Annotated in this window: 79 protein-coding genes and 3 pseudogenes; 15 read left to right on the forward strand and 67 right to left on the reverse strand. The window is 52.5% G+C overall.

Features of this window, described 5'->3' with window-relative positions:
• Window positions 1-388 precede the first annotated feature (388 nt).
• The 3 genes from pssA to ACT3UM_RS19780 all read right to left on the reverse strand — a co-directional run bounded on the left by pssA (window position 389) and on the right by ACT3UM_RS19780 (window position 3,786).
• The gene (pssA, locus tag ACT3UM_RS19770) at window positions 389-1,369 is read right to left on the reverse strand and encodes a CDP-diacylglycerol--serine O-phosphatidyltransferase (RefSeq protein ID WP_498901699.1); all 981 of its coding nucleotides are present in this window, start codon (window positions 1,367-1,369) and stop codon (window positions 389-391) included.
• 201 nt (window positions 1,370-1,570) lie between these two features.
• Window positions 1,571-2,062, reverse strand: coding sequence for an acetolactate synthase small subunit (gene ilvN, locus ACT3UM_RS19775; RefSeq protein ID WP_035580370.1), 492 nt, complete (start codon window positions 2,060-2,062; stop codon window positions 1,571-1,573).
• Window positions 2,062-3,786 carry an acetolactate synthase 3 large subunit gene (locus ACT3UM_RS19780; protein ID WP_498901702.1) on the reverse strand — a complete coding sequence of 575 codons (1,725 nt, stop codon included), beginning with the start codon at window positions 3,784-3,786 and terminating at the stop codon, window positions 2,062-2,064. The genes ilvN and ACT3UM_RS19780 overlap by 1 nt, the downstream gene beginning before the upstream one ends.
• A gap of 679 nt (window positions 3,787-4,465) precedes the next feature.
• On the opposite strand from ACT3UM_RS19780, the gene ACT3UM_RS19785 reads away from it, so the two are divergent.
• Window positions 4,466-5,845, forward strand: a complete 1,380-nt coding sequence (locus tag ACT3UM_RS19785; protein ID WP_498901704.1) for a sugar porter family MFS transporter — start codon at window positions 4,466-4,468, stop codon at window positions 5,843-5,845.
• A gap of 89 nt (window positions 5,846-5,934) precedes the next feature.
• Here ACT3UM_RS19785 and clpB read toward each other — a convergent pair whose 3' ends face one another.
• The 3 genes from clpB to rluD form a co-directional block, all read right to left on the reverse strand.
• Window positions 5,935-8,532 carry an ATP-dependent chaperone ClpB gene (gene clpB, locus ACT3UM_RS19790; RefSeq protein WP_498901706.1) on the reverse strand — a complete coding sequence of 866 codons (2,598 nt, stop codon included), beginning with the start codon at window positions 8,530-8,532 and terminating at the stop codon, window positions 5,935-5,937.
• Window positions 8,533-8,699: 167 nt separating this feature from the next.
• The gene (gene pgeF, locus ACT3UM_RS19795; protein WP_498901708.1) at window positions 8,700-9,455 is read right to left on the reverse strand and encodes a peptidoglycan editing factor PgeF; all 756 of its coding nucleotides are present in this window, start codon (window positions 9,453-9,455) and stop codon (window positions 8,700-8,702) included.
• Window positions 9,452-10,411: a 23S rRNA pseudouridine(1911/1915/1917) synthase RluD gene (gene rluD, locus ACT3UM_RS19800; protein ID WP_498901710.1), complete on the reverse strand. Its 960-nt coding sequence runs from the start codon at window positions 10,409-10,411 to the stop codon at window positions 9,452-9,454. Before rluD ends, pgeF begins: the two co-directional genes overlap by 4 nt.
• Before the next feature lie 214 nt (window positions 10,412-10,625).
• Here rluD and ACT3UM_RS19805 point away from each other — a divergent pair, with 214 nt between their 5' ends.
• The 3 genes from ACT3UM_RS19805 to ACT3UM_RS19815 all read left to right on the forward strand — a co-directional run bounded on the left by ACT3UM_RS19805 (window position 10,626) and on the right by ACT3UM_RS19815 (window position 15,631).
• A complete protein-coding gene (locus ACT3UM_RS19805) occupies window positions 10,626-11,441 on the forward strand; it encodes an outer membrane protein assembly factor BamD (RefSeq protein WP_498901712.1) in 816 nt (271 codons plus the stop codon).
• 229 nt (window positions 11,442-11,670) lie between these two features.
• Entirely contained in the window at window positions 11,671-13,380 is a 1,710-nt protein-coding gene (locus ACT3UM_RS19810) for a methyl-accepting chemotaxis protein (RefSeq protein ID WP_498901713.1), read from the forward strand.
• Between the two features lie 94 nt (window positions 13,381-13,474).
• On the forward strand, window positions 13,475-15,631 hold the full coding sequence (locus tag ACT3UM_RS19815; protein WP_498901715.1) for a putative bifunctional diguanylate cyclase/phosphodiesterase: 2,157 nt from the start codon (window positions 13,475-13,477) through the stop codon (window positions 15,629-15,631).
• A gap of 66 nt (window positions 15,632-15,697) precedes the next feature.
• Here ACT3UM_RS19815 and ACT3UM_RS19820 read toward each other — a convergent pair whose 3' ends face one another.
• Window positions 15,698-17,332, reverse strand: a complete 1,635-nt coding sequence (locus tag ACT3UM_RS19820; RefSeq protein WP_498901717.1) for an NAD+ synthase — start codon at window positions 17,330-17,332, stop codon at window positions 15,698-15,700.
• A gap of 143 nt (window positions 17,333-17,475) precedes the next feature.
• Between ACT3UM_RS19820 and ACT3UM_RS19825 the strand changes: the two genes are divergently transcribed.
• On the forward strand, window positions 17,476-17,748 hold the full coding sequence (locus ACT3UM_RS19825; protein ID WP_498901719.1) for a PP0621 family protein: 273 nt from the start codon (window positions 17,476-17,478) through the stop codon (window positions 17,746-17,748).
• Window positions 17,749-17,761: 13 nt separating this feature from the next.
• Here the strand turns inward: ACT3UM_RS19825 and thiO are convergent, their stop codons facing one another.
• Complete coding sequence (gene thiO / locus ACT3UM_RS19830; protein ID WP_498901721.1) at window positions 17,762-18,865, reverse strand: glycine oxidase ThiO; 1,104 nt, start codon at window positions 18,863-18,865, stop codon at window positions 17,762-17,764.
• 134 nt (window positions 18,866-18,999) lie between these two features.
• Here thiO and ACT3UM_RS19835 point away from each other — a divergent pair, with 134 nt between their 5' ends.
• Complete coding sequence (locus tag ACT3UM_RS19835; RefSeq protein ID WP_498901723.1) at window positions 19,000-19,536, forward strand: GspH/FimT family pseudopilin; 537 nt, start codon at window positions 19,000-19,002, stop codon at window positions 19,534-19,536.
• 45 nt (window positions 19,537-19,581) lie between these two features.
• Here the strand turns inward: ACT3UM_RS19835 and trxB are convergent, their stop codons facing one another.
• Entirely contained in the window at window positions 19,582-20,535 is a 954-nt protein-coding gene (gene trxB / locus ACT3UM_RS19840) for a thioredoxin-disulfide reductase (RefSeq protein ID WP_498901725.1), read from the reverse strand.
• 271 nt (window positions 20,536-20,806) lie between these two features.
• On the opposite strand from trxB, the gene acnA reads away from it, so the two are divergent.
• A complete protein-coding gene (gene acnA / locus ACT3UM_RS19845) occupies window positions 20,807-23,539 on the forward strand; it encodes an aconitate hydratase AcnA (RefSeq protein WP_498901727.1) in 2,733 nt (910 codons plus the stop codon).
• A 64-nt stretch (window positions 23,540-23,603) separates the two neighbouring features.
• Here acnA and ACT3UM_RS19850 read toward each other — a convergent pair whose 3' ends face one another.
• The 32 genes and pseudogenes from ACT3UM_RS19850 to tssB all read right to left on the reverse strand — a co-directional run bounded on the left by ACT3UM_RS19850 (window position 23,604) and on the right by tssB (window position 62,189).
• The gene (locus tag ACT3UM_RS19850; RefSeq protein WP_035580410.1) at window positions 23,604-25,283 is read right to left on the reverse strand and encodes an NAD-dependent malic enzyme; all 1,680 of its coding nucleotides are present in this window, start codon (window positions 25,281-25,283) and stop codon (window positions 23,604-23,606) included.
• 192 nt (window positions 25,284-25,475) lie between these two features.
• Entirely contained in the window at window positions 25,476-26,687 is a 1,212-nt protein-coding gene (locus tag ACT3UM_RS19855; RefSeq protein WP_498901730.1) for a YeeE/YedE family protein, read from the reverse strand.
• Window positions 26,688-27,051: 364 nt separating this feature from the next.
• Window positions 27,052-27,675 carry a hypothetical protein gene (locus ACT3UM_RS19860; protein ID WP_498901732.1) on the reverse strand — a complete coding sequence of 208 codons (624 nt, stop codon included), beginning with the start codon at window positions 27,673-27,675 and terminating at the stop codon, window positions 27,052-27,054.
• A 60-nt stretch (window positions 27,676-27,735) separates the two neighbouring features.
• Window positions 27,736-28,185 carry a hypothetical protein gene (locus tag ACT3UM_RS19865; protein ID WP_498901734.1) on the reverse strand — a complete coding sequence of 150 codons (450 nt, stop codon included), beginning with the start codon at window positions 28,183-28,185 and terminating at the stop codon, window positions 27,736-27,738.
• 73 nt (window positions 28,186-28,258) lie between these two features.
• Complete coding sequence (locus ACT3UM_RS19870; protein WP_498901736.1) at window positions 28,259-28,645, reverse strand: hypothetical protein; 387 nt, start codon at window positions 28,643-28,645, stop codon at window positions 28,259-28,261.
• Window positions 28,646-28,771, reverse strand: coding sequence for a hypothetical protein (locus ACT3UM_RS19875; RefSeq protein WP_498901737.1), 126 nt, complete (start codon window positions 28,769-28,771; stop codon window positions 28,646-28,648).
• Window positions 28,772-29,283: 512 nt separating this feature from the next.
• Window positions 29,284-30,618 carry a hypothetical protein gene (locus tag ACT3UM_RS19880; protein WP_498901739.1) on the reverse strand — a complete coding sequence of 445 codons (1,335 nt, stop codon included), beginning with the start codon at window positions 30,616-30,618 and terminating at the stop codon, window positions 29,284-29,286.
• On the reverse strand, window positions 30,619-31,509 hold the full coding sequence (locus tag ACT3UM_RS19885; RefSeq protein WP_498901741.1) for a hypothetical protein: 891 nt from the start codon (window positions 31,507-31,509) through the stop codon (window positions 30,619-30,621).
• Between the two features lie 821 nt (window positions 31,510-32,330).
• Window positions 32,331-32,708 (reverse strand): hypothetical protein, encoded by a 378-nt coding sequence (locus ACT3UM_RS19890; RefSeq protein ID WP_498901743.1) that lies wholly within the window; start codon window positions 32,706-32,708, stop codon window positions 32,331-32,333.
• Window positions 32,699-32,938, reverse strand: a complete 240-nt coding sequence (locus ACT3UM_RS19895) for a hypothetical protein (RefSeq protein ID WP_498901745.1) — start codon at window positions 32,936-32,938, stop codon at window positions 32,699-32,701. The genes ACT3UM_RS19890 and ACT3UM_RS19895 overlap by 10 nt, the downstream gene beginning before the upstream one ends.
• A gap of 137 nt (window positions 32,939-33,075) precedes the next feature.
• The gene (locus ACT3UM_RS19900) at window positions 33,076-33,810 is read right to left on the reverse strand and encodes a hypothetical protein (protein WP_498901747.1); all 735 of its coding nucleotides are present in this window, start codon (window positions 33,808-33,810) and stop codon (window positions 33,076-33,078) included.
• Between the two features lie 200 nt (window positions 33,811-34,010).
• Complete coding sequence (locus ACT3UM_RS19905) at window positions 34,011-34,661, reverse strand: hypothetical protein (protein ID WP_498901749.1); 651 nt, start codon at window positions 34,659-34,661, stop codon at window positions 34,011-34,013.
• Between the two features lie 129 nt (window positions 34,662-34,790).
• Complete coding sequence (locus tag ACT3UM_RS19910; protein WP_498901751.1) at window positions 34,791-35,501, reverse strand: hypothetical protein; 711 nt, start codon at window positions 35,499-35,501, stop codon at window positions 34,791-34,793.
• 10 nt (window positions 35,502-35,511) lie between these two features.
• The gene (locus tag ACT3UM_RS19915; RefSeq protein WP_498901753.1) at window positions 35,512-38,829 is read right to left on the reverse strand and encodes a T6SS effector BTH_I2691 family protein; all 3,318 of its coding nucleotides are present in this window, start codon (window positions 38,827-38,829) and stop codon (window positions 35,512-35,514) included.
• A complete protein-coding gene (locus tag ACT3UM_RS19920) occupies window positions 38,822-39,760 on the reverse strand; it encodes a DUF4123 domain-containing protein (protein ID WP_498901755.1) in 939 nt (312 codons plus the stop codon). The genes ACT3UM_RS19915 and ACT3UM_RS19920 overlap by 8 nt, the downstream gene beginning before the upstream one ends.
• The gene (locus ACT3UM_RS19925) at window positions 39,761-41,800 is read right to left on the reverse strand and encodes a type VI secretion system Vgr family protein (RefSeq protein ID WP_498901757.1); all 2,040 of its coding nucleotides are present in this window, start codon (window positions 41,798-41,800) and stop codon (window positions 39,761-39,763) included. It lies immediately after the preceding gene.
• A 1-nt stretch (window position 41,801) separates the two neighbouring features.
• Window positions 41,802-42,089 (reverse strand): type VI secretion system PAAR protein, encoded by a 288-nt coding sequence (locus ACT3UM_RS19930; RefSeq protein WP_498901759.1) that lies wholly within the window; start codon window positions 42,087-42,089, stop codon window positions 41,802-41,804.
• A gap of 41 nt (window positions 42,090-42,130) precedes the next feature.
• Window positions 42,131-42,718 (reverse strand): hypothetical protein, encoded by a 588-nt coding sequence (locus tag ACT3UM_RS19935; RefSeq protein ID WP_035580441.1) that lies wholly within the window; start codon window positions 42,716-42,718, stop codon window positions 42,131-42,133.
• Window positions 42,702-46,352, reverse strand: coding sequence for a type VI secretion system membrane subunit TssM (gene tssM, locus ACT3UM_RS19940; RefSeq protein ID WP_498901762.1), 3,651 nt, complete (start codon window positions 46,350-46,352; stop codon window positions 42,702-42,704). Before tssM ends, ACT3UM_RS19935 begins: the two co-directional genes overlap by 17 nt.
• A gap of 34 nt (window positions 46,353-46,386) precedes the next feature.
• Entirely contained in the window at window positions 46,387-47,868 is a 1,482-nt protein-coding gene (tssA, locus tag ACT3UM_RS19945) for a type VI secretion system protein TssA (protein WP_498901764.1), read from the reverse strand.
• Window positions 47,869-47,879: 11 nt separating this feature from the next.
• Window positions 47,880-48,533, reverse strand: coding sequence for a type VI secretion system-associated protein VasI (vasI, locus tag ACT3UM_RS19950; protein ID WP_498901766.1), 654 nt, complete (start codon window positions 48,531-48,533; stop codon window positions 47,880-47,882).
• Window positions 48,530-50,128, reverse strand: a complete 1,599-nt coding sequence (locus tag ACT3UM_RS19955) for a sigma-54 interaction domain-containing protein (RefSeq protein ID WP_498901768.1) — start codon at window positions 50,126-50,128, stop codon at window positions 48,530-48,532. The genes vasI and ACT3UM_RS19955 overlap by 4 nt, the downstream gene beginning before the upstream one ends.
• Window positions 50,129-50,132: 4 nt before the next feature.
• On the reverse strand, window positions 50,133-52,754 hold the full coding sequence (gene tssH / locus ACT3UM_RS19960; protein WP_498901770.1) for a type VI secretion system ATPase TssH: 2,622 nt from the start codon (window positions 52,752-52,754) through the stop codon (window positions 50,133-50,135).
• A gap of 8 nt (window positions 52,755-52,762) precedes the next feature.
• Window positions 52,763-53,605 carry a type IVB secretion system protein IcmH/DotU gene (gene icmH / locus ACT3UM_RS19965; RefSeq protein WP_498901773.1) on the reverse strand — a complete coding sequence of 281 codons (843 nt, stop codon included), beginning with the start codon at window positions 53,603-53,605 and terminating at the stop codon, window positions 52,763-52,765.
• A 3-nt stretch (window positions 53,606-53,608) separates the two neighbouring features.
• Entirely contained in the window at window positions 53,609-54,943 is a 1,335-nt protein-coding gene (gene tssK / locus ACT3UM_RS19970) for a type VI secretion system baseplate subunit TssK (RefSeq protein ID WP_498901775.1), read from the reverse strand.
• Entirely contained in the window at window positions 54,943-55,482 is a 540-nt protein-coding gene (gene tssJ, locus ACT3UM_RS19975) for a type VI secretion system lipoprotein TssJ (RefSeq protein ID WP_498901777.1), read from the reverse strand. Before tssJ ends, tssK begins: the two co-directional genes overlap by 1 nt.
• The gene (gene tagH / locus ACT3UM_RS19980) at window positions 55,479-56,915 is read right to left on the reverse strand and encodes a type VI secretion system-associated FHA domain protein TagH (RefSeq protein WP_498901779.1); all 1,437 of its coding nucleotides are present in this window, start codon (window positions 56,913-56,915) and stop codon (window positions 55,479-55,481) included. Before tagH ends, tssJ begins: the two co-directional genes overlap by 4 nt.
• Window positions 56,916-56,918: 3 nt before the next feature.
• Window positions 56,919-57,941 carry a type VI secretion system baseplate subunit TssG gene (gene tssG, locus ACT3UM_RS19985; RefSeq protein ID WP_498901781.1) on the reverse strand — a complete coding sequence of 341 codons (1,023 nt, stop codon included), beginning with the start codon at window positions 57,939-57,941 and terminating at the stop codon, window positions 56,919-56,921.
• Complete coding sequence (gene tssF / locus ACT3UM_RS19990; RefSeq protein ID WP_498901783.1) at window positions 57,905-59,668, reverse strand: type VI secretion system baseplate subunit TssF; 1,764 nt, start codon at window positions 59,666-59,668, stop codon at window positions 57,905-57,907. The genes tssG and tssF overlap by 37 nt, the downstream gene beginning before the upstream one ends.
• Before the next feature lie 18 nt (window positions 59,669-59,686).
• A complete protein-coding gene (gene tssE / locus ACT3UM_RS19995; RefSeq protein ID WP_498901785.1) occupies window positions 59,687-60,133 on the reverse strand; it encodes a type VI secretion system baseplate subunit TssE in 447 nt (148 codons plus the stop codon).
• Between the two features lie 12 nt (window positions 60,134-60,145).
• Window positions 60,146-61,629: pseudogene (gene tssC / locus ACT3UM_RS20000) on the reverse strand (type VI secretion system contractile sheath large subunit).
• A gap of 56 nt (window positions 61,630-61,685) precedes the next feature.
• Window positions 61,686-62,189 carry a type VI secretion system contractile sheath small subunit gene (gene tssB / locus ACT3UM_RS20005; RefSeq protein WP_498901788.1) on the reverse strand — a complete coding sequence of 168 codons (504 nt, stop codon included), beginning with the start codon at window positions 62,187-62,189 and terminating at the stop codon, window positions 61,686-61,688.
• Between the two features lie 645 nt (window positions 62,190-62,834).
• On the opposite strand from tssB, the gene ACT3UM_RS20010 reads away from it, so the two are divergent.
• Window positions 62,835-63,353 (forward strand): Hcp family type VI secretion system effector, encoded by a 519-nt coding sequence (locus tag ACT3UM_RS20010; protein ID WP_035580474.1) that lies wholly within the window; start codon window positions 62,835-62,837, stop codon window positions 63,351-63,353.
• Window positions 63,354-63,467: 114 nt separating this feature from the next.
• Here ACT3UM_RS20010 and ACT3UM_RS20015 read toward each other — a convergent pair whose 3' ends face one another.
• The 23 genes and pseudogenes from ACT3UM_RS20015 to ACT3UM_RS20125 all read right to left on the reverse strand — a co-directional run.
• A complete protein-coding gene (locus ACT3UM_RS20015; protein ID WP_498901791.1) occupies window positions 63,468-64,490 on the reverse strand; it encodes a tryptophan--tRNA ligase in 1,023 nt (340 codons plus the stop codon).
• Between the two features lie 80 nt (window positions 64,491-64,570).
• Window positions 64,571-66,454: a pilus assembly PilX family protein gene (locus tag ACT3UM_RS20020; protein WP_498901793.1), complete on the reverse strand. Its 1,884-nt coding sequence runs from the start codon at window positions 66,452-66,454 to the stop codon at window positions 64,571-64,573.
• Entirely contained in the window at window positions 66,451-66,936 is a 486-nt protein-coding gene (locus tag ACT3UM_RS20025; protein ID WP_498901795.1) for a PilW family protein, read from the reverse strand. The genes ACT3UM_RS20020 and ACT3UM_RS20025 overlap by 4 nt, the downstream gene beginning before the upstream one ends.
• On the reverse strand, window positions 66,936-67,361 hold the full coding sequence (gene pilV, locus ACT3UM_RS20030) for a type IV pilus modification protein PilV (RefSeq protein ID WP_498901797.1): 426 nt from the start codon (window positions 67,359-67,361) through the stop codon (window positions 66,936-66,938). Before pilV ends, ACT3UM_RS20025 begins: the two co-directional genes overlap by 1 nt.
• Window positions 67,358-67,948, reverse strand: a complete 591-nt coding sequence (locus tag ACT3UM_RS20035) for a pilus assembly FimT family protein (protein WP_498901799.1) — start codon at window positions 67,946-67,948, stop codon at window positions 67,358-67,360. The genes pilV and ACT3UM_RS20035 overlap by 4 nt, the downstream gene beginning before the upstream one ends.
• On the reverse strand, window positions 67,935-68,339 hold the full coding sequence (locus ACT3UM_RS20040) for a type IV pilin protein (RefSeq protein ID WP_498901801.1): 405 nt from the start codon (window positions 68,337-68,339) through the stop codon (window positions 67,935-67,937). The genes ACT3UM_RS20035 and ACT3UM_RS20040 overlap by 14 nt, the downstream gene beginning before the upstream one ends.
• 81 nt (window positions 68,340-68,420) lie before the next feature.
• Window positions 68,421-69,407, reverse strand: a complete 987-nt coding sequence (ispH, locus tag ACT3UM_RS20045) for a 4-hydroxy-3-methylbut-2-enyl diphosphate reductase (protein WP_498901803.1) — start codon at window positions 69,405-69,407, stop codon at window positions 68,421-68,423.
• Between the two features lie 38 nt (window positions 69,408-69,445).
• The gene (gene fkpB, locus ACT3UM_RS20050) at window positions 69,446-69,892 is read right to left on the reverse strand and encodes an FKBP-type peptidyl-prolyl cis-trans isomerase (protein ID WP_498901805.1); all 447 of its coding nucleotides are present in this window, start codon (window positions 69,890-69,892) and stop codon (window positions 69,446-69,448) included.
• A 36-nt stretch (window positions 69,893-69,928) separates the two neighbouring features.
• Complete coding sequence (gene lspA, locus ACT3UM_RS20055) at window positions 69,929-70,477, reverse strand: signal peptidase II (RefSeq protein WP_498901807.1); 549 nt, start codon at window positions 70,475-70,477, stop codon at window positions 69,929-69,931.
• A complete protein-coding gene (gene ileS / locus ACT3UM_RS20060; RefSeq protein WP_498901809.1) occupies window positions 70,470-73,340 on the reverse strand; it encodes an isoleucine--tRNA ligase in 2,871 nt (956 codons plus the stop codon). Before ileS ends, lspA begins: the two co-directional genes overlap by 8 nt.
• Complete coding sequence (gene ribF / locus ACT3UM_RS20065; protein WP_498901811.1) at window positions 73,324-74,391, reverse strand: bifunctional riboflavin kinase/FAD synthetase; 1,068 nt, start codon at window positions 74,389-74,391, stop codon at window positions 73,324-73,326. The genes ileS and ribF overlap by 17 nt, the downstream gene beginning before the upstream one ends.
• Window positions 74,392-74,455: 64 nt before the next feature.
• Window positions 74,456-76,039, reverse strand: a complete 1,584-nt coding sequence (gene murJ / locus ACT3UM_RS20070; RefSeq protein ID WP_498901813.1) for a murein biosynthesis integral membrane protein MurJ — start codon at window positions 76,037-76,039, stop codon at window positions 74,456-74,458.
• A gap of 155 nt (window positions 76,040-76,194) precedes the next feature.
• The gene (rpsT, locus tag ACT3UM_RS20075) at window positions 76,195-76,461 is read right to left on the reverse strand and encodes a 30S ribosomal protein S20 (protein ID WP_022521977.1); all 267 of its coding nucleotides are present in this window, start codon (window positions 76,459-76,461) and stop codon (window positions 76,195-76,197) included.
• 275 nt (window positions 76,462-76,736) lie between these two features.
• The gene (locus ACT3UM_RS20080; RefSeq protein WP_498901824.1) at window positions 76,737-78,305 is read right to left on the reverse strand and encodes an ATP-binding protein; all 1,569 of its coding nucleotides are present in this window, start codon (window positions 78,303-78,305) and stop codon (window positions 76,737-76,739) included.
• A gap of 116 nt (window positions 78,306-78,421) precedes the next feature.
• Window positions 78,422-79,177, reverse strand: a complete 756-nt coding sequence (locus ACT3UM_RS20085) for an amino acid ABC transporter ATP-binding protein (protein ID WP_498901825.1) — start codon at window positions 79,175-79,177, stop codon at window positions 78,422-78,424.
• Window positions 79,174-79,842: an amino acid ABC transporter permease gene (locus ACT3UM_RS20090; RefSeq protein WP_035580497.1), complete on the reverse strand. Its 669-nt coding sequence runs from the start codon at window positions 79,840-79,842 to the stop codon at window positions 79,174-79,176. Before ACT3UM_RS20090 ends, ACT3UM_RS20085 begins: the two co-directional genes overlap by 4 nt.
• 94 nt (window positions 79,843-79,936) lie before the next feature.
• Window positions 79,937-80,707, reverse strand: a complete 771-nt coding sequence (locus ACT3UM_RS20095; RefSeq protein WP_498901826.1) for an amino acid ABC transporter substrate-binding protein — start codon at window positions 80,705-80,707, stop codon at window positions 79,937-79,939.
• Window positions 80,708-80,873: 166 nt separating this feature from the next.
• Window positions 80,874-81,551: a hypothetical protein gene (locus ACT3UM_RS20100; RefSeq protein WP_498901827.1), complete on the reverse strand. Its 678-nt coding sequence runs from the start codon at window positions 81,549-81,551 to the stop codon at window positions 80,874-80,876.
• A gap of 199 nt (window positions 81,552-81,750) precedes the next feature.
• On the reverse strand, window positions 81,751-82,200 hold the full coding sequence (locus ACT3UM_RS20105; RefSeq protein ID WP_498901828.1) for a flagellin: 450 nt from the start codon (window positions 82,198-82,200) through the stop codon (window positions 81,751-81,753).
• Between the two features lie 33 nt (window positions 82,201-82,233).
• Window positions 82,234-82,758 carry a hypothetical protein gene (locus ACT3UM_RS20110; protein WP_498901829.1) on the reverse strand — a complete coding sequence of 175 codons (525 nt, stop codon included), beginning with the start codon at window positions 82,756-82,758 and terminating at the stop codon, window positions 82,234-82,236.
• Window positions 82,755-83,051 (reverse strand): annotated as a pseudogene (locus tag ACT3UM_RS20115) (integrase core domain-containing protein); the annotation flags it as partial. The pseudogene ACT3UM_RS20115 and the gene ACT3UM_RS20110, both read right to left, overlap by 4 nt.
• Window positions 83,052-83,067: 16 nt before the next feature.
• Window positions 83,068-84,147, reverse strand: coding sequence for an IS110 family RNA-guided transposase (locus ACT3UM_RS20120; RefSeq protein ID WP_498901831.1), 1,080 nt, complete (start codon window positions 84,145-84,147; stop codon window positions 83,068-83,070).
• Between the two features lie 297 nt (window positions 84,148-84,444).
• A pseudogene (locus tag ACT3UM_RS20125) lies at window positions 84,445-85,310 on the reverse strand (IS3 family transposase); the annotation flags it as partial.
• A gap of 584 nt (window positions 85,311-85,894) precedes the next feature.
• On the opposite strand from ACT3UM_RS20125, the gene rfbA reads away from it, so the two are divergent.
• The 7 genes from rfbA to ACT3UM_RS20160 are packed head-to-tail and all read left to right on the forward strand — an operon-like array spanning window position 85,895 to window position 93,202.
• Window positions 85,895-86,770 carry a glucose-1-phosphate thymidylyltransferase RfbA gene (rfbA, locus tag ACT3UM_RS20130; RefSeq protein ID WP_498901833.1) on the forward strand — a complete coding sequence of 292 codons (876 nt, stop codon included), beginning with the start codon at window positions 85,895-85,897 and terminating at the stop codon, window positions 86,768-86,770.
• Window positions 86,767-87,195 carry a sugar 3,4-ketoisomerase gene (locus ACT3UM_RS20135; protein ID WP_498901835.1) on the forward strand — a complete coding sequence of 143 codons (429 nt, stop codon included), beginning with the start codon at window positions 86,767-86,769 and terminating at the stop codon, window positions 87,193-87,195. Before rfbA ends, ACT3UM_RS20135 begins: the two co-directional genes overlap by 4 nt.
• Complete coding sequence (locus tag ACT3UM_RS20140) at window positions 87,167-87,634, forward strand: acyltransferase (protein ID WP_498901837.1); 468 nt, start codon at window positions 87,167-87,169, stop codon at window positions 87,632-87,634. Before ACT3UM_RS20135 ends, ACT3UM_RS20140 begins: the two co-directional genes overlap by 29 nt.
• Complete coding sequence (locus tag ACT3UM_RS20145) at window positions 87,631-88,761, forward strand: DegT/DnrJ/EryC1/StrS family aminotransferase (protein ID WP_498901839.1); 1,131 nt, start codon at window positions 87,631-87,633, stop codon at window positions 88,759-88,761. Before ACT3UM_RS20140 ends, ACT3UM_RS20145 begins: the two co-directional genes overlap by 4 nt.
• Before the next feature lie 30 nt (window positions 88,762-88,791).
• On the forward strand, window positions 88,792-91,842 hold the full coding sequence (locus ACT3UM_RS20150) for a PEP/pyruvate-binding domain-containing protein (protein WP_498901841.1): 3,051 nt from the start codon (window positions 88,792-88,794) through the stop codon (window positions 91,840-91,842).
• Window positions 91,839-92,453: a gamma-glutamyl-gamma-aminobutyrate hydrolase family protein gene (locus tag ACT3UM_RS20155; protein WP_498901843.1), complete on the forward strand. Its 615-nt coding sequence runs from the start codon at window positions 91,839-91,841 to the stop codon at window positions 92,451-92,453. Before ACT3UM_RS20150 ends, ACT3UM_RS20155 begins: the two co-directional genes overlap by 4 nt.
• A complete protein-coding gene (locus ACT3UM_RS20160) occupies window positions 92,450-93,202 on the forward strand; it encodes a phosphocholine cytidylyltransferase family protein (RefSeq protein ID WP_498901845.1) in 753 nt (250 codons plus the stop codon). The genes ACT3UM_RS20155 and ACT3UM_RS20160 overlap by 4 nt, the downstream gene beginning before the upstream one ends.
• 53 nt (window positions 93,203-93,255) lie before the next feature.
• Here the strand turns inward: ACT3UM_RS20160 and ACT3UM_RS20165 are convergent, their stop codons facing one another.
• The 3 genes from ACT3UM_RS20165 to ACT3UM_RS20175 all read right to left on the reverse strand — a co-directional run.
• On the reverse strand, window positions 93,256-94,686 hold the full coding sequence (locus ACT3UM_RS20165; protein WP_498901847.1) for a formyltransferase family protein: 1,431 nt from the start codon (window positions 94,684-94,686) through the stop codon (window positions 93,256-93,258).
• A gap of 82 nt (window positions 94,687-94,768) precedes the next feature.
• A complete protein-coding gene (locus tag ACT3UM_RS20170) occupies window positions 94,769-100,687 on the reverse strand; it encodes a glycosyltransferase (RefSeq protein ID WP_498901849.1) in 5,919 nt (1,972 codons plus the stop codon).
• A 188-nt stretch (window positions 100,688-100,875) separates the two neighbouring features.
• The coding region (locus ACT3UM_RS20175) for a flagellin (RefSeq protein ID WP_498901851.1) at window positions 100,876-101,056 on the reverse strand (181 nt) is incomplete at its 5' end.

A 101,056-nucleotide genomic window follows, 5' to 3' on the forward strand; every position in this document is an offset into this window, starting at 1 on the left:
TCAATTTACATTGTCATGACCGCTTGCCTTGATATTGGGTGATTTGTCACCAACATCAGCAAGCGCCCACATGAATTACCTGATCAAATTGTTAAAGAGCGGTTTCGCTGTTTGGTTACTGTGAAAGTAACCGGCTTGCCGTTGACTTGGCTTGCCTCAGCGAGGAAGGCGTATTCTACGCATTTCCTGGTGTTTGTCAACCGCTGTTTCCAGCGAATGAAGCGAGCGGTGAATCTGCTCTAACTTCCTGACAAACCGAAGCTTTTTACACTTCATTCACCGCTGGTAACGCTTGGCGTCCCCGGCAGCGGATGCGTACTTTACGGTTTCACGGCCGGGTTGGCAAGGGCTGTTGTGAAATAACTATCAAAAAGGGGGTAGAAAAGTGCTAGCTGCTAGTTTTGGCCTTACGCATAACGGCTAATACAGGGCCTGAAGCCACGTAGGCACCAAACAGCAATAACAACATTACCGAAGGTTCAACCGAGATCATAACGAAAGCCAGAACGATGGCCAGCAGCACAACAAAGGGTACCGGCTTCTTAAAGTCGAGATCTTTGAAGCTGTAGTAGCGGATATTGCTCACCATTAGCACGCCTGCCGCTGCAACCACTACCAACATCAGTAGTTTGAAACCAAAGGCGTCAGCATCAAAGCTATGAAAAGTCCACACACTGGCCGCTACTAACGCTGCGGCGGAGGGACTTGGCAGTCCGATAAACCATTTTTTGTCGACACTGCCAATTTGAACATTGAAGCGCGCAAGGCGAAGCGCTGCGCAGGCTACATAGAGAAAAGCCACTACCCAGCCGGTCTTACCAATGTCCTGCAGAATCCAAGTAAAGGCGACTAGTGCCGGTGCCATACCGAATGAAATCATATCGGCCAAGCTGTCGTACTCAGCGCCAAACTCGCTTTGCGTATTAGTCATTCGTGCGACACGACCATCCAAGCCATCCAGTACCATGGCAATAAAGATGGCAACTGCCGCCGAGGTGAACTCACCATTAATACCAGCCACCACCGCAAAGAACCCGGCAAAAAGTGCCGAAGTGGTAAATAAGTTAGGCAATAAATAGATACCCCGACGACGAATCTTTTTGCCGTCCTCTACAGTCTCCTCGACCACTTCCGTCTCACGTAAGAAGGCCGCCGCCAAGTCCTCATTACCGCCTACTTCTGACTGATCAGAACTATCTGACTGATCGGCATTGTTTGACTGAGCACCATTAGGCTGAACACTACCTGATTGAGTACTGTCTGGCTGAGCAGAACCTGGCTGTGAAGAGCCCTCCTGACCTGGGCTTGAGTTTGGCTGATCCGAGCTAGCATGCTCTTGATAGCGAGCGTCCTGTGTCATAGGTTTCATCCATTAAAAGTGAAGTCACGGGAACAGTGATCGCTTTCATTCTACACGGTGAGTGCTGCCCAGCCAGCCAATTGCACCTAGGTATAGGCAAACATAAGCGTAAAAGCGAACGACCATACAGCCATCCATAAAAAGCGCCGCCTCCATGCAAACCATGGAAGCGGCGCTTTCACTTCATTTAAAGTGTTGCACTACGGGCACTTAGAGCGATAACACCTTATCACCCCGAGCAATACCCGAGACCCCGGTACGGGCGACCTCTAGAATACCCACTGGCGCCATGGCCTGCAGGAAGGCATCCAGCTTGCCCGCATCGCCAGTAATCTGCACGGTGTACAGGCTCGGCGATACATCGACGATCTGAGCACGGAAGATATCCACGGTGCGCTTCACCTCATCGCGGGCCGCACCTAGCGCTTTCACTTTCACCAGCATCAGTTCACGCTCGATATGGTTGCCCTCGGTGAGATCCACCAGCTTGACCACATCAATCAGCTTATTGAGATGCTTGGTGATCTGCTCGATGACCCGGTCATCGCCCACGGTGGTGACCGTTAAGCGCGAAAGCGACGGATCTTCTGTCGGCGCTACGTTAAGCGTTTCAATGTTGAAGTTGCGCTGAGAGAACAGCCCGACTACACGTGACAGCGCACCCGGTTCATTTTCTAACAGAATCGAGATGATATGACGCATCAGGTACGCTCCGTTTTAGACAGCAGCATGTCACGCATGGCACCTAACGGCACCTGCATCGGATAGACGTGCTCAAAAGGGTCGACCTTCACGTCAAGGAACACCAGCTCATGCTTATCAGCAAAGGCACGCTCTAGCGCAGGCTCCAACTCGTCAAGGGTATTGACGGTAATCGCGGTAAATCCATACGCCTCAATCAGCATATGAAAGTCCGGCAGCGACTCCATATAGGAGTGGGCGTGACGCGATTTATAGTTCAAGTCCTGCCACTGACGCACCATGCCCAGCGACGCATTGTTAAGATTGACGATCTTAACGCCCACCCCGTACTGCTTACAGGTGGAGAGCTCCTGCATCATCATCTGGAAGCTGCCTTCACCGGTGACACACACCACGTCATCATCCGGGTAGCTCTGCTTGATACCCATGGCGGCGGGGAAGCCAAAGCCCATGGTGCCCAAACCACCTGAGGTAATCAGTCGGTTGGGCTTATCAAACTTGTAATACTGAGCGGCAAACATCTGATGCTGGCCAACATCGGTGGTCACGTAGGCTTCGCCTCGGGTTACCCGACAAAGCTCTTCGATCACTTCCTGCGGCTTAAGCGCCTCACCCGCCTTGGAAGGCTCGTATAGCTTGCCCTCTCGGTCGGCGCGCCAGCCATCTATCTTCTCCCACCACTCGGTGAGTGCTTCAGGATGGGCAATTTTGTGCCCCTGCACCAAGCTGATCATCTCATTGATAACGCTGGAGGCCGGGCCAACAATCGGTACATCGGCACGCACCGTTTTAGAGATCGAGCTTGGGTCGACGTCCACATGGATGATTTTAGCTGTCGGGCAGAACTTCGAAGTGCTGTTGGTTACACGGTCGTCAAAGCGCGCCCCAATGGCAATAATCAGGTCGGCGTGGTGCATGGCCATATTGGATTCATACGAGCCGTGCATGCCCAGCCAGCCCAAGCACTGCCGGTCACTTTGTGGATACGCACCAATGCCCATCAGCGTGGTGGTGATCGGGTAGCCCAACTGCTTGACCAGGTCGGTCAGGCCTTCGCTGGCTTTGCCCGTTACTACACCGCCGCCGGTATAAAACACCGGACGCTTGGCTTTGAGCATCATCTCGACGGCTTTTTTGATCTGCCCCGTGTGACCACGCGTGACCGGGTTGTACGAGCGCATCTTGACCTTTTTCGGGTAGACGTACTCATAGCGCTCGGTGGGGGCAGTCATATCTTTTGGGATATCCACGACCACCGGGCCTGGCCGACCGGTAGACGCCAAGTAGAAGGCCTTTTTGAGCACTTCCGGAATTTCCGACGGGTGACGAATCGAGAAGCTATGCTTCACAATCGGGCGCGTCACACCGACGATGTCGGTTTCCTGGAAGGCATCTTCACCGATCAGGTGGCTAGCCACCTGGCCACACAGCACTACCATGGGAATCGAGTCCATGTAGGCGGTGGCAATACCGGTAACGGCGTTGGTGGCACCGGGGCCTGAGGTGACCAGTACGCAGCCGGCTTTGCCCGAGGCGCGAGCATAGCCATCCGCTGCGTGAGTCGCCGCTTGCTCGTGACGCACCAAAATGTGCTTCACCTTGTCCTGGCGGAAGAGTGCATCGTAAATATGCAGCGCTGCACCGCCGGGGTAACCATAAATGTATTCGATGCCCTCATCTTGCAAGAAGCGGGCGATCATATCTGCGCCGGAAAGCAGTTCCACTGTATTTCTCCCCTGAAGGTCTCGAGTGCGATCCGTACCCAACTGGGCACGGTGTCGAGTGCGGCGGTATGCCGCTGTCGGCCCTTGCCGACACCTGATGCCAAACCCTGGCAGGAGGCCCGGTTAGGGCCTGCACTCTTATCACAGCAGTTCGCCGTGTCGGGGCGTTGGCCAGGTTGGGCGGTTAGCCCAAGCCCGGAAGTCCTTCGGCGGGTAGAGGCTTTCGCCTACCCTTCACGCGGTAATTAGGGGTTGCCCGTTGAGTCCGCGCCCGCAAATCAGGAACCGACAAGATTCCATTAGCAGCCCCGCCCTGTCAACCGCCATTACTCGCTGAATGCGCCCATGAGCCCTTTTTCGGCTCAGAGTTGCGGTCATCCAAATACGATTCCCGGCGCACGAGACCAATGTCTAAGCCGAGAAATTCGCATATCGTCTGTGCGGTTGTGTAATATTTTAGGTGACACGATTCATCTAAATTTCATTTCTGTCACTTACAGCACTGTGTCTCGAAGTGCACCTCCGAGGAAACATCGCCAGCATTTATTTGCTTCTCATAGGCTTTCTAAATTCAGCCTACTTCGAGATGGTTAGCACTCATTAGGTGAATCGAGTCACCCATTAACGAACGGTCAGATAACTGACCTACCACAACAACAAGTAGCGCGAGGAAAAGCTCATGTCACGCATTGTGCAATGGTCCGTTACTGTGGCACTAGCCGGCTTCCTGTTCGGCTTTGATACGGCAGTAATTTCTGGGGCCGACAAGCCCATTCAAGCTCTATGGGGCCTCAGTGATCTGCAGCATGGTCTGTTGATCATGTCGATGGCTTTATGGGGCACTGTACTTGGCGCAGTCTTCGGTAACTGGCCCACCGATCACCTTGGTCGACGCATGACTCTGCTGTTGATTGGTGTTCTGTACTTGATATCGGCGATAGGATCCGCTGTGGTCACCGACCCCTGGGTCTTCGCCCTCTTCCGCCTTATCGGTGGCATTGGTGTGGGCGTCTCTTCAGTCGCCGCCCCGATTTATATTTCCGAGATAGCTCCACCTCGACATCGTGGTGTACTGGTGGCCATGTACCAGTTCAATATCGTCTTCGGTATCCTTATGGCGTTCGTTTCCAACTATGTCATCGGCAGTATGATAGAGGGAGATATCGCCTGGCGCTGGATGCTGGGTATCGAGGCCGTTCCGGCTCTGATTTACACTCTGATGATTACCCGTGTCCCTCGCAGCCCACGCTGGCTCATCCTCAAACGCAATGACGTCGAAGAAGCAAGTCGCGTGCTGCGGTTGATCGACCCAGACGTGGATGTTGATGCGGAAATTGCCACCATGCGAGCCGCCGAGAACGAAGAGCGCTCTGCTAATGCACGCTTCTTCTCTCGCCGCTATCGGCTGCCGATCCTACTTGCCTTTCTGATCGCCTTCTTCAATCAGTTATCGGGCATCAACTTCATCATCTACTACGCGCCACGCGTGCTTGAGGCCGCTCAGCTCGGCAGCCAAGCGGCACTGCTCTCCACCGCGGGCATTGGTTTAGTCAATCTGGTCTTCACCATGATAGGGATGTCGCTGATCGACCGGTTCGGACGGCGCACACTCCTGTTCATCGGTTCAGCAGGGTACCTGTTGTCATTAGTTCTAATCTCACGTGCCTTCTTCACCGATTCCCTGGGCGGTATCGAGGTACCGCTGCTACTGGCCCTGTTTATTGCTGCCCACGCTATCAGTCAGGGGGCGGTGATCTGGGTCTTCATTGCAGAGGTGTTCCCCAACCATGTGCGTGCTCGCGGTCAATCCTTTGGCAGCTCAATCCACTGGGTCTTCGCAGCTTTGATTACCCTGGTCATGCCTTGGGTGCTGGGCACTTTTAGTGGTGGCCCGGTGTTCGCCTTCTTCGCCATCATGATGTTGCTGCAATTAGTATTCGTGCTGATCCTGATGCCGGAAACGCGCAATGTTTCTCTTGAAGAACTGCAAAAACATTTGGTAGGTAACGACGTTAAACTACGTAGGGTTCATCTATCAGGGGCCCGAGTTAAAGTCTGATAACCTCCCCCAAGAGAAGCCAAAAAAAGCCTCGCCAGCAAAGCTAGCGAGGCTTTTTATCTACTCAATTAGCCGAAGTGGCAGCTCAATTACGAGCTAAACACCAGCTTGCCGTCTTCCGCGTTGATATGAATGGTATCACCTGGGGAGAATTTGCCTCCCAGCAGATCCTGCGCCAACGGGTTCTCGATACGGCTTTGAATGGCCCGCTTAAGTGGTCGCGCACCATATACCGGGTCGAAGCCAACGACTGCCAATTGCGCCATCGCTTCAGGACTCACCTCAAGCTTCAGGTCGTGTTCGGCGAGGCGCACTTTTAAGCGCTCAAGCTGAATACCGGCAATCGCCTGAATCTGCTCTTGGCCCAGGGCGTGGAACACCACCACTTCATCGATACGGTTGATCAGCTCAGGCCGGAAGTGGTTACCCACCACCTCCATGACCATGTTTTTCATCGCCTCATAGTCGCTGTCTTTATCAGCACTAACGTCGCCGCCCATGCGCTGGATAATGTCCGAGCCCATATTAGAGGTCATCACGATCACGGTATTGCGGAAGTCCACCGTGCGCCCCTGACCGTCCGTTAAGCGGCCATCCTCTAATACCTGCAGCAGAATATTGAAAACATCCGGGTGGGCTTTTTCCACCTCATCCAGCAGCAGCACCGAATAAGGCTTGCGGCGGACGGCCTCGGTTAAGTAGCCACCCTCTTCATAGCCGACGTAGCCGGGAGGTGCACCAATCAGGCGAGCCACGGAGTGCTTCTCCATAAACTCCGACATATCGATACGTACCATCGCCTCTTCGGTATCGAACAGGAAGTTGGCCAGCGACTTACATAGCTCGGTTTTACCCACCCCGGTGGGGCCGAGGAACAGAAACGAGCCGTTAGGCCGGTTGGGATCGGAAAGCCCTGCCCGAGAGCGACGCACCGCGTTAGCGACCGCCTCGACGGCTTCATCCTGCCCAATCACCCGCTGATGCAGCGCCTCTTCCATACGCAGCAACTTATCGCGCTCGCCTTCCAGCATTTTGGATACCGGAATGCCCGTCCAGCGGGAAACCACCTCGGCGATCTCCTCTTCAGTGACATTGGAGCGTAGCAGCTGGTGGCTGGAGGTATCCGCTTCCCCCTCGCCGCTTTCAGCAATTCTCTTCTCGAGCTCTGGAATCTTGCCGTACTGAATTTCCGACATACGGCCCAAGTCGCCCTGACGGCGGGCCTGTTCCAGGTCAATGCGCGCCTGCTCAAGCTCGGCCTTAAACTGCGCAGCCCCCTGAATACTGGCTTTCTCGGCTTTCCAGATTTCATCCAAGTCGGCGTATTCGCGCTCTAACTCGTGTATTTGATTATTAAGTGCTTCCAGGCGTTTTTTAGTCGCTTCATCGGTCTCTTTCTTAAGCGCTTCCCGCTCCATTTTGAGTTGGATCAAGCGGCGATCAAGACGATCCATCGACTCTGGTTTGGAGTCCAGTTCCATACGAATCCGCGAGGCGGCCTCATCGATGAGATCGATGGCTTTGTCAGGCAACTGACGATCGGTGATATAGCGTGTCGAGAGCTTGGCCGCGGCAATAATAGCGGAGTCGGTAATATCCACGCCGTGGTGAACTTCATAGCGCTCTTTCAGGCCGCGCAGAATGGCCACGGTGTCCTCTTCGGAAGGCTCATCCACCAACACCTTCTGGAAGCGGCGCTCCAGCGCGGCATCTTTCTCGATGTACTTGCGGTACTCATCCAGGGTAGTCGCCCCGACGCAGTGCAGCTCGCCGCGCGCCAGGGCAGGCTTGAGCATATTGCCCGCATCCATGGCGCCTTCGGCTTTGCCCGCGCCGACCATGGTGTGCAGCTCATCGATAAACAGGATCACCCGCCCCTCTTCCTGGGAGAGCTCTTTGAGCACGGCTTTTAGGCGCTCTTCAAACTCACCACGAAATTTCGCGCCGGCGAGCAGCGAGCCCATATCCAGCGAAAGCACGCGTTTATCTTTTAAGCCTTCCGGCACTTCACCGTTGACGATGCGCTGGGCCAAGCCTTCGACAATGGCGGTTTTACCCACGCCCGGCTCGCCGATAAGTACCGGATTATTTTTAGTACGCCGCTGCAGCACTTGAATCGTACGGCGAATTTCATCATCGCGGCCAATCACCGGGTCGAGTTTGCCGTCCAGCGCGCGCTGGGTCAGATCCATGGTGTATTTATTGAGCGCTTCACGCTGGTCTTCGGCGTTGGCATCATCCACCGTGGCGCCGCCGCGTAGACTATTAATAGCGGCCTCAAGGGATTTGCGGTTAATCCCTGAGTCTTTCAGCAGTTTGGTAATCGCCGAATTCATTTCCAGCGCTGCCAGTAGTACAAGCTCACTGGCAATAAACTGGTCACCGCGCTTCTGCGCTTCGCGATCGGTTAAGTTGAAAAGCTTGATGAAATCCCGCGATGGCTGCACTTCGCCATCGAACTGCCCCACCTTGGGCAAGTTATCCAACTGCTGTACCAACCCATCGCGCAGGCGCGAGGGGCTGCCCTCGGCTTTTTCAATCAGGGCTTTAATACCGGTGTCTTTGGTGTCGAGCAGGGCTAGCAGCAAATGCGCTGGGTCTAGCTGATTATGGCCGCGGCCCACGGCCAGCGACTGCGCTTCGGCAATCGCGCTCTGGAGCTTGGCGGTAAATTTATCAAAACGCATGGAATTCCTCCTGGGGTAGCCGTGCGTTTGGACGCACCGCGTGACCCGATAACGTGTCATTAGACGTGCTAAATCACTCTTAGCTTGACAAGTTAAATGGCGTCAGTTCGACGCTTTTCAAGAGGTGGCGGCGTAAACCGCTGGCTTAAAGGAAGCTTTTATTAACGTTAATTGATCCAGATCACGCTGGCCATACGTCCTGTCTTACCACCATCGCGACGGTAGGAGTAGAAACGCGACTCGCAGGCGGTGCAGAAGTGGCCGCCGCTAATGTGATTGACGCCTAGCGCCTCTAAGCGAAAGCGCGCCAGACGGTATAAATCGGCCATGTAATGACCCAGACGGTAAGGGCTATGGTCAAAGGCGTCAGCGGTATCTGGATGAACGGCAACAAAGGCGCCGTAGACTTCCGGCCCCACTTCAAACTGGGCGTTAGAGATCGCAGGCCCTAACCACACCAAAATATCGTCGGGATCCGTATTCATGGCGGCAATGGTCGCCTCAAGCACACCGCCCGCCAGACCGCGCCAACCAGCATGGGCCACCGCCACCTGGGTACCCGCGCGATTGCAGAACATCACCGGCAGGCAATCGGCTGTTAACACTACACAGGCATACTCACTGGACGTGGCAATGGCCGCGTCCGCGTCGGCAGCCTCGGACTGATAAACCTGTTGCACGCGGGCGCCATGGGTCTGGTTCAGCCACAGCAGAGGTCGCTCGTCGCCTATTTCCTTTTGCAGCAAACGACGGCAAAGCGCCACATGATCAGCATTATCGCCCACATGTAAGGCGGTATTAAAAGCGGCAAAATCACCCTGGCTAGGCCCTGATTCCCGGGTCGTCACAAAGGCGCGTACGTTAGTCGGTGCAGGCCAGTCCGGCACTAAAAGCGTCGGCCGTAAATTAATGGCATCGCTCATCGCATCGTCTCATTATCTTCGCGCAGGTAATCCAACAACATTAACAAATCATCGGGGAGGTCTGCCTGAAAGGTTAATGTTTCGCCACTGACCGGGTGCTTGAAAATTAATTTACGCGCGTGCAGCGCCTGACGGGGAAACTCACGCAGGATCTCCTTCAACGGCTCCGCAGCACCCGGCGGCAGCTTGGCGCGACCGCCGTACATGGGGTCACCAATTAAGGGATAACGGGCATGGGCCATATGCACGCGGATTTGATGGGTGCGCCCCGTTTCCAACTTGCAGCGCACGTGGGTATGAGCACGAAAGCGCTCAACCACGCGAAAATGGGTAATCGCGGGTTTGCCCGATGCGGTTACCGCCTGACGCTTACGATCTTTAGGATGACGGCCAATAGGCGCGTCAATGGTACTGCCCGATACAGGTTTACCAATCACCACTGCATCATATTGGCGTGACACGCTGCGCGCCTGCATCTGCTCGACCAGCGCGGTTTGCGCAGGCAGCGTTTTGGCTACCATCATCAAGCCGGTGGTGTCTTTATCCAAGCGGTGCACAATACCGGCACGGGGCACTTCAGCAATCGCCGGGTGATGGTGCAGCAAAGCATTTAACAGGGTGCCATCAGGGTTGCCTGCAGCAGGATGCACGACCATTCCCGCCGCTTTGTTGATCACCATCAACGTCTCATCTTCATAGACGATATCCAAGGCAATATCTTGCGCCTCAAAGCGCGTATCGTCTTCGATGGTGGCCTGCAGCGCTAGCACTTCATGGCCATGCAGCTTGGCTTTCGGCTTGGCGTGAGCGCCATCAACGGTTAATTCACCGGCGTTAATCCACGCTTTTAAGCGCTCGCGGGAGTAATCGCTGAACAACTCCGCCGCCGCTTGGTCTAATCGCGCACCGGCTAACGTAGCGGGCACGCGGTGCGTGTCTTCAACTGTTCGAGACATGAAAAACCTCTTTAAGACGCAAAAACCCCAGCAAGGCGAAAAATCAGCCCCCGCTTGGAAAAATAAGCGTTTACGACACCCGACGAAACGTCGCTAAGCCTGCGTTTTAAGCCGAGGTGTTTTATAGTGGGCGGACTGCGACCTATTCTACCATTTCTACTTATGGCCATCGCCGCTTTTTGGTGATTGAGGCTTGTTAGCAACGAGGATGATGATGCGCGTTTTTTCAGCTGCCAACCGCTTTGGCGTTCTAGCCCTAAGCCTTGCCCTTTTAGCGGGCTGTGCGAGTAATGACACCAATGAAGAAGAGGAAGATGAATTTGCAGGGGTGCAGGAGCGTGAGCTCTATGAGTTGGCCCGTACGGCGCTAGACAGTAACCGCTACCCAATTGCGATAGAGCGCTTGGAAGCGCTTGATACGCGCTATCCGTTTGGTGCACATGCTGAGCAGGCGCAGCTTGAGTTGATCTATGCCTACTATGAAAACAGTAATTGGGAAGAAGCTCGAGCGGCTGCCAGCCGCTTTATTCGCCTTCATCCTGACCACCCGCAAGTGGACTATGCCTACTACCTGCGCGGCCTTTCCGCATGGCAGGCTGGCCGCTTCAGCCTAGAGCGGCTGCGCCTGATTGATATTTCAAAGCGTGATATTGGTGCTTCACGGGATGCTTATAATGACTTCCGAGAGCTGATTCAGCGTTATCCACAGAGTGAATACGCCGCTGACGCCCAGCAACGCATCGTCTACCTGCGTGAGCTAATGGCCCGCCATGAGCTCCATGTTGCCGATTATTACCTACGCCGTGGCGCTTACTTAGCAGCCGTTGAACGTGGCCGCTGGGTGATCGAAAACTACCCCGAATCCAACGCTACCCGGGATGCCCTAGCCACCATGGTGGAAGGTTATCAAGGCCTCGACATGGATGACCGCGCCAACGAAGTTCTTGCGGTGCTGCGTGAGAACGCGCCCGATCATGAGCAGTTGCAGGGCAGTCGTTTTGTTCCCAAGCACTTAGGCCAAAATGATTAAAACTTGACGGTACTCAACCACTAAAAGTTGTACAGCATCTACTTATCTGACCACGCTTCGGCGTGGTTTTTTTATTCAAAAAACCCAACCAATTGATTTATAAAAACAACATAAGAAAAACCAGTAGCCGTAGAATAAACAATGTTTTCTATACAACAACTGTACAACGATATATAATTTGTTCGTCTTGCACAATAAAGTGCCTTAACGGCACCTCAGGGAGCAATCAATGTCGTTTTTTAAAGCACGTTCCAGCAACACCAGAATTAGCACGCGCTTAACGCTCGGATTTGCTGCCCTCCTTGGGCTGCTGGTTCTGTTAACCGCCGTAGGTATTTATCAAGTCAATCAAATTGACCGGGATTTAACCACCATCAATGATGTTAACGGCACCAAACTTGGGTTCGCCGTGGACATGCGCGGCAGCGTGCATGATCGCGCGATTGCCCTGCGCGACATAGTACTTGTCCAAGACGATAGCAAATTTGATGCATTGCTCGGTGAGATTGAGAGCCTCAGTAACGATTACGAGACGGCGTCTGAAGGCGAGCACCAAGTAACTAGCGAGTATCCTAGTGGCCAGGAAGAGCAAACTATTCTGGCCAGTATCGATGCCCAAGCCGCTACAACCCTCGAATTGACACAGCAAGTTATTGCCGCCCGCCAAGCAGATCAATTTGCCGATGCAGAGACTTTACTGCTCGAACAAGCAGGCCCTGCATATGCCGAATGGCTTAACCGAATTAACCAGTTTATCAGCCTTCAACAACAGTTAAACGACGCCACCACAGCGACCGCCCGCGACACCGCCTCCGGCTTTCAAATGCAGATGTTGGGGCTAACACTCTTTGCGTTACTGATCGGTGGCTTGATCGCGGTGTTTTTATCTCGCCAGCTGCTACGTGAATTAGGCGCCGAACCCTACGAAGTCAAAGCCTTTGCGGAAGCGATTGGCCGGGGCGAGTTAACCAGCCAGGGGCAGCTCAAGAAGGGTGATACCCGCAGCATTATGGCGTCGCAGGTTGCCATGGCGCATCAGCTACAAACCATTGTGACCCAGGTGCGCGCCTCTGCAGAGGCGGTAGCCAGCAACAGTGAGCAAATTGCTGAAGGCAATAACGACCTCTCTTCACGGACTGAGCAGCAGGCCAGCGCGCTAGCCGAGACCGCCTCTGCCATGGAGCAGCTTAACAGTACCGTCAAGCTCAACGCAGATAACTCCGAGCAGGCTAGCAAAGAGGCCTCCAGCGCCTCTAACACGGCCAAACAGGGTGGCGAAGCGGTCAGTCAGGTCGTTGCCACCATGAACGATCTTAATAAGAGTTCACAGGAAATTGCCGGTATTATTTCTACTATTGATGCAATTGCCTTTCAAACCAACATTCTGGCACTTAATGCCTCGGTCGAAGCTGCCCGGGCTGGGGAGCATGGCCGTGGCTTTGCGGTGGTCGCAGAAGAAGTGCGTAAACTTGCCCAGCGCAGTGCCGATGCCGCAAAAGAGATCAACAACCTTATCTCTAGCAACCTGGAACGGGTCACCCATGGCAACGAGCGTGCCGAAGAAGCCAGTAAATCGACCGAACAGATCGTCGCGGCTATCGAGCGGGTGACCAGCATTATGCAGGAGATTAGCCACGCCAGCGCCGAACAGAGCACCGGTGTGCAGGAAGTGGGTCGAGCGGTGACCGAGATGGATCAAGTCACCCAGCAGAACGCTTCCCTGGTCCATGAAAGCGCCACGGCTGCCAACAACTTGCGCAAAAACGCTCACTCGCTGCTCAACGTTATGGAGGTCTTCAAGTTGCCGAATAGCCAACAAAACGCAATGCCGTCGCGTGCTGCATTGGCACCGACACCTGCACGCGCTACTGCCTCGAACAGGCCCACACTGCCTGCCGCGAAACGTCAGCAGTCAGAGCCTGAGTGGGAAAACTTCTAAACTAATAACTATTTTGGCCGATAAGGTAAAATAGTTTAGAAAGAAGCGGCTCCTAATGATTAGGGGCCGTTATTTATTGCCCTCCGAGGTTACGATGAAATCCACCCAAAGCCTGTTGATGGTTTTTTTGTTACCCATCTTAATGGTGGTATTGCCTGCCCTACTACTGCTGTCAATCGCCATGAAGGTGCTGGAAGAGCAGTCAGTACAAAGCAACCTCTTACAGTCCAACGACTTAGACACTTTAGTTCAAATGGCGACCTTTGACCGCCAGCTTAGCGAATTGCATCGACGTATCACCAACTTATTGATCGATACTGAAGAAACAGAGCTCAGTACTACGCAACGCTATGCAGCCTACAGTGAGATTGCCCAAGAACTCACCCAGATCGGCCAACGCGTGGACAACCTGGCGACTTCCCCCCTGCTTATCGATTTAAGCCAAGACAGCGCCACCGTCCTTCAGCGTGCATTCCGGCAATATCAACGTTTTGTCAGTATGGCCAATGAGTCGGCAGCGCGAGAGCTGGGCGACCCCGCCCGGTTCATGACAGAAGCGCAAACCCACTTCAACACCTTTACGCTGTTTTCCCAGCAAATATTTGAAGCCTTAACACTACGTGCCAAAGAGCGCCATAACCTTTCATTTGATGCGCTTACTCGCTCACACCACACCACCATATGGCTAGGCATTGCCATGATGGGTGTGCTTATTAGCGCGGCATTTTTTGCCTCCTGGCGCATCAATAAACGATTGATGGTGGTGGGCGATGCCATTTTAGCGCTCTCTAAGCGCCAAGAGCCGCTGCCGAACTTCCACGCGATTGAGCAACTGAGACAAAAACATAGTGGCCCCTTGAAACGCATCGCCACCGCGCTGGTCACGCTTAGGGAGGCTGAGCAGCAGCGCCGTGAAGCCGAGCAGAAGATTCACCGACTTGCCTATTACGATACGCTAACGAAGCTACCCAACTGGCGGTTGATGAAAGAGCACTTACAGCATTCGTTGGAAATCAGCCATCAATCCGGCGTATACGGTGCGCTTATCTATATCGATGTGGATGACTTTAAGCGCATCAACGACGGCAGTGGCCACAATGCTGGCGACACCATTTTGCAAAATATCGCTAAACGCTTAAGTTCGATTCACCACAATGGTTGCTCGATTGGTCGCATCAGTGGCGACGAGTTTGGCATCATTATTGATGAATTAGCCACCGACCAACTCGAGGCCGCCGAAAAAGCCGAGCTATTCGCCGAACAGATACGCCACTTGCTTACCCAGCCTTACACACTGAACGGCACTCACTGCTTCCTCAACCTCAGCCAAGGATTGGTGCTATTTAACTCGCTTGAGAGAAGCGTCGACGATCTCTTCCAGTATGCCAATGCAGCGGTACACCTAGCTAAGAAAACGGGGCCAAACGCTATTCGCTTTTATGACCCCGCTGTTCAAGCAGAGCTAGAAGCAAGAGCCGAGCTTGAGCGCGATCTGCGCCTGGCGATTGGTCGCGATGAGTTTATACTCGTCTATCAAATGCAGGTAGACAATACAGGCCGCCCGATTGGCGCTGAAGCACTGATTCGCTGGGAGCATCCAACGCGTGGATGTATTTCGCCGGGGGTATTTATTCCACTCGCCGAAGAAACCGGCTTAATTGTGCAGATAGGCACCTGGGTGCTTCATGCCGCCTGCAAACAACTCGTAGCCTGGCAAGCGTTTGAACATACAAAAGAACTGTTGTTGGCCGTTAACGTTAGCGCCAAGCAGTTCCAACAGCTAAATTTTGTTGAAGAGGTTTCTAATGCGTTAGAAACCAGCGGAGCCCCTCCCCACAAGCTCAAACTTGAACTCACCGAAAGCAGCGTGATTGGCAAAATAGAAGAAACCATTGCCCGTATGCATCAGCTCAAAGCTCTGGGCATTAGTTTTGCTATGGATGACTTCGGCACCGGCTACTCATCATTGCAGTATTTAAAACGCCTGCCACTTGATCAAATAAAGATTGACCAATCCTTCGTCCGTGATCTTCATCAAGATACCGACGATAGGGCAATTGTGCAGACCATTATCGCCATGGGGCGGGCACTAAACCTTAACGTGATTGCCGAAGGCGTGGAGACCCGCGAGCACTGGCGCTACCTAAACCAACACCAGTGTCATGCCTACCAAGGCTACTATTTTTGCAAGCCAGTAGCGGCGGAGGAGATGGCAGGCTTATGCCTCGCCCCTCCTCCTGCAATGGCATAGCAGCCTGCCAAGTACCGGTTCCCAAGTACCGGCTCCCAAGTACTATGCCCGACTTAAGCGCCCGGCTTACTCGCCCGGCTGCCAGCCATTGACGATGGGATAGCGGCGGTCGCGACCAAAGCCTCGCGGAGTGACCCGCACGCCAATGGGCGCCTGGCGACGTTTATACTCGCAGCGGTCGACAAGCTTCACCACTTTATAGACATCTTCAGCGTCAAAGCCGGCGGCGATAATCGCTTCCGCGCTCATATCACCTTCGATGTAGCTTAATAGGATAGCGTCGAGGGTATCGTAATCAGGCAAGGAGTCGCTATCCTGCTGATCCGGCGCCAGCTCGGCGCTGGGTGGGCGCTCGATGACCCGCGCAGGGATCGCCGGAGATTGGGTATTGCGCCAGCGAGCCAAGCGGTACACCCAGGTTTTATAGACGTCTTTAATGGCATTAAAACCGCCCACCATATCCCCATACAGCGTGGCATAGCCCACCGCCATTTCGCTCTTGTTACCGGTGGTCAGCACCATCAAGCCTTTTTTATTGGAGATCGCCATCAGCAGCACGCCGCGACAGCGCGACTGCAGGTTCTCTTCGGTGGTATCTCGCTCAGTGCCCGCAAAGCTCTCTGCCAGCGTGCCCATAAAGGCTTCGACCATGGGCTCAATCGGCATGATCTCGTAGTGCACGCCAAGCATGTTGGCCTGCTCTGCAGCGTCCTGTTTAGAGATATCCGCGGTGTAGTGGTAGGGCATCATCACCGCCTGCACCCGCTGTGGGCCCAGTGCATCTACCGCAATGGCCAGTGAGAGCCCCGAGTCGATGCCGCCAGAAAGCCCCAGCACCACGCCATCAAAACCGCTCTTGTTGACGTAATCACGTAGCCCAGTCACCAGCGCGCAGTAGAGGCTCTCTTCCGGCTCTACCTCGGGATCAATCTCGCCGGGTTGGGGTTCCCACACCGTCGCGCTGGTTTGCAGGAACTGAATCGGCATTAGGCCCGCCTGCCAGTAGGGCGCCAGCACTTGCAGCTCACCGCTGGCGTTAACGCAACAGGAGCCACCATCAAACACCAGCTCATCTTGGCCACCGATGGTATTCACATACACAATGGGAAGGTGCGTGTCCTGGGCGTGCTTCTCCAGCAGGCGCAACCGCTCCGCGGGTTTGTCCTGGTGATAGGGTGACGCATGCAAAGTGATGAGCATCTCAGCCCCCGCGTCTGCGGCGGCTTTAACCGGCACGCCATCCCACAGGTCTTCGCAGATGACAATACCCAGTTTGGCCCCTTTGTGCTCATAGACGAGCGTTTCAGTGCCCGGCGTGAAGTAGCGCTGCTCGTCGAACACTTGATAGTTTGGCAGCGCCTGCTTGGCGTACTCGGCCTCCCACTGGCCATTGTAGAGCAGGCCCGCCAAGTTATAGCAGCGGCCTTCGCGTACACCGGGGTAGCCAATAATCACCAGCACATCGCGGGCAATTTTCGAAGCCATTTGTGCGCGGGCTTCACGCAGGCGGGTTTCCATTGAGGGCCGCAGCAGCAAATCTTCCGGCGGGTAGCCCGACAAAAAAAGCTCAGGAAAGACAACAATATCCGCCCCATGCTCAATCCGCGCTTCGCGCACTGCTTCAATCGCGCGTGCGGCATTGCCGGGAATATCCCCGACCAGAGGATCAAGTTGGGCCATTACCAGCGTTAAGTCTTGCATGGGCGTCAAAATCTCTTGAGAATCTTTAAAATAGGGTTACACCGTCATAGCCGTATTGTCCCGCAAGGGCCGCCAACTGGCAAAGGCTGCGAGCCTTTACCAATGCCTAATACCTAGATTCCCACCTTGGGAGACACAAAAGGATGAACCTCTTGATCATTCGGCTGATTATCTTCGCCGTTATATTTTATGCCGGTTTAAAACTCTACGGCATCTACCGGCAACGCAAGCTTGAGCATGAAGCGCAGCATAAAAAAGTCAATCGCCACGAGGGCGGCAAAATGGTGCGCTGCCGCTGGTGTGAAGTGCACGTTCCTGAAGACGAAGCGCTGCGCGACCAGGAACAGTGGTTCTGCTCTGGCGCCCATCGTGACCGTTTTCTGCAAGAGCAGCAGGATAAAAACGGAACCCCTTAAGCTTGTACTGGCCTTAAGCTTGTATTAGCCGCTCTGGCGTGGGCTGGTAAGGCGCGGGGTCAATCAGTGGCTCGCGCCCCAGCAGTTGATCCACAAGCAAATGGGTCGAAGCCGGCGCCAATACCAAGCCGTTGCGATAGTGCCCGGCATTAACGAACACATTCGGCCATTCCTGGAGCGCGCCAATAAACGGTATACCCGCAGGGGATCCAGGCCTTAGCCCGGCCCATTGGTACGCAACCGGGCACGTTGCCAACGCAGGTAGAATGGCTTCAGCGCTCTGCTGCAAAGACGCCAGCGCCTCTTCATCGGTGCTCTTATCAAAACCCGCCTCCTCCAGCGTAGAACCAACTAGCAGCAGGCCGTCCGCGCGGGGAATAATATAGCGACCATCTTTTAACACCACGCGCTGAACGAGACCTTTAGGCGCTTGATAGGCAATCATCTGCCCTTTCACAGGCCTTACCGGCAGTTGCACATTCAGCTGGGACAATAGCTGCGCGGCCCAGGCGCCGCCACACACCACGATACGTCCCGCTTTGAATGACCCTTGGGAAGTCGCCACACCTTCCACCTGGCCACCCTTTTGAATAAAACCGCTGACCTCACACTGCTCTTTCAGCGTTACCTGGGGCATCGCGGCTAACCGCGCCTTCAACGCTTTGGCTAAACGCGGGTTGCGCACGCTGCCCAGCGTCGGCATCCACAGCGCGCTGTCGCCCGCCATTGCCACGCCGGCCTCTTTAGCGTGGACAAAGTCTGCCGCTACCCTTTCAAGCGGTTTACCCAGTTGGCGTGCCCAGCGCAGCGCTTTGTCGGCATCGTCCACATTTAGGTAAAGCAGCCCTTTTTGACGATACTCAGGGTCAATGCCGGTCTCTTCCAACAAGCGCAGCGCCAGCGAGGGGTACACGCCTTCCGACCAGCGGGAGAGCTGCGATATTGCGGCGTCGTAGCGCCAGGGATAGAGCGGCGAAACGATACCACCACCGGCCCAGGAGGCCTCTTTACCGCACTCACCCCGCTCCACCAACGTGACTTGCTGACCAGCATCGGCTAACTGCAGCGCTGTCATCATACCGATTACGCCGCCGCCAATAATTAAGAAATCTCTCACAACATTGTCCGTTTTGGCTTACATAAAAAAAGCGTGGCGTCGCCTAGGATGTCCTATTAACGACACTGTGCTCACAACTGGTAAAGGAGAGTGAGCATAGCGCGGGCGATAACAAGGTCAAGTGAGGAGAGGCGATGAACGGTTGCCACATCAAGACGCACACCACACCTGAAAGCGGGTTCACACTGCTTGAGCTACTGATTACGCTGTTGTTGGTGGGTATTATCGCCGCTTGGGGGCTACCCAGCTTCCAAGCCTTGGGGCAGCGAACGGCGCAGAGTAGCGCCGTAAATCGATTGCAAAGCGCGTTTTCATTAGCGCGAAATACGGCGATTAGCCAACGCCGCCAGATCACTCTTTGCCCAGCCAATGAGAACCTCAGGGCTTGCACCCATGACTGGAGTGGAGAGCTAATGATCGTGCTAGGGGATAAAACCGATAGCATCACCGAAGACGATATTCTGCGCATTGTTCCCAGGCAACAGGGCACGCAAGTGGCCTATAGCCGGGGTTGGTCGCGCATCCGTTACAGCCCGTTAGGCTACACCAGCGGTTACAACGGCAGTTTTGCTATTTGCTCTGTCACCGGCGCTGAAGATTTGCAGGGTAAAAAGCTGGTGCTCAGCCAGTTAGGGCGGCTGAGAATTGATGAAGCGCCTATCGACTGTTAATCATTAGGCGCTTCACCTCGTCCACCGCGTTTAGGCAAACGGGTTTTACCCGGCAATACCGTCTAAATAGCGCTCAGCGTCTAGTGCCGCCATGCAGCCGCTGCCCGCTGAAGTGATCGCTTGACGATAAATGTGATCCATCACATCGCCGCAGGCAAATACACCCGGCACGCTAGTGGCCGTCGCGTTACCTTCCAGGCCTGAAGTCACTTTGATATAGCCACCGTTCATTGCCAGTTGGCCTTCAAAGATGCCCGTATTGGGGCTGTGGCCGATGGCAATAAACAGCCCAGGCGCGTGAATCTCTTTGCTTGAGCCATCCTGGGTGGATTTAACCCGTATCCCTGTCACGCCCGAGTTATCGCCGAGCACTTCTTCAACTTCCTGGAACCACTCAAGGGCGATTTTGCCTGCCTCTGCTTTCTCAAACAGCTTATCTTGGAGGATTTTTTCCGCCCGCAGGGTGTCACGGCGATGAACCAAGGTCACTTTAGACGCAATGTTTGACAGATACAGCGCCTCTTCCACAGCGGTATTACCGCCGCCCACGACAATGACTTCCTGGTTGCGGTAGAAAAATCCATCGCAGGTAGCGCAGGCCGAAACCCCCTGACCCATAAACTGCTGTTCGGTGGGCAGGCCCAGGTAACGCGCGCTGGCCCCGGTGGCCACAATCAGGGCATCGCAGGTATAAACACCGCCATCACCCTTTAAGGTAAAGGGTTTTTCGCCTAGGCTAACCTCGTTGATATGATCAAACAGCACTTCGGTATTAAAGCGTTCGGCGTGCTGTTTCATGCGCTCCATTAACTCCGGCCCTTGTACACCTTGGGCATCACCCGGCCAGTTATCCACATCGGTTGTGGTGGTCAGTTGGCCACCCGCCTGAATACCGGTAATCAGCAGCGGCTTTAGGTTTGCCCGTGCGGCGTAGACAGCAGCCGTATAGCCTGCCGGGCCGGATCCAAGAATTATCAAACGCTCATGACGAGTTTCCATGACACCACCTTGTAAAGATTTGACTGATAGCTTTGTCGATAGCTGTGTAAATAGCTTTATAAAAAATTAGCCACAGAGTCTGCCTGAAATGGTGCCAAGTACAAGCTATTGCAAGGTTTCGTCTACGCTATTAGGCGAAGAAACCTTGAAAGCGGCTGTGCAAAGACGCATGTATTCTTACTATGGTAAGCCATACTAGAAAGGAAGACCGTGACCGTCGCGCCTAGTGAATGTTAAGTCACTAAGTATCCAGCAATAAGAGGAGAATGGCATGAGCAAGACACCCGATACGCTGAGCACCCTAGAGGTTGGCAGTAAAACGTATCACTACTACAGCCTGCCCCAAGCGGCCGAGACACTCGGCAATATTGACCGGCTACCCAAAACGCTCAAGATTCTACTCGAAAACCAGCTGCGCTTCGCCGACGACGAAAGCGTAGATCAAAAAGACATGCAGGCCTTGGTCGACTGGCAGACCGAGGGCAAATCCAGCCGTGAAATCGGCTATCGCCCAGCGCGGGTATTGATGCAGGACTTCACCGGCGTGCCTGGCGTGGTGGATCTCGCTTCCATGCGCGCTGCGGTAGAAAGCCTGGGCGAAGACCCGGCAAAGATCAATCCGCTCTCCCCCGTCGATCTGGTGATTGACCACTCGGTAATGGTCGATAAGTTCGGCAACCCGGCAGCGTTTCAAGAGAACGTCGATATTGAAATGCAGCGCAACCGCGAGCGCTACGAGTTTCTGCGCTGGGGCCAGCAGGCGTTTGATAACTTCAGCGTTGTGCCCCCCGGTACCGGTATCTGCCATCAGGTCAATCTGGAGTACCTGGGCAGAACGGTGTGGATCAAGGACGAAGACGGCAAAACCTTCGCTTACCCCGACACCCTCGTCGGCACCGACTCACACACCACCATGATCAACGGCCTGGGCGTATTAGGCTGGGGCGTGGGCGGCATCGAAGCTGAAGCGGCCATGCTCGGGCAGCCGGTCTCAATGCTGATCCCTGAAGTGATTGGCTTTAAACTGACCGGCAAGCTACGCGAAGGGATTACCGCCACCGACTTGGTACTCACCGTTACCGAGATGCTGCGCAAAAAAGGCGTAGTGGGTAAGTTTGTTGAGTTCTACGGCGACGGCTTGAAAGACCTGCCGCTGGCGGATCGCGCCACTATTGCCAATATGGCCCCCGAGTATGGTGCTACCTGTGGCTTCTTCCCGGTGGATGAAGAAACCCTGAACTACATGCGCCTGACCGGGCGTGAAGATGAGCAAGTCGCGCTGGTGGAAGCCTATAGCAAAGCCCAAGGGCTGTGGCGCGAACCCAGCGACGAGCCGATCTTTACCGATGCGCTGCAACTGGACATGACCGAGGTAGAAGCCAGCCTGGCTGGCCCCAAACGCCCGCAGGATCGCGTGGCGCTGAAAGACATGGCGGCGGCCTTTGATAAGTTCCTGCAGGAAGATACCAACGCGGACTCCACAGCAAAGGGCAAGCTCTCTTCTGAAGGCGGCCAAACCGCTGTGGGAGCGAAACGTAGCTTTGCACATGACACCAGCCAAGCCGTTAAGCTTAATGATCAGGACTTCAGCCTCGACCCAGGCGCGGTGGTGATTGCGGCGATCACCTCCTGTACCAACACCTCCAACCCCAGCGTGATGATGGCTGCAGGCTTGTTGGCGCGCAAGGCTCGAGAAAAAGGCTTGAACACCCAACCCTGGGTGAAGACATCCCTGGCTCCTGGCTCCAAAGTAGTCACCGACTATCTTGCCGCCGCTGGGTTAAACGACGACTTGGATGCCCTAGGCTTTAACCTTGTCGGTTACGGCTGCACCACCTGTATCGGCAACTCTGGCCCACTGCCGGATGAGATTGAGAAAGCGGTGAACGATGGCGATCTTGCCGTCGCCTCGGTGCTTTCCGGTAACCGTAACTTCGAAGGCCGTGTTCACCCACTGGTGAAAACCAACTGGCTCGCATCACCGCCCCTGGTGGTGGCTTACGCCCTGGCCGGTAACGTTCAACGCGACCTAACCAAGGAGCCAATTGGCGAAGGCAGTAACGGCGAACCCGTCTACCTAAAAGATATCTGGCCCAGCCAAGCCGAGATTGCCAGTGCCGTTGAGCAGGTCAACACCGCCATGTTCCGTAAAGAGTACGGCGCAGTGTTTGAGGGTGATGACGTCTGGAAAGCAATCGACGTGTCAGAAAGCAAAGTCTACCAGTGGCCGGAATCCACCTACATTCAGCATCCGCCCTTCTTTGAAGGCATGGGCCGCGAGCCGGATGCCATCGAAGATGTGCACAGTGCCCGGGTACTCGCCATGCTAGGCGACTCGGTGACCACCGACCATATCTCCCCTGCGGGTGCCATTAAACCCGACAGCCCCGCCGGGCGCTATCTGCAAGAGCACGGCGTTAAGCCGGTCGACTTCAACTCCTACGGCTCGCGCCGGGGTAACCATGAAGTCATGATGCGCGGCACCTTCGCCAACGTGCGGATCAAAAACGAAATGCTCGATGGTGTAGTAGGTGGTGAAACACGCCACGTACCCAGCGGTGAGCAGATGGCCATTTACGATGCGGCTATGAAGTACAAAGAGGAAGGCAAACCGCTGGTCGTGATCGCCGGTAAAGAGTACGGCACCGGCTCCTCGCGTGATTGGGCGGCCAAAGGTACCCGCTTGCTGGGCGTTCGTGCCGTGATTGCCGAATCCTTTGAGCGCATTCACCGCTCTAACCTGATCGGCATGGGCGTTGTACCGCTGCAGTTTGCCGAAGGCGAAAGCCGTCAAACGCTGGGATTAACCGGCGATGAAGAGATTTCGATTGCCGGATTAAGCGACCTGACGCCGGGTGGCACGGTCAAAATCGTGATCAAAAATGCCGATGGGGAACGTAGCGTTGATGCCAAGTGCCGAATTGATACGGTAAACGAGCTGGCTTACTACCGTCACGGTGGTATCCTTCACTACGTGCTGCGCAAGATGATCGGCGCAGCCTAAAGGGTAAAAACCTACCAATGCTTGCGTGCCCCCACTTCGGTGGGGGCTTTTTTTATCCGAATGCTTAAAAAGCGCGACGACGGTAGGTACGGTAATCCGGCGACCAGGACGCTTTTTCGATCAGCTCGCGCAACGTCGTACCGCTGGTTTTTAACGCCACACCATTCTGCTGCGCCTGCGCCGCCACTTCAAAAGCAATCGACTTGCTGATATCGCGAATACGCGACAACGGTGGCAGCAATGCACCCTTGCCCTCTTTCACCAGCGGCGCTTCACGGGCCAGCGCCCGCGAGGCGCTCATTAGCATCTCGTCGGTGACTCGGTTGGCACTGGCAGCAATCACGCCCAAACCGATACCTGGGAAAATATAGGCGTTGTTGCACTGGGCAATCGGGTAAGTGCGGCCATTGTAAACCACCGGCGCGAAGGGACTGCCGGTGGCCACTAACGCCTGCCCGTCGGTCCAGCGGATAACATCCTCCGGCACCGCCTCTGCTTGGGAGGTAGGATTAGACAGCGGCATAATGACCGGATGTTCACAGCCCGCATGCATGGTGCGCACCACCTGCTCGGTGAAGATACCGCGCTGGCCGCAAACACCGATCAGCACTGTTGGTTTGATCTGAGCAATCGTCTCTTCCAGCCCCTGGCCATTCCACTCCGCCACTAGCGAAGGGTCGTGGGCTAAACGGCGCTGGAAGTCACGCTGCCACTCTTGATCGCTGGTCATCAAGCCATCGCGGTCAACAACGAAAATGCGCGCCCGTGCCTCGCTCTCGGTCAAGCCTTCGGCTTCCATCGCGACGACCACCTGCTCGGCGATTCCACAACCCGCCGAGCCGCCGCCCACAAACACCACACGCTGCTGGGCAATGGTTTCTTCCCGGGCCTGGCAAGCCGCCATTAGCGTACCCACTACCACAGAAGCGGTTCCCTGAACGTCATCGTTGAAGCAGCACAGCTCGTTGCGATAGCGCTCTAGCAGCGGTACCGCATTGGCCTGGGCAAAATCCTCAAACTGCAGCAGTACGTTAGGCCAGCGACGCTTCACAGCAGCAATAAATTCCGCCATGAAAGCATCGTACTCTTCTTGCCCTACCCGCTCGTGGCGCCAGCCCATGTACATGGGGTCATCCAGCAGCGCTTTGTTGTTGGTGCCCACATCAATCATGATCGGCAGCGTATAGGCGGGGCTAATACCGCCACAGGCGGTATACAGCGCCAGTTTTCCAATAGGTATACCCATGCCACCGATGCCCTGGTCGCCCAGGCCGAGAATACGCTCACCGTCCGTCACTACGATCACTTTGACGTTATCTTTGGTGGCGCTGCGCAGAATGTCATCCATATGTTCGCGGTCAGGGTAACTAATAAACAGGCCGCGGTGGTTACGATAAATATTGGAGAATTCCTGACACGCCTGCCCCACCGTCGGGGTGTAAATAATCGGCAGCATCTCTTCTAGATGCTGGGAGACCAAGCGGAAATAGAGCGTTTCGTTGTCATCTTGAATGGCACGCAGGTGAATATGCTTTTCAAGATCACTATGGCATTGCTGGTACTGGCGATAGACCCGCTCCAGCTGATCTTCGATGGTTTCCACCTTTTGTGGCAGTAAACCAATCAGGTTAAACGCCAAGCGCTCCTGCTGAGTAAACGCGCTGCCTTTGTTCAATAGCGGCATTTCGAGCAAAGAAGGACCGGCGTAAGGAAGGTATAGGGGGCGTCTACTCTGGGTAGTCATAAGCACTCTCTTTTTTATGTCAATCACTGCTGCAATGCAGCAACATCGGGCGTTTGCGGCGTTTGAGCGTAATGTAACATGCTCCTGCGACAAAGGTGGAAGAGAGAGGCCATGTTGATAAAAAAACGCCTCGGTTTAGGAAACCTAAACCGAGGCGTGATGCCGCTATTAAATTAGCGATCTAGCAATGCCTTAGCTCGTTTTAGCGGTGGGTTTACGCCCCTCCACACCAGCGAAGAAGAACGGCCGCAGCTTAACGCCAAACATGTTGCCCGCAAATGCCGCCACCAGCCATACCCAACCGTGCAGGCTGCCAGACGCAATACCGCTGAAGTAAGCGCCAATATTGCAGCCATATGCTAAGCGCGCCCCGTAGCCCAGCAGGAGGCCGCCAATGATCGCGGCTAAGATAGATTTCAACGGAATTTTGAAGTTAGGTGCAAAGCGCCCCGCCAAGCTGGCCGCAGCCAGCGCGCCCAGCATAATGCCCACGTTCATCACCGTGGTAATATCGCTCCATACGCTGGCCTCAAGGGCCGCGGCATTGCCCGGAGACTGCCAATAGCCCCACTGGCTGACATCGCCGCCCACCAGTTCAAAGCCTTTAGCACCCCAAAGCGCAAACGCCGAGGTAATCCCCCAAGGGCGTCCTGCCAGCGCCAAAGTAGCAAAGTTCAGCAGCGCCAACGCCACCGCGCCCGCCACTAACGGCCAAGGCCCTGTCAGCCAACGCTCATAACCCTGTTTATCGACGTTAGGCGCCTGCTCTAACTGACCGTGGCGACGCTTCTCCATCACCCAGGTAAACGCCGCAATAGCCGCAAACAGCACCAAGCTAATGGCCACGCCCCCGCTTACCCCAGCGACGTTGACCAGTGATACCGGCTGAAAAGCGGGCAAGCTCTGCCACCAGGCAAAATGTGCGGAGCCAATCACCGAGCCGACAATAAAGAACACCAGCGTAATCAACATACGAGCGTTACCGCCGCCTGCGGTAAACAGCGTGCCCGAGGCACAGCCGCCGCCCAACTGCATGCCCACACCGAACAGGAATGCCCCCACCAGCACGGAGATACCAATCGGCGCCACAAAGCCCGACACCTCGTTACCAAACAAGGTGCCTGCCCCCAAGGCAGGGAAAAATAGCACCACGGCAATCGCCAGCATGACCATCTGGGCGCGCAGGCCGCGCCCGCGCCGCTCGGTAATAAATACTCGCCACGCCGAGGTAAAGCCAAATGCCGCGTGATAAAGCGCCATACCAAACAGCCCACCGACAATCATCAGCAGGCCAATATTGGCGTCAAACACCACGCCCACCAGCAACGCGCCTAACACAATCGCCGCCGTGGCGATCAGCGGCACGCGATAGCTCTGCGGCGCAGCAACCGTCATTGTAGACATACATTCACCTTTAGCAGCACCAAAAGCGCCTGTTAGCAAACAGGCGCTTTTGGAAGACATGGACAATAGTTATAAGCCTAACGATAGCTGTAGAGCGCGGAAAATTCTTTATTGAAAGGTGCTTATAGCTTTATGGAATATTCGCTAGCTTTCACAGGAACGTACTCGTGGAATGAGCCTGCTGTTTAGCCGTTGGTGCATGCGTTCACATGCTTCAGGGTATTTGGACGCTATAGCCCGCCTGGATTGAATAAACCACATACACATATCCTGACTCTTCCAGGGTTATGGGAACCGTCAGTGCAAAGCGGGAGGCACAACTGCTCCTGAGGACGGCGTGGTATTGGTTGCTGCATGCATGAGACTAAGTATTGATTGTCTTTGTGTCTGTCTCACCCTGGTTAAGTATCCTATGTAGCTTGGCCCGCCCCAGGTAATTGATCATCGGTAATGCCAGCAGGCTCGAAGGGGCGGTGGGTAAGGCGCCGATAGCGAGGAGTACCATAGCGGGGATGGACCACTTCTTTTGGCCAGGCTTGTAAGCATAAGATATCAATGCGAGTCCTGAGAGGACGGAGGCCCCACAGCCCAGCAGATAGGGATAGAGAAACTCGGCATTATTGTGAGTGGTATATAGCAACCCACCGCCGGCAACCAAAACAACATAAAGAAGAACACAAGCGACGCCGATATCCGGACTGACCTCCTGTTGGTGGATGCCACGCTCATTCAGAAAGTCAAACAAAGGGGTTTGGAGCACCCCCACATGCTTCGTGTGTACGATTCCTTCCTTCGCACTCATCCCGAACAGCTGCTTGTTGTTGGCATTGCGAATTTCGCCAATGCCGGCTTTACTGGGGTCATCGGTCTTTCGCCCACTCTTTGTTCTGAGTATTAGCTTTAGAGAGTCATCATGGCTCACTAGCCGGTCATACAGCGATTGGATAAACTCAATGTCAAAAGACTTTTTAAAACTTAATGGAAACACGCAAACGCCCCTTAAAATGGTGCCGAGCACCTAACTGTCGATTGAATAGATAGCTTTCAGTTATGTGGCTGATTTCAGATTTATCGTCAGATCTGGCTGATTATCGAATAGCATTTTCAGTAAAGAAAAAGCCAAAAGTCCGACGGGCATATAAAGCATAAAGCCGAGTCCGCCGAATGAAAGGGAGACGATAAGCCCTACGATGATGTAGGGCACCATAAAGACAAACATTGCCTTTCCGAATCGCTCTTTTTTCTTCATAGTGCTCGTTAGTAGGTCCTTGTCTTCGGTTCCGATCAATAGATCGCTTTCACAATGCGGGCAAGTGGCCATATCGGCTTTCAAAAGTTCGGTAATCCACTGTGACTCCTCGCAAAAACAACAGCCACATGCGGGGCACTCAAAATCAATGCTTTCAATTAAGGCTTTATCTTGCTTTTCAATAGGTGCTTTTTCATTCACTGCTTTAGTTCTCCTCTGCTGGGTTATTGATTCAATACCGTCGAGCATGCTCTCGGCCTGACATGCCTATTGCTTCAGGCCGAAAGTGACGCTTCCTCGCCATAGACCTCGGCGAAGATGGCTATGATCGGCCGTTTTGGCTGCAGAGCACGACGCTGTTTGACCTCTTTTGAGAGACGCGTAAGCTCTGCGCTAGGCTTGGCCCACTGTTCCTCGGGAAGGGATTCGACCACTCATCAAGGCTCGCAAGCAGGGTCTTCTGACCGGCCCTCTGGATGGCGCGGATTTCCCATTTGGCACGATGAAAAGGAATCGTCCATAGGTCGATGATGTGCCACAGGTACCACATCGTGACCTTGAACAGGCCTATGTCGCCCTCGCGGTAGCGGCGGTGCAACCGGCGCCGGGCATTGTGGAAGTTGTGCACGCCCTCGTAGGGCGGATCACCGGGACGATGTAAGCCGTGCGGATCTTGGAGTTCCTCGCGGGTGTTGACCACGTATTCCATTTAAGCCCGCACCGCTTCCCAAAGCCCCAGCGCCAATGCCATGCCGGGCTGTGATAATTCAAGAAAATACTGCTGCCCTGTTTCAGGCTCGATAAAGCCTATTCCCAAGCCATACTGGCGCTGCACACCGTATTCGTCATACCCTGCGCTTGAGCCGCCACGCTCTCCCAGGGCACGATGATAGGCGGCTTTCCGTCGCCCGGCGCAAAGGCTACCTCGCGATGCTGGCGTGTACGCGAATAGGGGGCATGCGCTTAAGCAGCGTATTGATCCAAACAATACCCAGAATAAACACCCATAAGAAAACGATATAGCCCCCCACCCCATACAGCTAAGATTTGAGAATCAGGCGGAAACCCTCCAACAGCCCCCCATGTGATTAAAAAAAATATTAGAATACATGTAGCTAGACCACTAAAAACATGTCCCACAGTCATCAAACTCTCGGGGCTAGCCCCCTGGCGAAGATCCATCGTGACATCATCATGGCGCACATCAATATGGGCCATATCCACCGCGTGCTCACTATCGGTGGGTAGTGGCAAGGGGCTAAAACAGTACTGTTCGCCCCCGGCACGGCTTTCCCTTTCACCTGCACGCATCGGGGGAAGAGCTTCTTTAGGTTGGGTGTTAAACATTTATCGTGAACTACCGCGCCTAAAGGGAAACGAAGGATAAGCCTGTTGGCTTGCGGCAGGCACGGCCACCCCAAAACGCTTTTCGATATCGCCCATTTCAATAAATTGCTCGCCGCGCTGGTAAGCCGCGCGCAGGTGTTTGCTAAGTTCATTAACAGCCCCCGAAGGCTTGGCCCATTGGGATTCGGGTAAGGGTTTTGACCACTCGGCCAGCCAGTCACTGGGTACGGCTTTGGGCAGGATATGTTTCGTGCGGTATTCGGTGTACCAGTGGGCGAAGCGGGCATGCTCCCACCGCTGCTTGCGCCGAAAGCGCCGCCACCGGGCGGGGTCGTTGGTGCGTTCGCACTCGGCTTTTTCTTGGGCCACGTAAGCATCGTACCACTCAAGCCCCCACTCCCTTGCCGTGGGCGTAATAGCTTTCGGCCCTTCCTCCATAAAGGTGCGGATATATTCCCACTGGGCCAGTGCCCCCGGCAGGCCACCCACACTGCCAATAATCCCTGCCCCGGGCAAAGAGTAGCCGGGCCGCTCCGGGTCGGGGGCCAGTAGCGCAAAGCTCCAGCCAAAACCGGTAATGGCGTTCGGCGTCAACGTCGGGCTATAACCCGCCACCGCAACAATATCCTCCCAGGGGACTAAGACAGTGCGGCGCTCGCGTTTAAAAAGGCGTGAGATAAAATCATAGATAGTGGGGTAAACATAAAAAAGCGCCATGACAATAATGTGGAATAGTACGATCCCAAGGGGAAAGCTTTCCTCCGCGCCTATCAACCATTCACTGGCCTCAAAAATGGCAAGTGGACCGGAGACAGATGACACACCCATAAGCCCCACCCCCATAAACCAGAGATTTTCAGGCGCAGGCAGCCAGAAGCGGCCAGAGGGTGCCACGACAAACGCCACTTCACGGCGCTGGCGATTCAAGCGTATAGGGGGGGTGCGTTTAAGAAGAGTATTCGTAAAAGGAATCGCTGGGTTAAATACGAAAAGAAACACAAAATATAGACCCACAAAAAAAATTACAAAACTATATATGTGACCATCACCTCTTATGGTGAGAAAAAACAGCATCAGCAGCCCTGAAAAAAGCATGAACAAGAAGCCAGATGTCAACGTATACCCCGCCGTTATCAAACCTTCCGGGCTTACCCCCTGGCGCAGATCCATGGTGACGTCATCATGGTGCACATCCAGTTGGGCCACATCCAGCGCGTGCTCACCATCGGTGGGCAGTGGCAGAGGGCTTAGGCAGTACTGAATGCCGCCTGCGCGACTTTCTCGTTCGCCAGCGCGCATCGTCGGGAGGGCTTCTTTAGGTTGGGTGTTAAACATTTATTGTGAACTACCGCGCCGAAACGGAAACGTGGGATAAGCCTGTTGACTTGCGGCAGGCACGGCTACCCCAAAGCGCTTTGCGATATCATCTATCTCGATAAACTTCTCGCCGCGTTGGTAGGCGGCGCGCAGATGTTCGCTGAGCTCAGCCACTGCCTGGGAAGGCTTGGCCCATTGGGATTCGGGTAAGGGCTTCGACCACTCAGCTAGCCAGTCACTGGGCACGCCTTTGGGCAGGGTATGTTTCGTGCGGTATTCGGTGTACCAGTGGGCGAAGCGGGCATGTTCCCATAGTCGCTTGCGCCGAAAGCGCCGCCATCGGGCGGGGTCGTTGGTACGCTCGCATTCAGCTTTTTCACGGGCCACATAGGCGTTGTACCACTCCACGCCCCACTCCTTGGCGGAAGGGGGCATGGCGTCGCTCTCTTCCATAAAGTGGCGAATATACTCCCACTGAGCCAGTGCCGCTTGCACGCCCTCGGCACTCGCTATGATTCCAGCGCCAGGCAGAGAGTAACCGGGTCGCTCTGGGTCTGGGATCAGGAGCGTAAGACTCCAGCCAAAGTTGAACACTTCTTTCCGCGCCAACGAAGTGCTAACACCCGCTATCGCGACTAACTCTTCCCAGGGCACCAATATCGTGCGGCGATCACGCTTACAAAGGTGTTCGATAAGATCGTAAATCGCGGCGTAACCGAAAAGAAGCGCCATAGCCATGGCATGGAACAACACCAGCCCAAGGGGAAAGGTTTCTTCCGCTCCTACCAACCATTGACTAATATTAAAAATGGCAATTGGCCCGGAGACAATTGACATCGCAATAGGCCCTAATCCCATAAACCAAAGGTTGTCAGGAGCAGGCAGCCAGAACCGGTCAGACAGCGCCAAAACAAACGCTACTTCACGGCGTTGACGATTAAAGCGTATGGGAGGCGCTCGCTTAAGCAGGGTATTAACGAAGGGAATTGAAAGGTTAAATACAAAAAGAAACAGGGCATACAGCCCTGCAAGACATAGTGTGAGAGTTTCTACGTATTCAAAGCCGTCTATAGGAACAATTAAAAGTAAAAATAAGCCTAAACAAAATATTAACAAAAAACCAGAAGTCAACATATGCCCAGCCGCTATCAAGCCATCTGGTATTGCCCCCTCACGAATATCCATAGTGACGCTATCGTAGCGAACATCTAAACGCGGCAGAACATGCGCTTGCTTATTTTTAGTAGGTAATGGCAACGGGCTTATGCAAAACCTAGCGCTTTCAGTACCTTTTTCTCCTTCACCAATGCGCATTAGGACATGGGCATCTTGAGGTATCATTTCAAACATATAAACCTTTTGGCATCGTGTTGCTCTGGCGTTGTTGGTTTCAGACAACACCATTTTAAAAGATATGACTGTATGGTTGCCACGAACACAATGAGCTTTATCTCTGAGCTAGGCCAGCTCCTTGTTCAGCTTGGCCCAATCGGTTAAAAACAACCCGGCAAGTTCATAACTAATGTGTATTTACTCTTCTGGGGGTATGGGAACCGCAAGTAAAAAAAGCGCGCTGACACCCCAGTTCGGATCTCCCTATAAGGCATAGTTACTAAACACCTTAAGCTCCCGCTCGTGATACGGAACGTTTGGCAATGCCTTTCTCAGGTATTGGATATTTTCGTCAAAATTATGCGGCTGACAATAAATGGTGCTATAAAAAAAAGTCTCTATTCCATCTCGTGAATATCAGTAAAACGTAAGCCAATTAAATTCCGCTTACGCCAAGCTACAATTTCCTCGGCTTCCATCCATTCTATTTCTTTATGTTGACTTTTATTATGCTTCGTCTGTTGCGACCCCATCATCCCTGCCATCAGCCCCATCCCCAATGGCCCAATACCCGCAATCACCAGAGAAGGATCCATCAAAATCAGCACACCCACGATGGGCAATAAAATAATCGCAGACCATTTCAGGAAAGAAGCCGCCGCAACCTCTTGTGGTTTCCATGAATACTCCTCAGCCAACGTTTCGGTAAAACGGTAGACGAGGATGGTGGAGTGATGGGTTATGCTCATTGAAAGCAATATGAGTATCAGGAACATCCCCCCCCAACTACCAAGGAAACAGGAAGGGCTCCCTCAGCAAGGGAAGCAATATGGAAACCGAAATAGCCACCACCAAGACTAATGAGGGCCATTACGATTAAAGAAAAATTAGATCCTGAAGTATCATAATTACGCGCTCTAATTTGCCATGCCATGACCGCTGGTTCATCACCATGCTTCCAGGGTATTTCGGGAATATAGTCCTGCTTGGGTTGAATAAACCACATACCTGTATCCTTACTCTTCTGGGGTTATGGGAACCATGAGTGCAAAACGGGTGGGCGCGCTAACTCCTTGACCATTCTTACTATTAGGTTCGCGCGTATCCCAATAACCAAACAGGCATACTTAAAAATGCAGTGTTTTATAGTATGTCGACTTTCCCTTCTTCATACTCCGCATCAGGTAGGTGTGCTTTAAAACATTGAATACGCTCATCCAATTCATCTTCATGGCAGTAAATAAAGTGAGTCCGTGGCCTATAGTAGGAGTTCTTGCTGAAAGGCTTCCATTGGTAGGTCAGCGCAATAATGCTGCGTTTCCGCCATACCTTGATATGCTCGGTTTTCTCCCACGTCCACTCTTCATGTCGACTATTACTCTGCTTCGCCTGTTGCGACCCCATGATCCACGCCATCAGCCCCATCCCCAATGGCCCAATACCCGCAATTACCAGGGAAGGATCCATTAAAATCAGCACGCCCACGATGGGCAGCAGAATAATCGCAGACCATTTCAGGAAAGAGGCCGCCGAAGCCTCTTGTGGCTTCCATGAATACTCCTCAGCCAACGTTTCGGTAAAACGGTAGACAATAATGGTGGTGCTATGGGTTATACTCATGAAAAGCAATATAAATAACAGGGCAATCCCTGCCCCCATTAATATTGAAACAAGGAGTGTTCCCTCAGCAAGGGAACCAACATAGAATCCGAAATAGGCTCCACCAAGACTAATGAGCGCTATTACAATTAAAGAAAAATTAGACCCAGAAGTATCATAATTACGCGCCCTAATTTGCCAGCTCATTACGGCAGGCTCATCGACATGCTTCCAGGGTATTTCAGGAATATAGTCCTGCTTGGGTTGAATAAACCACATATATGAATCCTTACTCTTTGGAAGCCATGAAAACCGCAAGTAAAAAATGGGTGGGAGCGCTGACTCACTGCTCTCTTCAAAATTAGTCCCTGAGCGTCACGATCATAGGCATATCTATGCACAAAGAATATTCATAAAAGAAATTTTTCTTCTACAATCTCAACATTTGGCAGCCTAGCTTTAAAGAAATTTAAAACCTCTTAACGTTCACCTTTTCGACAATAAACTTCTCTAATGCCGTCCGGCTCTACTTCATGAGCATCTGGATGATACCAAGGTATATTAAGCCCAATAATGTCTCTTCCTGGATAAAGATAAATTTTATCGGTATCACGCCAATCAAGCGGGTGATGTCGACTATTACTCTGCTTCGCCTGTTGCGACCCCATTACCCACGCCATCAGCCCCATCCCTAATGGCCCAATACCCGCAATCACCAAGGAAGGATCCATTAAAATCAGTACGCCCACGATGGGCAGCAAAATAATCGCAGACCATTTCAGGAAAGAGGCCGCCGCAGCCTCTTGCGGTTTCCATGAATACTCCTCAGCCAACGTTTCGGTAAAGCGGTAAACAATAATAGTGGTATTATGGGTTACGCTCATGAAAATCAACATGAGCAACAGGAACAGCCCCCCTCCCAGTAAAAATGAGCCTAACAATGATTGTACGAGTAAGGACATTACATATCCCCCCCCAAAGGCAATGAGTGACATTGGAATTAAAGCAAGGTTATCCGGAGTGGTGTTGTAATTACGCGCTCTAATTTGCCATGCAATGACCGCTGGCTCATCCGCATGCTTCCAGGGTATTTCGGGAATATAGTCCTGCTTGGGTTGAATAAACCACATACATGCAACCTTATTTTATCATGAGAACTATAAGCTCAAAACGAATAGGCGAACTGGCCCGCTGGCGCTCTTCACAAATCAGCCCTTATAAGCGTTGCGAGTATTGGAATATTCAGGCACAAAACGTATTCATAAAAAAAACTTTTCTTCCACAACATCAATTTCTGACAGCCTGGTCGTAAAGAAATTTAAAACTTCTTCTCGCTCACCCTTCTTGCAATAAATTTGTCTAACACCTCTAGGCATCATCTTATCTAAATCGGGGCTATACCAAGGTATATTTAAACCAATAATTTCTCTTCCTGGATAAAGGTAGATTTTATCGGTTTTGCGCCAATCAAGGGGATGATGTTCATTCTCACTTTTCTTAGCCCCCATAATCCCTGCCATCAGCCCCATCCCCAATGGCCCAATACCCGCAATCACCAACGAAGGATCCATTAAAATCAGCACGCCCACGATGGGCAGCAGAATAATCGCAGACCATTTCAGGAAAGAGGCCGCCGCAGCTTCTTGTGGCTTCCATGAATACTCCTCAGCCAACGTTTCGGTAAAACGGTAGACAATAATGGTGGTGCTATGGGTTATACTCATGAGAATCAAGATGAGCAGCAGGAACATCCCCCCCCCTAGTAAAAATGAGCCTAACAATGATTGTGCAAATAAGGACATTACATACCCCCCCCCCAAAGCAATGAGTAACATTAGAATTAAAAAAAGATTAGCAGAAGATGTATTGTAATTACGCGCCCTAATTTGCCAGCTCATTACGGCAGGCTCATCAGCATGCTTCCAGGGTATTTCGGGAATATAGTCCTGCTTGGGTTGAATAAACCACATACCTGTATCCTTACTCTTCTGAGGTTATGGGAACTACGAGTGCAAAACGGGCAGGCGCGCTGAGGCCCTGGCTCTCATCGCTATTGGGTTCGATCACTTTTTTTCCTGCGGCAGCGTTGGGCTTGTAAAAGGTGAAACTTAAGTGGTTTTCGCTTGATAGCAACGTTTCGGCATAGTCCACTGTAAGGATGAAAGTTGCATTTTTTGCTTGCTCACTGGCCGGTATCCAGGCCTGCCAGATTCGCACATCGTTTGGGTTATATTCTGCGTCAGCGGGTAACGCTGCGCCACGCTCCACTTGTTGAGAAGGGCTCTGCTCGAAGCTATCGCCCGGTGCCCAGAATCCGCCTCCGACGATCTCGGAGATTCTGACGGTGTCGCCCGCTAACGAAGCGGGAAACGCAATTTGCACCCAGAAACCTTCATGAGCATAGTTAATTTTCACCCCAACCGAGGTGCTATGGGATGCGCCGAGGTCGACGTCCCCCTTCACGGCAGTTAACCTAACGGAAGGTTGTAGCAGAATTTCCATCAACGCCTGCCACTCACTATTTTCGCCTTCGTCAGTCGCATCCCACTGATACTCTCCATTGCCCCAGGTGCTGGTATATAGCCAGCCGCGTATCCCTTCACGGTTATAGCGGGCGGCGAAATGTGAGGCGATCAGGTGAATAACACCCGCCGCAAACAGAATGCCCGAGACCCAGCCCCCAAGTATCCAGGCGAAAGCATTTGACCCAGCCCTAAGTGCGCCTATCATTTGAGCACTGGCTGTAAAAGCCATAGATATTCCTGCACCTGCTTTTACCAAGAGCGCTGTGCGCTCACTATCACTTGTCGCCTCTCCATAGTCACTTAGGCTATTCCACGTATCGAGCCCTGCAGAGATTGCCCCAATAGCCGACAAACCCGCCACACGGGTGGCTAATTTGGCCGCTAACCGAGCAGTTTGATTTAGCCCCTCCCCTGACCATTGAGTAATACCGGCCTTTGCTACTTCGGTCATTTTCGTTGACAGCATGACTTTCTGCTTGGCGTGCTTGCTCCAAAACGGCATGACCCATAGGCTCATTGTGGCGCCAGCGGCGAAACTGGCGGTCGTCGCCAGATTCCGCGCTTCCTCTCCATCAATGCCTTCTTGGTTAGCGGTGCGTACCGCTTCCTGAAAGTTGTAGAGGTTCAGCCCCGCAATTAACAGTGGCAAGCCACCCCCCATTCGCTCGACGAACCCCGTAAGATGTCGACGAGCCGCTCTCACGCCGCCCATGATTTTTAAGCGGTGTATTTCGCGCTGTTCGTAAAAGCCGACGGAGGCAAGATTGTTCGCACGCGCCTGATTGCCCGAATTACTACGGTCGAGAGTATCGTCCGCACCGCTGACACGCCTGGGCTCGTCGTAGGCATGCTCGTAGCGTTGTTGTTCCAGCCGTTTCATTTCAGCGACATTTCGTTGCCGCTTTGCGGCACGAATGTCTCTGGTCAGCTTCCAGGACTTTTCCCGCCATTCCCGGTGCTTAGCCTCATACTCAAGGTCAAGCACCAGTTGTGATGAGGTAACATCCGGATGGACAAGAACGACCATAAGGGGATGCAATAGTGCTTTAGTTGCTTTTGCCACAGACACTTGGCCTCTGGCACTTAAGGAAGGTAGAAAGTGGTAGGCGGTACTTTCCCAAGCTTTTTGTGTTGGCCCGTTTACCCCCACGCGCAAAGTATCAAATGCCTCTTTTACATGCGGTGCCAGGGCTTTATAGGCGGGATGACTCTGCACCTTTTCGTACTTGAGGATACCGCGAAATGCACTGATCCGCGCAGCCACGCTTGCAGCGCCAATGCCATTATCGGCGGGTTCTCCATCTTCCGTACCTTGTTCAAGAAAATGTTGTGCAATGGTTTCAAGAGCCTCGGCCAAGGCGGGGTCAAGGTTACTCATCGCAAAACCAATCAATGAGCCGCTCGCTTGATAGGTGTCATTCAACCAAGCACGGCCAGTCTGCGTAGCGCCAAGGGCTTCAATCACCATGCAACTAAATTCATGAATAGCCTGATTTTGCTTGGCATCAACGGTATCGAAACACAGCTCTTGGGCCGACAGTGGCAAGCGTTCAAGCCAAATAATCAGATCCGCTAGACTGTTTTCGATATGCGTCTGCAGCCGCTCTAGCTGTGGCACTTTTTCGGTCAGAAAAGCAATGGCCTCATCCAGCCTGACATCCAAGCGAGGAAGCTCTTTGCCATGCCATTCTTCATACTGCTCGCTATTACGATTGGGTGGGTGGGGCATGCCTAATTCGATTAGCTCTTCTCGAATCTGTGTTACGCGCCTTTGCCTAGCGATCAATGTATGATCAGAACCGTTCTCTGCCCTTTTCATTGCATCGAGCAGTTCACCAGTTTTAACGGTTATTTCTCGATAGCGCTCAGGGTCTTGGCGCACTTCATCACTAATCAGGTTATCGATATCGATCAGGCACAGGGATTTGACGACCTGCGCGGTCTCAAGCTTATGCCCGTGTTCATCCAGGAAGGCCTCAAGCTCTATTTCTCGACCAACAAGCGCCATGGCCAAGTCGTTAACAATCCCTAAATTGTCATCCAAGGCCACAAAAAGCGCTTCGTCGTGATGCTCGACGCCCGCCAGCACGCTGTCCTGAGTGATTTCAGGCTTTACCGCAAGCAGTTCATAGGCACTCTCACCCCCGCCCTCTTCTTCGCTACTTACCGGTTCCGCTTCCCGTTCAACAGTCGATACGGTGGTGGCCGTAAAACCATCAACGGCACCGTTGGGCGTAATATCGGCGACATGCTCCGCGAGCTGGGTTAAAGGCCCTACATGGGCAGAGAATGAGGTGCCGTCAGCCGTGGCGTTCAGCGCCGCCATCAGGTTTACCGGGCGCATCAGGCGCTGGCGCGCGTCGGCGTTTTCGAGCATGTGTTCGCGAATGCGATCGGTCCATTGCACCGATGAGTAGGCTAGCGCGATAGAAGCGCGCGTCGAGTACGTAAGATGAGGCGCACCACTGAAGGTCGCCCCTTCAACGCGGTATTCGTCGAGCCGCTGTTCACCCTCTTCTTCCACCCACACGTAAATCCAGCCATCACGCAGTTGGCGCAATGTATAACGGCGGGTTTCGATATCAGGATAGTCCGGTGCCTGCCCAGCAATCGGGTGAGGCGCCGAAGCGCCTGCTTCAGCGGGCGCTTCATCAATGGCATAGCGGACGGGGAAAAGGGCGACGTCGATGAGTAAGGGGCACATGCCTGTGCCAAAGGGGGTTTCATCGAACTGGGCATCGCGAGCTTGGGCCTGTGCATCCGTGTTAGCCATGGAAGACCTCGTCGGTGAAAGGTGATGCGGGATGAAGCGTCATGTCAGCAGTCTCCGCCGCTGGCGTTCGGCTCCACGCGTCTAGTTCATAAAGCTGCTCTTGTCTTGAGAGCAACGCTGGTGTGGGGTCTTGGGCAAGCCAGCGGGCATACAAGCCGTCGCTTGCGGCCATGAATCCCTCGCCCCAGCGCAGGCTTAAGCCGAGCCAAATAGCGAGCTGGCGTTCCGTACTGGCTCCCCACGCAATGGCATCGTCTAAGCGTTCGTCAAGCCATCGACCACGCCCCTCAGTCGGAAGACATTGCCACGCCTCGGCCGCATGCTCGCTAAAGTAATCCGTCAGGCGCTCCTTGAGCTGCCAGCGGGTCACCGCCTCAAGGGCCGCAAACTGGTCACGCCCCATCGGTGGGAACGTATCTGACGGCACTGTCGTCGTAGGCGCGTCACTGGGCTGAGACTGAAATGCCTGCCATTTGACGGGGCGTGGTTTGGCCCAGTTAGGCGCCCAGTCCGCCACCCACCACGTCTCAATAGGCCCCATGAGAGCTGCCGAGAGGGCATTCCCATAGCTGCTCAACCAGTGCCTGGTGACCAGGGGGTCAGCGAAACGCAGTAGTTGCTCCTGCCCGCCTTCCCCGTTAAAGGTCACCAACCGACAAAGGTGCTGGCTCAATTCACCCGTGCTTGCTTGACTGCTCAGTAATGACAGCGCGCGATACCACTCTTCGTCGCGATCGTCCGCCTCATCTACGAAGCCATTACGTTTAAGGCGCACCAGAATAGGCCCCTGATCGGCTAACGATGACCAGCGTGTCATCAGGTAGAGGGGCTCGATTTCATCGACGTCATTGCGGCTATACAAGCGTTGGAGCGCATTGGGGTAACGAACGCCATCCACCAATGCATGCGTCATCCCCTGTGGTCGTTCCATCTAGCGTGTTCCCTGGCCCGGATCTTCACAAATCTCACAGCTTGGCGGTGCCTTCAGCAACGTTTTAAGCTGGGCGGGCCGATTGACAGGCGCAACGGCCTGGTGGCTCTCTGTCTCTGCTTCCTCAGGCAACCGCGGCCCCTGCGCGGACTGACCACTACCACTGCCGGGACTCCCACCAGAGTTAATCTTGACCTGCGGGCCAACAATAGTGACGCCGCTGGGGTCGATTTTCAGGAAGCTGCCGCCTGCTTTTAGGGTGATTTCCGCGCCTGCTTCGATCACCACCTTCATGCCTGCTTTGTGATGAATCTCTTGCCTTGCTTCCAGTAACTGCGCCTGACCGACTTTCTCATGGCGGGTGCCGTCGATCATCAAGTGGTCGTCGCCATCTACTTGGGTGTGGCGGTTGTTATGTACGGTGTGGTGATCGTCGTTGTCGATCTCGCTGATGCGGTCGTTGTGCACCTTGAGGTGACTGTCGTTGCGGATCTCTTCGGTGCGGTCGTTAAGGGTTAATAGCTCTAAATCTTTCTGGGCGTGGAGCCAAATCTGCTCTTCGCCTGCTTGGTCTTCAAAGCGCAGTTCGTTAAAGCCTTCGGCCTTGTGGCTTTGGGTGCGGATAACCGTGCGAGTTTTGTGTTCCGGTAGAGGGTAAGGCGCGGTATTGACCGCGTGGTAGGTGCGCCCGGTGACCAGCGGTTGATCGGGGTCACCTTCTAAAAACGAGATAATCACTTCATGGCCGATACGCGGAATGGCGATACTGCCGTAGCCACCGCCTGCCCAGCCTTGGGCGACCCTAACCCAGCAACTGGCGGTATCATTAGGCTCTGCATAGCGATCCCACGGGAACTGGACTTTGACCCGGCCGTGTTCGTCGCAGTGAATCTCTTCGCCTTCGGGGCCGACGACAAAGGCCACTTGGGGCCCATCGACCCGGGGTTTAGGGTTGGCGGTGGCGCGCCAAGGGGCGTCGCCGGGAATCAGCGTGACCTGGTTGTGGTAGCGTGTCATCCCGTTAGCATCGCCCTGGGTCATACCATCTTCTTCCAGCGCCTGGGGCTGCTCGCCGAAGTGATGTACTTCAATGGCTTGCCAGTCGCGATTCAGGCTATCGCTGTCATGATCCATTAACGTAAAACGCAGGCCGGGGGCCAGTTCGGGGAGGTCGCTTTCGGCGCTGGCGGTAATCGCTTCACGGCGCAGTTGTTCCAGGCGAATACGGGTAAACGGTTTGCCGGAGGCGTCCTGCTTGTAGCGGCCAGGGTAGTCGTAGTGCTCATAGTCAGTTTGCTGTCCATGAGCTTCTACATCGCGACCCAGATGGTCATGCAACTGCGCATAAGCGGGGTTTTTAAAGCTGTAGTCTTTTAGCGTGGCGGACGCGGTCGCCACACGGGCAGTATGGCTGAGTTTGCGCACATGGCGGCTGGGGGCGGTGCCGCCTGCGCGGCTGTGGTAAGTGCGTTCGCCGAGGTTGGTCAGTACCTGCGGGTCATCGGCGAAGATCAGCCGATGGCTACCCTTTGCAAATTCATGGAAGTAGAACAGTCCCTCTTCGGCGGCCAGGCGCTCGATAAAGGTGAGGTCGGTTTCACGGTACTGGACGCAGTACTCACGCTCGGCTAGGTCGCGGTTTACCGCAAATCCAACATCGGTAATACCCCGCTCATCGCACAGGGTATTAATGATGGAGAGCGGATCGACCTTTTGGAAAATACGCGAGTTCTGACGCAGCGAAAGCCGCCAGAGCGCTGGGCGCAGCACCAGCGAGTAGAAGGTACGGCGATGGCCGCGGTCGCCCTGGCCAAATTCGCTAACGATACCGTGCACTCGGCGCAGCGGTTCGCCATCCTGCCAGATAGTCAGTTCTGCCTCACGATCCAGCAGCTCCGCGGCGTCCAGGCTACCATCACGGCTGGCCAGATTGAGCACCAGCTCAAAGGGTTGGGAAAGCGCCTCGCGATGAGTGAAGTCGATCACCGCGATATCCTCAACACCGGGGAGTGTTAACGTGAATTGTAGCCCCGTGGTCATATCAACTTCCCTCCCCTGAACCAGACCCAATCACTACACCGCCGCAATCCACCGAGTGGCCCGTCAGTGCTGCCGGTTTGCCGTCGATTAAAATAGTGCTTGAACCCTGCGCGATGGCACGCGGGTGCGGCGAATGCTTGGGTTTATCATGCGGCGCCAGGGGGTCTCCCACGCGGGCGACCGGCTTGCCGTCCATCATCACCGTGCCGCTGCCTGCCGTGACCGGTGTCGCTGGAAAACCATCGTGGTCGGTGCCCATATCACCTACTAATACAAACTTCTGACCCATTGTGCATACTCCTTTATTGCGGTTCCGCTTACTCATCCCACCTATTCATCCCACTTGGCGGGCGCTTCATAGCTGGCAACATCAAAAGCGTCTACGAATTGACGGCTAAAACCTGCCGCTTCGAGACTATCAATTGCCGAGTGGCAAGCGAGTGGCAGGCGTGTTTGCAGCGGTACGCCATTAAGGCTACGGCGCACCGCCATCAGCAGCCGTGTGCCGTGACCACTGCCTTTCCACTCCTGACCGATGTAGAAAAAGCGCAGTTGCCAAGCCGCTTCATCATCTGGCCGACAGGCGAGCACCATGCCAAGCGGCGGCCCTTCCCCATGGCGTAGGGCCAATAAACGTCCCTGCCAGTGGGCTACCTGCCCCTCTTCCCGCTGCAGCCACAGGCCGCGATGAACGGTGAATTCCAGCGCCCGGCGCAGGGTTTCCAGCACACTGCTGTCACGGAGTACCCAAGGAGAGTGCCCCTTAGCGTCGGCCCGGTAGACGGCCTCGATAAAACTATCGATATCCTCTTCGCGTGCGTCTTCTAATGGACGAGAACGTTTTGCTCCGTGTCGCCTCTGGCGAGCAGAGGGCTGGGGCGAGCCCGGACTAAACAGGCGCTTAAGTTTGGTCAGCATTGCCACCTCGTTCCGCGTAGAGTGCTGACGGTAGTTGGAAACCCTCAACCAATGGCCGCGTAAAGGGATTCGGCGCCCCATCGGCAAACAGGCGATAGCGCATCGTGCCGCCGTCTACGTTGAAGCGCAGCTCCAGCTCTCGTTCACTAATACTGGTGATATCGGCCTGTTCCAATAACCGGAACCACGCCCAGGGGCCATCTTGGCTAACGCTGCGTGGAGAGCGATTAATCTCACTGGGTACCATGGTGACGCGGCTTTCCGTTCCGCCGCGCAGCGTATTCGGCCAAATCATCGAAACACGCTGACTAGCACTGTGAGCATATTCGATCAGTTGGCCATCCACGCTGACCACACTGCGTCGCTTATCGGGGCTTAGGCTGATGGGCTCCAGGGCGAACTCTACGTCCAGCGCGCCATCGCGGCTAAAGTAGGCGCGACGGATCTGTTCAGCCTGCTGTATGGCCGTGTGCAGGCTATCGCGCAGCAGTGAATTACCCTCGGCATCCACTAAGTACTCCGGGGCACCTTCAATAAAGGGCTTTAAGCTCTCTTCATAAAAGGCATCTAACGTACCTTCTGGGGCAAAAAAGTCTTCAAAGTCGCTCAGCGCCACTTCACGGCTGGCATTGGGGGCGAGCGGATAACGTCCTGCCAAGCGCTCTTGATAAGGCGCTACGACATCGTCCAGCCAGCGGTGCTCCAAGTGGCGCGTTGCACTCGCCATCATCAGTTGCCAGCTCTGATCGGCCAAGTCGTGCAACATGCTGCCTACCGGCTCGGGGGTGTTGTCAGCAATGCGCTGTAGGTTATAGATCGGGTCATCACCGCGTAGCGAGAGCCGGTCTCGCACATTGATGAAAGCAGCAAGGCCGGCATCGCTCGACTCTTCAATCTCAAGCAAGTAGTCACGCAACGCCGTTACCGCGGTCTTGATCTCCTCCAGTGATGAGGGATTGTCGTTACGCTCCTGGCTGAGCTGATTAATCGGCGTGAAGGGCTGCTCAATGGCTAACGCAAGCTGGTAACGCTGTGACTGTTGCAGCGCTTTCCGGGCCTGCTCATCATCAACGGGTAGTTCAGGATAAAGGCTGGTATTGAGCTCAACGGCTGCCAATAGCCGATCAAGCGGGCGCTGTGCCCCCACCAGGGCGTCAGCCACCACGATGGCTTGATGGATATCCGGCAGGGGAACTAGTTGGGTATCGCGCAAGGCATCACGCCAGCTGACATGGTAGTCACTGACATAATGTTCGCGCAGCGCCGTTTGCAACTGCTGCTTATCGGCCTCACTAAAGTTGATATTATCACGCTGCCCCAGTACCCACACATCAATCAATGCCAGCTCTGTGGCCCGTTCCAGCTCTTGTAAAAAGTAGTTTTCAAAGCCATCTCGGGTAACCAGGTGGGGCAGACGAACATGCTCAGGGTCATCGTTTCGCGCCATAAACACGGTGTCAAACAAGGTGCCCACACTACGGCGTAAATCCAACGGTTCACCCTGGCGGTCACCGGCGGCTTTTAAGGCAGCGTATACACGCTCATCAATGGGTTGCCGCGAAAGCTCTTCCTGAGCTGCGTTCAAGCTGCCGCGCAGTGGCGCCATCGCCTGGGCGGGTCGCTGTTGCCCTTCTGCAATATGTCCCTCTATATCACTATGCGCCAAGGCATAGTCCAGATGGGTTAAGAGTCGCTCCTGAACCTCGCCCTGCTGAGGAAAGTAGCCTTGCCAGCGCTGGGCCATAAAGCGTTCTACCCGCTCTGGTTGACGACCGCTGGCGTCCGACATCATGCGCAGCACACGCAGCAGCGCCAGTTTCTCGTTGCTACCCTCTTCGGCGCGATTCATATCGTCCATAATGCCGATCATCAAGGCGGGCAGGAATTGATGCTCAAGCATGGCGAGGTAAGCGCGCTCAATCTGAGCACCAATGATATGGCCCTGATACAACCCCATATCCGCAAGGTAAGGCGTGTGCGTGCGGTATTCGGAGAACGTCTCCAGCGCATAACGCAGCCTATCTAACGGCTCTAAAAACTCATAGCCACTGGGGTCATCACTCTGAAACGCCTCGGGCTGGGTGGCTAAAAACGTTTCTGCACGCTCTTCGACGGCGGCCAGAGAGACGCTGTTCTTTTGATAGAAGTGTGCCCAGCCTCCCACCAAGCCTATGCCCATCATCAAGCACGCGGCTAAGCTGATATTGCGGGCACGGCGACGACGCTGGGTAACTCTGGCGTTATCACCTGCCAGCCCTGCTTCAGGGTAAATGACTTTCTCAAATAATTCTTCGGTGAAGTAGAGCGCGCTGCGGGTAGCGCGATGAGCAGGCTGAACGCTGTCATCCATGCCATAACGTCGGGCAGCGGCATCGACAAAGGGATCTTCGGGAACGCCTTGCTGATACACGGACGTAAAGTAAGCACCGCGAACCATCGCAGCAGTCGAGAAGCGGTCACTCGATAATGCCTCGGTCAAGAAGCCGAACAGCACATCGCGTAGCCCTGCCAACTGACGCACGAAACGGAACACAGACTCACGCTCTTCGCGGTCACGGCATTCCGACAACATCGTCGGCAATAGCTGATTCAAACGCGCCAGCATGGCGTCGTAGTCAGCTTCAAACTCCGACTCCCACTTACCTGGGGTCTCCATCGAGGCCGGGGTAAAAGTAAACCCCAGCGGCGCACGGCGGGCCTCGCGGGAGTAGTGACGAAAGAAGTCATCAAAGCCGTGCAATAAATCCATTTTGCTAAACGTCACGTAAACCGGCAGCCGGGTACCGTGGCGCTCCATCAACTCTCGCAAGCGGCTGCGTAGCAGCGCCGCATAGCCCTTACGTACCGCCACTTGGGCATGGCTCAAACGGGCGAGATCCAGCACCAGCACCACGCCATCCAGCGGGCGCTGGGCGCGATTGCGCTCTAACCAATCAACAAAGTGATCCCACAGTCTGCTCTGCAACGCTTGGGGCTCGCCCCCCTCCATAGCGCCTTGTGTCAGCAGCTCTCCATCAGGGTCGATCAACACCGCTTTATCGCCAATCCACCAGTCAAAGCCGAGCTGTCCTTGCTTGCTGCTTTGACCAGACGCCTTCATGACGTGGGTAAGCGCGAAGTTTTGGCCCGAGCGATTAATCAAGCTGGTTTTGCCCGCGTTCTCTACCCCCATGACCAAGTACCAGGGCAGGCGATAGCGGCTACTATTACCGCCGCCCAGGCTCTCGGTAATTTCACTCAATACACTGTTCAGCGAGGCTTCCTGACGCTCGACTTGCGACATAATAGGATCTTGCTGGCGTGCGTCCTCTTGCTGCCGCTCTTCATCCAGCGCCCGAAGGCGCCGTGCTAAGCGTACCCCCCATACCACGGCGATCACGGTGACCACCACCAGCGTGGCTAACATGCGATTGGTTAACGGCGCGAGCGGCATGACACCACGCACTTCCCAGCCAGGCCCCAGCCACCAAATCGCGATCAGTAGCGCTATGAGCAGTACTGCCCATAGCAGCGTTGAAAGCCGTAATAGCCCTTTGGCCTTATTGCCATGCGCCTGGGCACGATTTTGAGCTGATTGTGCCCGCGACATGCCTGGTACCCAGCGGCTTAGCTTTGATTTTAATGTTGACCACATTAGCCTTTGTCCCTCGTCCCTTTAATGATGAACATTATGAGTGCGTCTCTTTAACCGCTGCTTTAAGGCGTGATACCAGCGCAGGCTCCCAGTGCTCTAATGCCAGCTCGGTCACGCTCTGATGCAGGGTGTGGTAGTGCTGCTGCGCGAGGCTTTCTAGCCCGGTCTCGTGCAATAGGTCGGCACTGGCTAAACGCCAATAAGTGCTTTCACGCGGTGAGCGAGCAGAACTCAAGCCTTGATCGAGCACTTTTAGCGCGGCACCAATGTCGCCACTCTCCGCCGCGTCGCGAGCCTCCTCGAGACCCACCTGCCACGCATCGCTGCCATTACCAGCGGCTCCACTGCCCCCTGATGCGCTGTTATATAGCCAACGTTGGGTTTCATCGTCGACAAACTTGGTTCCGTTGTTGAATGCCAGGGCGTCGATACCAGGAAGCCGTTCGACAAAACGTTGCGCTTCATCACGAATCGCCTCCGCACAGCGTGGATGGCCAAGCTGTTTGGCAAGGCCCGCACTTAGTCGGTGCCCTTCCAGCCAGTAAGGGCTTACCGCTAAGCTGTTTTCGATCCGTTGCCAGAGTTCGCCGTCGCCACCTCGCGCAAGTGCTTCACGGTAGTCGGCAATACGGTCTGCCGACACCGGGGCTAACTCTGTTTTACCCTCCCCTTTAGCCGCTGGTAGTGCCTGTATTGCCCCCCAGACTGCGTAGCGACGAAGCCGATAGGTAAGCGGTTCCCCCGGTGACTGTTCGCTCAAAAAATCGGCCATTTTGAGCAGTGCCTGGCGATTAGAGCGTTCGTTTCCCGCCTCTAAACGCAGCTCTGGCGCTTTTGCGGGCGCTTGGTCTGAAGCGAATGCAGAGGCCGCTTGAGGAGTATCATGGCTACCGGAGGTTTGGGGTCGCTCTTGCTGTTGAGCAGCGTTACTACCGCTCACTGAAGAGGCCGACTGGGTCGGGCGCTTAGCCTCTAGTTGACGGCTGAGTTCACCCAACGCGTCTGCGGGTAATGCGTCCTGCTCTACTCGCGCCTGTAGCTCAGTCAGTGCGGTTTGGCAGGCCTCGTACTCATCTTCAGCGTTATGAAAATCAAGCCCGGCGGCAAGCTTCACACTACGCTGGGTAAATTGCTGAAATAGCCGCGGGCGCAGCTTGGCCCCACGCGGGCCATTAAAGGGGTAGGCATGCTCCCACCAGGGCTGCTCCAATGCGCGCCTTAGTAAGCGCAGTGAGAGCGCAAAGCGCACTCCGTTACCATCGTGCTGCAAGCAGTGCAGTAAATGGCCTAACACTTTCAAGTCTTTGCCACGCTGACTAAACATTTGAATAGCCAGTGTTTCAGCGGTTTCCCAGGCGACGCTAGCGTGCTGCAACGAACCGACTTTCATCATTTCAGCATCGAGTGCCAGGTAGTCGTTCGACTCTTCGAGCGGTTCACCCACCGGCTGGTCATGTTGGTTACCGGCCAGCGGTGCCAATAATGGGTCAAGATGAGCTTCAGCTGTAATACGCATAGTGTTCTCCCTTACCAACGACACGCTTCGCGTAGCGGCTGAATGAGTTGGCGGAGATCGGTAATATCAAAACGCAGCCCATCTAAACTCGGCACATCGCTACTAATAGAGACGTCATTGGCCCCCAGCAGTTGGCGAAGCGTTTCAATGGCGGGCAACCCCCGGCCGCCATTGATGACATGACCGCCGTCACGCACCCGCCACTGCTGATTTACGTTGGCGCTATGGGTGCGAAGCTGCAAATCAACACGGGCATTGTCGATAGGCTCTGGCAAATGCAGTTGAAAGCGGGTGATCTGCTTTTCACACGCCATCACCATAATGGGACGTGGCGGTGTAGTTCCCAACGCAGGGACGCTCATCAACACATCATCCCCCTCGTGTTGAACGATGACGCCTAAATCATCGCCATCGCGCCCCCTCTCCTGGCGTTCAATGGCGTACCATAAAATGGGCAGCTCTCGCTCATCAGCCGATGAGGTCGCTGTTTTAAATACGTCGTCATAACAGCTCAAACGCTCTAATCGAGAGGGCTCATCAGCGCATGCCAAAGCGTTCTCAAGCATTGCTTGGTGCTCGTCTGCTAAAGCATCCGAACTCCCCAAAACAGCGATGATAAGCAGCCCCCAGTATGACCACTGGCGGATTTGTAACGTCACTCTCATTTGGTATCCAGTTCTAGCAGCTGACATTTATGGGCCAGTGTTCGCTTAGGTAAGCCAAGGCTTGCGGCGGCTTGGGCGCGATTGCCGCCAAAATGCATTAACCGTTGGCGGATGATGGCGGTTTCAACATCACGAAGCGCTTGGCGCAAGTCATCGATATCATTTGGCAAAGGGAACGGCGTGCTACTTACCGGCGAATTGGGTGCCGTTTGAGCGTCGCTCTCTTGCTCCCCGGGTATGACATAGGCATCAATATCCGCCCCCTGAGGCGTCATGGCGCAGGCGTAGTCGATCAGGTTTTTTAACTCACGAACATTACCCGGGTAGTCACGCTGCTTGAGTAAGCGCAGTGCCGACGGTGTAATGCCCATATCATCACGCGCTTCACGTGCGCAAAAGTCGGCAATGAACGATTGCGCCAACTGGGCAATGTCATCGCGCCGCTCTGCAAGCGGTGGCAGGGTGAGCGGAAATTGGCCCAGTCGGTAGTAGAGGTCAGCACGAAAGTGCTGCGCACGAATATGCTCGCGAAGCGGCTGATGGGTAGCGGCCACTAAACGTAAATCCGCGCAGCGCTCTTCGCTGGCGCCTAGCGGACGGTAACGGCCACTCTCCAACACTCTGAGCAGCTTGGCTTGTAGCGCTAGCGGCATATCACCAATTTCATCCAGAAACAGCGTACCGCCGTCAGCTTGACTGATAAGCCCTTCCTGGGCTTGGTCTGCGCCCGAGAACGCCCCTTTGGCATGGCCAAACAGCTCGGATTCAAGCAACGCTTCGGGAATAGCGGCGCAGTTAATGGCCATAAAAGGGCCTTTTGCACGCCCTGAGAGCTGATGGAGCGCACGCGCCACCCGATCCTTCCCGGTGCCCGTTTCCCCTTGCAATAACACCGCCAGGTTGGTTTCCGCCGCCCGCACCACTTGGCGACGTAGCGCTTGCATGGCGGTAGAGTCTCCCAGTAGCTCCTGCGCTAACTGGTCGGCCAACGCCTGCCGACGGGCACCATCGTTAAGCTTGACTAGCGAATCTCGTAGTGCCCGCGACCGGTGCCGTTCGCCCTGTTCCCGCGACAAACGCGCCCATAACCGGCATAGCAATTCCTCAAACGCCGCCATACCGGGATCATCGTCCAGGGTGCTCATGAAGCTTCCTTCACCCACCATCAACAGCACACCCAGCCACTCTTTCTCACCATCCTGGGCACGCAGCGGTCTTATTTGAAGGCGCTTCTTTGTGGCCAATTGAGCAATCTGGTCTTGAAACCCAGCATGATCCAAGCGCGTACGGGCATCACCCACGCTTAATGTGAGCGCTTTACCACTGCGGATCACATGGGCATAGGGGTGGCTAAAGTCGCTGCAATCAAACTGCACGGCATCACCATCACGCCCCAGCCAACGGCCACTCCCCTCTACATAGAGGCACTCAGCGCACTCAAGTCCTAACCCCTCGCACAGCACCTGGGCTGTGCGTTTGCGCAATGCTTCTGAGCTACCGCTCTCCACCAGGGTTAATGCGATAGGCATAGCGGCTAGCGGCGAAGCTGAGCACGAAGCATTTTCGGCGCAGGTGTTGAGGGCTTGAAGCATCATGGTGTCACACCACCTCCGCAGTAAAGACGCCGCTATCGCCCTCAGTGCCCAGCACTACCCGGCTAACTGTTTCACGCCGCGCCATACGTTCGAGCAGCGCACGGGAAAGCGGCGGCAGCAGCTCACCGTCAATGACCGACTCGAGCATACGGGCGCCGTTTTCACTCCGCGTCGCCCGCTGACAAATTGCCTCGGCCAGGCTGTCATCCAGCACCACTTCGGCCTGGCGATGGCGCCCGCGGATGCGTGTTGCCAGGGTATCCAGCTTGGCCTTCACGATGTCGCGCAGGGTATCGCCGTCCAGCGGCAAGTAAGGCACCACTTCCATACGCGCCAATAGCGCTGGCTTGAAGAACTCAGCCAGCACCGGATAGAGCGCGGCGTCCAACGCCGCTGGGTCATTGCAGTAGCTGACAATCGCTTCGTAGCCCAGGTTGGAGGTCAGGAAGAACAGCACGTTTTTGCAATCAATCACGCGCCCTTCGCCATCCGCCAATTCGCCTTTATCAAACGCTTGATAGAAGAGGTTGAGCACATCGGGGTGGGCTTTTTCGACTTCATCCAGCAGCACCACCGAATAGGGGCGCTGACGGATCGCTTCGGTCAGTAGCCCACCTTCACCAAACCCGACATACCCCGGCGGTGAGCCGATCAGGCGTGAAACCGTATGCTTTTCTTGGTATTCCGACATATTGATCGTGGTGAGAAACTGACGGCCGCCATACAACTGGTCGGCAATTTGCACCACGGTTTCGGTTTTACCAACGCCGCTGGGGCCCACCAATAGAAACGCGCCCAATGGCCGCCCTGGGCGACGTAGATCAGCACGGGCGGTTAATAGATGGCGGTGGATACGCTCAATCGCACTGCTCTGCCCCTGGATGAGCGCATCCAGATGCGTGGGCAATTCGGTGAGTCGCGTTAGCTCGTCGCTGGTCATGCGCTCAACCGGTACGCCGGTCCAGTCGCCAATCACCTGGGCGATCTGGGCTTCTTCAACGCTGGGATTGACCAGGGCAAATGTCTCTTGCAGTTGGGCCAGCTGCAGCTCACGTTCGGCGAGCGCTTGATGAACCCCCTCGGGAAGTTGATCCACGGCATCGGCATCCGTTGCTTCCAGCAGTTGGCGATGTAGCGTCACAATGGCATCGACACACTCCCGCTGCGCTTGCCAGGCGGCTTCCAGGCTTGCCAGCTCTTCTTCCAGCTTGGCTAAGCGTTCGGTTAAGTCGTGGTGGAGCTCACTATCGGGTTCGCGCCCTAACAGTCGCTCACGTTCAACCTGATCGCGCTCGCGCAGCGCGGCGATATGTTCACTCTGAAGATGACTGAGCTTACGGGGTGGAGTATCCAGGGCTTGCGCCAGCCGGGTACAGGCGGTGTCCAGCACATCAATGGCTTTATCGGGCAATTGCCGACCGGCCAAATAACGGGCAGAAAGCGCGGCGGCGGCACGCAGGCCGCTATCGCCAATCAGCACACCGTGGGCACGTTCATACACATCGCGCAAGCCGCGTAGAATCACCAGCGCCTGCTCAACGCTTGGCTCTGAGAGCGCAATGGGCTGGAAGCGCCGCGACAGCGCCGGGTCTTTTTCGAAGTACTTTTTGTACTCCCGCCAGGTGGTGGCGGCGATAGTGCGTAGTTCACCCCGCGCCAGGGCAGGTTTGAGCAAGTTGGCCGCATCGCCGCCCCCTTCCTGATTGCCCGCACCGATCAGCGTATGCGCTTCATCGATGAACAGCAGCGTGGGGCGTGGCGCGTTTTTGACTTCATCGATCACCGCTTTCAGGCGTTTTTCAAATTCGCCTTTCACCGCAGCACCGGCTTGGAGTGCGCCTAGATCAAGGGTAAGCAGCTCAACATCTGCCAGCGCCGTGGGCACTTGGCCGGCCACAATACGGGCGGCTAAACCTTCTACTACGGCACTTTTACCCACTCCCGCATCGCCAATCACGATGGGGTTGTTTTTGCGCCGACGCCCCAGGATATCGAGCATTTGATCGATTTCCGGGTCACGCCCGAGTACGGGGTCAAGCTCACCATTGCGGGCTTGCTCAGTCAACGAGGTGGCAAAACGTGCCAGCGCACTGTCATCGCCCGCGGCATGGAGAGCTTGGCGTTGGCTAGTCCCCGCACCATCCCGGGGTGCTTCCGCTGAATCGGCTGTTAAGCGCTCTAAGTGACGGCGCACATTTTCGCGATTCATATCTTCCAGTAACGCCACGCTCTTCGGCCCCAAGTAGCGTGGGGCGTTGTGCAGTAGCGCGGTGAAAAGCACGCCGCTGCGTAGCGCTTGATGACCGTACTCGGTGGTTGCCAGCAACCAGGCATCCTGGAGCAGCTCGACTAATAGCGGTGAAAAGCTGGGTGTCGATACCTCAAGATCACGCGGTGGGCGACTCTCTTCAGCTATTTTTGCGCGCAGTTCCTCGACATCAATATCAAGCGTTTCCAGCAGCAGGCGCACATCACACAGCGGCTGATCGACCAGCGCCAACAGCAGGTGCCCGGTGGTCACCTCGGGAGCTTGCTGTTCGGCGCACAATACGGCCGCCTGCTCCAGACCCTGGCGAGCAATTTCATTTAGTCGACTAATAAGCGCCGGTAGCTCTACCCTGAGCATGGGATCTCCTAACGGTAAATTTGGTTAAGAAGCGAAGTAATCTGTTCGGCTTGCTGATCAAGCGACCAGGAGAGGCCCAGATACACTGCCACCATGGCGATCCCAAATAGGGCAAATATTCCCCATATAGGAAATCCGCTGCGCATGCCTTGGCGGCCTTTTACGACATTGCGTAGCGGTTGGGTAAGCGCTTCCTCAGGTGGCTGATCAAGCGTGGCTAATTGGTCACCTAACGCGCGGACAATTTGCTCGTACTCATCGCGCCCGTGGGACGCAACGCGATAACGGCCCTCAAAACCAAGGCACAGGCAGAGATAAATAAAGGCCAACATGTCGCGGTAGCGCTGGGGCTCTTGCTGTAGACGCGAGAGAATGGAGAACACTTTTTCGCCGCCCCAGGTTTCATTATGAAAACGTGTTAGCAGCGAGTGCTCGGCCCACTTACTCTGTCGCCCCCAAGGCATCCCCATGACGGCTTCATCAATAAAGGAGCAAAGGACGTAGCGGTAAGCGAGTAGTGTGGCCCGGTCATAGCCCTGCTCAGTTAGCTCAATTTCGATGGCAGCGATCTCGTCGACTACCTGACGATAGAGACGCTCAACATCGCCTGCGCTATCAAGCTGACGGACACGCACCACCATGCCAAGCAAGCTGCTAGCCGCATCCACCAGTGGGTTAAGATTGTGCCCGCGTAGACGAAACCAGTAGTCTTCATCGGCATCCAACTGCTCGGCATGGCTATGGATGAGATGTTCCAGGCCACGCTCATTAATCAGATCTTCATGACGGACTTTGTCGCTTGCGCCACGTGGTCGTACAGCGCGTTGATCTTCGGTTGCAAGATGTTGCATGGCTTAACTCCTGATGGCCCAGAACTGCATTTCCAGTCCTGGAAATTCACCGGCGACGTGGAAGGCAAAGCCACTGGCCCCGTTGAGCATTCCCCACGCTTCACTCTGGCGGTCCAGTTGGAAGTAGCTATAACCAGCGTGGTAGGGCAACTCGCGAGGCGCCACTGGCAAGGGTTCAAGCGGGACACCGGGCAGCTGCAAACTGATGAGGTCACGAATGCGTTCCACGCTGGCAACTTTGGTTTGCTGCAAGAACAGCTTACGCAGCCGCTCGTTGGGCATATCCGCCCGAACGGCAAGAATGAATTCAGCCGACTCGATGAGGCTAAGGTCTGACAGCGGCGCAACGAGTAGACCAAAACGGCGCGCTTGTAGCTGAATGGCGACAGCACGCGGCTCAAGCACGGTGGAAAGCGCCTGGCGGAGCATCTTCATTAGTGGCCGGAAAGCGCGCTCGGGATGGTCGTGATCATAGGCCGGACACTCTGGCGGTAACCGCGATTCATCGGTAAACGTGACTAATTCACAGGCGACTTCGTGCATGGTGTCGTAAAGACGCTCGGGATGAAGCTGGCCAAGCCGGGCAAGATGCTGAAAGCGCGGCTGAGCGCGGTTCAGTAGCTGCAGCAACATAAAATCAGAGACATCGGCAACACCTGCTTGATGCGGTGTAGAAAGACGTTGAGCAATATTGCGCGCCCGCTCACGCATTAAACCGGCCATTTCTCCGACAAAACGCTGCAAACCAGGAGCCGCTTGCACATTCAGCAGCGTGGGCAAGAATTGCTCATCAAGCACTAAACTGCCATCTGGGCGACGCTCGATAATGCGTGCTACAGAAAGGCAGGCGTAACCGCTGCGGTCATCACTCTCTAACAGCAAGCGCGGAGACACCCGCGCCACTTCAAGCTCTGCAGTAGCACCATCGCGGGAGTGAAGGTCACGTACGCTACGCGGGGAGAGACGATAGCGTGCAGGCAGTTCGTCGCCCGGCCAACGCACTTCGCCCACACCGTCGGTGGCCAACGGTAGTCCCAGGTAGACCACCTGGTTGGTAATGCTGGCGTCGCTAATTTCTAGCGGGCTAGGTTCGATATCATCGGCCGGGAGCTGGAACGCAACGCCATCGGGCATGACGCCGCTGGCACGGCTAATAGCAATACGCCCAAAGCTGAGGAACTCGCTATTCAGCTCTAGCGTATGGAAGCCATATAAATAGTGGCTAATCCCTTGGAGTCGTGCATCTATCAACCCTTCTAAACTGCGCTGCTGCTGCTGGAAATGCTGAGGCTTAATAAATAGCCCTTCGCTCCACACCACACGATTTCGGCTGGCCATTATCCCTCCTTCCTTAGTTCTACTTCGCTACCCCGGAGGTGAACCAGTAAGTGGTAATGCTCGCCACGGCTCTTCACCTTGACGACCTTCTTCCACTCGGCCTCGTTGGGAGTTGCATAGAAAGCAATCAGCCCGATGTAACGCGTCTCTTCATCAACGTCGAAAGGTTCATAAAACTTCCACTGCCCAGGCAGCAGCGTAAAGTCATCGTGGGTAAGATAATTAGTACCTAGCGCCTCCTCTAAATCACTATTCAGTTGACCTAGGTCGGCCGCCATCAACATGGAGTCATCTTTTAACTGCAGCACCTGAAAACGCAGCGGCGTCCCTTCACCATCCACATTGGTATTGACGTCTGGCTCAGCAATCATGCTTAAGTCAACGGTGGTGGGCTGATCTTCGGGGTAGCCGACAGGAATAGAGGGGTCGCGCATTACCTGCCACGCTTTGCCCGTGGCTTCACGGGTCGAGGCACAGCCTGCTAGCAGCAGAATGATGCAAAGCAGCCAGGCAAGCCGTGCAATGTTATGCACGTTCATGCCTCCTCCCGCTGCTGGCGACGCACCGATTGGTCATAGGCTTGTTCAAAGACTTCCCAAAACAGTTTTTGAAAGCCTTGTTGACGACCCGAGTTAAGCTCTCGGTAGTAGTAGTGGTACATCTCCCAAGCCCAGCCACCTTCGTCTTCAATGCGATTACCCGCACCACGGTATGCATGGAAACGCTTGAGCAGCGCGTCAGGGGAGAACGCATCAAGTATGGCGCCCAGTGCGTGGCCAATGGCTTCCTCCACGGCGGCTTGATGCTGCCCCTGGTGACGCAAGCACTCTGCGACTGCTTCTGGCGCTGATAAATGTACAGGGCTACGCTGGGCAGAAAATAGGGTCTCGCCGGTCTCGTTATAGGACTGACCAAGGCGCAGAGGATTATCTTCAATCGGCTGTAAACGGCGGTCTCTAAGTGGGTACTTACTATCGTTCTGCGCTTGCTGCAGTAAGCGTAAGCCATCTATAGTCGCGCGTAGGGTGTGCCCCGCTTCTTCTAGAAATGCCTGCTGCTCCTCGCTATCGCGGAAGTGTAAATCAAGGCCTAACCCTCTCAGCAGAGGGTCGGCACCCACATGACCAAGCGATTGCGTTGTTGGCTTTTGCCAGCGATCTTCCAACTGCTCCCCAACAGAGCGCTCCAAATCGTTTATCTGCCGCTCATCCATACCACTGCTCCTCTGCGTTGTTGTGCCTTTCGGTGTTCTGATATCGGGGAGGGTTAAGGCTTCCTCATGGCGCTCTTGTTGCTGCCACTGATCCCGATTATGTGCATATGCTGGCTCTTGAAACTCATGTCCTTGAGAAACATACCCTTGATACGCTTGCTGGCGATGTGAGAGCGGCATTGCCTCAAGCGGTTCCATGACATCCGATGACTTATCTTCGTGGTCTAACGCCACCATCGGGTCATGCGCAATCGAGCCTGGCAGGGCTCCCCCCAAGGCTTCCATCGGGTCGCCTTTTTCTGCTTCATGATGGAAGGTATGCCCGCCCCCAACTGACCAAACAGCGCCTTGGGTCGTGACCTCGTCATGCTCTTCGTCAATTAGCGTGGCCAGTGAGTGAACACCTGGCTGCCACGCGTGGCGATCACCGAGATGTACCTTCAAGCGATACTCGCCAATCATCAGCTCATCACCATCACGTAGCGCAACCTTTCGATGCCGCCCAATTGGAAGCGTCGTCCGGTTAATAAAGGTGTGTCCACTTAGATCTACTAGGCAGAACTTGCCATCGATTTTGGTGATTTCGGCATGGCCGGGCCTAATTCGTCCGCTATGATCTTGCAGTAACCAGTTGTCTTGCTGGCCACTTCCCAGCGTGCCTCCCTCTTTATGGAAGACAAAGCTGCTGGTCGAGCGTCCTTCGAGCTGCTCACTGTTGGTGACCACCAAGGTGATAGCGTCTAGTTGATTGGAATGCATGGATTAACTCGTCATCTGAATGCGTACACGACGGCGCATGGTGTTGCCGCCGCTCTCTGGATCAACAAAGGTGGTCCATCCAAGCTGGCACGACCCGGCATCGCCCAAACGCATGGGCTTTACCTCGCTATCCAGCAATTCAAGCTCGAGGTCGTAGGCCAACGGCTCTCGCAGTACAAAACTCACCAGCGTTTTAAGGGGGCTATGCTCTTCACCATCAGGTAGAAAATCTCTAAATCGCGGCAGGCTTAAACCGCGCAGGCATAGCGCAAATTTGCCATTCACATCCGCAACTCGCTCGCCTGCGACCATGTCACCGCCAAGTGTCATCCCCGAGATACCCATACAACTGCGCTGATCCAGAGGAATCTCCACCCAACGCTGCACCCACTCTTCTATCTGTACTTCGGCTAAGTCGAAACAGTGACCAACAATACCGCTAACCACATCAGGCGAGCGCGACCGTCCAGCCAGGAGGCCCGCATAAGCGAGCATTTTGCTCCAGTTGATCGGTGTTTCACCGCGCAGATCACTGTCAGCGAGCCCAACCAACGCAAATATCGCGGCAGAAAAACCATCTTTCGCATCGTTTTGATAGCGAACGTAGTGGCGATATTTCCGCCAGCTACGATGCACCAGCGTTAAGAGTCGATGGTTAAAGAAGTCGAGGAAATCACCCGCGGCCCCTTCCTGGTGAGCGGCGTTATGCGCCAGGGTTTCCAGGTAGTAGCCGGGAAGCGGCGATTGCGCCCCCTGCAACCCCAGGAAACTGACTTCCATCTCATATTGGCCTGCCTGGTTTTCACTCAGGGCAAGCACATCGCTGCCCGGAAAGCCCAACGACGCTGAGGCGGTATAGCGCACGCGCTGAAATGAGGGCACGCTACCGCCATGCCGCTGCTCTAAATCATCGCCGTGATGACGGTGCAGAAGCTCTACTAGTTGATAAAACTCGTAACGTCGCGCCCCCCGAATAACCGGTGCCAGCGCTACATCAGGGGCTGCTGCCCCACCTGTAAGGTCCATTGATAGCGCTCTTGGTTATGGCGATTAATGACATGTAATTCGTGAAAAGAGTTAATGCTTGCGTACAGCGAAAAGAAGCGCGCCAGCACACTGCCAAACAGGTAGAGGCTGCCCTCATCACCAAAAGCCTCTTGATCCAATGTCATTACCGAGCGCAGCCCACGCACGGGCAAACCTTTGCGCAAGCGATCAACAGACTGAGTGTCAATTTCAAGAATGCCGGCTAGCCTTTTTTGCGCAATCCGTTCTGCTTGCCTGTCCACTAAGGCTCGAAAATCATAGGCACGCAGTACCGAGCACAGCGCATCACGCTCAAGCAAGGAGAGGTAGTTGAGCGACAAATTTGAGATTAATATCCATAGCAGCCCATCATCGAGTGCCGGGCGGAGCACCGGAGTCGGCCGGGTAATATTGCGAAAGGTAGCGTAAGCAGGGCTTTCCTCCGTTGCCACGCACAAATCGCCTATCGTTAGCCGCTCAGGTAACTCACGATTACTACAGGTCAACTGCAGAGAAATCGTTTCACGGCGGCCAAGGCAGGCACGCTCGTCACCCCGAACAAAGGCGATGTCGTGATCAAAACCATCGCTGCGCAGGCTGTCACGCACTCGCACACGGTAGTAGAGGGACTCCCTGCCCCGGTCACGCTCAATTTGATGCTGAAAACTTTCAAACGGAACATAGCGGCGCGGCGTTTCTTGCCACTCAGTACGCCCACCTTCCAGCGTTCCCAGCACGTCATCAACACTAAAAATTTCATAGTGTGAAGGGGCGCGACTATTAGGCCGTATTCGGTACTCGCTGCGTTCGCCACTCAAATCAATAGGCTCAGCATCATGCTCAAAAAGGTTGATCGCTGGCGTACAGTAAAGCGCCAGATGCTCATCCTTCACCCGAGCATCGGTTGGCAAGGTACGTGAAAATACAAAGCGCAGCGTGACGTTACTCGCCGTGTCAGCTGGCAAATAGCGCCCGAGCGCTAAAATATCAAAAAAATGGAAAGCCTCCGGAAAACAGAGGTACTCCTGCAAAATGCGATACCCTTGATGAACATTCTGCGGGTAAGGAAGGAGCGCTTGATCGCGCTCGAACCCAACAGCCTTTAGCGCATCAGAAGGTAGCCGCTGCGTCTGACCATCAATTTCCAGCTCCAGCCGTGAAAGATAGTGACTCATCCATAAATAGAGCGTGCGTGCGGTGTAACCATCACCGCCTAGGTGCAAGCGCAGTGAGTCGATCCCCATGGCATTCAGCGGTTGGTCGCTGCGAACTTCCATCGCTAGTTCTACGATTGAAGACTCCCGCGTATGACGCGCATCCACACCTATTGGCGCCAATGGATAGAGTGTTACTTCATGGCAAGTTCTGAACAGGCATGGCGTGCCCTCTATCGGCTCACTGGCAAGTTCTGTTCCACGCTCAACCCGTTGCTGCTGACTCAGGGAGTACCAGCTAGGGGTAAATTGAACCACCGTCATACTGGGTACAGGCCGCAAATAATTCGGCCACAGCATGCTGATTAGCGAGTGAGTAAGCTCGGGAAACTCATCCTCGACTTTTTCGCGCATACGCCCGGTGAGAAAGGCAAACCCTTCCAATAACCGCTCTACATCCGGATCTGTGCTGCGCTCGGACAAGAAGCGGCTTAAGCCGGGGTTTGCATCGGCAAACTCCCGCCCCTGGCGCTTTAAAAAATTGAGCTCGTCACGATAGTGGCGATTCAGCATTCGTGCCTCTCAGGCATATCAGTTGAGACACTGATAACGCTTGTTGTTAAGCAACAAATCGATAGTCGCTTGAGTGTTTTCTCTGCCTAAAGCGACGGTGGCATGCACCTGAAAGCGCAGTTGCAACGGATCACCATGATTAGGTAATGACTCAACGTCCACACGTCTGACCCGCGGCTCATAGCGCTCAATACACTGACAAATCGCGCGTTGAATATTGCGCTCCAGATCCAGCACACCAATCGTGGCGTCGTTGAAGTCGAGCAAGCCGAGCTCGGGCGCACAGGCGCTGTTACCAGGATGGCTGTTCAGCAAGTCAACTAAGTGGCGTTTGATCGACTCAACAACATCCATCAACTCGTCGGCTTCTTTTCCCAACACGGGTTGATGGGGAGCGGCAAGCCTTTCAAACAAGCGCCCTCCTAGCGGAGCCCTCCCCAATAACCCTCCGCTCTCCGTTGCCATCACTGCTTTCCCTTATTCTTTGTCGAGGCGACCAACAAGCGAGAGTTCGAAGTTGGCGCCCATGTATTTAAAGTGCGGACGAACCGCCATGGAAACCTGATACCAGCCTGGATCACCTTCAACATCAGACACCTGGATAGAAGCTGCGCGCAGCGGGCGGCGGCTTCTGACATCTGCGGGGGGATTTTCTTGATCGGCCACGTACTGACGAATCCAAGCATTCAGTTCACGCTCAAGATCCTGACGCTCTTTCCACGAACCTATTTGTTCGCGCTGAAGCACTTTGACGTAGTGCGCCAAGCGATTAATGATGAACATGTAAGGCAGCTGAGTACCCAGCTTGAAGTTGGTTTCAGCCGCTTTCCCTTCTGCAGTATTTGGAAAAACCTTGGGTTTTTGAACAGAGTTGGCGGAGAAGAAGGCCGCATTATCACTGCCCTTACGCATGGTTAATGAAATGAACCCTTCCTCAGCCATTTCAAATTCACGCCGGTCAGTAATTAATACCTCGGTAGGAATTTTTGCCTGCAACTGGCCAAATGCTTCGTAGGTATGCACCGGCAAGTTTTCGACTGCACCACCACTTTGCGGGCCAATAATATTGGGACACCAACGGTACTTGGCAAAGCTGTCCGTGAGACGCTCCGCCAGCAAATAAGAGGTATTACCCCATAAATAATGCTCGTGGTTTTCACTAACGTCTTCGCGGTAGTTAAAGCTTTTGATCGGATTTTCTATTGGATCATAGGGCGTCCGCAGCAAGAAACGCGGGGCCGTTAGCCCAAGATATCGTGCGTCTTCAGACTCACGAAGACTGCGCCAACGAGCATATTTAGGCCCTTCAAAAATAGCCTTGAAATCTTTGATATTCGGCAACTCTTCAAAGCTTTCAATACCGAAGAAAGAGGGAGCAACTGAAGACATAAAGGGTGCATGCGCCATAGCACCAACCGCTGCCGTATGCTGAAGCAGCTTCATATCGGGTGTGGAGGGCGAGAAATCATAGTGGCCAATAATGCCAGCTACCGGCTCTCCGCCAAACTGACCATAGCCTGCGTTGTAGACATGATGGTAAAGCCCGCTCTGGCTATAATTTCAGTTGCAAACTCAAAATCTTCCAGTAACTCTTCCTTGGTGGCGTGCAGCACATCAAGCTTAATGTTTTCACGGAAATCAGTCCGGTCAACCAGCAGCTTTAAACCACGCCAAGCCGACTCCAACTGCTGAAAATTCGGCTCATGCAAGACCTCATCTACTTGATGGCTAATCTTCCTATCCAGCTCAACAATCATATTATCCACAAGTGACTTGTTGACCTTTGGAGCCGCCTCGCCATCATTGAGCAGCTCTGCTATAAAAGCCGCCACGCCCTGTTTGGCAACATCGTAGCCTTCATCGGCTGGCGCCATACGTGTTTGCGCCATCACTTGATCAAGCAACGAAACATCCTTTTCAGTCTCTGCAACTGCATTCTGTTGCTTTGCTGTCTTACTCATCGCTGTGCCTCGAATTAGCTGATTTGCAATAAAAAAACGTTGCTAATGCTGAAGAATTATTGATCTTTATCTGCATCCAGCAATGCCAGCTCATTCAGCAACTGCTGGCGAGCCTCGTCGTTTTCTAACAGCTTCTGTAGTCGATCACGGAAAGCGGGCACATTACCCAGCGGCCCCTTCAAAGCGACCAGCGCTTCGCGCAACTCAACCAACTTGCGTAACTCGGGCACCTGCTTGGCAACCGCATCAGGAGAGAAATCTTCCAGGGATTTAAAATCAAGATTGATAGCGATGTCTGAGGGCTCATCGCTCTCATCAAGACGATTAGGAACAGCAGTTTGAAGGCTCAACCCCGCCTCGCGCATTACCGACTGAAAGTTGTTCTTATCAACAGAAACAGACTGTCGCTCTTCAATGGGGGTCTCTTCCTCTCCACCCTTAAAGTCGCCTACCACCAACAATTTCAAAGGCAGTTCAGTATCAGCCTGCTGATCGCCAGTCGCTGGCACGTACTTAATGTTGATGCGCTCCTTGGGAGCAACAGTTCCTTGCTTAGCCATGATATTTAGCCCTGGAGAGAGAAGTGTATCAATGTAACCGTGAATAGTTCTCAATCCCGGGAAGGTACCGAATTACATAGTACCTGCCAACTCCGACTTATCTTGAGTAAGAGACGCTTATTGGCCATCACCCAAAAGCATAGATTCAACTTAGTCTCATTTGACAGCATTTTGGTAAAATTTAAACGGAGATAGAAGCATTGCTAATTCAGACTAATAAACTAATTAAAATTTGTAAGAAATTTCTTACAAAATCTATCGGCAATCTCTTACATTGTTTGACAGAAATAACGTACAAAAGACTTTGATAATGCCAATCGACGTTAGAAGGACAAGTCGTTTAAATGTTATTTCTTCAGACAAAAAATAACAAACAACATATTAGCCTTACAAAATAAAACCAAAAACCAGATTTCGTTACTACATCAAGGCTTATCAAAAGTAACATCAAAAAAATCAAGCAACCCATTGCCAAGCAAGCAATAAGCTGCCCAGACCAGGCCATAATTTGCCTAATAAAAATTAATTATTTGCTATATAATAAATAAGTGACTGAAAGAAAAAGATAAAAAAATAATGGCACATTCATTGCCCTACTTAGAGAGTCACGTGACAAACCTTAATTTTCCAGTCAAGGAGCAGACCATGCCAACACCCTGTTATATCAGCATTGAAGGCCAAACTCAGGGCAACATCACATCAGGTGCTTTCACCCCTGACTCCGTAGGCAACATCTACGTTGAAGGCCACGAAGACCAGATGCTGGTGCAAGAATTTAAGCATGTCGTTACCGTACCTACTGATCCGCAGTCTGGTCAGCCGTCCGGTCAACGTGCTCACAAGCCCTTTATCTTTACCGTTGCCTTGAACAAAGCAGTACCGCTGATGTACAACGCGCTAGCGTCTGGTGAAATGCTGCCCAACGTTGAGCTGAAGTGGTACCGCACTTCTGTTGAAGGTAAGCAGGAGCACTTCTTTACCACCACGCTGACCGATGCCACCATCGTTGACATCAACCTGCGCATGCCGCACGCCCAGGACATCCAAAAATCTGAATTCACCCAGTTGATGGACGTGTCTCTGGCTTACCGTAAGATTGATTGGGAACACACTGTTGCTGGCACCTCTGGTTCAGACGACTGGCGCGCCCCGATCGAAGGCTAAGCAGTCGCTCAACGCCTAGTTGATGTCTGACATGCAAGACCTGAAACAAACGAAGCCCCTTCCAACCGGAAGGGGCTTCGTCGTTACTACGGGTATTGCAATAAAACTAAGAGGTTAAACAAACCGCCCTAGACCAACAGCTGAACGTAAACGATCCATCGTGAGTGCAGCTTCTTGCCGCGCCCGCTCGGCACCTTTTTGCAGAACCGCCTCAATATGGGCAGGGTCTTCCATCAGTGCGTTATAGCGTTCACGGGGGGCGCTCAAGTGAGCATTCAAGTATTCAAACACGTGATTTTTAGCGTCGCCCCAGCCAATGCCGTTGGCATACTGCTCGCGTAAACTCGCTGTCTCTTCTGCCGTCGCGAACGCGGAGTAAATCTGGAACAACGTACAGCTATCAGGGTCTTTCGGCTCACCGGGTTCCAGTGAGTTGGTCTTAATCTTACGTACCAGTTTCTGCAGCTTTTTCTCTGGGGCAAACAGCGGAATGGTATTGTCGTAGCTTTTGGACATCTTGCGACCATCCAAGCCATTCAGTAGCTGTATCTTGTCGTCTACCACCGCCTCAGGGAGCACAAAGTGCTGACCTTTATAGAGGTGGTTAAAACGCCCGGCAATATCGCGGGCCATTTCAATATGCTGAATTTGGTCGCGCCCTACCGGCACCTTGTTGGCATTGAACATTAAAATATCGGCCGCCATCAGCACAGGGTAACCAAACAGCCCCATGGTGATGCCTTTATCAGCGTCTTGGTTCTCAGCTTCTTCGTTCTCCGCAACGGCGGCTTTGTAGGCATGGGCGCGATTCATCAGGCCCTTGGCACACACGCAGGAGAGCATCCAGGTAAGCTCGGGAATCTCCGCGATGTCCGACTGGCGATAGAAAATGGCATTGTCGGTATCCAGTCCCAGCGCCAGCCAAGTGGCAGCAATTTCCAGGCGCGATTCCTGCACCCGCTTGGGGTCTTGACACTTTATCAGCGCGTGGTAGTCAGCCATAAAATAGAACGACTGCACGTTGGGATCCTGGCTTGCCTCAATGGCGGGCTTGATCGCCCCGACGTAGTTGCCCAAATGGGGCGTGCCGGAGGTGGTGATACCGGTGAGGACGCGGGTTTTTGCGGTCTGGCTCATGGTTTTCATGACTCTTAGTTTACAGGCTCTTAAGCAAATACAGGTATGATAACTCGCACTCGGTCATGTGGCGAATGGAGTTACTGCCAGCCAACTAGCTGCCAATTACCATTGTTTCCTTCTTCTGGTGTACCGTTTTCGGAGTCTCCAAAGGCGTCAACTAGCAACTCATCGTAAACGACGCTACCGCCGCCACTGACACTCACACTACGTCCTCTTACGCTGCCAAAAAAGCCCGAGCCAGAATTAACCGAAACACCCGTATATGGCGCGTATACATTAGCAACCACACGATTGCTAGAGCTAAAATTCACGCCGTTACCGGCGCCTTTATAACCTGAAAAAAGCGAAAAAGTGGGTTTCCCGTTACTGTTAATGGAATTAGCAGAGGACATGTTAAGCACACTGCCAAAGTCCGTTTGGCCAGCGACGAAGACTGTCAAGCTGCTGTCTGGATCGATAACCAGTCCAGGCCCACCGCCACCCATTGTGAAATCTCCATCTACCACTATCACTACATCCCCACCACTGACCCTTAAAGATGGAGAGCTTGTTAGCCTAAGATTGTTGACTCGGTAAATTGGCGTTTGATTACCCATAAGCGTATTAGTTTCAGGCGACGCATGGGTAACCCAACGGTTAACATTCCAGGTTTTATCGAAGCGCCCCATTTGTTGTGGAGTAAGCCGCCATTCCTCATTTGGATAAGCGCCTACTCTCACATCACCACTTGAAGTAAGCGACATTTGATAACGCTCTATCTCTTCGCTCAGCGAATTACCTGCAAAGTTAGCGGTATCGCAGGGGTGCGGCCCTATTTCTTCAATTTCGGCAATTGAAACTGATGTATTATGAAAGAAATTTGTGCGATAAGCTTCATCAACATGCCCTTCTGGCGGATTATAGGGAGGTTTTCTTGGGCTATTAATATCACCCTGAGCATATACTCCTTTACCTACACTTGCCCCCCAATTCTGAAAATCAATATCACCACCCGACTTTAAAACTCCATCTACACGACCGCTTTCAGTAAAAATAACATCTGCAAAGCTTTCGACATCGCCCTCAACTTTAGAACCACCATTAGCTAACGTGACATTGCCATCCGAGAAAACACTTCCTTTAACCGTGGCAGGGCCAACACTTACCTCACCTTTGCTAGCAACATCACCATGAATGGAGCTGCTCGTATTTAAGTTTACATCACTATTTGAGTTAATACTCCCAAAGACCTGAGAAGACCCATTAAGTATAACGGAGCCAAGCGCTTCTATACCGCCATGAATCTGTTCGCTTCTACCCAGAATCACGTCGGCATTTTCAGCAGTAGTACGTATAAGAGGGATATCGTTATCGGCAAAGCGGCCAGGCTGGCCACTCCACGCCCCTTCACTTGAGCGATAGCTACTGATGGTGGAGCCCCCTGCCGAAGAGACCCCTTCACAGCCGACCACGGGTGATGCAAAGGGATTCTCAATCACGCCACTATCATTGCTACCGGTGCTGTCACCGCTACCATTTTCTTCTGAGTTATCGCCTTCGCTTAATCGTCCATAGGTGGCAGTCGTTTCTCGGTCAGCATTATTATTAGTGCCCTGGTCTCTCGTGACAACCGTTATGGTGCCTTTCTCTTTATCCACACGAATATCAACCACTTTCTCAAGAGTTTCAAACTCTTTCACCGTGCTTAAATGGTCTAAAAAGTCACGCTTAAACTCTTGGTAACAATCCTGGGACTCTTCACACTCTGCAGTGTAAATATTGTCAAGTAAGTCTAGAGATGAATAATTTCTAAACTCCGACATCATACTGTCAGAATTCATCTGCGCCTGAACAGATGCACGGTAATTACCTGCCAACTGCTCGTCAATTAACGCGGTCCGCATGCCCGAGATACCCAGCATCAGCGCACCGGAAAGCAGCGCCATAACAATGATCAAGGCAGCGCCTTGCTGTTGTTTCATGAAGTTGCCTCGCGTGATGTTATGGCCTCTCGACGGTTGCTGACCGTAAAAGTAATTTTATCGCAGCTTAAATCATCTTCCTTTCGACAATCGCCCACTAACAGTGTGAGCTTATACTGCACGCCATCACTGTTAGCCTCAGTCAGCGTAGGGCAGTCCGCCTCACTATCCACTCGAGCCAGATCTACCACCGGCTGTTTTTCTACCTCATCCTGCAACACACAGTAGTAACGGCTTTGACCATTTGAACTACGCTTATCAGACCTAATGGCGTAATCGCCAATATTGCCTTTCCTTCCCTCTTCAGTCAGTATATTAACTGCAAAAATAAGCGCTTCTTGTTTACGGCTTACCTTGTCAATAGTTTGAAACGTTTGGAATGTCGTCAGAAATAGTTGGCCCGCCCCCAGAATAATAACCGCACCAATCGCCATTGCCACCATTAGCTCAACAAGCGTAAAGCCCTTTTGCTTGAGTGCCATTATTGCCCCCCGCCAAGTTGCGGCAGACGAAATGTATAAGAAAATGTATCAGAGGCGGAATCGTCCGCTCGGCTACCCAAATCTATCTCAATGGTAAACTCACAGTCGGTATCAGTCGGCTCGATTCTACCTCCTTGCTCATTAACATTCCGCAGAGGGTTTGAATCACTATCTGCAAACCAATCGGCTATCCACTTCGCTTCAATATCAATATCGTCACAGCTATTTACTGCAGAACTCGTCCACGCCCCCCAAAGCCGCTCCTGGGCATCCACTGCAGCAACGCTGGCTACCGAACGTTGGTACCCAGCATTAGCACTTTGTAGCGCTTTAAGCTGCATAGCCGCCACACCAATGAGCCCTATAGAGAGAACCACCAGCGCGATAAGCGCCTCAATTAAGCTAAAGCCGCGCTGAGAGCTCATGAACCACTCTCCTTCCGACGAATGCTCCCCGTGGTACGGATCACCAGCGTGACAGGTGAAAGCGAGGCATTTCCACGAGTAGGGGCTAACATCAATTCGCAGGGCGAGGCAGGGCAGAGGGAAATATCGGCATCACCTAAGTTCTTGAAAGTGAGCGAAAATGCTTGCTGTGGCGAGGTGATATTGGCTGACTGGCCCACCCGCACCAGCGTAGTCTCATTGTTCGTGCCACTGTGTTCCACCCAATAGCACCCCGCCGAGTAGCGATAGCTACTCTCACCTTCACCGCTTTCATCATTCGCTACCGTTGTTTCACTATTACGACAAGATACTGGACGTCGGGTAGAGGTGGTGGCGTTTGGAGGTGAAAAGAAAACAGATATATCACTGCGCTGTTTTATCGCCTCACTGCGGGCAAAACTGAGCACTGAGATCAGTTCATTAACATCACTGGAAAATTGCTGACGAGCAAGGAAATCCGAAAACGCAGGAACCGCCATCATCGCCATGATGGCCGCGATCATCAGTGTGACCAGTAGCTCAATCAGGGTAAAGCCGGCTTGACCTCCTCGCTTACCAACAAGCATGAGGTAACCTTTCGCCGCTCGAACTAAGCGTAATACTGCTTTCGCAATCGTCGTTTTTATCCGTACTTGCGCTCAACAGATACCCCCTGCCTCCGTCATTAATAGTCAGCGCGATGATATAGTGCCTCTCTGGCGAGTCGGTCGATACATTGTCGCAATTGACGTACGAGTAATTTCGGGTAAAACAACGCTCAAGCTCCGAAGCAGCTTGCATAAGGGCCGCATGGGCGTCAGTTCGTACTGATTTCTGCACATAGCGGGTATAACTGGGGTAGGCAAAGGAGGCGACGATGCCAATGATTACCAGCACAATCATCAATTCAATGAGGGTGAAGCCGCGCTGGCCCTTCAGCAAAGAACGGCCAGAAAAAGAGTGAGAAACATAAGACACGCGGCTCTGCTCCTGTATTAGTTGGCTCATACCGTTTCAGTATGTCGCAAACTAATACGCATTGCATCACGAAGGTTGTGATCAGCTGCTGACAATCACCTTTTCACGCAATTCCTTCGGCATCGAAAAGGTAATGGTTTCTTCGCGACCTTGGAGCTCTTCGGGTAGTGCAGCGCCCAGGGTTTGCAGCTTGGCAATCACGCCTTTGACCAGCACTTCAGGAGCACTGGCACCCGCGGTTACACCAATCCGTGAAACATTATCAAGCCACTGCGGGTCGATCTGATCAGCGTTATCGATCAAATAGGCGGGCGTGCCCATACGCTCCGAAAGCTCACGTAGGCGGTTGGAGTTTGAGCTGTTGGGGCTGCCCACCACCAGGAGTAGATCACTTTGGGCGGCTAGTTCGCGTACTGCATCCTGACGGTTCTGCGTGGCGTAGCAGATATCGTCATTGCGCGGCCCCTGGATGTCAGAAAACTTATCGCGCAGCGCATCGATCACCTTGGCGGTGTCATCCATCGACAGCGTCGTCTGAGTCACGAAAGCCAGCTTGGTTGGATCACTCACCTCCAGCTTAGCAACGTCTTTTTCGTCCTCTACCAAGTAGATCCGGCCGCCGTGGGAAGTGTCGTAACGCCCCATGGTGCCTTCGACTTCCGGGTGGCCTTCATGGCCGATCAAGATGCACTCCTGGCCGCGCTTGGCGTAGCGCAGCACTTCAAGGTGAACCTTGGTCACTAGCGGGCAGGTGGCGTCAAACACCTTCAAACCCCGTCGTTCCGCATCGGCTTGCACCGCCCGGGAAACGCCGTGGGCAGAGAAAATGACGATAACGTCATCGGGCACTTCATCCAGCTCTTCAACAAACACGGCCCCACGGGCACGCAGGGTTTCGACCACAAAGCGGTTGTGGACAACCTCATGGCGCACATAGATAGGCGGGCCAAACACATCCAGTGCACGGTTGACGATATCGATCGCGCGATCCACACCGGCACAAAAACCACGCGGATTGGCTAACTTGATCTGGATGGACTGTGATTGTGTCGGTTGCGTCGATTGCATAGTAGCGCCTTGATGCGTAAGCGGCATCGTTTAGTGAATTAATGCGTTGTCACCGGTTTGACGTCGAGCACCTCGACTTCAAACGTCAGGGTACGCCCTGCCAGCGGGTGATTGAAGTCCACTTCAATACGGTCACCGTCAATGGTTTTGACCACACCGGGCAATTCCGTTCCCGCTTTATCGGCAAACGACATCACCATACCAATTTCTGGGGCTTCATCACCAAAATCGGTTCGTTTCAGGGTCTGAATATTTTGCGGGTTGTGCTGGCCGAAGGCATGCTCAGGGGTTATCTGAAAGGTCCCCTCCTGACCTGCGGCCAACCCTTTAATGGGGTGCTCAAAACCGGGCGGCAGATTACCGTCGCCAAACTCAAACGTGGCCGGCGCTTTCTCTTTGGTGGAGTCCACCAAGGTGCCATCTTCCAGCTTTAAGGTGAAGTGCAACGTCACTTCCATACCTTCATCGATCAGATAGTCGCTCATCGCAGCTCTCAATAGTCAGTTTTTCTCAACGTTCGATTAATTGGAAGCGTTGGCTGCTTTTTTGCGCCGCCGCTCGCCCATAATGGATTCCCATATTAGAGCGACCGCCCCCAGAGTAATCGCGATATCCGCCACATTAAACGCCGGGTAGTACCATCCGGCAGCGTGGAAAGAGAGAAAATCGACCACATAGCCATGCACCAGGCGGTCGTAGAGATTCCCCAGCGCGCCACCGATAATCAGCGGTAGCGCTATCGCCAACAGCTTTTCGTCGTGCTTGATCCGCGAAAGCCACACTGTCAGCGCCACGCTGGCACCCACGGCAATTAAGGCGAAGAACCAGCGCTGCCAGCCGGGATGGGTGGCTAAAAAGCTGAACGCCGCGCCGGTATTGTGCAACAGGGTCAAATTAAAGAACGGCAGCACGGTTACCGGCTGGGCATAGCCCAACTGGCTACTGGCTATGTACTTGGTGACCAGATCCAAGGCAATCACCGCCGCCGCCAGCCATAGCCAGCGCAGCGGCCGCTGCATATTCGGCCGCGCGTTTTTATCGGTCTCACTGGGCGTGTTGTTATCAGGCATAGTAACGAATCTCACCGCTGCCTTCGGAGAGGTTACTGATACAGCGGCCACAGAGATCAGGATGATCCGCATGGGTGCCTACATCCGGGCGATGGTGCCAGCAGCGCTCACACTTGGTGTTGTCGCTGGCTTTGACGGCGACTTTGAGGCCATCTAGCTCCGTCGCTTCTGCATCGCCTAACTCAGTCTCACTTGCATAAGACAAGGGCTTAAGCGTCACTTCACTCGTCAGCATCACAAAACGCAGCTCATCGCCCAGTTTAGCCAGCGTCGCCTGCAGCTCGTCGCTGACATACAGGGTGACTTCAGCTGCCAGGCTGCCTTTAATGACTTTGGCATTACGGGCATCTTCCAGGCACTTGTTAACCGAGTGCTTGACCTCCAGCACCTGCTCCCAGAAAGCACGGCCCAGCTCAGCGTTGTCGTCCAGACTGCCCAAACCAGTGTAGTAGGTCTCCAAGAGCACGCTGTCACCGCGCTTACCGGGGATATTCTCGTGAATCTCCTCAGCGGTGAAGGAGAGGATCGGCGCAATCCAACGGCTCAGCGCCTCCACCACATGATAGAGCGCTGTTTGCGCACTGCGCCGCGCCAGTGAATCAGTTTGCGTGGTGTACTGGCGATCCTTGATGACATCTAAGTAGAAGCCACCCAGCTCCCGGGCGCAAAAACCATGCACCTGCTGATAAACATCCAGGAAGCGGTACTCTTCGTAGGCTTTTTCGATCCGCGCCTGTAGTTGGTGAGCACGATCTACCACCCACTGATCCAGCGCCAGCATATCGCCAAACGCTACCTGGTTTTTCTCTGGATCAAACCCGTTAAGGTTCGAAAGCAGGAAGCGGGCGGTGTTACGAATCCGCCGATACACATCGGAGGTGCGCTTCAAAATCTCATCAGATACTGCCATTTCGCCGGAGTAATCGGTCGAGGCGACCCATAGGCGCAGAATATCGCCGCCCAGCTTATCCATCACTTCCTGTGGCGCGACCACGTTGCCCAGCGATTTCGACTGTTTGCGGCCCTGGGAGTCGACGGTAAAGCCGTGGGTAAGCAGTTGACGATACGGCGGATGCCCGTCAATGGCCGACCCCGTCAGCAGCGACGAATGAAACCAGCCGCGGTGCTGGTCAGAGCCTTCCAAGTATAGATCCGCCCGCGGGCCGCTTTCGTGACCATGGGGGTGCGAGCCGCGCAGTACGTGGCGGTGGGTGGTGCCAGAGTCGAACCAGACATCCAGCGTATCAGTGACCTTATCGTAATCCGCCGCTTCTGCACCCAGCAGCTCCGCCGGTTCAAGCTTGAACCAGGCGTCGATGCCTTCTTGCTCAACGCGCTTGGCCGCCTCTTCCATCAACCCAACGGTACGCGGATGCAGCTCGCCGGTTTGCTTATGTAAGAAGAACGGAATCGGCACGCCCCAGTTACGCTGGCGGGAGATACACCAGTCTGGACGGTTAGCGATCATACTGTGCAGACGCGCCTGCCCCCAAGCGGGGGTAAAAGCCGTGGCTTCGATGCCTTCCAAAGCACGCTCGCGCAGGGTTTTACCGTCTTTGCCCTGAATGTCCATGCCCACAAACCACTGGGCCGTGGCACGGTAGATCACCGGCGTTTTGTGGCGCCAGCAGTGCATGTAGCTATGTTTGATCGGGATATGCGCCATCAGCGCACCCACTTCGCGCAGTTTTTCGACGATATGCGGGTTGGCTTTCCAAATCATCTGACCGCCAAAGAACGGTAGGTCATCAACGTAAACGCCGTTGCCCTGCACCGGGTTGAGCATGTCGTCGAACTCCATGCCATGCTCGCGGCAGGTGATAAAGTCATCCATGCCGTAAGAGGGTGCGGAGTGAACGATACCGGTGCTACCCACTTCTGACTCGACGTACTCTGCCAGATAAATCGGCGAGAGCCGATCATAGAACGGGTGGCGGAAATTGATCAGATCAAGACTCTTGCCTTGAGTGGTAGCAATCACTTCACCTTGCAGGTCAAAGCGCTCTAGGCAGCTCTCCACCAACTCTTCCGCCAGCAACAGCAACCGCTCGCCGGTATCGACCAGTGCATAGGTGAACTCAGGGTGAACGTTAAGCGCCTGGTTGGCCGGAATAGTCCACGGCGTGGTCGTCCAGATCACCACTGCCGCAGGCTTAGACAGTTCGCTTAAGCCAAAGGCCGCGGCGAGCTTATCGGCATCTTCCACTGGGAAGGCCACGTCGATGGCGTCAGATTTTTTATCAGCGTACTCCACTTCGGCTTCCGCCAGCGCCGAACCACAGTCAAAGCACCAGTTGACCGGCTTCAAACCTTTAAACACATAACCCGCGTCGACCATCTCGGCCAAGGCACGAATCTCGCTCGCTTCGTTGGCGAAATCCATAGTGCGATAGGGGTGATCCCAATCGCCAATAATGCCTAAACGAACAAAGTCGGCCAGTTGTGTTTCAACCTGGGCGCCAGCGTATTCACGGCAAAGCTCACGGGCGTGATCGGGTGCCAGGTGTTTGCCATGAGTCGTTTCAACTTTGTGCTCAATGGGCAAGCCGTGGCAGTCCCACCCCGGTACATAGGGCGCATCAAAACCGGCTAAGTTTTTTGACTTAACGATAATATCTTTAAGAATTTTATTAACGGCATGACCAATATGGATGCTGCCATTGGCGTAGGGAGGGCCATCGTGCAGCACAAACAGCGGCGCCCCCGCACGCGCTTCACGCAGGCGCTGGTAAATGTTCATATCCTGCCACTGGGAAACTCGCCCAGGCTCCTGCTTCGGCAGCATGCCGCGCATGGGGAAATCAGTTTCAGGCAAATTCAGCGTATGCTTATAATCCATGGTCTCGTCAGCCGTTGTTAGCATCGGCGGCATCATCCGCCGAAGAAGAATCAGAAGAAATTGTATTTGAAGACCCAGCATCTGAAGACATCGACTCACGCCCAAGCGGGGCCGAGGCCAGCGGAAGAGAATAGTCTTGCTTACCCACCATCGCGCTTAAATAGTGGCGAGCGCGGGCCTGGTCACGTTCAATTTGCGCTTTAAGCGCTTCAAGGCCGTCAAACTTCACCTCACCCCGTAGCCGCGCGCAGGGAAACACCGTCATGCGTTGGCCGTAAAGGTCAGCGTTAAAATCCAGCAGGTGCACCTCAAGCGTTGGCCGGTCTGAGCCCACCGTGGGGCGGAAGCCGACATTCGCCACCGCCGGGTAGCGCTCTCCATTTTCCAGTTCAGCCACTACCGCATAGACCCCACGCAGCGTTAACGGCTGGGGCATCAGCGGCAGGTTGGCAGTCGGTACACCAATGGTGCGCCCTAGCTGCTGGTCGCGCACCACGCGGCCATGTAACGAATAGGCACGACCCAGCAAGCGCGCGGCAGCAGAAAAATTGCCGCTGGCAAGCAGCGTCCGCACTCGTGAACTGGAAACGCGTTCGTCATCCACGGTAAAGGTGCGGGTGTGCTCTACGCCAAAGCCCTGTTCACGCCCCACCTCTGCCAGTAAGGCAAAATCGCCACGGCGATCACAGCCAAAGCGGAAATCATCGCCCACCACCAAATGTTTAACACCGAGCCCATCGATCAATACCTGGTCGATAAACTCACGCCCGGTAAGGCTGCGCAGCGCATCGTTAAACGGCAGAACCAGCACTTGCTCAGCGCCAAAATCGCGCAGTAGCCGCACTTTTTCGCGCAGCCGGGTTAACCGCGGCGGTGCTTGGTCACCGGCAAAAAACTCCCGCGGCTGGGGCTCGAACACCACCACTGTCAGCGGCACACTCCAGCGCGCCGCATGCTCACGGCACTGCTGCAGGATGGCTTGATGGCCGCGATGCACCCCATCGAAATTACCAATGGTCGCAACGCAGCCACGATGAGCCGCTTTCAAGTTGTGCAGACCTCGAATGACGCGCATGGCACCTCAGCCGTTGGAGGAGTTAAAGCCTCTGATTATAACGAACACGCCCGGCGGGGTGCAGTTACGATTGCATTTTAAAATGACGAATGCGCAAACCCAGTGCAGCCAGCCAGGCAAAATAAAGCGACCCACCCAATACCACTAAGCCAGCGACCCAGCTTACCCGCTGCCAAAGGCCAAAGGTAAGCCACGCTTGCCAGTCAGGTGCGACAAAGTAGAGTGCCGCACACATTAACCCACTGCCACCTATTAACTGCACCGAATACCGCTTCCAGCCCGGCTGAAAGACCAACACGCCTTGCTTATGCAGCAAATAGCCCAGCAGGCCAGCGTTTAAGAACGCAGAAAGCGCGGTGGCTAACGCCAACCCGGCATGGGCTAGCGGCCAAATCAGCAGTAGGTTTAACACCATATTAGCGACCATGGCGATAATACCTACCTTTACCGGCGTCTTGGTGTCTTGGCGGGCAAAAAAGCCTGGCGCTAATACTTTGATCAACATAAAGGCCACCAAGCCAAAGGCATAAGCGCGCAGGCTCATGGCCGCCATTTGGATGTCGTTATCGGTCATCGCCCCATAATGGAACAGCGTAATCAACAACGGTTCGGCAAGCACCGCCAGCGCCAGCGCCGCAGGCAAGCCTAACAGCAATACAATGCGGATAGCCCAATCAAGCATGGCCGCAAAGTGCTCTTTGGACTGGTCAGCATGGCGTTTAGACAGCGCGGGCAGAATCACCGTACCAATCGCCACCCCAAACACGCCCAGGGGTAGCTCCACCAAACGATCTGAATAGTAGAGCCACGACACGCTGCCCGCCGCCAGCAATGAAGCCAACACGGTATCCAACAGCAGATTAATTTGCGATACCGATACCCCAAACAGCGCAGGCCCCATCAATTTCAGTATGCGTCGCACGCCCTCATGGGCAAAATTTGGCCATGGCGTGGGCATCAACCCCAAACGCAGTAAAAACGGCACCTGAAAAACCAACTGGGCCGCTCCAGCGATCAACACGCCCCAGGCGAGCGCCATGGCGGGCTCTTCCATTAGCGGCATTAAAAACAGCGCCGCACCAATCAGCGAAAGGTTAAGCAGCACCGGGGTAAACGCGGGAACCGCAAAACGGTTCCAGGTATTCAGCACGCTGCCTGAAAACGCGGTAAGCGAAATCAGCAATAAATAGGGAAACGTTAAGCGCAGCATATCCGCGGTCAGTGCCAGCTTTTCGGGCTCGCTGCCAAACCCGGGGGCAAACACCCAAATCAGCCACGGTGCACAGAGCATGGCCACAGCGGTAATCAACGCCAGCACTGCCGTTAAACTACCCGCAGTCGCATTCAGCAGCGCGCGGATCTCTTCACGGCTGCGCTGGGTGGAGTACTCTGAAAGCACCGGCACAAAGGCTTGGTTAAACGCCCCTTCGGCAAACAGACGGCGCAGAAAGTTAGGGATCTTAAACGCCACAAAAAACGCATCGGCGCCATCCCCCGCCCCCAATAAGGTAGCGATGACCACATCGCGTGCCAGCCCCATCACCCGCGACAGCATGGTCATGGCACTAACCACAAGACCAGAGCGCATTAGCCCACGGCGGGCTATTGCGGTGCTAGGGGACGTATTGGGTGCTTTATTCACCGTCATAAGCTATCCAGAACACACCATCCAGAAAAAACCATCTAGAACACACCATCCAGAAGAAGCTATCTAGAAAAGATCACCTAAAAAAGACCACCTAGGAAAATCATCCAGACACAAAAAAACCGGCCGCAGCCGGTTTTTTTATGGCGCCTGCCGGCTTACGCCGCCAGTGCCTTAATACGCTTGTTCAAACGGCTCTTCAGGCGAGCTGCTTTCTTCTTAGACAGCACATCTTTGTCTGCAATACGGTCAACGACCGGCTGCATGGCCTTGAACTCTTCCATTGCCTTAGCGTGGTCGCCGGTGCCGATCGCTTTCACTACACGCTTGATGTAGGTGCGGACCATGCTGCGCTGGCTGGATTTCAGGACGCGACGGTTCTCGGCCTGGCGGGCGCGCTTGCGAGCTTGCTTGCTGTTCGCCACAGGGTATCTCCTTGGAGAATAAAGGTTGCCGATAAAACGGCAACGAAATTAAATATGTGTTCATCGGCTGCGCTGTCACAGCACGACGTTTCCGCAACAACCAATTGATTTGGCTGGGATATCACCCTACCAAAATGTGTAGCAGGCAGTCTAAATAAGCTGCCCACCCACGGGACTTGTCTGAGAGGATGGCGTAGTCTATCACGCGCTAGGCCCGCTTGCTAGCGGCGCATTGACAAGCGTAACGTATAACACTGAATGAAATACCCACACTTTTATGCTGAGAGCGTTTCGACCTCAAAGCCAACAATCTGGCGCTGTTCACGAGAGAACTCGACGCCGACCAAGTGAATCGGCTTACCCGTGGCGCGGTACTTGTCCGCGTAACCTTTGGCTTTAATCTGCCCCAGCGCGCTGCCTTCTGGCAACTGCTCCACCACCTTAAACTCGAACAGGTAAAGGTGCCCGGCGAAATCCACCGTCATGTCCACTTTGCCGAAATGGCTGGCGTCTTCCACCGTGACACTTAGCCCCAGAGCAGCAAAGTGGCTATAAAACACACTGGCATAATGCCCTTCATACTGGGCAATGGGATTGTTGCGATACCAATCGTGGGGTAGCCCAGCGTAAAGAGCTTTAAGATGAACTTCCAGACCTGCCAAGTCATGAGCACGCAAATGTGTGAACAACGTTTTGCGTTCACGAGGTGCGTTTTCAACGCCTAATATCGGCAATAATGCTTGGTTTAGGCTGGTTTCTACTTCTTGATTCGGAAAGCCCAGGGTATATAACCGATACCCCAACATGGGCTCTTCTACCTGTTTAACGGTCAGGTATCCCGTTTGAAAAAGCAGCGCCTCAGTGGCTATGTGGTCAACATCAAAACGGCTCAGCAATTCAGACTCGGTTTCCAACTGATCTAATGACGGCGTAAATACGCCTCGCTGTCTTAAAATTTCTACTAAAAATGTCGGTGTGGCGCTCTCAAACCAATAAGGCCCAAACTGACGCTTTTGAAACAGCAGCAATACATCAAAGGGATTATAAACAGCGGTGACTTCCTGACCGCCCCAACGGTAGCCGTTATACCAATGCTTAATTTGAGCACGATCCAACCCCGGCAGCTCAGGCGCAAATACACTATCAACATCCTCATCGGTATAGCCACAAATCGACGCGTAAGGCGCATCTAAAGTAATGTCATTGAGATTATTCAGTCCTGAGAAAAGGCTAACCTTGCTGAATTTTGAAACACCGGTAAGCAGTACAAAGTTCAAGTATGGGTCAGCATCTTTAAGAACGCTGTAAAGGTTTTTAAGCCCTTCACGCAGTTCGAGAGCTCTCTTTGGCACCAGGATATTATCGAGAATCGGCTTATCGTATTCATCAATCAGCACTACCGTACGTTGACCAAACTTCTGGTGTGCGCGGCGAATCAGATCCGAAAAATCATTGGCAATTAGTTTGGGCCGCTCACTGACAATACCCAGGCGCTCGCGGTGCTGAGCCAGCTGATAGCGGATATGGGTATCCAGCTCTTCACGACTAACCAAATGCCCATCGGCAAAGCTAATACGAATCACCGGATGCTCAGTTTGCCAGTCCCATTTATCGTGAATATACAGCCCTTCAAACAGCGCTTTGCGTCCTTCGAACAAACAGCGCAGCGTATCCAGCAGCAGGCTTTTACCAAAACGACGTGGGCGAGAGAGGAAAAAGTACTTTCCTTCTTCCGTTAAGCGATGAATATCTGGCGTTTTATCAACGTAGTAGTAACCCCCTTCACGGATATCTGAGAAGGTCTGAACGCCGATAGGTAGTTTGAGCCGGTTCTCAGTGGGCATAGTAACCTCAGGAAGCCAATGAGCTTAACGCAAGCATAACACGCAAGGTACGCTTCTCATCTCTAGCGGGCCTTAGCTCACGCATAGCTTGTCTATATGAAAACAAGCTTCAGCATTTACGGTGCCTCCTGCCCCATAGGCGCTAAAATTTTGCGTAAAAAGTGGCGTGTTCGCTCATCTTTGGGAGCAGTGAACAGCTCCTCTGGTGGTGCTTGCTCGACGATGCCGCCGTCATCCATAAAGACCACTTGATCAGCTACTTCCCGGGCGAACTGCATTTCGTGGGTGACCACGATCATCGTCTGGCGCTCTAACGCTAACTGTTTCATCAAGCTCAACACCTCCTCTACCCATTGGGGGTCAAGGGATGAAGTCGGCTCGTCAAACAGAATCACATCGGCGTTGGCCGCCATCGCTCGGCCAATTCCCACCCGCTGCTGCTGGCCGCCCGAGAGCGAAGCCGGGTAAGCATCCGCCTTATCCGCCAAGCCAATACGCTCCAGAATCTCCCTCGCCCGCGCATGGGCTTTAGCTTTGGGCATCTTGTCCACCACGATCATGCCCTCACTGATATTCTCCAGCGCGGTTTTATTGGCGAACAGGCCATAGTTCTGAAACACAAAAGCCGTGCGCCGACGCAGCGCCAAAATATCCGCCCGGCTGGCGCGCTGGGTATCGACACTTAAATCCCCGACGGTTAAGCGCCCCGCGTCCGGGCGCTCTAAAAAGTTAATACAGCGCAGCAGCGTTGACTTACCCGTGCCAGAAGGGCCAATGATCACAATGATTTCGCCCCGGGAAAGGCTCAAGTCGATATCTTTAAACACCGTGTGGCCGCTAAAACGCTTGGTAATGCCTTGCAGCGAGATCATCGTTGGTAGGCCTTATTCAGGTAAATTTCCAGCCGACGCTGCCCCCAGGAAAGCACTTCCACAATCGCCCAATAGATCAACGCCACCAGCAAGAACGCTTCTAAATAAAGGAAGCTGCCCGCGGCCTCTTTTTGCGTGGCGCCCATTAATTCGGTAACCCCCAGCGTAAAGGCCAACGAGGTCGCTTTAATCATATCGATGAAGTAGTTCATTAGCGTCGGCGTTGCCACGCGGGTGGCCTGGGGCAGAATAATACGCCGCATAAGCTGCGACTGGGTCATGCCGATGGAGAGCGCAGCCTCGGTCTGGCTGCGGTCAATCCCCACAATGGCTGCACGAATCGACTCGGCCATATAAGCAGAAAAGTGCAACGTTAGCCCCAGCACCGCGGCGGTAACACCGGTAATAGAGATCAATGCACTTATTAGCTGCGGCAAGCCATAGTAGAAAAGGAACAGCTGAACCAGCAGCGGCGTGCCACGGAAAAACGAGATAAACAGCAGCGCAAAGCCGTTTAAGAATGGCACTTTTGACACGCGAACCACCGCCAGCAGGCAAGCCAAAATCAGCGCAAACACCATGGCAATCGTCGCCATTTCCAGCGTGAGCGGCAAGTAGCGCAGCAGAACCGGCAGCAGCCCCCACATATACTCGAGGTTAAGCATGGTTATTCAACATAGTCATTAGCCATTAGCGCATCGCGTATAAGCAAACGGCCATGGCATTGCCACGGCCGCGTAGAACGGATAAATCAAACGGTTACGGCTGAGTGATATCGGTATCAAACCACTTTTCAGATATCTCGCGCAGCTCACCACTTTCACGAAGCTGAGCAAGGGCTGCATCAACGCGATCACGCTGCTCACGACCTGCCTCGTCATCACGAAACGGCAGCGCATTCTCAATGGTCGAGAACGGCTGGCCAGCCAGTTCCAGTGGTAGGCCTTTCTCTTTAATGACCTGCGTAGCGCTGACGCGATCCATGACAAACGCCTCAACACGGCCTAGTGCCACATCTTGCTCAATATTGGACTCATAGGTGCGAATATCGATTTCATCGGCGTTCGGCTGCTCACGCAGTAGCAGCTCGTAGTTCGAGCCCAGGTTAACCGCAACACTCTTGCCGGATAAATCTTCCACACCTTGAATGGCATCATTACCAGCCCGCACCACCACCTGTGCGCCGTCGTACACGTAAGGCGAAGTGAACACATACTTCGCTTGACGCTCAGGGGTGATCGTAATCTGGTTAGCAATGGTGTCTATACGCCCAGACTCCAACATACCTGCCAAGCCCGAGAAGCTCGCCGTAACGAACTCAATGTCATCACCGGTGATCTCGCCCACGGCGTTCATTACATCAACTTCAAAGCCTTGTAGCTCGTCTTGCTCAACGAAGGTAAAGGGAAAATAACCACCGGACATGCCCACACGGAGCGAATCTGCATGAGCAGCGGCGGCAAACAACCCGCTGGCAACACTCAACGAAAGCGCGGCCAGGGTGAGATTAAGCTTACGGGGTAGTGGCATGAGTCTGTTTCCTCGTTGGTCGATAGTGCGACGATGCGAATAGCCAAACAAATAGTCATGAAACATTAATGTCGACTATTTTACCCCTACGACAAAAGCATACAAAAGAATATTAAAATTAATTTTTATTCCCTTATTGAATATGCCGTTACAAAGGGCTGTATGGCTACTTTTGTTTGATAGCCAGGAACGTTTTAGGGGTAGCAACTTGGCGCTCAGCATCCAACACGCTTCCGCCTAACGCTGCCAACTCCTGGGTAAACGCCACCAGCTTCTCCAACTGCACCTTATCAAAACCGCGCCTACGCTTGGGCTTTTTGAGGATCACACTTACGCCACCGATTAAGTGCTCTTCTTGCAGGAAGGCCTCTGGAGAGGGCATCACTCCAGGCGGGTAGGCATTAGCAATCCGCAATGGATTTTGCGGGGTAACGCCTGGCACGCTGTAAACCTGAAAGGCCGCATCGTAGTGGGCCTCCCACTTTTGCAGGCTCGATAACAGCTTTTTGTTGAGTGCGATATCCGGTTGGTCAAACATCACAAACAGTACATGAGAGCTCTCTTCTGCCTCTACAGGTGCCACCTCCTCTACGCTATCTTCACTCTCGGGTAACGTAGAGGAGGTATTCATCTGTTTAGCAACAGCAGGGGGCTCAGCGGGGATTTCATTGCTCTCATCGGCTGGCGCTGACTGCCCTAGCCTTAGCCACTCTCCGCCACTCCACATTCCACTTTCGAGTACGCCTCTGCCGCTTAGTAAGAAATACATGCCAACGACCAGGCTGTTGAAACTCAACCAACCTGCAGCAATCGCTAAGGTTACCGCTAGTTTATGCGGATCCATGGGGTGTCTTCCTGCCCAATGACGAACGTAAAATTTGGGCACCCGCAAGCCGACGAGTGCCAAGATAACGACTCATTATCGAGCAAACGCTGGGAAGATCAATTTTTGCGGGCTAAGTCATTAGTGGCAGAGGGTTTAGAAGAAGCAAGTCCAGTAGGTGTTGGGACTCGCACAATTAACACACCGATCGGCTAGTTAATTAATCCAGCAGAGAAAGCACGCTTTGTGGATTCTGGTTGGCCTGAGCTAGCATCGAGGTACCAGCTTGCTGCAAAATCTGTGTGCGCATCATATTAGATGCCTCTACAGCATAGTCAGCATCCTCAATTCTCGACTTAGCAGCTCCCAAGTTCACTTGCTCCTGGCTCAAGGTGCCAATGGCAGATTCAAAGCGGTTGTTGAGCGCCCCGTACTGAATTCGATAGCCATCAACTTGCCCCATTGCCTGCTCAAGCTTCTGCATCGCTTCTAAGGCCTTCTCGATAGGATCCAGCTCCACCCCTTCAAGCCCCAGTGATTGAGTATCAGAAGGCGTGGGAGCGATCGTGATGGAATCCATTTCCTGATCAACGCCAGCACTGACCACTATATTGCTAGGAGTGCTAACGGGGGTTGATACTGGCTCGGGATCGCCATACTCAATTGGCATGTCATCCCAGGTAGCTCTGGCATTAAATGAACCTTAACCTACAACGAAAACAATCAGGTTTTCGGTGACTTTATCGAAAGTTACTCGCTCCAGCATATTTTCCGATAGATTGCCGTTGTTAAACTCGGTACCGTCATCATCAGCCGATGCCTCATCAAGCCGATCACCGTCGCCGCTATAAGTAATTTTCATGTCGCTATAATCAAGTTCAACAGGCGGCAAGTTTAGGTCATAACTTCCCGCTGCATCTTGTAGCAGGCTAGCATCGTAACTGGCCCCCGGTTCAAATCCATTATCAGACGTAAGTAGTGAAGCATTAAGATCGGTAGCGTCGCGGGACTGCAAAACATGGTCAGGATGAGACCCATCAATAGGCGTTCCTATTAGATGCTTCCCATCTTGCGTGAAGATCTGAATGTCATCATCTAAACCAAAAGAGTCGATCTCCAACGTGACGTTAGTGGCCCCCTCAGGTATGTAAGCCAATGAAACTGTACCAGAGGTAGAACCCTTAAAACCAGGCTCAAGAAGCTCAGTAATATGAGATGTAGTGGTCAACTAATCCCGGACAGTAATTTAAGATTTTCCTCAGCCACAACGGGATGCATGCCACCGTTAAACGAATGAGGGCGCTGCTGGTTGTAGTAACCCATCAGATATCCACTAACGTCTTTCTTGGCCTCAGGTAGATTTCGATATCCCAAAGCCGGTATCCACTCCGATTTCAGGCTCCGGAACAGCCTTTCCATCGGCGAGTTGTCCCAGCAGTTGCCACGTCGGCTCATGCTTTGTTTAATTCGATAGCGCCAAAGTCTTTGGCGGAACTTGCGGCTTGCATACTGACTACCCTGGACGCCCTTCTAAGTGTCAAGTGGCGATTTGCGTCTGATTTATCTCCCGATGGCGGCTGCGCAGCACATAATAGAGCTCCCGGGCAATATAGCGTTTCAGGCATCGGATGGCTTCCAGCTTGGAGTGGCCCTCTCCCACCCGCCGGGCAATGTATGCCTGAGTATCGGCATCCAGGCGTAGCCGCCCGATGGCGATGATATGCAGCGCACTATTGGCGGCGCGATCGCCACTACGGTTGAGCCGGTGCCGCTGCGTCTTACCTGACGAGGCAGGAATAGGACTAACGCCACATAGCGCCGCAAAGCTGGCTTCTGAGCCAAGGCGGTCCGGATTGTCGCCTGCCGTGATCAGTAGCTGTGCGGCCGTCTCGTAGCCTACTGCCGTTCGCGACACCAACTTTGGTGCCAGCTCATCGACGATAGCCTTGATCATGACGTCCAAATCGGCAATCTCGTCGTGCAGTTCCAGGTAGCGGCGCGCGAGGGATTTCAGGGCGATGCGGTAAGCCATCGTGACATCCCGGTACCCGTTCAAATCGGGTCGCCATGCCGCCAGTGTCCGAAGCAGCTGCATTCGCGTCATGTTCCTCAACAGATCGCGCAGTTCCTCTGGCGCCGAGACCACTTGAGTCTGGATCATCTGGAGGGCCACACGGCGAGCCGCGACCGCAGTTTTTCGGCAAACCTTCAGGACACGCAAGGACTCGATCATCCCGTCACGTGTCTTCGGGGTGACAGTGCGAATACCCGCATAGGCCGCATGAGCGGCATTCTCTGCATCGATTGCGTCATCCTTGCCGCGCTTGCGCCGTACGGTCTTATCGGGTGTCGTGACTTCCAAGATAGTGATGCCTGCGCGCTGTAAGTAGCGCAGCAGGCCAGCTCCATAGGTGCCGGTGCATTCAATCCCCACCCGGCTGAGCTCGCCGAAAGAGCGCATCCAGGTCAGCATAGTCTTGTAGCCATGCCGGGTGGTAGGAAAGCTGGCGGTGCCAAGCACACGGTCATGGGCATCCACGACGGCGGCCACATGCAGCTCTTTGTGGGTATCAACACCGCCGATAATGACAGAGCGATCACTGGGTTGCTGACTCATGGTGGATCTCCAAGCTATTGATTCAGGATGGTTTCACCGAGTTCGATAGCCTGGACACGACAGTAATGAGACAGGCTGTCAGGCCCTTCTTGGGTCACATGCTTCGACGAGGCGAAACCTCGCCGCCAGTGCTCCCGGGTCACCGACAGGTCCAGGGAAAGACACACACACTACCCGGGTCGATCGGAATGTGGGTCAGGAGACCCGGGAGCCCTCACGGCACCAGGTCTTCAGAATAGGTCAATTACTATAAGTGCCGAATCAACCCAGAAACACCTGGCACCTTGTAGTCTTACTATCGGAATGGAACATGACGCTCTTTGGCTGACCACGTTGCTCCCAAGCGTGATCCAGCGCTTTCACAACAAGATCTGCATCCGGGCTGGACGACATGGCCCAGCCAACAACACGACGAGCATAAAGATCCAACACAACGGCCAGATAGTTCCAACGCTGGCCACTCCAGATATAAGTGATGTCACCACACCAGACCTGATTGGGCTGGTCTGGTGTAAATTTGCGGTCAAGATGGTTCGCAATATCAGGTCGCTCAACGGTCGCCTGCTTGTAAGCATGAGGGCCCGGCTGCTTACAGATCAACCCCATTTCGCTCATCAAACGCCGCACCTTGAAACGACCAATGGTGACGCCTTCTTCGTTGAGCAAACCCTTGATCGAGCGGCTGCCAGCTGAGCTGCGACTCTTTTTGAAAAGGCGGTTTACCTCAGCTTTTAAGGCCAGACGCTCAACATCCACGCGGTGCCGCCGCTGGCGGTACTCGTAGTAACTGGAGCGGCTAATATCAAACGCGTTACAGACCATTTCAACAGGCATTTGCTCACTCAACTGGTCTATCAGCGCGTACGATTCATGTCGTCCGACATCAAGAGAGCAGTAGCCTTTTTTAGGATGGTTTTTTCCATCTCAAGGCGTTTGCAGCGAGCCTCAAGCTCCTGAATACGCTGCTGTTCTGGGGTTAACGCTTTGCCCTTAGGCGTTACTCCATGACGCTCGTCCGCGAGCTGGTGAACCCAGCGTCGGAGGGCGCTTTCACCGACACCCAACGAGGTACAAGCTTGGGGACAGCTGTACCCTTGATCTAGTACTAGGCTGGCAGCTTCCTGCTTAAATTCAGGCGAAAAAGTACGTCGTTTCTTGGTCATCAGACACCTCGCTTATGGTGGCAATATTACCACCTACGTTGGTGTCCGGTTTTATTGAACCACTACAGACCGTCCAGCACTGAGCTCAGCCAACCTAGGTTTATGGAGAATTTAACACAAAAGAGACACTCGATACCGAGAAGTAGGCCACTACGCGGCTGGGGAGATAAGGCATCCCCACCAGACAGGTCGCGCCACAGCTAAGCCTTTTCAGTAAATGCCCTACACTCCTAGCTTAGCTGAGAGACATCCCATGAAAGGTGTGCGTCGTCATTCAAATTTTAATGCTCGGCATAGGCCTTAACACAAGGTCTTTTCGCCTATTTGACAACAAAAGGCTTATGGCATGATGTTCAAAAATGCCACTATGTTTGATGAAACCAAATGACCAGTAATGATGACAATGTGGTCGATTTGCAAAGTGTGCAGACATTCATTTAGCTAACGGCGCATTCCTCTCGAACAGGCTAAAAAATAGATACCCTCTGCAACAGGGTGCTACGTATAGTATTTGCCAGAGTTTAAGAGGCCTAAAAAATTGCCGATATATTTATATAACGGCATTGAGCAGGGAGCGACCGCGCATGAAAGGCATCATTTTGGCAGGAGGAAGCGGTTCTCGCCTTTACCCCATTACGATGGGTGTTTCAAAGCAATTGCTGCCTATATACGATAAGCCGATGATCTATTACCCGCTCTCAGCTCTTATGCTAGGGGGCATAGGCGATGTATTGATTATCACCACACCTAGTGATCAAGCGAGCTTTCAGAGCCTACTCGGAGATGGCAGCCGCTTTGGTATTAACCTCAGCTATGCAGTACAGCCCACCCCAGACGGATTAGCACAGGCATTTATCATTGGAGCAACGTTTATCGGTGGCGACAATGTCTGCCTCGTGCTCGGCGACAACATCTTCTATGGTCAAGGTTTTACGCCCAAGCTTCGTCAAGCGGCGGATCGAAGTAGTGGAGCAACTGTGTTTGGCTACCAAGTAAAAGACCCTGAACGTTTCGGAGTCGTGGAATTTGATTCCAGAAAACGTGCCATCAGTATCGAAGAAAAGCCTATAAAACCTCGCTCTAACTACGCTGTTACGGGCCTATATTTCTATGATAATGATGTCATCGACATTGCTAGGAAGGTGAAGCCATCTAAGCGTGGCGAGCTTGAAATTACCAGTATTAACCAAGCATACCTGGAACGGGGCGACCTACATGTCGAGATCCTTGGCCGGGGCTTTGCCTGGCTGGATACAGGCACCCATGAAAGCTTACTTGAGGCCGCCCAGTTCGTAGAAACCATCGAGAAACGCCAAGGCTATAAGATCGCCTGCCTTGAAGAGATTGCTTTTAACCAGGGTTGGCTAAGCGCTTCACATATGGAGATGCAAGGCAAATATCTTAGCAAAAGCAGCTATGGTCAATATTTGCTCTCCCTAACCAAGGAGGTTGCTACATGAGCCTAATACAATGGGTTGACTTTCAAAGCCTTGGAGACCATAGAGGCCAATTGGTTGCGCTAGAGATAGGGTATGAACAAGCGGTACCTTTTGATATCAAGCGTGTCTACTACATATACCATACGGCCCCTGGTGTAAGCCGAGGGTTTCATGCACATAAAAAACTAAAACAAGTGGCAATCTGTATTTCAGGAAGCTGTCGCATGGTATTAGACGATGGCAAAGTACGGGAATCAGTGGAAATGAACGCTCCTACCCGAGGGCTGCTGATTGACAGCTTGATGTGGCGGGAAATGCACGATTTTAGCAATGACTGCGTGCTTATTGTTCTGGCCAGCGAACACTATGATGAAACCGACTATATCCGCGACTATAACGAATTCATAAGGATAAGCCATGATGCCAACCATACACCCACTGGCTGATGTAGCCAGCAAAGACATTGGCCAAGGAACGCGTATCTGGCAATACAGCATTGTGTTTGAGGGTGCAAAAATTGGCGCTGACTGCAATATCTGTGCTCACACACTCATCGAAGGAGATGTCATAATTGGCACCAGCGTTACGATAAAATCCGGTGTCTATCTGTGGGATGGCACACGCATCGAAGATCGAGTATTTATCGGCCCAAATGCCACCTTTAGTAACGATTCTTTTCCTCGCTCTAAAGTCTATCATAAAGCTTTTAAAGGGATTACGGTCAAGCAAGGGGCTAGCATCGGCGCCAATGCAACCCTGCTCCCAGGCATTACTATTGGCACTAATTCCATGGTGGGAGCAGGTGCAGTAGTCACTCAGGATGTACCTGAAAATGCCGTGGTTGTGGGAAACCCAGCAAAAGTCATCAGGTATATCGAACAATGATTCCTTTCCTTGACCTCAGTTCTATAAATGCCACTTATCGCGATGAACTTATTGCAGCCTGTACAGATGTAATTAACTCAGGTTGGTATATCAATGGCCAACAGCTAAATTCATTTGAGCAAGAATTCGCCGCATATTGCGGAAGCAAATATTGCATTGGTGTAGCAAATGGTTTAGACGCTTTAACCCTAACTCTTCGTGCTTGGAAAGAACAGGGCAGGCTTAAAGAAGGTGATGAAGTAATTGTTCCTGCGAATACATATATTGCAAGCGTATTAGCCATTACAGAGAATAAGCTAACTCCCATATTGGTAGAGCCGAGTGAAGTCACCTACAATCTTTGCCCAAGAAATACTGAATTAGCGATCACCCAAAAAACACGAGCCATTTTACCCGTTCATCTTTATGGTCAGTTAGCGGACATGCCAGCTATTATGGAGATAGCAGAACGTCATCAGCTATTGGTATTAGAAGACTCTGCTCAAGCGCATGGAGCCAGTTTAAATGGCCGTAAAGCAGGCAACTGGGGGGATGCTGCTGGCTTCAGTTTTTACCCTGGCAAAAATCTTGGAGCCTTAGGCGATGCCGGTGCTATTACTACTGATGATGAAGAGCTGGCAAACCTTTTACGCGCACTTGGAAACTACGGCTCACATACAAAATATCAAAATGCATATCAAGGTGTAAACAGCAGGCTAGATGAAATCCAGGCGGCTATGCTACGAGTGAAGTTACGCTATTTAAACGATGAAATCGCGGCCAGACGAGAAATCGCACATGCGTACCTTACTGGCATTAAAAACCCTCTCATACGTTTGCCAGAAATTAATAGAGAAACAGCGATTACCGACAGCTCACATGTCTGGCATTTATTTGTGATTCGAAATACTCAACGCGAAGCACTACAGAACTACCTACTCAAAAATGATATCCAAACTTTAATACACTACCCAATACCCGTTCACAAGCAACAGGCCTACAGACATTGGAGTAACTCTTCACTCCCCCTTACTGAGAGCATACACAATGAAGTCATTAGCCTTCCAATAAGCCCTGTTACTAAGCACAGTGACATAGAAAAAATTATAAAAATTTGCAATTTACTCGACCAGGAAACGCATGCCTAACTGCCATATTGACAGATCGAGCTTTCCTTAATGCCTAAACTTATCATTTTAGGAGCAGGTGCTCCTCACCATGGAAAACTTCCCGCGGCTCTACGCGAAGCCCGCTCAGGAACGTCCATATTACAGTGGCAACTGGATGCCTCTAGTGTCGATGTCAAAGATGCTTTATTTGTCGCCGGCTATAAATCCGATTCTATCAAAGCACGATATCCAGACTTGCCAGTAGTCGTCAACGAAAACTGGGAAAGCACTGGTAGTGCAGCATCGCTACTTACTGCGCCATTTGGCCACAATGAACCATTACTAGTCTGCTATAGCGATGTTCTCTTCCGCTCTTCCATTCCTGAGGCGCTTGCAAACTGCGAGGCAGATATTGCTATTGCATGGGACAGCGTTTGGAAAAACCGCTATGTAGGCCGTAACGCCGGTGATCTGGTGCATCGCGAGCATGTCATTGCCAGTAAGGGATACTTAACTCGTCTCGGCGAGAATCTACCTGTCGACTGGGCAAATGGCGAATTCATTGGCCTTGTTCGCTTTTCACCAGCAGCACTAAAATATATAGCTACATCTAAAGAACAGACACCTGAAAGCCTACGCACACGTCATTTATCCGAATATATTGAGTATCTTCGCGCTAATGGCCTCAGTATTGCAGGCGTTGACGTAGCCGGGGACTGGGCCGAGTACAATGCACCTCAAGATATCGCTCGGTTTATCCTAGGCACCAAGGCCGAAACCCTTAGCCGCCTACGGGGCATGATGGGCCACGCTGTTATTCAGGATCAAGAAGCTTTCTCTGTGCAAGAGTGGCGGGCTAATCCCAAGCTGGTGATACAAAATATAGTCGATCACTTCGGCGAACGGCCATTGGCAGTACGCTCAAGCGCACGCGGCGAAGACTCCTTTGATGCTTCTAATGCAGGCGGCTATGATAGCGTCCTCAATGTCTTTGCTGGTTCCGGGCTTAAAGCTGCAATCCAGAAGGTAATCACCTCCTACGGTAAGTCCGATAGCAGCGATCAAGTGCTAGTGCAACCGATGGTGAGTAATGTCCGAGTCAGTGGCGTGGCTTTCACCCGTACACTTGGGCATGGTGCGCCGTGGTATGTTATAAACTATGAAACCAATGGTAATACCGAAGCCATTACTAGTGGTGCCAGTGCCGACCACCGAACACTACTGCTCCGACGCCAGACTGCAGATACGGCCACATTGCCAGAGCCTCAATTAGCAGGCCTAATTAAAGCCCTGCGCGAGATCGAAGCCTTGCTCGAGTACGACGCTCTCGATATCGAATTTGCGATTGATATAGCAGAAACAGTGCACATTCTTCAGGTTCGTCCTATTGCAGTAGAACGAACAGACAGCAACCTAGATGATAAAACCTGCGACCATGTTTTGCAGCAAGCCAAGGTGCGATGGCAAGCTCTTTCAGCCCTCTCCCCCCATCTACCAGGAAAGGCCGCTCCTCTATATGGTGTCATGCCCGATTGGAATCCAGCCGAAATCATAGGCACTGCCCCTAGCGCGTTGGCCAAAAGCCTTTACCGTTACCTAGTACTGGATGAGATATGGGCCACTCAACGGGCTGAATACGGCTATCGCGATGTTCGCCCTGCTCCGCTACTTGTGGAGTTTGCCGGACACCCCTACATCGATGTGCGGGCCAGCTTTGCATCTTTTATACCGGCGAATGTACCGGAATCGTTAGCAGGCCGCTTACTTGACTTCACCACCAACTGGCTTCGCCAACACCCAGAGCTTCATGACAAAATAGAGTTTGATGTCGTACCGACTTGCTTAGGCCCAAACTTCAATCGATGGGAACAACGGTTACTCCAGGAAGGGAAGTTCAAGCCGAAGGAGGTCGAAATATTAAAACGTGGGCTTAGCACCATTACAGGCAATGCCTTTTACCGCTGTCAAAGCGACCTAGATCTAATTGAACAGTTGGAGAAGCGCTTTGAAACTCTTCAGGCAAACACAGCCTTAGCACCACTGGAGCGTGCCAGACTGCTGTTGGATGACTGCCGACGCTTGGGGACACTTCCATTCGCGCACTTAGCACGCAGTGGCTTCATAGCAGTTACGCTTCTGAAAGAAGCCGAAGCCAACGGTGCTATCAGTCGTGCTGCCCGAGAAAGTTTTCTTTCCTCTTTACGTACCGTGAGCCACCAGCTCACTGAAGACGCTCGCGCGACGGCCGTTGGTGATATGGCCTGGGAAGTCTTTAGTGATCGTTATGGGCACTTACGACCAGGTACCTATGATATTACCTCTCCACGCTACGATACAGATCCAGAGCGTTATTTACGCCCACTGGTAGAGCATTCTCAGTCAACTCATCATCCACCGCAACACACCGATGCCTGGCAACAAGAGAGAGGGGCTTTCTTTTGTGAAATCAAGCGTATTGGCTTGCCTAGCGGCCCAGATGTGGTAGAGGGGTTCTTGCGCCAAGCAATTGAAGGCCGAGAATACGCCAAGTTTGCTTTCTCACGTAACCTCTCGGCCGCACTGGAAGCCTTCGCCCATGCAGGAGAAGAAATGGGACTTAGCCGGGAGCAGCTAGCCAATCTGCCATTAGAAGCATTACTCAATCTACGCACAACTTCGTTAAGCCTAGAGGACTCGGCTGAGCATCTACGCCAACAGGCCGATCAAGCATTCCAAAACCGCTGCATCGCTGCTGCCTGTGAAATGCCACCTGTTCTCACGAGTATTGCCGAGCTTGATGCCTTCATATTGGGTGCTGATCAACCCAACTTTATCGGCTCCACAAGCGTAACTGCAAGCTGCCTCGATTTAAGTCAGAAATGTATGAAGCATGCAACTAATATCGCAGGCTATATCGTACTAATCCCGCAAGCAGACCCTGGTTATGATTGGCTGTTTGGCCAAGATATTGCGGGCTTAATTACCCTTTACGGTGGGGCAAATTCCCACATGGCGATTCGTGCGGCGGAGTTTAGTATCCCGGCGGCCATTGGTATCGGCGAAAAACGCTACCGTGAGTTGTTAAAGGCACGAGTAGTCGAGCTTTCGCCAGCCAATGGCATGCTGAAGGTGATTCAATGAAACGCGTTGCAATTTCCCAACGCAGAGACACTGTTCAGAATTATAACGAGATTCGTGACTGTTTAGATATACGCTTTGCAAAACTGCTCTGGGAGTGGGGGTTTTTGCCCCTCCCGCTAGCTAGTGGCATCTCTAACCCTAACGATTATCTTCGCGCAATAAGCCCAGATGCAATCGTGCTCACAGGTGGTAACGATATTGGTAGAGCCCCTGAGCGGGATGCTTTGGAAACAGCAGCGCTTGATTACGCTCTCTGCTACCAATTACCAGTGCTCGGCATTTGCCGAGGCCTGCAAATGCTCAATCACTACCAGGGAGGGCAGTTACGCTCTATATCCGGGCACGTTGCGATACGACATACGATTAGCGGGCCACTTACACAAAATTCTCCAAGGACAGTGAATAGCTACCACAAACATGCTGTTTACCCCGATACACTAGGCAACAACTTACGCGCCCTAGCTTGGGTAGAAGATGGCAGCATTGAAGCACTCTGCCATACCACCTTACCGTGGGTTGCCATCATGTGGCACCCAGAACGAGACTCTCCACTTAACGCCGCTGACAAAGTGCTTATTACCAATCTTTTAACAGAAGGACGTCTACCGTGATAGCTATTATCCTTGCTGCTGGCCAGGGAACCCGACTGCGTCCACTTACAGATCACAAGCCTAAATGCTTGGTAGAACTTGAGGGCAAATCACTTTTAGAGCACCAGCTCATCACACTGAGAGAGCTTGGGATAAATAATATTCACATCGTAGCAGGCTATTGTGCCGAACAGCTCAATCGGGCAGACATCACTCACCATTTCAATCCAAACTATGCAAGCACCAATATGGTTAGCACGTTATTTGCAGCTGAGTCTGCAATGAGCGGTGAAGACGATCTAATCATTAGCTATGGCGATATCGTTTATGAACCCAAAGTGCTACAGACACTACTTCTTTGCGACGCCCCTATCTGTTTAGCCGTGGATATAGAGTGGAGGCGTTACTGGGCTGCCCGCATGGATAATCCATTGACCGATGCTGAAACCCTCAAAATGGTTGATGGCAACCGAATTACAGAGCTAGGTAAAAAGCCACTCTCATATAATGATATCCACGGACAATACACTGGTCTGATCAAAATCAGAGCGGATTACGTTACCCAACTATCAAAAACCTGGTGTAGCATGGATCAACATTCCCGTTACGATGGTAAAGACTTTGCCAATATGTATATGACAAGCTTTTTACAACACTTAATTGACAGTGGATGGGAAGCCCGCGCAGCCTTGATCGAAAATGGCTGGGCTGAAGTGGACTGCCAAGAAGATCTGCAAGTGGCTACGCGGTTTTGGCAACCGCGTAGCTAAACGAAAAATGTAGAACTATAAAAGAGGCTCCTTCGAAAGTCCTTGCTATTATATTATGCGAAAACATGCGATTGTCCTCGCACCATAAGAATAGAAACCGTTTTAAGAAGCGGATGGATAACATAATAGGTCTCCCCCTCTTTCTGCTCTTGCACTTGGCCGTCAGGCAATTGCTTATGAGTATAATAGTGAGTCAACACTCGAACCATAGCATCAGAGCGAATTACACCATCATAATAGTAATCAATTTCCATATCAGAAGGTGGTAAGGGATAAAGCTCACGGAAGAAGATTTTCCCAGTATCAATACCAGGTGACAGTAAAATAGCAGAAACACCAGCTTTACCGGATATCATGAAACTGTAATAGGTGGTTGTGCTGCCTCGAAATTCAGGCAACCACCCAGCGTGCATATGAAGGAAAGGGCCGGCAGCGCTTAAAACATCTCCATGTACAATTTCTCCGCCAAAGCCGGAAAATATTACAAGCTCAGGGCTAAATACCTTTAGAGTTTCAATGACTACTTGGCTATTAACACTCCCTGTATCCAGCACTTCGATGCTTGCTGAGAGCTTCTGGCAAGTATCTTCCAGCGAAACCCGCAAATCAGGGATAAAAACATCACCAAAGGCATCCAAAACAGGAGGTGCAAGCCTTTGTTCAGCTTGTCCCCATTTCTTCTGTGATGAAGATGTCAACACTAGAATATTTCCTACACGAAACCCATAGGCCAATAAGGATTGTGCATAAGCACGTGAGCGCATTGTGTCCGCAAGTAATAATGTCACATTACCAAGCACTTTACAAGAATAATCCTTTACCTGGGCACAGGATAGGTCTGAGTTACATTGCTTAGCAGTTTCATCAACCTTACTGCACAAATGCGATATAAACTGTCTCTCAAGACCAGCCACATACCCAACCCGCTGCCTCTGCGCCGTAGTCAAATCATCTTTCACAGAATATAACGTGTCCAGGCATTTTATTAGTGCATTAAGCGCGGGCAATTTATCTAATTCACTATACGCAGCCACCAGCACTTCAGCTAATCTAACGTAGAGAGAAAGGTCTCTATACGTTCCGTATGGTTTAGCTCGACCTTCATAAAGTTTATAACTTACATGTAATCGCTTAGACACTTCAAAGCGCTGTATAATCCAATTCAGCCAATAGTGAAAACTATCCGTCTGGCGCTTCTCATTTCGAAACAATTGATAACTGAGAGCTTCAAGAAGATCGGAGGTCTTTACTTCATTACCAACTGGATAAGGCATTTTGATACAAGGCATTGAAACATAATCAAGATCAACTCCACTGATTAATACATCCCTTGCCATCTCCCAAGCCACAAAAAATTGCATTCCTTGATAGGGCGCATATGTGTAGCTATGGCGATTCTCCAAATTATCACCTTCATCATAAGGATAACGCACAGAATCCAATTCATTCCCCTTTATAAAAATAGAAAAAATAGAAAACCTCATTGACCATATTTCTACTGCTTGGCTATTTATTCAACAATGAGTGCCAGAACAATGAGTCCTGGCACTTTAATCTCCATCACCTTCAACTAAACAAAGAACCTTTCAAGTCGTCAATTATATTCTTACTTGGGGAGTCAAATTTCTCGCCATCCAAATTATCATACAAGAAAAGCTTTCTTTCTTCTTTTCCTACATCCTCATTATTTAAAATAGATTCAACAAATTTTGTGACATCTTCCTCAACTACTCCATGGTGAGATGCATTAAAAGCATTTATGCCAAATGGAGTCAGAAAATCTACTAACTCTACATCTTTATTAATAACAAACATAACAGGCTTATCTAGCACTAGATACTCTGCAAGGAAAGATACTGAGTCATGGACTAAAGCATCTGAAGCCCGAAAAAGTTCTTGGTAATCTCCTTCCTCTAGCTGTGTATGCTCTGAGCACGCCCAATAGGAGTAATAATTTTCAGTCATCTCCTTCCCCCAGCTTGCTTCTTGGTACAACTTTTCTTTTAGCAATGGATGGGGTTTAAAAGCCCATTGCACTTGATCTTTGTAATGATCAGCAAGCTTCATCATAAAGCCTGAGAGTTTCTCAAAATTAGAAAAAGGCAAAGCTTCATCTTTACTACCGACAGTATGGTGTGGTGCCCAAATGATTTTCTTTTTTACTGTTTTTTGTTTTTTCCAAGCATGAACATCACTACCAGATGCAAGCAGATTTTCTACCAAAGGATAACCAGTCACCACAACATTGCTTCCTTGATTGTCAGCATATTGGCGACTAATTTTTAAACTCTCTTCATGTGGAGCATAAATTTTCCATGCTGAGTTATGGAATACTCTATTATAATCCAGCTCATACTCTTTATTAAACCTAGCAACCTGGTATGTATAGGGCACATAACAAGCCAGAAATCTAGAAAATGCTTTATCATAATATTCAGGATGAGTAAGGCCATGTGGATTTGTGAAAAACAGCAAGTCTGGCTTTAAACTATCCAGGCTTCTCCACTGCTTTTTATTTTTCATCCAAGAGGAAAAAACCTTATACCCCTTATCTTTAAAATAAGCATATGTTTCGTTAATTTCAGAAAAAGTCAGGGCATCGTTTTTCTTATTAAGATCGGGACACACTAAAACAATGGGGTCAAAAATTGGATCACTTAGCATCTTCTGAAAGACAGCATCTACTTTCCACACACTTCTATGAATAACAAGAAAAACCACACGCAATTTTTCTTTACCTTTCAGTCGTTCTATTTCAGCTGCATGCATATCTTTAATTTTTTGAAGCTGAAAATCCGTCACTACCTCTTTTGTTTTTTGAAAACTTTCACCCTCCCCAATTGACTCACCATTATCTCGAACAGTTTTTTTATTAAGTATCTCATACGCTTTATATATACATTCGCGCCACTCATCTTTAATCTTTTCTTTACCAAAAATCTTGTGAATATACTCTTTTTGCATGCTAGCTAGCTTGCGGGAGTTTTCTTCAAAGAAATCATTAGAACCTATAAAATCGCTGTCAAAGTAGATAACCTCTTTCTCTAATTTTTCATAATATGGAGAGTAGTCCGAAACGCACAACGCGTTAGACCCCATCATATCTATCGCCCTGCCAGTCAGAACATCAGAGTAGCTAGGTGTCAAATTTATATTATATTTTGAGTTGTGGAGAAAAATTATAGCTTCTTTATATTCCATTTTTGGCCAAAAAATACAATTTTTCTTTTCTTTAAAAGACCAGCCAGATTCTTCACCACCTATTACATGAACAGGAATACCATGCTTTTTAAAAGCACATGCAATTCTCCCTAACTCTTGGTTTCTATAAAAATTCCTATAAAATTTATCGACGAGATCGTAGTACAACAAGCTTAAATCACTGACATAAAGTTCAGAGGCATGAAGAGAGAAAAATGGATTCCTCTCTCGACCATTTATCATTTCTAGTATAAGAGCTTTATCATTTTCTGTAAGACGGTTATCTGATAGTACCTTGCTTTCTAGGCTAGCTTTATCTTTAGGAATATTATCATATAGCTTGCCAAGAAAAACGGCTCGAGTCTGCTTTTCTTCAAATGGGACACTGTCCACTTCCGGTGATTTAGAAGGGATATTTATCTTATGAACTTTTTTCGATATAGATACAGCTTCAAACTCGTCAAGCAAATCAGCAGAAGTGGATCCCATAATAATTTCTTGGGGAGCTTTTTTACATCTTTGAAGCATGAAGTCCGCATAAGCGTGATCATCAACAACAGCAAAAGGAACGACATTAAAAATGTCAAAAACATTTGTATCCTGCTGTATATATGGTGGGCTCTTCATGGTTAAGTTATAGAAAGAGTGCCCCGTAAATATCATGGTATTTTTATCAGCCAGCGCTATCTCATTAATTATTTCATTTGAACCATTAATTACTTTTATTTCGGACTCGGTATTTTCTAGTGCTAATTTCACTCCCCTTCCGGCCAGCTCAACACCATAAATCAGAGGATAGTCTAAATACACCAACCTATTAATCAAGCATTTCTTATTATCAACAGCACTCTTAGCCGTTTTTTCATCATTAACTTCATGACTTAAATAACCAGAAACCATTGGATTAATTGCACAATCTAAAGCAGATAAAACATAAGCAGACTCAGCTTGCTTCTTCCTCTTATTTCTAGCATGTTTTTCACCACGATAATAATCGTGACGTAAAATACAGCCCGGAATATAAATATGCTTGGACTGATCACTTCCATTAGAAATCAATCGTACGTATAGCTCTGCTCCTCCATGCCCAAATAAGATATAATCCCCCCATCCTCGCACCTTGAAGAACAAATCCCGTCTATAAGAGCAATTACCTTCAAGGCAATTGAGTGTCACTAAAGCCTTATCACCTAAGTGATAATGACTAGGGGGCGTTTCATTTGGATTTTTGGGTAAATAACTTCCTCTGACCGAATCCAGCGTATACTGCTTATGTATATCAGCATGAGCGGAAAGCATCCCCTTTTCAGGTAAGCCATCATCATCTACAAAAATTAAAATACCGCCATTTGCAAATACAGAACCAATATTGCGAGCTAGGTACGCGCCTGAATTACCTATAAGTTCAATATATACCTCAACAAGAGATGCCAGACCACGAGCATCATTACTCTTATCCCCGTTATTAACGAAAATAATTTCCCCATCAACGCCACACTGACGCCTCAACTCAACGATATTTTCGTAAGTTTCTTTTTTATACTTATTGCATATAACGATCACCGTAAACTCTTTACTCTGCGAAGGTAGCCTATCATCTTGAATACTCTCTAACCAAAATGAGTATAAAGCAGCTTTACCTTTCCAGCCGCTAGCTTCAAGCCTTTCTTCTAATAAATCTACATTTTTACTGTCAAAAACTTTAGCTTGGCTATTAAGCAAGGCATTAGTAAGTATGTAAAAAATAGCTATGCTACCTTTCTTTTTCGAGAACTCACTATATATTTTTTCTATTGCCTTCTGCACAAAAGACTTATCATTAACCCAACGTAGTTTTTCAGCAAGCTCTACCACTTTAGCGGCATAACCTTGGGTTAATTCAAAAATAGCCAAGTGATTGAGCACTTCCGAAAGCTGTTTTTTCAAAAGCTCTAGATCAATGTGTCGTTTTGACTCAAGCTGTGGCGTGTTCTCGGCTGCAGGTATAAAAGTAGACGTTACTGATACATCTGTTTGCTTGAGCTGAGCAGCTTGAAAATCTTTATTACCCCTATTTTGCGTTACTAGCGGGGTTGGAGCCTTTGGCAATAACCCTTGGCCTTCAAGGAATTCTAGTGCTTTTTCCTGATTAACATCTGCCATTAAATCAAACGCCATATCATGAGCTGCGAAACCTGCACTCAAAATAAAGGCAAGCTTGGTCTTATTTTCATCACTCAAAGCCGCCATACGTTCATGGCTAGGGAGGAACAGGGCATCCCCGCTTTCCTGCTCGGTGGCATAGGGGTTACGCGCGTTCAGCTTTTCAGGCAAATGGCTGTAGTGCCTAATATTATGAAAGCGGTAGAAACGAAAGCCATTGTGACTGGCCCAATGCTGTAACTCGGCAAGGCTGGGCTGATGTTCATGGGTAAGCTGAAAAGCGACGCGCGCCTGAATCAGCAACGTGTCAGTAAGTGATTTTTTCCCATTTTCCAGAACAGCCATAGCATCACTTAATTCGTCAAGAATTAGCCAGTCAAGACTGTCCAGGCCTTCAATGCTATCCAAAGCTATAGAATTAATGGGTAGCTCAGCTAAAAGCTTAGCCCCCAGATGGTGCCGTTTAGGCAGTTTCTCGGCCGAAAGAGGTGTCAACGTGCTGGTCAATTCTGGAGCCACACATGCGTGTAGCGTTATCGCGCCTCCACTCCCTAGCAAGGCATGTTGAAAAAGCTGAATATATTCACTGCCTTCATATTTCTTGGCATTCTTTACTTCGCTGGCCGGATCAAACGCTACAATTCCAAATGCTTTTGTTTCAGCCATTTGGTCAGCAAGACCCTTTCTTATTAAGCTGGCACGATTATCGAGTACGACAACTTTACCTTTTAACTGCCAAGTAAAATCATCCGTTAGATACAAACGCGGCGCTTGTAATTCATCACCAAACTTGGCTAAAGGCTTAGCGCTTACTAACTGCTGAAAAGAGTTATCAACCTTAAAGTCAGGTTTAGTTGCATGGTAGATTAAATTCTGCCGGTGCCGCTTTTTCTGGGCAATGGCAAAATCTTTGTTACCTGCGCGTAAATTGATTAACGGTGTTAGAGCATTAACCAGACGTTCTGTGGAACGCTCAAGACTGTGCTTTTCTTTCCCTACTTGCCAAGCGCGATCTACATACTCCTGATAAAGATCCTGACCATCGAACAAACGGATGACTGCATTTAGTAGAGGCTGAAGCTCTTCGTCGCTTAGTAAATGTTGGTAAGGCTCTTCATAGCAAGCCACTGGGAAGTCAAAAGCAATACCGGCGTTACCAATCATTTCGGGCATACCACCGCGATTTGTAATGAGCGCCGGAATACCGTTGAGCATCGCTTCTGCTAGCATGCGCCCAGAACTTTCCCACCATAGGCTTGGCGCTACCACCAAACGAGCGCGGCTGTAAGGGCCGCGCATATCATTGGTGTTAGGAGTCACCACAACATTGCTTAAAGCGCTACGCTGCCCCCCCATCTGCCGGGTGGTTTCCCGCAGCACGGCTGGCCAATCAGCACGTGCTTCTACCACCTCAAGTTCAATATCTGGCCTTTCGCGCTCCAGTTTTTCCGCCAGCTGCACAAATATGCTGGCACCTTTTTGCCAGCTGGGGTTAACAAACAGCAGGCGCTTACGCTCATGATTTTCGGCAATAAAGTTCTCCGGAGCGATAAACTTACCCACCGGCTTGGCGGCAAACCCTACTTCTTTTCGGTACATATCCGCCGTGGCCTGGCTATCTGAAAGAATCAAGTCTACATCCCGGCACCAACGTGGCGACTTGTAACTTCCATTGGCCAAGTAGAATGCAACTGGTATACCTCGATCCCGCGCCTCGTCCGCAATTAGCATATCCATAGTTAAGCCACCGTAGAACCACACTACATCTGGCTTAAAGGAGTCCAGCATATACAGATACTGCCCGTACCAAAGTCCCTCTTCATGCGTTGTAAAATGATTACGATTGTGGCTGTAGCTAACAACCAGCTGGTGCGTCAGCGGGCCATCTTCGGCTTCAATCAGTTGATGTAGATGAGCATTCAGGTCTGGGAATTGCTCTTGAAGTCGCCCCATTCCCTTAAGGTCATCAAAAACAGTTGCCCCCAACACCTGAACCTCATAGCCACGTGCTACCAGTTGCAGTAGCATTTGACGTACCGTCATGCTGGCACCGCTGGAGGTATCCAGCAGGCAGTAAGGGTTAGCCCATAATAGGCGGGGCTTGCGTTTTTGAGTTGCAGATGAAGAAGAGGTTTTGACCATGAAGCGGCTCACACAGAAAAATGACAATTTACCTAGCTTACCGTGATTGCGCGGTGACCAAAGGCGCGAATGCGCAGGTATTTAAGTAGATGTTCTCGCAATCAGCCTCGCCCAGGAGTTGGAGCAAATAAAAACGGGGCCGATTGGCCCCGTCGTTATTTCCTAGTTCAGCATTACGAGCTAGGGTATTAGCCCAGTAGAGACAGTACAGACTGCGGCGTCTGGTTGGCCTGGGCCAACATGGATGTACCTGCCTGCTGAAGAATGTTGGCACGGGTCATGTTCGAGACTTCCACCGCGTAGTCTGCATCTTCAATACGTGAACGTGCTTCCGACAGATTTGTCTTCGTGGTGGCTAGGTTATCGATG

Source organism: Halomonas sp. AOP13-D3-9 (genome assembly GCF_052379125.1).
GTDB lineage: Bacteria > Pseudomonadota > Gammaproteobacteria > Pseudomonadales > Halomonadaceae > Vreelandella.

Excerpts from the sequence above, each read along its gene's own strand:
- pssA (WP_498901699.1), bottom strand. The coding sequence starts at position 1,369 with ATGAAACCTATGACACAGGACGCTCGCTATCAAGAGCATGCTAGCTCG.
- ilvN (WP_035580370.1), bottom strand. The coding sequence starts at position 2,062 with ATGCGTCATATCATCTCGATTCTGTTAGAAAATGAACCGGGTGCGCTG.
- ACT3UM_RS19785 (WP_498901704.1), top strand. The coding sequence starts at position 4,466 with ATGTCACGCATTGTGCAATGGTCCGTTACTGTGGCACTAGCCGGCTTC.
- clpB (WP_498901706.1), bottom strand. The coding sequence starts at position 8,532 with ATGCGTTTTGATAAATTTACCGCCAAGCTCCAGAGCGCGATTGCCGAA.
- pgeF (WP_498901708.1), bottom strand. The coding sequence starts at position 9,455 with ATGAGCGATGCCATTAATTTACGGCCGACGCTTTTAGTGCCGGACTGG.
- rluD (WP_498901710.1), bottom strand. The coding sequence starts at position 10,411 with ATGTCTCGAACAGTTGAAGACACGCACCGCGTGCCCGCTACGTTAGCC.
- ACT3UM_RS19805 (WP_498901712.1), top strand. The coding sequence starts at position 10,626 with ATGCGCGTTTTTTCAGCTGCCAACCGCTTTGGCGTTCTAGCCCTAAGC.
- ACT3UM_RS19810 (WP_498901713.1), top strand. The coding sequence starts at position 11,671 with ATGTCGTTTTTTAAAGCACGTTCCAGCAACACCAGAATTAGCACGCGC.
- ACT3UM_RS19815 (WP_498901715.1), top strand. The coding sequence starts at position 13,475 with ATGAAATCCACCCAAAGCCTGTTGATGGTTTTTTTGTTACCCATCTTA.
- ACT3UM_RS19820 (WP_498901717.1), bottom strand. The coding sequence starts at position 17,332 with ATGCAAGACTTAACGCTGGTAATGGCCCAACTTGATCCTCTGGTCGGG.
- ACT3UM_RS19825 (WP_498901719.1), top strand. The coding sequence starts at position 17,476 with ATGAACCTCTTGATCATTCGGCTGATTATCTTCGCCGTTATATTTTAT.
- ACT3UM_RS19835 (WP_498901723.1), top strand. The coding sequence starts at position 19,000 with ATGAACGGTTGCCACATCAAGACGCACACCACACCTGAAAGCGGGTTC.
- trxB (WP_498901725.1), bottom strand. The coding sequence starts at position 20,535 with ATGGAAACTCGTCATGAGCGTTTGATAATTCTTGGATCCGGCCCGGCA.
- acnA (WP_498901727.1), top strand. The coding sequence starts at position 20,807 with ATGAGCAAGACACCCGATACGCTGAGCACCCTAGAGGTTGGCAGTAAA.
- ACT3UM_RS19850 (WP_035580410.1), bottom strand. The coding sequence starts at position 25,283 with ATGACTACCCAGAGTAGACGCCCCCTATACCTTCCTTACGCCGGTCCT.
- ACT3UM_RS19855 (WP_498901730.1), bottom strand. The coding sequence starts at position 26,687 with ATGTCTACAATGACGGTTGCTGCGCCGCAGAGCTATCGCGTGCCGCTG.
- ACT3UM_RS19865 (WP_498901734.1), bottom strand. The coding sequence starts at position 28,185 with ATGCTCGACGGTATTGAATCAATAACCCAGCAGAGGAGAACTAAAGCA.
- ACT3UM_RS19870 (WP_498901736.1), bottom strand. The coding sequence starts at position 28,645 with ATGGAATACGTGGTCAACACCCGCGAGGAACTCCAAGATCCGCACGGC.
- ACT3UM_RS19880 (WP_498901739.1), bottom strand. The coding sequence starts at position 30,618 with ATGTTTAACACCCAACCTAAAGAAGCCCTCCCGACGATGCGCGCTGGC.
- ACT3UM_RS19890 (WP_498901743.1), bottom strand. The coding sequence starts at position 32,708 with ATGTTCCTGATACTCATATTGCTTTCAATGAGCATAACCCATCACTCC.
- ACT3UM_RS19895 (WP_498901745.1), bottom strand. The coding sequence starts at position 32,938 with ATGTGGTTTATTCAACCCAAGCAGGACTATATTCCCGAAATACCCTGG.
- ACT3UM_RS19900 (WP_498901747.1), bottom strand. The coding sequence starts at position 33,810 with ATGTGGTTTATTCAACCCAAGCAGGACTATATTCCTGAAATACCCTGG.
- ACT3UM_RS19905 (WP_498901749.1), bottom strand. The coding sequence starts at position 34,661 with ATGTGGTTTATTCAACCCAAGCAGGACTATATTCCCGAAATACCCTGG.
- ACT3UM_RS19910 (WP_498901751.1), bottom strand. The coding sequence starts at position 35,501 with ATGTGGTTTATTCAACCCAAGCAGGACTATATTCCCGAAATACCCTGG.
- ACT3UM_RS19915 (WP_498901753.1), bottom strand. The coding sequence starts at position 38,829 with ATGGCTAACACGGATGCACAGGCCCAAGCTCGCGATGCCCAGTTCGAT.
- ACT3UM_RS19920 (WP_498901755.1), bottom strand. The coding sequence starts at position 39,760 with ATGGAACGACCACAGGGGATGACGCATGCATTGGTGGATGGCGTTCGT.
- ACT3UM_RS19925 (WP_498901757.1), bottom strand. The coding sequence starts at position 41,800 with ATGACCACGGGGCTACAATTCACGTTAACACTCCCCGGTGTTGAGGAT.
- ACT3UM_RS19930 (WP_498901759.1), bottom strand. The coding sequence starts at position 42,089 with ATGGGTCAGAAGTTTGTATTAGTAGGTGATATGGGCACCGACCACGAT.
- ACT3UM_RS19935 (WP_035580441.1), bottom strand. The coding sequence starts at position 42,718 with ATGCTGACCAAACTTAAGCGCCTGTTTAGTCCGGGCTCGCCCCAGCCC.
- tssM (WP_498901762.1), bottom strand. The coding sequence starts at position 46,352 with ATGTGGTCAACATTAAAATCAAAGCTAAGCCGCTGGGTACCAGGCATG.
- tssA (WP_498901764.1), bottom strand. The coding sequence starts at position 47,868 with ATGCGTATTACAGCTGAAGCTCATCTTGACCCATTATTGGCACCGCTG.
- vasI (WP_498901766.1), bottom strand. The coding sequence starts at position 48,533 with ATGAGAGTGACGTTACAAATCCGCCAGTGGTCATACTGGGGGCTGCTT.
- ACT3UM_RS19955 (WP_498901768.1), bottom strand. The coding sequence starts at position 50,128 with ATGATGCTTCAAGCCCTCAACACCTGCGCCGAAAATGCTTCGTGCTCA.
- tssH (WP_498901770.1), bottom strand. The coding sequence starts at position 52,754 with ATGCTCAGGGTAGAGCTACCGGCGCTTATTAGTCGACTAAATGAAATT.
- icmH (WP_498901773.1), bottom strand. The coding sequence starts at position 53,605 with ATGCAACATCTTGCAACCGAAGATCAACGCGCTGTACGACCACGTGGC.
- tssK (WP_498901775.1), bottom strand. The coding sequence starts at position 54,943 with ATGGCCAGCCGAAATCGTGTGGTGTGGAGCGAAGGGCTATTTATTAAG.
- tssJ (WP_498901777.1), bottom strand. The coding sequence starts at position 55,482 with ATGAACGTGCATAACATTGCACGGCTTGCCTGGCTGCTTTGCATCATT.
- tagH (WP_498901779.1), bottom strand. The coding sequence starts at position 56,915 with ATGCATTCCAATCAACTAGACGCTATCACCTTGGTGGTCACCAACAGT.
- tssG (WP_498901781.1), bottom strand. The coding sequence starts at position 57,941 with ATGGACCTTACAGGTGGGGCAGCAGCCCCTGATGTAGCGCTGGCACCG.
- tssF (WP_498901783.1), bottom strand. The coding sequence starts at position 59,668 with ATGCTGAATCGCCACTATCGTGACGAGCTCAATTTTTTAAAGCGCCAG.
- tssE (WP_498901785.1), bottom strand. The coding sequence starts at position 60,133 with ATGGCAACGGAGAGCGGAGGGTTATTGGGGAGGGCTCCGCTAGGAGGG.
- tssB (WP_498901788.1), bottom strand. The coding sequence starts at position 62,189 with ATGGCTAAGCAAGGAACTGTTGCTCCCAAGGAGCGCATCAACATTAAG.
- ACT3UM_RS20010 (WP_035580474.1), top strand. The coding sequence starts at position 62,835 with ATGCCAACACCCTGTTATATCAGCATTGAAGGCCAAACTCAGGGCAAC.
- ACT3UM_RS20015 (WP_498901791.1), bottom strand. The coding sequence starts at position 64,490 with ATGAGCCAGACCGCAAAAACCCGCGTCCTCACCGGTATCACCACCTCC.
- ACT3UM_RS20020 (WP_498901793.1), bottom strand. The coding sequence starts at position 66,454 with ATGAAACAACAGCAAGGCGCTGCCTTGATCATTGTTATGGCGCTGCTT.
- ACT3UM_RS20025 (WP_498901795.1), bottom strand. The coding sequence starts at position 66,936 with ATGGCACTCAAGCAAAAGGGCTTTACGCTTGTTGAGCTAATGGTGGCA.
- pilV (WP_498901797.1), bottom strand. The coding sequence starts at position 67,361 with ATGAGCTCTCAGCGCGGCTTTAGCTTAATTGAGGCGCTTATCGCGCTG.
- ACT3UM_RS20035 (WP_498901799.1), bottom strand. The coding sequence starts at position 67,948 with ATGCTTGTTGGTAAGCGAGGAGGTCAAGCCGGCTTTACCCTGATTGAG.
- ispH (WP_498901803.1), bottom strand. The coding sequence starts at position 69,407 with ATGCAATCGACGCAACCGACACAATCACAGTCCATCCAGATCAAGTTA.
- fkpB (WP_498901805.1), bottom strand. The coding sequence starts at position 69,892 with ATGAGCGACTATCTGATCGATGAAGGTATGGAAGTGACGTTGCACTTC.
- lspA (WP_498901807.1), bottom strand. The coding sequence starts at position 70,477 with ATGCCTGATAACAACACGCCCAGTGAGACCGATAAAAACGCGCGGCCG.
- ileS (WP_498901809.1), bottom strand. The coding sequence starts at position 73,340 with ATGCTAACAACGGCTGACGAGACCATGGATTATAAGCATACGCTGAAT.
- ribF (WP_498901811.1), bottom strand. The coding sequence starts at position 74,391 with ATGCGCGTCATTCGAGGTCTGCACAACTTGAAAGCGGCTCATCGTGGC.
- murJ (WP_498901813.1), bottom strand. The coding sequence starts at position 76,039 with ATGACGGTGAATAAAGCACCCAATACGTCCCCTAGCACCGCAATAGCC.
- ACT3UM_RS20080 (WP_498901824.1), bottom strand. The coding sequence starts at position 78,305 with ATGCCCACTGAGAACCGGCTCAAACTACCTATCGGCGTTCAGACCTTC.
- ACT3UM_RS20085 (WP_498901825.1), bottom strand. The coding sequence starts at position 79,177 with ATGATCTCGCTGCAAGGCATTACCAAGCGTTTTAGCGGCCACACGGTG.
- ACT3UM_RS20090 (WP_035580497.1), bottom strand. The coding sequence starts at position 79,842 with ATGCTTAACCTCGAGTATATGTGGGGGCTGCTGCCGGTTCTGCTGCGC.
- ACT3UM_RS20095 (WP_498901826.1), bottom strand. The coding sequence starts at position 80,707 with ATGCCACTACCCCGTAAGCTTAATCTCACCCTGGCCGCGCTTTCGTTG.
- ACT3UM_RS20100 (WP_498901827.1), bottom strand. The coding sequence starts at position 81,551 with ATGGATCCGCATAAACTAGCGGTAACCTTAGCGATTGCTGCAGGTTGG.
- ACT3UM_RS20105 (WP_498901828.1), bottom strand. The coding sequence starts at position 82,200 with ATGCCAATTGAGTATGGCGATCCCGAGCCAGTATCAACCCCCGTTAGC.
- ACT3UM_RS20120 (WP_498901831.1), bottom strand. The coding sequence starts at position 84,147 with ATGAGTCAGCAACCCAGTGATCGCTCTGTCATTATCGGCGGTGTTGAT.
- rfbA (WP_498901833.1), top strand. The coding sequence starts at position 85,895 with ATGAAAGGCATCATTTTGGCAGGAGGAAGCGGTTCTCGCCTTTACCCC.
- ACT3UM_RS20135 (WP_498901835.1), top strand. The coding sequence starts at position 86,767 with ATGAGCCTAATACAATGGGTTGACTTTCAAAGCCTTGGAGACCATAGA.
- ACT3UM_RS20140 (WP_498901837.1), top strand. The coding sequence starts at position 87,167 with ATGATGCCAACCATACACCCACTGGCTGATGTAGCCAGCAAAGACATT.
- ACT3UM_RS20145 (WP_498901839.1), top strand. The coding sequence starts at position 87,631 with ATGATTCCTTTCCTTGACCTCAGTTCTATAAATGCCACTTATCGCGAT.
- ACT3UM_RS20150 (WP_498901841.1), top strand. The coding sequence starts at position 88,792 with ATGCCTAAACTTATCATTTTAGGAGCAGGTGCTCCTCACCATGGAAAA.
- ACT3UM_RS20155 (WP_498901843.1), top strand. The coding sequence starts at position 91,839 with ATGAAACGCGTTGCAATTTCCCAACGCAGAGACACTGTTCAGAATTAT.
- ACT3UM_RS20165 (WP_498901847.1), bottom strand. The coding sequence starts at position 94,686 with ATGAGGTTTTCTATTTTTTCTATTTTTATAAAGGGGAATGAATTGGAT.
- ACT3UM_RS20170 (WP_498901849.1), bottom strand. The coding sequence starts at position 100,687 with ATGGTCAAAACCTCTTCTTCATCTGCAACTCAAAAACGCAAGCCCCGC.